The sequence below is a fragment of the Pseudomonas sp. AK181 genome (assembly GCF_051122975.1).
Taxonomy (GTDB): Bacteria; Pseudomonadota; Gammaproteobacteria; order Pseudomonadales; family Pseudomonadaceae; genus Aquipseudomonas; species Aquipseudomonas lactis.
Window position 1 is genome coordinate 5,717,010 of sequence record NZ_CP146348.1, and the last position, 115,343, is coordinate 5,832,352.

91 protein-coding genes, 2 tRNA genes, 3 rRNA genes and 3 pseudogenes (1 of these 99 only partly in view) are annotated in these 115,343 nt (G+C 61.1%); 52 read left to right on the forward strand and 47 right to left on the reverse strand.

The annotated features are described in order from the left end of the window. Nucleotides 1-369 precede the first annotated feature (369 nt). The 4 genes from V8689_RS26205 (at nt 370) to V8689_RS26220 (ending at nt 3,824) form a co-directional block, all read left to right on the forward strand. The gene (locus tag V8689_RS26205; RefSeq protein WP_056786987.1) at nt 370-1,149 is read left to right on the forward strand and encodes a PhzF family phenazine biosynthesis protein; all 780 of its coding nucleotides are present in this window, start codon (nt 370-372) and stop codon (nt 1,147-1,149) included. Nucleotides 1,150-1,185: 36 nt separating this feature from the next. After that, on the forward strand, nt 1,186-3,015 hold the full coding sequence (ggt, locus tag V8689_RS26210) for a gamma-glutamyltransferase (RefSeq protein WP_056786990.1): 1,830 nt from the start codon (nt 1,186-1,188) through the stop codon (nt 3,013-3,015). A gap of 265 nt (nt 3,016-3,280) precedes the next feature. After that, entirely contained in the window at nt 3,281-3,523 is a 243-nt protein-coding gene (locus tag V8689_RS26215) for a hypothetical protein (RefSeq protein WP_223816888.1), read from the forward strand. Beyond that, the gene (locus V8689_RS26220) at nt 3,510-3,824 is read left to right on the forward strand and encodes a helix-turn-helix domain-containing protein (RefSeq protein WP_019817027.1); all 315 of its coding nucleotides are present in this window, start codon (nt 3,510-3,512) and stop codon (nt 3,822-3,824) included. The genes V8689_RS26215 and V8689_RS26220 overlap by 14 nt, the downstream gene beginning before the upstream one ends. A 22-nt stretch (nt 3,825-3,846) precedes the next feature. On the opposite strand, the gene ddlA is transcribed toward V8689_RS26220, so the two are convergent. Continuing rightward, nucleotides 3,847-4,944, reverse strand: coding sequence for a D-alanine--D-alanine ligase (ddlA, locus tag V8689_RS26225; RefSeq protein WP_056786995.1), 1,098 nt, complete (start codon nt 4,942-4,944; stop codon nt 3,847-3,849). A gap of 161 nt (nt 4,945-5,105) precedes the next feature. On the opposite strand from ddlA, the gene V8689_RS26230 reads away from it, so the two are divergent. Both V8689_RS26230 and V8689_RS26235 read left to right on the forward strand, forming a co-directional pair. Further along, a complete protein-coding gene (locus V8689_RS26230) occupies nt 5,106-5,915 on the forward strand; it encodes an AraC family transcriptional regulator (RefSeq protein ID WP_056786997.1) in 810 nt (269 codons plus the stop codon). A gap of 450 nt (nt 5,916-6,365) precedes the next feature. Then, on the forward strand, nt 6,366-6,602 hold the full coding sequence (locus V8689_RS26235; RefSeq protein ID WP_003188310.1) for a hypothetical protein: 237 nt from the start codon (nt 6,366-6,368) through the stop codon (nt 6,600-6,602). A 465-nt stretch (nt 6,603-7,067) separates the two neighbouring features. On the opposite strand, the gene V8689_RS26240 is transcribed toward V8689_RS26235, so the two are convergent. From V8689_RS26240 to V8689_RS26255, 4 genes and pseudogenes are all read right to left on the reverse strand, one after another. Beyond that, nucleotides 7,068-7,643 carry a flavin reductase family protein gene (locus V8689_RS26240; protein WP_056787000.1) on the reverse strand — a complete coding sequence of 192 codons (576 nt, stop codon included), beginning with the start codon at nt 7,641-7,643 and terminating at the stop codon, nt 7,068-7,070. 60 nt (nt 7,644-7,703) lie between these two features. Beyond that, nucleotides 7,704-8,135, reverse strand: coding sequence for a methyl-accepting chemotaxis protein (locus V8689_RS26245; RefSeq protein ID WP_370712620.1), 432 nt, complete (start codon nt 8,133-8,135; stop codon nt 7,704-7,706). Between the two features lie 156 nt (nt 8,136-8,291). After that, nucleotides 8,292-9,020, reverse strand: a pseudogene (locus tag V8689_RS26250) (PAS domain-containing protein); the annotation flags it as partial. A 96-nt stretch (nt 9,021-9,116) separates the two neighbouring features. Further along, entirely contained in the window at nt 9,117-9,449 is a 333-nt protein-coding gene (locus V8689_RS26255; protein ID WP_044271288.1) for a DUF2790 domain-containing protein, read from the reverse strand. A 226-nt stretch (nt 9,450-9,675) separates the two neighbouring features. Here V8689_RS26255 and V8689_RS26260 point away from each other — a divergent pair, with 226 nt between their 5' ends. The 3 genes from V8689_RS26260 to V8689_RS26270 all read left to right on the forward strand — a co-directional run bounded on the left by V8689_RS26260 (nt 9,676) and on the right by V8689_RS26270 (nt 13,401). Further along, entirely contained in the window at nt 9,676-10,995 is a 1,320-nt protein-coding gene (locus V8689_RS26260) for an OprD family porin (RefSeq protein ID WP_056787045.1), read from the forward strand. Nucleotides 10,996-11,332: 337 nt separating this feature from the next. Beyond that, nucleotides 11,333-12,007, forward strand: coding sequence for a heavy metal response regulator transcription factor (locus tag V8689_RS26265; RefSeq protein WP_003188303.1), 675 nt, complete (start codon nt 11,333-11,335; stop codon nt 12,005-12,007). Next, nucleotides 12,004-13,401, forward strand: coding sequence for a heavy metal sensor histidine kinase (locus V8689_RS26270; protein ID WP_056787005.1), 1,398 nt, complete (start codon nt 12,004-12,006; stop codon nt 13,399-13,401). The genes V8689_RS26265 and V8689_RS26270 overlap by 4 nt, the downstream gene beginning before the upstream one ends. Before the next feature lie 136 nt (nt 13,402-13,537). On the opposite strand, the gene V8689_RS26275 is transcribed toward V8689_RS26270, so the two are convergent. The 4 genes from V8689_RS26275 to V8689_RS26290 form a co-directional block, all read right to left on the reverse strand. Further along, a complete protein-coding gene (locus V8689_RS26275; protein WP_056787008.1) occupies nt 13,538-16,681 on the reverse strand; it encodes a CusA/CzcA family heavy metal efflux RND transporter in 3,144 nt (1,047 codons plus the stop codon). Nucleotides 16,682-16,699: 18 nt separating this feature from the next. After that, nucleotides 16,700-17,806 carry an efflux RND transporter periplasmic adaptor subunit gene (locus V8689_RS26280; RefSeq protein WP_056787010.1) on the reverse strand — a complete coding sequence of 369 codons (1,107 nt, stop codon included), beginning with the start codon at nt 17,804-17,806 and terminating at the stop codon, nt 16,700-16,702. A gap of 19 nt (nt 17,807-17,825) precedes the next feature. Beyond that, entirely contained in the window at nt 17,826-19,052 is a 1,227-nt protein-coding gene (locus V8689_RS26285; protein WP_056787012.1) for a TolC family protein, read from the reverse strand. Between the two features lie 109 nt (nt 19,053-19,161). Continuing rightward, nucleotides 19,162-20,067, reverse strand: coding sequence for a cation diffusion facilitator family transporter (locus V8689_RS26290; protein ID WP_056787014.1), 906 nt, complete (start codon nt 20,065-20,067; stop codon nt 19,162-19,164). A gap of 217 nt (nt 20,068-20,284) precedes the next feature. On the opposite strand from V8689_RS26290, the gene V8689_RS26295 reads away from it, so the two are divergent. Next, on the forward strand, nt 20,285-21,655 hold the full coding sequence (locus V8689_RS26295; RefSeq protein WP_056787017.1) for a gluconate:H+ symporter: 1,371 nt from the start codon (nt 20,285-20,287) through the stop codon (nt 21,653-21,655). A 3-nt stretch (nt 21,656-21,658) separates the two neighbouring features. On the opposite strand, the gene V8689_RS26300 is transcribed toward V8689_RS26295, so the two are convergent. Then, nucleotides 21,659-22,948, reverse strand: a complete 1,290-nt coding sequence (locus V8689_RS26300) for an MFS transporter (protein ID WP_003188295.1) — start codon at nt 22,946-22,948, stop codon at nt 21,659-21,661. Between the two features lie 186 nt (nt 22,949-23,134). Between V8689_RS26300 and V8689_RS26305 the strand changes: the two genes are divergently transcribed. Beyond that, nucleotides 23,135-24,553, forward strand: coding sequence for a short-chain fatty acid transporter (locus V8689_RS26305; RefSeq protein ID WP_003188294.1), 1,419 nt, complete (start codon nt 23,135-23,137; stop codon nt 24,551-24,553). A gap of 109 nt (nt 24,554-24,662) precedes the next feature. On the opposite strand, the gene V8689_RS26310 is transcribed toward V8689_RS26305, so the two are convergent. Continuing rightward, on the reverse strand, nt 24,663-24,953 hold the full coding sequence (locus tag V8689_RS26310; protein WP_056787019.1) for a nucleotidyltransferase family protein: 291 nt from the start codon (nt 24,951-24,953) through the stop codon (nt 24,663-24,665). A 156-nt stretch (nt 24,954-25,109) separates the two neighbouring features. On the opposite strand from V8689_RS26310, the gene acpA reads away from it, so the two are divergent. From acpA to V8689_RS26325, 3 genes are all read left to right on the forward strand, one after another. Then, nucleotides 25,110-26,810 carry an acid phosphatase gene (acpA, locus tag V8689_RS26315; RefSeq protein WP_056787024.1) on the forward strand — a complete coding sequence of 567 codons (1,701 nt, stop codon included), beginning with the start codon at nt 25,110-25,112 and terminating at the stop codon, nt 26,808-26,810. Nucleotides 26,811-26,929: 119 nt separating this feature from the next. Next, entirely contained in the window at nt 26,930-28,099 is a 1,170-nt protein-coding gene (locus tag V8689_RS26320) for a hypothetical protein (protein WP_056787028.1), read from the forward strand. Between the two features lie 135 nt (nt 28,100-28,234). Then, on the forward strand, nt 28,235-28,759 hold the full coding sequence (locus tag V8689_RS26325; protein WP_056787029.1) for a hypothetical protein: 525 nt from the start codon (nt 28,235-28,237) through the stop codon (nt 28,757-28,759). Here the strand turns inward: V8689_RS26325 and can are convergent. Further along, complete coding sequence (can, locus tag V8689_RS26330) at nt 28,756-29,400, reverse strand: carbonate dehydratase (RefSeq protein WP_003188288.1); 645 nt, start codon at nt 29,398-29,400, stop codon at nt 28,756-28,758. The genes V8689_RS26325 and can overlap by 4 nt on opposite strands. 138 nt (nt 29,401-29,538) lie before the next feature. On the opposite strand from can, the gene V8689_RS26335 reads away from it, so the two are divergent. Further along, complete coding sequence (locus V8689_RS26335; RefSeq protein ID WP_056787032.1) at nt 29,539-29,943, forward strand: hypothetical protein; 405 nt, start codon at nt 29,539-29,541, stop codon at nt 29,941-29,943. A 133-nt stretch (nt 29,944-30,076) separates the two neighbouring features. On the opposite strand, the gene rimI is transcribed toward V8689_RS26335, so the two are convergent. Both rimI and V8689_RS26345 read right to left on the reverse strand, forming a co-directional pair. After that, nucleotides 30,077-30,529 (reverse strand): ribosomal protein S18-alanine N-acetyltransferase, encoded by a 453-nt coding sequence (rimI, locus tag V8689_RS26340; protein WP_003188286.1) that lies wholly within the window; start codon nt 30,527-30,529, stop codon nt 30,077-30,079. Next, on the reverse strand, nt 30,522-31,268 hold the full coding sequence (locus tag V8689_RS26345; protein WP_056787034.1) for a hypothetical protein: 747 nt from the start codon (nt 31,266-31,268) through the stop codon (nt 30,522-30,524). Before V8689_RS26345 ends, rimI begins: the two co-directional genes overlap by 8 nt. A 187-nt stretch (nt 31,269-31,455) precedes the next feature. Here V8689_RS26345 and mksB point away from each other — a divergent pair, with 187 nt between their 5' ends. The 3 genes from mksB to mksF are packed head-to-tail and all read left to right on the forward strand — an operon-like array spanning nt 31,456 to nt 36,267. Continuing rightward, nucleotides 31,456-32,733 (forward strand): Mks condensin complex protein MksB, encoded by a 1,278-nt coding sequence (mksB, locus tag V8689_RS26350; RefSeq protein WP_032893713.1) that lies wholly within the window; start codon nt 31,456-31,458, stop codon nt 32,731-32,733. After that, entirely contained in the window at nt 32,723-33,430 is a 708-nt protein-coding gene (gene mksE / locus V8689_RS26355; protein ID WP_003188281.1) for an Mks condensin complex protein MksE, read from the forward strand. Before mksB ends, mksE begins: the two co-directional genes overlap by 11 nt. Then, nucleotides 33,427-36,267 carry an Mks condensin complex protein MksF gene (gene mksF / locus V8689_RS26360; RefSeq protein ID WP_056787037.1) on the forward strand — a complete coding sequence of 947 codons (2,841 nt, stop codon included), beginning with the start codon at nt 33,427-33,429 and terminating at the stop codon, nt 36,265-36,267. Before mksE ends, mksF begins: the two co-directional genes overlap by 4 nt. A gap of 185 nt (nt 36,268-36,452) precedes the next feature. Here the strand turns inward: mksF and V8689_RS26365 are convergent, their stop codons facing one another. The 10 genes from V8689_RS26365 to V8689_RS26410 form a co-directional block, all read right to left on the reverse strand. Then, nucleotides 36,453-38,756, reverse strand: coding sequence for a PqiB family protein (locus V8689_RS26365; RefSeq protein ID WP_056787040.1), 2,304 nt, complete (start codon nt 38,754-38,756; stop codon nt 36,453-36,455). Further along, the gene (locus tag V8689_RS26370; RefSeq protein WP_044271248.1) at nt 38,749-39,372 is read right to left on the reverse strand and encodes a paraquat-inducible protein A; all 624 of its coding nucleotides are present in this window, start codon (nt 39,370-39,372) and stop codon (nt 38,749-38,751) included. The genes V8689_RS26365 and V8689_RS26370 overlap by 8 nt, the downstream gene beginning before the upstream one ends. Beyond that, nucleotides 39,359-40,018, reverse strand: a complete 660-nt coding sequence (locus V8689_RS26375; RefSeq protein WP_056787042.1) for a paraquat-inducible protein A — start codon at nt 40,016-40,018, stop codon at nt 39,359-39,361. The genes V8689_RS26370 and V8689_RS26375 overlap by 14 nt, the downstream gene beginning before the upstream one ends. 190 nt (nt 40,019-40,208) lie before the next feature. Continuing rightward, nucleotides 40,209-40,324, reverse strand: a 5S ribosomal RNA gene (gene rrf / locus V8689_RS26380). 158 nt (nt 40,325-40,482) lie between these two features. After that, nucleotides 40,483-43,374 (reverse strand): 23S ribosomal RNA (locus V8689_RS26385). A gap of 247 nt (nt 43,375-43,621) precedes the next feature. Further along, a tRNA-Ala gene (locus tag V8689_RS26390) sits at nt 43,622-43,697 on the reverse strand. A 30-nt stretch (nt 43,698-43,727) separates the two neighbouring features. Further along, nucleotides 43,728-43,804, reverse strand: a tRNA-Ile gene (locus V8689_RS26395). A gap of 82 nt (nt 43,805-43,886) precedes the next feature. Then, nucleotides 43,887-45,423 (reverse strand): 16S ribosomal RNA (locus tag V8689_RS26400). Together the 16S, 23S and 5S rRNA genes with 2 tRNA genes alongside form the textbook arrangement of a ribosomal RNA operon. A gap of 572 nt (nt 45,424-45,995) precedes the next feature. Beyond that, nucleotides 45,996-47,489: a CoA-acylating methylmalonate-semialdehyde dehydrogenase gene (locus V8689_RS26405; RefSeq protein ID WP_056782865.1), complete on the reverse strand. Its 1,494-nt coding sequence runs from the start codon at nt 47,487-47,489 to the stop codon at nt 45,996-45,998. A 39-nt stretch (nt 47,490-47,528) separates the two neighbouring features. Next, nucleotides 47,529-48,878, reverse strand: a complete 1,350-nt coding sequence (locus tag V8689_RS26410; protein ID WP_003188272.1) for an aspartate aminotransferase family protein — start codon at nt 48,876-48,878, stop codon at nt 47,529-47,531. Nucleotides 48,879-49,004: 126 nt separating this feature from the next. On the opposite strand from V8689_RS26410, the gene V8689_RS26415 reads away from it, so the two are divergent. The 6 genes from V8689_RS26415 to V8689_RS26440 all read left to right on the forward strand — a co-directional run bounded on the left by V8689_RS26415 (nt 49,005) and on the right by V8689_RS26440 (nt 55,061). Beyond that, nucleotides 49,005-49,925 (forward strand): LysR family transcriptional regulator, encoded by a 921-nt coding sequence (locus V8689_RS26415; protein ID WP_003188270.1) that lies wholly within the window; start codon nt 49,005-49,007, stop codon nt 49,923-49,925. 88 nt (nt 49,926-50,013) lie between these two features. Beyond that, entirely contained in the window at nt 50,014-51,408 is a 1,395-nt protein-coding gene (locus V8689_RS26420; RefSeq protein ID WP_056782863.1) for a uracil-xanthine permease family protein, read from the forward strand. Nucleotides 51,409-51,495: 87 nt separating this feature from the next. Continuing rightward, a complete protein-coding gene (locus V8689_RS26425) occupies nt 51,496-52,155 on the forward strand; it encodes a TetR/AcrR family transcriptional regulator (protein WP_014716776.1) in 660 nt (219 codons plus the stop codon). Nucleotides 52,156-52,167: 12 nt separating this feature from the next. Then, nucleotides 52,168-52,749, forward strand: a complete 582-nt coding sequence (locus V8689_RS26430) for an IMPACT family protein (protein ID WP_044275476.1) — start codon at nt 52,168-52,170, stop codon at nt 52,747-52,749. Between the two features lie 56 nt (nt 52,750-52,805). Further along, on the forward strand, nt 52,806-53,492 hold the full coding sequence (locus V8689_RS26435; protein WP_434520649.1) for an SDR family oxidoreductase: 687 nt from the start codon (nt 52,806-52,808) through the stop codon (nt 53,490-53,492). 210 nt (nt 53,493-53,702) lie between these two features. After that, entirely contained in the window at nt 53,703-55,061 is a 1,359-nt protein-coding gene (locus V8689_RS26440) for an 8-oxoguanine deaminase (RefSeq protein ID WP_032893722.1), read from the forward strand. 123 nt (nt 55,062-55,184) lie between these two features. On the opposite strand, the gene V8689_RS26445 is transcribed toward V8689_RS26440, so the two are convergent. Then, the gene (locus V8689_RS26445; protein WP_003188263.1) at nt 55,185-56,276 is read right to left on the reverse strand and encodes a calcium:proton antiporter; all 1,092 of its coding nucleotides are present in this window, start codon (nt 56,274-56,276) and stop codon (nt 55,185-55,187) included. Between the two features lie 193 nt (nt 56,277-56,469). Between V8689_RS26445 and V8689_RS26450 the strand changes: the two genes are divergently transcribed. Further along, on the forward strand, nt 56,470-57,423 hold the full coding sequence (locus V8689_RS26450) for an adenosine deaminase (protein ID WP_032893723.1): 954 nt from the start codon (nt 56,470-56,472) through the stop codon (nt 57,421-57,423). 126 nt (nt 57,424-57,549) lie between these two features. Here the strand turns inward: V8689_RS26450 and V8689_RS26455 are convergent, their stop codons facing one another. From V8689_RS26455 to V8689_RS26465, 3 genes are all read right to left on the reverse strand, one after another. After that, nucleotides 57,550-58,920, reverse strand: coding sequence for an MFS transporter (locus V8689_RS26455; RefSeq protein WP_056782862.1), 1,371 nt, complete (start codon nt 58,918-58,920; stop codon nt 57,550-57,552). Nucleotides 58,921-59,120: 200 nt separating this feature from the next. Then, nucleotides 59,121-59,807 carry an ArsR/SmtB family transcription factor gene (locus V8689_RS26460; RefSeq protein WP_056782860.1) on the reverse strand — a complete coding sequence of 229 codons (687 nt, stop codon included), beginning with the start codon at nt 59,805-59,807 and terminating at the stop codon, nt 59,121-59,123. A gap of 152 nt (nt 59,808-59,959) precedes the next feature. Next, complete coding sequence (locus V8689_RS26465) at nt 59,960-60,871, reverse strand: LysR family transcriptional regulator (RefSeq protein ID WP_056782858.1); 912 nt, start codon at nt 60,869-60,871, stop codon at nt 59,960-59,962. Nucleotides 60,872-60,988: 117 nt separating this feature from the next. Between V8689_RS26465 and V8689_RS26470 the strand changes: the two genes are divergently transcribed. From V8689_RS26470 to V8689_RS26480, 3 genes are all read left to right on the forward strand, one after another. Continuing rightward, complete coding sequence (locus tag V8689_RS26470; protein ID WP_056782856.1) at nt 60,989-61,282, forward strand: putative quinol monooxygenase; 294 nt, start codon at nt 60,989-60,991, stop codon at nt 61,280-61,282. Between the two features lie 138 nt (nt 61,283-61,420). Then, entirely contained in the window at nt 61,421-62,434 is a 1,014-nt protein-coding gene (locus V8689_RS26475; protein WP_056782855.1) for a zinc-binding alcohol dehydrogenase family protein, read from the forward strand. A 146-nt stretch (nt 62,435-62,580) separates the two neighbouring features. Further along, the gene (locus V8689_RS26480) at nt 62,581-62,760 is read left to right on the forward strand and encodes a hypothetical protein (RefSeq protein ID WP_056782853.1); all 180 of its coding nucleotides are present in this window, start codon (nt 62,581-62,583) and stop codon (nt 62,758-62,760) included. An 8-nt stretch (nt 62,761-62,768) separates the two neighbouring features. On the opposite strand, the gene V8689_RS26485 is transcribed toward V8689_RS26480, so the two are convergent. Next, nucleotides 62,769-63,962: a multidrug effflux MFS transporter gene (locus tag V8689_RS26485; RefSeq protein WP_056782850.1), complete on the reverse strand. Its 1,194-nt coding sequence runs from the start codon at nt 63,960-63,962 to the stop codon at nt 62,769-62,771. An 87-nt stretch (nt 63,963-64,049) separates the two neighbouring features. Continuing rightward, on the reverse strand, nt 64,050-64,247 hold the full coding sequence (locus V8689_RS26490) for a heavy-metal-associated domain-containing protein (RefSeq protein ID WP_032893730.1): 198 nt from the start codon (nt 64,245-64,247) through the stop codon (nt 64,050-64,052). 147 nt (nt 64,248-64,394) lie between these two features. Here V8689_RS26490 and V8689_RS26495 point away from each other — a divergent pair, with 147 nt between their 5' ends. From V8689_RS26495 to cueR, 3 genes are all read left to right on the forward strand, one after another. Next, the gene (locus tag V8689_RS26495; protein WP_056782849.1) at nt 64,395-64,775 is read left to right on the forward strand and encodes a hypothetical protein; all 381 of its coding nucleotides are present in this window, start codon (nt 64,395-64,397) and stop codon (nt 64,773-64,775) included. A gap of 190 nt (nt 64,776-64,965) precedes the next feature. Further along, nucleotides 64,966-67,167, forward strand: a complete 2,202-nt coding sequence (locus V8689_RS26500; protein WP_056782847.1) for a heavy metal translocating P-type ATPase — start codon at nt 64,966-64,968, stop codon at nt 67,165-67,167. Then, complete coding sequence (gene cueR, locus V8689_RS26505) at nt 67,164-67,565, forward strand: Cu(I)-responsive transcriptional regulator (RefSeq protein WP_003188242.1); 402 nt, start codon at nt 67,164-67,166, stop codon at nt 67,563-67,565. Before V8689_RS26500 ends, cueR begins: the two co-directional genes overlap by 4 nt. A gap of 144 nt (nt 67,566-67,709) precedes the next feature. Here cueR and V8689_RS26510 read toward each other — a convergent pair whose 3' ends face one another. Together V8689_RS26510 and V8689_RS26515 are read right to left on the reverse strand one after the other, a co-directional pair. Then, nucleotides 67,710-68,609, reverse strand: coding sequence for a PA4780 family RIO1-like protein kinase (locus tag V8689_RS26510; protein WP_003188241.1), 900 nt, complete (start codon nt 68,607-68,609; stop codon nt 67,710-67,712). A gap of 134 nt (nt 68,610-68,743) precedes the next feature. Continuing rightward, entirely contained in the window at nt 68,744-70,021 is a 1,278-nt protein-coding gene (locus V8689_RS26515; protein WP_056782845.1) for an acetyl-CoA C-acetyltransferase, read from the reverse strand. Between the two features lie 113 nt (nt 70,022-70,134). On the opposite strand from V8689_RS26515, the gene V8689_RS26520 reads away from it, so the two are divergent. The 4 genes from V8689_RS26520 to V8689_RS26535 all read left to right on the forward strand — a co-directional run bounded on the left by V8689_RS26520 (nt 70,135) and on the right by V8689_RS26535 (nt 76,335). Continuing rightward, nucleotides 70,135-71,487, forward strand: a complete 1,353-nt coding sequence (locus tag V8689_RS26520; RefSeq protein ID WP_056782844.1) for a 3-oxoacyl-ACP reductase — start codon at nt 70,135-70,137, stop codon at nt 71,485-71,487. A 2-nt stretch (nt 71,488-71,489) separates the two neighbouring features. Continuing rightward, nucleotides 71,490-72,338: a MaoC family dehydratase gene (locus tag V8689_RS26525; RefSeq protein ID WP_056782842.1), complete on the forward strand. Its 849-nt coding sequence runs from the start codon at nt 71,490-71,492 to the stop codon at nt 72,336-72,338. A 301-nt stretch (nt 72,339-72,639) separates the two neighbouring features. Next, a complete protein-coding gene (locus tag V8689_RS26530) occupies nt 72,640-74,466 on the forward strand; it encodes a collagen-like triple helix repeat-containing protein (RefSeq protein ID WP_434520650.1) in 1,827 nt (608 codons plus the stop codon). 186 nt (nt 74,467-74,652) lie between these two features. Next, nucleotides 74,653-76,335 (forward strand): ShlB/FhaC/HecB family hemolysin secretion/activation protein, encoded by a 1,683-nt coding sequence (locus tag V8689_RS26535; protein ID WP_056782839.1) that lies wholly within the window; start codon nt 74,653-74,655, stop codon nt 76,333-76,335. A 409-nt stretch (nt 76,336-76,744) separates the two neighbouring features. Here V8689_RS26535 and V8689_RS26540 read toward each other — a convergent pair whose 3' ends face one another. Continuing rightward, nucleotides 76,745-77,149 (reverse strand): response regulator, encoded by a 405-nt coding sequence (locus V8689_RS26540; RefSeq protein ID WP_056782837.1) that lies wholly within the window; start codon nt 77,147-77,149, stop codon nt 76,745-76,747. Nucleotides 77,150-77,202: 53 nt separating this feature from the next. Then, nucleotides 77,203-77,400, reverse strand: a complete 198-nt coding sequence (locus tag V8689_RS26545; RefSeq protein WP_003188231.1) for a Flp family type IVb pilin — start codon at nt 77,398-77,400, stop codon at nt 77,203-77,205. Between the two features lie 336 nt (nt 77,401-77,736). Here V8689_RS26545 and cpaB point away from each other — a divergent pair. From cpaB to V8689_RS26585, 8 genes and pseudogenes are all read left to right on the forward strand, one after another. Continuing rightward, nucleotides 77,737-78,681 (forward strand): annotated as a pseudogene (gene cpaB, locus V8689_RS26550) (Flp pilus assembly protein CpaB). 19 nt (nt 78,682-78,700) lie between these two features. Then, on the forward strand, nt 78,701-79,906 hold the full coding sequence (locus V8689_RS26555; protein WP_056782833.1) for a type II and III secretion system protein family protein: 1,206 nt from the start codon (nt 78,701-78,703) through the stop codon (nt 79,904-79,906). Continuing rightward, nucleotides 79,903-81,096 (forward strand): AAA family ATPase, encoded by a 1,194-nt coding sequence (locus tag V8689_RS26560; RefSeq protein ID WP_032893740.1) that lies wholly within the window; start codon nt 79,903-79,905, stop codon nt 81,094-81,096. Before V8689_RS26555 ends, V8689_RS26560 begins: the two co-directional genes overlap by 4 nt. Continuing rightward, on the forward strand, nt 81,093-82,364 hold the full coding sequence (locus V8689_RS26565) for a CpaF family protein (RefSeq protein WP_056782831.1): 1,272 nt from the start codon (nt 81,093-81,095) through the stop codon (nt 82,362-82,364). The genes V8689_RS26560 and V8689_RS26565 overlap by 4 nt, the downstream gene beginning before the upstream one ends. Before the next feature lie 9 nt (nt 82,365-82,373). Then, on the forward strand, nt 82,374-83,255 hold the full coding sequence (locus V8689_RS26570; RefSeq protein WP_056782829.1) for a type II secretion system F family protein: 882 nt from the start codon (nt 82,374-82,376) through the stop codon (nt 83,253-83,255). A 1-nt stretch (nt 83,256) separates the two neighbouring features. Further along, complete coding sequence (locus V8689_RS26575) at nt 83,257-84,144, forward strand: type II secretion system F family protein (RefSeq protein WP_056782827.1); 888 nt, start codon at nt 83,257-83,259, stop codon at nt 84,142-84,144. Between the two features lie 10 nt (nt 84,145-84,154). Further along, on the forward strand, nt 84,155-84,880 hold the full coding sequence (locus tag V8689_RS26580; protein ID WP_056782825.1) for a tetratricopeptide repeat protein: 726 nt from the start codon (nt 84,155-84,157) through the stop codon (nt 84,878-84,880). A 10-nt stretch (nt 84,881-84,890) separates the two neighbouring features. Beyond that, on the forward strand, nt 84,891-85,160 hold the full coding sequence (locus V8689_RS26585; RefSeq protein WP_047712481.1) for a DUF3613 domain-containing protein: 270 nt from the start codon (nt 84,891-84,893) through the stop codon (nt 85,158-85,160). A gap of 118 nt (nt 85,161-85,278) precedes the next feature. Here V8689_RS26585 and V8689_RS26590 read toward each other — a convergent pair whose 3' ends face one another. Together V8689_RS26590 and V8689_RS26595 are read right to left on the reverse strand one after the other, a co-directional pair. Continuing rightward, nucleotides 85,279-86,064: a response regulator transcription factor gene (locus tag V8689_RS26590; RefSeq protein WP_056782823.1), complete on the reverse strand. Its 786-nt coding sequence runs from the start codon at nt 86,062-86,064 to the stop codon at nt 85,279-85,281. 69 nt (nt 86,065-86,133) lie between these two features. Beyond that, the gene (locus tag V8689_RS26595; RefSeq protein WP_056782821.1) at nt 86,134-86,637 is read right to left on the reverse strand and encodes a prepilin peptidase; all 504 of its coding nucleotides are present in this window, start codon (nt 86,635-86,637) and stop codon (nt 86,134-86,136) included. A 71-nt stretch (nt 86,638-86,708) separates the two neighbouring features. Between V8689_RS26595 and V8689_RS26600 the strand changes: the two genes are divergently transcribed. Continuing rightward, the gene (locus V8689_RS26600; RefSeq protein ID WP_056782818.1) at nt 86,709-87,146 is read left to right on the forward strand and encodes a TadE/TadG family type IV pilus assembly protein; all 438 of its coding nucleotides are present in this window, start codon (nt 86,709-86,711) and stop codon (nt 87,144-87,146) included. After that, on the forward strand, nt 87,143-89,893 hold the full coding sequence (locus V8689_RS26605) for a PAS domain-containing protein (RefSeq protein ID WP_434520651.1): 2,751 nt from the start codon (nt 87,143-87,145) through the stop codon (nt 89,891-89,893). The genes V8689_RS26600 and V8689_RS26605 overlap by 4 nt, the downstream gene beginning before the upstream one ends. A gap of 484 nt (nt 89,894-90,377) precedes the next feature. Here the strand turns inward: V8689_RS26605 and V8689_RS26610 are convergent, their stop codons facing one another. The 6 genes from V8689_RS26610 to pbpC form a co-directional block, all read right to left on the reverse strand. After that, entirely contained in the window at nt 90,378-92,321 is a 1,944-nt protein-coding gene (locus tag V8689_RS26610; RefSeq protein WP_434520652.1) for a pilus assembly protein TadG-related protein, read from the reverse strand. Nucleotides 92,322-92,544: 223 nt separating this feature from the next. Continuing rightward, on the reverse strand, nt 92,545-93,102 hold the full coding sequence (locus tag V8689_RS26615) for a DUF4136 domain-containing protein (RefSeq protein WP_056782813.1): 558 nt from the start codon (nt 93,100-93,102) through the stop codon (nt 92,545-92,547). A 43-nt stretch (nt 93,103-93,145) separates the two neighbouring features. Further along, nucleotides 93,146-93,748: a DUF4136 domain-containing protein gene (locus tag V8689_RS26620; RefSeq protein WP_056782811.1), complete on the reverse strand. Its 603-nt coding sequence runs from the start codon at nt 93,746-93,748 to the stop codon at nt 93,146-93,148. 23 nt (nt 93,749-93,771) lie between these two features. After that, nucleotides 93,772-94,521 carry a methyltransferase gene (locus V8689_RS26625; RefSeq protein ID WP_003188212.1) on the reverse strand — a complete coding sequence of 250 codons (750 nt, stop codon included), beginning with the start codon at nt 94,519-94,521 and terminating at the stop codon, nt 93,772-93,774. After that, nucleotides 94,514-94,822 carry a MazG-like family protein gene (locus tag V8689_RS26630; protein WP_003188211.1) on the reverse strand — a complete coding sequence of 103 codons (309 nt, stop codon included), beginning with the start codon at nt 94,820-94,822 and terminating at the stop codon, nt 94,514-94,516. The genes V8689_RS26625 and V8689_RS26630 overlap by 8 nt, the downstream gene beginning before the upstream one ends. 116 nt (nt 94,823-94,938) lie before the next feature. After that, nucleotides 94,939-97,230, reverse strand: a complete 2,292-nt coding sequence (gene pbpC, locus V8689_RS26635) for a peptidoglycan glycosyltransferase PbpC (protein WP_056782892.1) — start codon at nt 97,228-97,230, stop codon at nt 94,939-94,941. A 245-nt stretch (nt 97,231-97,475) separates the two neighbouring features. On the opposite strand from pbpC, the gene V8689_RS26640 reads away from it, so the two are divergent. Beyond that, the gene (locus V8689_RS26640; RefSeq protein ID WP_056782809.1) at nt 97,476-97,769 is read left to right on the forward strand and encodes a hypothetical protein; all 294 of its coding nucleotides are present in this window, start codon (nt 97,476-97,478) and stop codon (nt 97,767-97,769) included. 131 nt (nt 97,770-97,900) lie between these two features. Here the strand turns inward: V8689_RS26640 and V8689_RS26645 are convergent, their stop codons facing one another. Beyond that, nucleotides 97,901-102,799: an alpha-2-macroglobulin family protein gene (locus tag V8689_RS26645; RefSeq protein ID WP_282389612.1), complete on the reverse strand. Its 4,899-nt coding sequence runs from the start codon at nt 102,797-102,799 to the stop codon at nt 97,901-97,903. Between the two features lie 317 nt (nt 102,800-103,116). On the opposite strand from V8689_RS26645, the gene V8689_RS26650 reads away from it, so the two are divergent. Next, entirely contained in the window at nt 103,117-104,460 is a 1,344-nt protein-coding gene (locus V8689_RS26650; RefSeq protein WP_056782807.1) for an MATE family efflux transporter, read from the forward strand. 111 nt (nt 104,461-104,571) lie between these two features. Here V8689_RS26650 and speA read toward each other — a convergent pair whose 3' ends face one another. From speA to V8689_RS26670, 4 genes are all read right to left on the reverse strand, one after another. Next, nucleotides 104,572-106,485, reverse strand: coding sequence for an arginine decarboxylase (gene speA, locus V8689_RS26655; protein WP_003188203.1), 1,914 nt, complete (start codon nt 106,483-106,485; stop codon nt 104,572-104,574). A gap of 143 nt (nt 106,486-106,628) precedes the next feature. Continuing rightward, complete coding sequence (locus V8689_RS26660) at nt 106,629-107,000, reverse strand: translation initiation factor Sui1 (RefSeq protein WP_003188201.1); 372 nt, start codon at nt 106,998-107,000, stop codon at nt 106,629-106,631. A 306-nt stretch (nt 107,001-107,306) separates the two neighbouring features. Continuing rightward, nucleotides 107,307-107,843: an NUDIX hydrolase gene (locus V8689_RS26665; protein ID WP_056782806.1), complete on the reverse strand. Its 537-nt coding sequence runs from the start codon at nt 107,841-107,843 to the stop codon at nt 107,307-107,309. A gap of 2 nt (nt 107,844-107,845) precedes the next feature. Then, the gene (locus tag V8689_RS26670; protein WP_003188197.1) at nt 107,846-108,913 is read right to left on the reverse strand and encodes a DUF2333 family protein; all 1,068 of its coding nucleotides are present in this window, start codon (nt 108,911-108,913) and stop codon (nt 107,846-107,848) included. Nucleotides 108,914-109,211: 298 nt separating this feature from the next. Between V8689_RS26670 and V8689_RS26675 the strand changes: the two genes are divergently transcribed. The 5 genes and pseudogenes from V8689_RS26675 to accC all read left to right on the forward strand — a co-directional run. Then, nucleotides 109,212-110,882 (forward strand): response regulator, encoded by a 1,671-nt coding sequence (locus tag V8689_RS26675; RefSeq protein ID WP_056782805.1) that lies wholly within the window; start codon nt 109,212-109,214, stop codon nt 110,880-110,882. A 1,499-nt stretch (nt 110,883-112,381) separates the two neighbouring features. After that, nucleotides 112,382-112,897: pseudogene (locus V8689_RS26680) on the forward strand (methyl-accepting chemotaxis protein); the annotation flags it as partial. Between the two features lie 263 nt (nt 112,898-113,160). Beyond that, entirely contained in the window at nt 113,161-113,616 is a 456-nt protein-coding gene (gene aroQ / locus V8689_RS26685; protein WP_003188192.1) for a type II 3-dehydroquinate dehydratase, read from the forward strand. Between the two features lie 24 nt (nt 113,617-113,640). Then, a complete protein-coding gene (gene accB / locus V8689_RS26690) occupies nt 113,641-114,105 on the forward strand; it encodes an acetyl-CoA carboxylase biotin carboxyl carrier protein (protein WP_003188191.1) in 465 nt (154 codons plus the stop codon). Between the two features lie 17 nt (nt 114,106-114,122). Next, a protein-coding gene (gene accC / locus V8689_RS26695; RefSeq protein WP_056782803.1) for an acetyl-CoA carboxylase biotin carboxylase subunit crosses the window boundary here: on the forward strand, nt 114,123-115,343 show its 5' portion. Its footprint extends 141 nt past the window's final position; only the first 1,221 of its 1,362 coding nucleotides appear in the window; the start codon lies at nt 114,123-114,125; its stop codon lies beyond the right edge, outside the window.

The following is a 115,343-nucleotide window of genomic DNA, read 5'->3' on the forward strand; positions in this document are numbered from 1 at the left end:
CCAGCCTATTTGGCTAGTAATGCCACTCGGAGGCAATGGACGCCATGTTTTGGTAGATCAGTCCGAGGTCCGTCGTTTTGTCGAGACGCACGACATTATGCCAAGATCAGGTATGAGAGGTGCATTCGTTGAGATCCCGGCGGCATGTATGCCTATATGTATGCCAACCTGACTTAACAGCTAAAAATAATAATAAATACAGTAGGTTATGAATTTGGTTCAAATGACTGTGTAGCCACCAAGTACTAAAAACGGCTTACCGAAAGGTAGGCCGTTTTTTTATGCGCGCAAAAAAACTCCCCAACTGTATTTTGACGCTCCCCAGCCCCACTGTTAGTGTCCAGCCTCCCCTCAACACGGAGTGCCACGATGCAACTGGACATCTACCAAGTCGACGCTTTCAGCCACCATCCCTTCGGCGGCAACCCGGCAGCAGTGTGCCCACTCACTGAGTGGCTGCCCGACGAGCAACTGCAGCAGATTGCGGCCGAGAACAATCTTTCGGAAACCGCGTTCTTCGTACCCCGTGGCGACGTCTATGAGTTGCGCTGGCTCACCCCGCAAGTGGAGGTGGACCTGTGCGGCCATGCCACGTTGGCAGCCGCGTGGGTATTGATCCACAAGCTGGCGGACGCCCCGCAGGTGTTGCGCTTTGCCACCCGTAGCGGGGAGTTGCGGGTAACACGCAACGGCGATGAGCTGGCGATGGATTTTCCGGCCAAGAACCCCGAACGCTGCGAGCCGCCCCACGGCATGTTGAGCGCCCTGGGGCTTGAAACCGCCGAGGTGTTTGGCACCGACGACTACATCGTGCTGGTGGAAGATGAAGCCCAGGTAGCGGCCCTCACACCAGACTTCGCACGGCTCAAGGGCCTGCCTAAACGCGGGATTGCGGTAACCGCCAAAAGCACGCGGTTTGATTTTGTCTCGCGCTGGTTCGGCCCGAATGTCGGCGTCAACGAAGACCCGGTTACCGGCTCGGCGCACACCTCGCTGGCACCGTTCTGGGCCGAGCGCCTGGGCAAATCGCAATTGAGCGCCGAGCAAGGCGGGCAGCGTAAGGGCCAGTTGCGCTGTGAGCTCCAGGGTGACCGGGTGATTATTTCCGGCAAGGCCGTGCTGTACATGCAAGGCACGATTTACCTGTAAAACGCAGTACCCCAAGGACAACAGCCCCTTCTCACCATGAACGGAGTTCAGCGCGTGTTTTTGATTTCCCGCCGCAGCCTGACAGTCATCGCCGCCGCCCTGGCCCTTGCCGCCTGCCACACGCCGGTCAATGAACAGCCACCGGCCCCGGAGTTGGGCTCGGGCTATCGCACCGACCTGAGCACCCGCCACGCCGAGCGCCATATGGCTGCCGCCGCCAACCCTCTGGCCGCCGAAGCCGGGCGTGAAATGCTGCGCCAAGGCGGTTCGGCCATTGATGCGGCGATTGCCATGCAAGCGGTATTGACCCTGGTGGAACCGCAGTCGTCCGGCATCGGCGGCGGTGCGTTCATCATGCTGTGGGATGGGCACAACGTGCAGGCTTACGACGGCCGCGAAACAGCACCGGCCGGGGCGACAGAGCGTCTGTTCCTGAAGGCCGACGGTACGCCGATGGCGTTCACGGATGCGCAGATTGGCGGGCGCTCGGTGGGCACGCCAGGGGTATTGCGCGCCCTGGAGATGGCGCACAAAAAGAGCGGCCACTTGCCGTGGGCCAAGCTGTTCGAGCCGGCGATTCGCCTGTCGGAGCAAGGCTTCGCCATTTCCCCACGCTTGCACAGCTTGATCGCCGCTGACCGCTTTATCGCGCAATCACCCGACATGGCGGCGTACTTCCTGAATGCCGATGGCTCGCCAAAAGCCACCGGTACACTGTTGAAAAACCCGGCACTGGCCGCGGTGTTCAAGCGCATCGCCAAGGAAGGGCCAGACGCACTGTACCAAGGCCCGATTGCCGAGGAGATCGCACGCAAAGTGCAGAGCCATCGCAATGCGGGCAGCTTGTCCCAGGCCGACCTCAAGGGCTATGCCGCCAAGCAACGCGCACCACTGTGTACCGACTACAAACAATGGAAGGTCTGCGGCATGCCACCGCCGTCCTCGGGCGGGATAGCCGTGGCGCAGATCCTCGGGACACTGCAGGCCCTGGAAACCCGCGACCCGCGCCTGGCCATCGCCCCGATGACACCGGTCAAGAGCGCTTCGCCGGCCGGGCTTGAGCCGACACCCGAAGCCGTGCACCTGCTCGCCGAAGCCGGGCGACTGGCCTTTGCCGACCGCGCACTGTACGTGGCCGATGCAGACTTCACCCCCGTCCCGGTCGCCGGCCTCGTCGCGCCAGGTTACCTGGCACAACGCGCCACGCTGATCGGCGAGCGCAGCATGGGCATCGCCAAGCCCGGCCAACCCGCCGGTACTCAGGTGGCGTACGCACCAGACCGCTCGCCGCTGCGCATCTCCACCTCCCAGGTGGTGGCGGTGGACGACCAGGGCGGCGCCGTGTCGATGACCACCACGGTGGAAGCGGCGTTCGGCTCCCACGTGATGGTCCAGGGCTTTTTGCTCAACAACCAGATGACCGACTTCTCGTTCATTCCCGCAGAAAACGGCCAGCCTGTGGCCAATCGCGTACAACCGGGCAAACGCCCACGCTCGGCCATGGCGCCGACCCTGGTGTTCAACCGCAACACGGGCGAATTGCTGGCTACCGTCGGCTCCCCCGGCGGCTCGCAGATTATCGAGTACGTGAGTAAATCTCTGGTCGCCATGCTCGACTGGAAGCTCGACCCGCAGGCAGCCATCAGCCTGCCCAACTTCGGCAGTCGCAATGGTGCTACCGAGTTGGAAGTTGGACTGTTCAGCCCGGCGCTGAAACAGGCGCTCAAGGACAAGGGCCACGCCCTGAGCGAGATCGAGATGACCAGCGGCGTGCAAGCCATCGTGCGCACACGGGATGCCCAGGGCAAGGTGACGCTCAGTGGCGGCGCTGACCCTCGGCGTGAAGGTGAGGCGTTGGGTGATTAGATCTATTCGTACAGGCTTATAAAAAAAGACCTGCAACCTTACGTCTTTAATCCTACGCGGAGTGCCAGAACTCAAAGTGCCATGTCATCTTTTGCGATAAAAACCTTCTTGAGCAGCCCCTTCTCACCTGCGATTTTCTGGCCCGCCCTTTCTTGCCAGAGGCTACGTCAAAGACGTAGAATTTCGCGTGCTCACTCTCATAGAATCCCCTCTCTTCAGCAGGCAATGGCCTGACTATTGGACTGAAGATGAAAAAGGTATCTTCATGGCGTTTCTCGCCAGCCATCCTGATGCTGGAAATGTCATTCCGCGCTCGGGAGGTTGCCGAAAGATACGCTGGAGCCTGGAGGGCCGGGGTAAAAGTGGATCAGTGCGGGTTATCTACACCACACAACTGGAGTGCGGAGCAGTCGTCGCGCTACTGATTTACGGCAAGAGCGCCACGGAGAATATTCCGGCACATATCCTGTACAAAATCGCAAAGGAAATGAACCATGCCACTCACTGATAAAGAACTGAAGGAACGTGACGCCAAACGCAATATAGGCGAAGAACTACTGACAGCCATTCAGGATGTCAAAGCGGGACGCTACGGTGCCGTGCAGCACGTTGAGGTCACTCAGGCTGCCGAAGCAAGAAGCAAGACAGGGCTCTCACAACCCAAATTTGCCGAGCTTCTGGGCGTGTCAGTAAGAACCCTTCAAGAATGGGAACAAGGGCGTCGCGCACCTTCCGGAGCAGCACGTTCGCTACTGCATATTGCGGCCATAAGGCCGGACGTTTTTCGCGAAGTGCTCAGTAACGCCTGATTGCGTTACTGCTTCGGGCCAATCACTGGCGGCTGATCTTCAACCCCTTGCGCCCCGCATGCCGCTCCAGCGCCAGCTCGATCAACCGGCTCACCAGTTCGCTGTAACTCATGCCCGCTGCCTGCCACAGCTTGGGGTACATGCTGATGCGGGTAAACCCGGGCAGTGAGTTGATCTCGTTGATCAGCACTTCGCCGCCCTGCGTCAGGAACACATCCACCCGCGCCAACCCGGCGCAGCCCAGCACTTCAAACGCCTCAATGGCCAGGCTGCGGATCCGCTCGCTGGCGTCATGACTGATCGCCGCCGGCACCACCACCTGGGCGGCCTGGCCGTCGATGTATTTGCTGTCGTAGGAATAGAAACCACTGCTCACCACGATCTCGCCGCAACCGCTGGCGATGGGCTGGTCATTACCCAGCACGGCGCATTCGATTTCGCGGCCCTGCACGGCGGACTCCACCAGCACTTTTTCATCAAACCCCAACGCCAGTTCAACCGCTGCGCGGTATTCGGTTTCGTCACTGACTTTGCTCACGCCCACCGACGAACCCTGGTTAGCGGGCTTGACGAACATCGGTACACCGAGCTTGCCAGCGGCCGTTTCGAACGAGGTGCGCGCCGCGTTAGCTCGCGTGAGGGTGATGAACGGCGTGACCGCAATACCCGCGTCACGCAGCAGGCGCTTGCTGATGTCTTTGTCCATGCACACCGCCGAGCCGAGCACGTCGGAGCCGACGAAGGGCAAGTCCGCCATGCGCAGCAAGCCTTGCAGGCAACCGTCTTCACCGAGGGTGCCGTGGACAATCGGGAAGATCACGTCGATGTGTTCCAGCACGCCCTGGCCGGAGGTTTCCACCACTTGCTGGCTGGCCTTGCCAGGCACCACGGCCAACTCGCGGTTGGACTGGTTGAGGGCGATGAGCGCCGGGTTTTCCTGGTTGAGCAGGAAATTGGAGGTGTCATTGAGGTGCCAGTGGCCGGCCTTGTCGATACCGATCAAAACCGGCTCGAAGCGTGAGCGATCAAGGGCATCGACAACGTTGCGCGCCGATTGCAGCGAGACCTCATGCTCCGCCGAACGCCCACCAAAAATAATCCCTACCCGCACCTTGCTCATAACCGGCCTCACTGTTGAAAGTAAGGCTTCTTACCACGGGTGGTCAGCGATTCGCTACCCGATGTGCATTGCCCAGCACCTGCACAATCGTACAAGACCCCGGCAGACAACCGGTGCAGACTCGGTTAACGTGTTTCCACCTCCTTTTGTGACAAGTCACCATGGGCAACCCTACGCACTCCCTCGACTGGCTGCACCGTGCGCCCCACGCCAGTGGCCTGGACCGTATCGAGGCGTACTTTGCCGGCTTTGCCTTCGACCCCCATCGCCATGACACCTACGCCATCGGGCGCACGTTGTTCGGCGTGCAGAGCTTTCATTATCGCGGCGGCACCACCCACAGCCTGCCCGGCACCACCATGGTGATCCACCCGGATGAAACCCATGACGGCCGTGCCGGCAGCGAAGAAGGTTTCAAGTACCGGATGATTTATGTGGAGCCGGCGCTGATCCAGCAGATCCTCGGTGGGCAGCCATTGCCATTTATCCCCGGCGGCTTGTCCACCGACCCACGGCTGCACCGCGCCAGCGAAGTGTTGCTGCAAAGCCTGGATTGCCCGATAGACCCGATGCAAGAGCAAGACGCAATGTTCGACCTGGCTCACGCGTTGAGCGATGCGTCCGGTGCCCTCATCCGCCGTAAATCCTTCGACTACATCGCGGCCGAACGCGCCCGTGAATTCATCCACAGCGCCCTGGGCCGCAGCATCACCCTGGATGAAATTGCCGACCACGCCGGCCGCGACCGCTGGGCGTTATCGCGGGATTTTCGCGTGTTGTTTGGCACCAGCCCCTACCGCTACCTGACCATGCGACGGCTGGACCTGGTGCGCCATTTATTGGCCCAAGGCCAATCGTTGGTGGATGCGGCCATGACCGCAGGCTTCACCGACCAAAGCCACATGACCCGCCAATTTCGCAGTACCTACGGCATGCCGCCGTCGCGTTGGGTGAAAATGCTCGGACGCTGAGTGCTGGGTTGGAATACGTTCAAACTGTGGGAGCTGGCTTGCCTGCGATGCAGACACCTCGGTGTATCAGGCACACCCTATTGATGCCATCGCAGGCAAGCCAGCTCCCACAGTTGGATGTGGTCGTGTTACTGGCATTTGGTCATGGTTTGTAAAGGGCCAGCAAGCCGTGTCCCTTTCAATTGCAGGACGTTTCCGAGACAATCCCCGCCGCCTTGTGCCTGTTGGAATCGATGGCTAGTCTTCGGTCCGTCACTGCTTTTTCAGTGATCGGGTTTAGCAGCCCGAACTCAATAGGCACAGGTTCACCTATAAGTTTATGGTGGCTGTGCGCGGGGCACTTTCGGGTGCGCCGGTTTTCCTATTGACCGGTCTGCTAACCCGCGTACAGCTGCCACCTTACGTTTAGCAGCGTAAGTGGTCGCTCCCTTGCTCAATAGGAGTTACACCATGACCAAAGCACTTCCCGATCCACCCATGGATTGCCTCGTCGTCAATGAAGAGCTCAGCTTCGAAGACGCTCAACTCTACATTTCCCATCTGATCAACAGCGCATCGGCCACGGTGTGGGACTGTTGCGATCACCTCCAACCCCACGACCGCGCCCGAATCCATGCCGCATGGCATCTGCTGGAGATGGCCAAAACCGTGGTAAACCGCACCATCGAGTGCATGCCGCGAACCTGAAAACACCACAACCCCCATGTGGGGCTCGCCTGTAACCACGATGCGAAGCGAGCCGCTCTTGATCTGCTCTTGATCTTGATCTCAAGCGCCCCGTTAAACCACGCTGGCCGGAATTCGACAGGGATTTGGGGGGTAAACCGGCAGGGATGCCGGTTTAGCCGCCCCGCGCCATGGATGGCGCGTGGCGGCGGCCCCCCAAATCACTGGCGGATTACGGGCACACCGAGCCTAAGCGAGGTGCCGAGTGGTGGGGCAAGAGCCCTTTGGTTACTTTGGGGCTTTTCCAAAGTGACCCGCCGTCAGGGCGGAACCCTAAGTGGCCGTTACCTAAATAACGGATATGTACTCAGTCAAATCCAACATCCCGGTCGGCTGTCAGGCCGCCATCGCAGGCAAGCCAGCTCCCACATTATGATCTTCGTTGCCTTGAGCATGCGTTCGCTTAACTGGGGCATGCCGCCTCAGTCAGAGCTGACGCCCGACAACCGGTTCGCCAATGGCCAGAAAATTCCCACCCGCCACATGGTGCAACGTGCGCAGTTCATCATGCCCTTCAAAATGCCAGTGGCCCTCACTGAATACCCGCTCATCAGCATAAGCCGCGACCACTTCGCCCAGGAACAGGTCATAGGCCTGCTGATTATGCGGCTCGGGCAGCAGGCGGCACTCCAACCAGGCCACACAGCCTTCCAGCATAGGCGCCTCGGTGTGCTCACCGCTGAAGCTGTGCAAGCCGTAGGCCACAAATTTATCGGTTTCAACACCGCGGGTATTGCCCACCGTCTGCACCAGATCAGCCTGCGCAACACAAGGCACCTGCAACACAAAGGTGCCAGCACCTTCCAGTAGCTGGCGGGTCCAGGTGGCCTTGTCGAGCACCACCGCGACTTTCGGTGGTTCGAAATCCAGCGGCATGGCCCAGGCCGCGGCCATGATATTGCGCTGACCGTTGTGGGCTGCGCTCACCAACACGGTCGGCCCGTGGTTGAGCAAACGGTAAGCTTTGGACAGTGGGACGGGGCGACGGAACGTAGGGCTCATGGTCGATCAGCTCTGCAAGCGAGAAAAGACCTAAGATACCTCAAGCACAAGCCCCACAGGTCAGCTCGACAGCTGATTGGCAAACTGCCCGACCGCACTCACCACTTTTTGCGCACCGTCTTGAATCTCAACGATCACGGTGCCCGCCTCGGCCGCCAGGGCCAGGCCCTGCTCGGCTTGCGCACGACCGTCGGCCATCAAGGCCACCGCGTCGCGGGCCATGTCCTGGTTCTGGCGCACCACACCAACAATTTCCTCGGTGGCTTTGCTGGTGCGTGACGCCAGTTGCCGCACTTCGTCGGCCACCACCGCAAAGCCACGCCCCTGCTCCCCGGCACGCGCCGCTTCGATGGCGGCGTTGAGCGCCAGCAGGTTGGTTTGCTCGGCAATGCCGCTGATGGTCTTGACGATGCTGCCAATCACTTGGGACTGGGCATTCAACGCCTCGATGCCTTCGCCGGCTTGCTGCATGTGCTGGGCCAGGTCGCGCATCACGTCCACGGCCTGGGTGACCACGGTGGTGCCGCGCTGGGCGCTGTCGTCGGTTTGCAACGAGGTGCTGTAGGCGATATTGGCGGCCTCGGCCACCGCCTGCTCGCGGTTGACCTGCTCGGTAATGACCGTGGCGAACTTGACCACTTTGTACAGCCGCTCATTGGCGTCCACCACCGGGTTGTAGGTGGCCTCCAACCACACCAGGCGGCCGTGGCTGTCCACACGTTTGAAACGTGCGGCGACGAACTCACCGGCGTTCAGGCGCTTCCAGAACTGTTGGTATTCGGCACTGTTGTATTCCTGCGGTTCACAGAACATACGGTGATGCTTGCCTTCGATCTGCGCCAGGCTGTAACCCATGGCGCCGAGGAAGCGGTCATTGGCGGTGAGCACATGCCCTTCCAGGTCGAACTCGATCAACGCGGTAGAACGCATCAACGCAGTGATGAGGTTTTCATGTTCACGCGAGCTCTCGATGGTGCGGGTAAGGTCGCTGGAGAACATCGAAAACTGCTTGATGCGCCCCTCCGAACTGCGCACCGGCTGCACGATTGAGCGCAACCAGGCTTCCTTGCCATTGCCACGCATCAGGCGCACGGCGCCGGCAAAGTGTTCGCCGCGGGCCAGCGCGTGCTTGAAGCGCAGTTGGAACGGGTCCTGGCGCACATGGGCGGGCACTAGGTCTTCGATCGCACGCCCGACAATCTCACCCAGCGAGTAAGCCAGTTCCTGCAGGAAATTGGCATTGGCCCACTCCACGCGGCCTTCAGGGTCCAGTGTCAGGCAGAGCATTTCGCTTTCCAGGCTCTCTTTCACCTGGAGCAAGCTCGACAATTCTTCGCGCAGAGCGGTCAGCTCTTGCTTCAGGCGGGTGTTGAACATGGGGCACCGTTAGGCAAGTGAGGTGGGTGTTCTAACCTGCATCGGCGCTGCCGGGGTTTTCTGAAGAGCGCTTGAGCCCTGGGCCCAACTATATTTTCAACCGCCATTGTTACGGCATACGCCCATGACCTGATATTCCAGGGTATTGAGCTTGCCGCTGGAGTCTTCGTAGGTCATGCGCGACGGCACGGCGTTGCACGAACGGATCGGCGGCGTCACGTTGACCACCTTGGCAATGTCCAGATCCATGCCATAGCGGTAGGCCTGGACCTCGGGCACCGGCTTGCCTTTTTTGATGGCGTAGGCGGCCATGGCTTTCTCATTGCGCTCCATCATCAGGGCAAAAGTACGATCCCCGCCCCCTTCGGCCAGTGCGCCAAATGACAGGACCGCGGTTAACACACCCAAACCTAATTTATAAAAGTTCATCACAGGTTCCTCGACTGGAAAGTTCAGTGTCGAGAGTAACCAGTGAACCCTGACGCCAGGTTCACCAGAACATTACTTATTTGTTAGATGGCCTTTAGTTTCCAAAATTGTAATGTGCAAGCCATGCAGCTGTTATCCGCCATTTGCAACTATCAGCCAGGGCCAGATCAATAAAAACGCCCACCTCTATAAGAAGCCGATAACTGCCATCACCGAGGAGCGCATCATGAGCATTCGTCATTACACCCTTCCCTTTTCACTGATGGCTGCACTGCCCATGGCCGCCATGGCAGTGGAGGACAAGCCCGAGGGTTTTATCGAGGGCAGCCGCATCAACGTGCTGGCACGCAATTTCTACTTCAACCGCGATGACCGCAAAGGCCAGTCCAGCCCCACCGGCAATGGTTATTCCGAAGCCTGGGCCCAGGGCTTTATTGGCAAATTCGAATCCGGTTTTACCCAGGGCACCGTGGGTTTTGGCCTGGACGCGTTCGCCATGTACGGCCTTACCCTTGATTCGGGCAGCGGCCGCAGCGGCGGCAAAGGCTCGTTCGGCGTACTGCCGGTAAACAGCGACAACCAGCCGGAAAATAGCTACAGCAAAGTCGGCGGCGCGGCGAAACTACGGGTGCTGGACACGGTGATCAAGGCTGGCGACGTGTTTCCACTCACCCCGGTGGTGGCCTACGGCGACTCTCGCTTGTTGCCCGAAAGCTTTCGCGGCGTGACCCTGCAAAACACCAGCGTGGAAGGCTTGAGCTTGCAAGGCGGGCGCCTGAGCGGCATGAGCCAGCCCAGTGAAAGCGGCATGAATAAAGGCTTTGCCACCTTCTATGCCGGCAAGGTCGACTCGCCCTGGATCGCCTACTTCGGCGGTGACTATCAGCTCAACAGTTACCTGGGCTTTAGCCTCTACAGCAGCCGCCTGAAGGACGCATGGGATCAGTACTACTTCGGCAGCAACGCCAATTACGCGCTGAGCGACGACGTGTCGCTGTTCGGCGACTTCAACTATTACAAGGCCGTGGACGAAGGTCAGAAACGGCTCGGTGAGTTCGACAACAACATCTGGAGCGCCAGGCTCGGGGTCAAGGTCGGCGCCCACAGCGTGGCCGTGTCGCACCAGCGTAACAACGGCGACGATGATTTCGACTACCTGCGCCAATCAGACTCGATCTTTCTCAATAACTCGATCCAGTACAGCGACTTCAACGCGCCCAAGGAGCGTTCATGGATGGTGCGCTACGACCTGGACATGCAGGCGTTCGGCATTCCCGGCCTGTCGTTCATGACCCGCTACGGCAAAGGCACCGGCGCCGACTACAGCAACGCCAATGCCGTGTATATGCGCCGCGATGCAGCGGGCAACCCCTTGACCGATCAACGCCGCTGGGAACGGGATATCGAGGCCAAGTACGTGGTGCAAAGTGGGCGGTTGAAGGACTTGTCCCTGCGCTTGCGCCAAGCCACGGTACGCTCCAGTGCGTTCGAATCAGACCTGGAAGAAGTTCGTTTTATTGCCGAATACCCATTGGCCGTGCTGTAGCCCTTACATTCGCTCGCGATTAACTAACATCTGTTCACAAATAGCCGGTTATCAAAATTGTAATATTGGCCTCAGCTTCCCGTTAAGTTGAGCTTTGTATACTCGCTTCAACTTATTCACCCGAGCACATTCATCTCTGAAGCTTTTGTGTAGCTCCTTTGGAAAGAGATGAATTTTTAACGCCCCGCTTGGGGCGTTTTTTTTGCCTGCGGTGCATGCGACCGACGGTCGCAGTTGACCCTAGAGTTACTTCAGCCTTCAGACTTTTCCCACTTCCGAAACCGCCGCCATAGGGAAATGGGCGCCTTCTCTCCCCTAATTCAAGAGGTAACCCCCCATGCGTATTCTTGTGGTTGAAGACGAGCAGAAAACCGCCGACTACCTGCAACAGGGCCTGAACGAAAGTGGCTACGTGGTCGACTGCGCCGCCAATGGTATCGACGGCCTGCACCTGGCCGGGCAACACGCCTATGAACTGGTGATTCTGGACGTGAACCTGCCGGGCAAGGATGGCTGGCAAGTACTGGAAGAATTGCGCCGCAACGGCACCCAGCGCGTGATGATGCTCACCGCCCGTGGCCGGCTGGCCGACAAGATCAAGGGTTTGGACATGGGCGCCGACGACTACCTGGTCAAGCCGTTCGAGTTTCCCGAACTGCTGGCCCGCGTGCGCACCCTGATGCGCCGCAGCGAGCACATTCCACAGCCGGAAGTGTTCCGCGTCTCGGACCTGGAACTGGACCCGCGCCGCCACCGCGCTTATCGCGGCGCCCGGCGCATCGACCTGACCACCAAGGAGTTCGCCCTGCTGCAAGTGCTGATGCGCCAGGCCGGCGAAGTGCTGACCCGCACGCAGATTATTTCCCTGGTGTGGGACATGAATTTCGACTGCGACACCAATGTGGTGGAAGTCTCCATCAGCCGCCTGCGCGCCAAGGTGGATGACCAGAGCGAGGTCAAGCTGATCCACACCATTCGTGGCGTGGGCTACGTGCTGGAAGCGCGCCCATGAAGACCGGCAGCCTGTCGATGCGCCTGGGCCTCACGGTCAGCCTGATGGGCGCGGGCCTGGTGTTGCTGCTGGCGACCCTGGCCTACCTGGCCCTCACCCATGAGCTGGAAAAACTCGCGCGCAAGAACCTGGAAAGCAAGATGGAGCAGATCCAGCACAGCCTGGCCCTGGGCCTGGACGCCCATGGTATTCGCGCCCGCCCACACTCACTGATGGACCTGGTGATGGGCCACGACAACTTCCACCTGACCATTGTCGGCACCGCACCCGATAACAGCGTACTGCTGAACGTCGGCAGCAAGCCTCAGGAACCACTGCTCACCGACTTCAAGCCACGGGAAACCCTGGGCTACCTCAATTGGGTCGACAGCTACGGCAACCAGATACTCAGTGCCTCCAGCCTGATGCGCCTGGCCAGCGGTGAGCGCGTGCGGGTGCTGCTGTCCCTGGACCGCATGGACGACCAGGCGCTGCTCAGTGCCTACCTGCGCGCCACGCTGATTGCGCTGCCGCTGCTGTTGATACTGATTGGCATGGGCGCCTGGTGGCTGGTGCAACGCGGCCTGGCGCCGTTGAAGCAGTTCAGCCAGGTGGCGGCGAAAGTCACCACCCAAGACCTCACCCATCGCTTGTCCGTGGACAACCTGCCCCACGAACTGGGTGAACTGGCCCACGGCATCAACGTGATGCTCGACCGCCTGGATGCCGGGGTGCAGCAACTTTCGCAGTTCTCCGATGACCTGGCCCACGAGCTGCGTGCGCCCTTGACCAACCTGATGGGCAAGGCCCAGTTGACCCTGTCGCGCCAACGCCCGCCGCAGGAATACAAGGCGGTGCTGGAGTCCAACACCGAAGAGCTCGAACGCCTGGCGCGGATTGTCAGCGACATGCTGTTTCTGGCACAGGTCAGCCACCCGGCGGCGCGGGCCTCCTTCACCGAGGTGTCCCTGGCGCAGGAAGCCCAGCGCGTGATGGAATTGTTTGCCCTGAGTGCCGAAGACAAACACGTGACCCTGAGCCTGCGCGGCGATGCCTGGGTGACGGGCGACCGGCTGATGATCCAGCGGGCGATTTCCAATTTGCTCTCCAATGCCATTCGCCACACACCCGAGGCCTCCACCGTGTTGCTGTTGGTGGAGACTTACGAGCAGAGCGTATCGCTGTCGGTGGGCAACCCGGGGCGTGGCATTGAAGCGCACCACCTGCCGCACCTGTTCGAACGTTTCTACCGCGCCGATAGCAGTCGTACCCGCGCCGAGGGCGGCACCGGGTTGGGGTTGGCCATTGTGAAGTCGATCATGCATTTGCATCAGGGCCATGCGCATGTCACCAGCCAGCCTGGGCGTTTTACGCGGTTCAGCCTGGTGTTTCCCCAAGGGGCTTGCTCTCTGTAGGAGCGAGCTTGCTCGCGAAAAACGTCAACGATAACGCGTGTTTCCTGAATAAACACGGCGCCTATGAGTTTTTCGCGAGCGAGCTCGCTCCTACAGGTATTAGGGCAAGCCTTTATTTTGCAGCGTTCTCAAAGTATCAGGCGGTCTCTTCATCGCGGCGATGGGCCCACTGATACAACGCCGGCAGCACCAGCAATGTCAGCAAGGTCGAGGAAATAATCCCGCCAATCACCACTGTCGCCAATGGGCGCTGTACTTCGGCGCCGGTGCCGGTGGCGAGGGCCATGGGGATAAACCCTAGGGACGCCACCAGCGCGGTCATCAACACCGGGCGCAGGCGCGTCAACGCGCCTTCGTGGATCGCCACCGATAACGAGCGGCCTTCCTCGCGCAGGTTTCGGATGAAGGCAATCATCACCAGGCCGTTGAGCACCGCCACGCCCGACAAGGCGATAAAACCCACGCCCGCCGAAATCGACAGCGGAATATCGCGCAGCCACAGCGCCATGATCCCGCCGGTGAGCGCGAAGGGGATGCCGGTAAACACCAGCAGGCCGTCCTTGAGGTTGTTGAACATCATGAACAGCAAGCCGAACACCAGCAGCAACGCCACCGGCACCACGATGCGCAAGCGGTCAGAAGCCTCCTTCAGCTGTTCGAACTGGCCGCCCCAGGTGGTCCAGTAACCGGCGGGGACTTTCACCTGGGTGGCGATGGCGGCCTCGGCCTCCTCGACAAACGAGCCGATATCGCGACCACGCACGTTGGCGCTGACGATCACCAGGCGCTTGCCGTTCTCGCGGCTGATCTGGTTGGGGCCCAGCACCAGGTCGAGGCTGGCAACCTGGGACAAGGCGATAAAGCCCAACTGCCCCGAGGTATTACTCGCCAGCGCCGGCACCGGGATCAACAGGCGTGACAAGCCGTCGATATCGGTGCGCAACGTGTCGGACAAGCGCACCACCATGTCAAAACGCCGATCGCCCTCGTACAACGTACCCGCCTGACGCCCACCGACCGCGACGGCAATGGTGTCCTGCACATCACCCACATTCAGGCCAAAGCGAGCGGCCTTGTCGCGGTCGATATTGATGGTCAGCACCGGCAGGCCGGAGGTCTGTTCCACCTTCACTTCCGAGGCGCCGTTGAGCTTCTGCAAGGTCTCGGCGATTTCCCCGGCAGTCTGGTTGAGCACCGCCATATCATCGCCAAACACCTTCACCGCCACATCGCTGCGCACCCCGGAAATCAGCTCGTTGAAGCGCAGCTGGATTGGCTGCGACAGCTCATACACGCTGCCTGGCACAATCGCGCTGGCCCGTTGGATATCGGCGATGATTGCCTCGCGGGACTTCTTCGGGTCTGGCCATTGGTCCTTGGGTTTGAGCATCACGTAGCTGTCGGAGATATTCGGCGGCATCGGGTCGGAGGCGATTTCCGCCGTACCGGTGCGCGCAAACACGCGCTCGATTTCCGGCACTTGGGCCAGCAAGGTTTTTTCCAGTTGCTGCTGCATCTGCACCGATTGGGTCAGGCTGGTGCCCGGCACACGCAGCGCCTGTTGGGCAAAGTCGCCTTCGCTGAGGCTGGGGATAAATTCACTGCCCATGCGGCTGGCAACCAGGCCCGAGACGACGATGGTCAAAGCGGCCAGGCCGAACACCAGGGGCCGACGCACCATCACCCAGTTGAGCACCGGGTCATACACCCGGCGCGCACTGCGCATGACGAAGTTTTCTTCTTCCTTGACCTTGCCGGTGACGAACAACGCAATCGCCGCCGGTACGAAGGTCACCGACAAAATCATCGCGCCGAGCAAGGCAATCACCACCGTGAATGCCATGGGGTGGAACATCTTCCCGGCCACGCCCGTGAGGGCGAAGATCGGCAGGTACACCACCATGATGATCAACTGCCCGAAGATCAACGCACGTCGCGCCTCCTTGGCCGCGGCGAACACTTCGTGCAAGCGCTCACTGCGGGTCAGCAACCGGCCATGACGGTGTTGCGCATGGGCCAGACGGCGGATGGCGTTCTCGACGATCACCACCGCTCCGTCAACGATGATGCCGAAGTCCAGCGCGCCCAGGCTCATCAGGTTGGCGCTGACTTTGTTGGTGAACATGCCGGTAAAGGTGAACAGCATCGCCAGCGGAATCACCATCGCCGTGATCAGCGCTGCACGGATGTTGCCCAAAAACAGGAACAACACCGCCACCACCAGCAACGCACCTTCGAAGAGGTTTTTCTTCACCGTGGCGATGGCTTTTTCCACCAGGTTGGTGCGGTCGTAGACGGTGACCGCTACCACGCCGTCGGGCAGCGAGCGGTTGATCTCCTCCAGCTTTTTCGCCACCGCCTGGGACACGCTGCGGCTGTTCTCACCGATCAACATGAACACCGTGCCCAACACCACTTCACGGCCATTTTCGGTGGCGGCACCGGTGCGCAGCTCGCGGCCAATGTCGACCTGGGCCACATTGCGTACGCGGATCGGGGTGCCGTCCGAGGTGGTGATCACGATGTTGGCGATGTCGTCGATAGACGCCACCTGGCCCGGTGCGCGGATCAACAACTGCTCGCCGCTGCGCTCGATATAACCGGCGCCGACGTTGGCGTTGTTGCGCTCCAGCGCGGTGACCAGGTCATTGAGCGTCAGGTTGTAAGCGGCCAGGCGCTTGGGGTCTGGCGCAATCTGGTATTCCTTGGCGAAGCCGCCGATGGTATTGATCTCGGCCACGCCTGGCACGTTGCGCAATTGCGGCTTGATGATCCAGTCCTGGATCACCCGCAGGTCGGTGGGTGTGTAGGGCGTGCCGTCCTCTTTGCGCGCGCCGTCCTCGGCTTCGACGGTCCACAGGAAAATTTCCCCGAGGCCGGTGGAAATCGGCCCCATCGCGGTTTCGATGCCATCGGGCAATTGCTCACGGGCCACTTGTAGGCGTTCGTTGACCAGTTGCCGGGCAAAGAACAGGTCGGTGCCGTCCTTGAAAATCACCGTGACCTGGGACAAGCCGGAACGCGACAACGAACGCGTCTGCTGCAGGCCCGGCAGGCCGGCCATGGCGGTTTCGATGGGAAAGGTGATGCGCTGCTCGGTCTCCAGCGGCGAAAAACCGGCCGCCGCCGAGTTGATCTGCACCTGCACGTTGGTGATGTCCGGCACTGCGTCGATGGGCAGTTTCTGATAGCTGGCGATGCCGACACCGGCCATCAACAGCACTGCCAGCAGCACGACGATGCGCTGCTCAATGGCGAATTGGATAAGGCGCTCAAACATGGGGAATCACTCGCAGGATCAATGGGCGTGTTCGGCCGAGCCTTTGCCCAGTTCGGACTTGAGGATGAAGCTGCCAGCCGTCGCCACCTGCGCGCCGGCCTCCAGGCCTTTACGCACTTCGACGTAGCCGTTTTCACTGACGCCCAGTTCAAGATGACGGGTGATAAAACCATCTGCGGTGCGCACAAACACCGAGGGTTTGTCCTCGACGGTCTGGATTGCGGTTTGCGGCACGGTGACCTTGGCCTGGTAGGTATCGGTGGCCACTTGCACGGCCACGAACAAGCCCGGGCGCCAGGCGTCGTCGGGATTGGGGACCGTCACGCGCACGGTGGCGGTGCGTGTCTGCTCACCGAGCAAGTTGCCCACATAGGCCACGGTGCCCAGCACTTCGGTGCCCATTTCCGTCGAGCTGACTTTCACCGGTTTGCCCACGCGAACCTTGTTCAAGTCCTTGGGAAATACGCCGAAGGTGACCCACACCTGGGACAGGTCCGAGAGAGTGAAAGCATTGCTGGTTTCACTGACCACCTCGCCCACCCCCAGGTGTTTTTCCACCACCACACCGGCGAAGGGCGCACGCAGTTCATAACGATTGCCGCCGGCCAGCACCGCGCTGCCGCTGAGGGCGGTCATCTTTTGCCGCGCATTGTTCAGGGCGATTTCGGCTTCTTGCAGGGTTTGCCGCGCCAGCAGGTAATCCTGTTCGGCAGAGATTTTGTCCTGCCACAACTGACGCTCGCGCTGGAAGGTAGTGCGCGCCAGTTCGACCCGGCGCTCGCTGGCGGCCAGTTCGCTGCGCTGGTCGGAAATCTGCTGGCTGGCGATCACCGCCAACAGTTCGCCCTTCTTCACCGACTGGCCCAGGTTGACCTTCACCGCCTCCACCACACCCGCTGCGCGGGGCACGATGTGGGAGGTGCGGTCTTCATCAAAACGCACCTCGCCCGGCAGCGTCAGCACGGTGCTGATGGCACGCGGTTGCGCCTGGGCCAACTGGATGCCGGCGGCTTGAATCTGCTGCTCGGTGAGTTCGAGCTTGCCTTCTTCTTCCTCGGCGTGGGTGAGGCCCGATAGCATCAGGCCCAGGGCGACGGCGAGCGCCATGCCATGTTTTTTGTTCATCAGGAGACTCCAGGAAAAATCAAAAGCGGGCGAGGTCGCCGTAAATGCGCTCGATGCGTACCCAGGCCTCGGTGGCCTGGGCGGTGGCAGCAAGGTATTGGGTGCGGGCCGCGATCAAGGTGCGCTGGGCGTCGAGCACGTCGAGGAAGTTGAACTTGCCCATCTCGAAGCCACGGGTGGCGCTGTCGACCGCACTCTGTGCGGCGGGCAGGATCTGTTGGTTGAACGCGCGCACTTCGGTGTTCGCTGTTTGCCACAGGTCCAGGGCCTGGCGGGTTTCGGTGCGCAGGCGCAACTCGGCGGCGTTGCGCAAGTCGCGGGCCTGGTCGGCGCGTCGAGTGGCCGCGAGGATGTTGCCCTGGTTGCGGTTGAACAGCGGAATGGGCATCGACACGCCCACCAGGTTCACCCGTTCGCGCACGCTGGCGTCGTATTGGCTGCCGATAGACACATCCAGGTCCGGAATGCGCTGGGCTTTTTCCAGGCCCACGCTGGCTTCGTTCTGCACAATGTTGAGTTCGGCCAGGCGCAGTTCCGCAGTCTGTTCAAGACGAGCCAGCAATGGCGCGGCGGCGGGTAACGCCGGTACCAAGGTACTTGGCGCAGCGACGGCCTGGAAGTCGGTGGCGGCGCTGCCGGTGCTGGTGGCGAGGCGACGGTAGGCGTCAGTGAGGCCGACCTGGGCGCGGTTCAATTCCAGGCGGATTTCCGACACCTGCACCTGGGCGCGAGTGGCTTCCACTGGCGACGATTTGCCAGCGGTGACGCGCCCGTTGGCGACCACTAGGCCGCGTTCGGCAAGCGTCATGGAGCGTTGCGCCAGGTCGAGGCGTTCCTGGGCGCGCAAGGCGCCGTAGTAGCTGTCGATGACCTCGGCGCGCAACTGGTTGCGACGCTGCTCCAGGGTCAGCGCGGCGGCATCCTGGGCACGGCTGGCCACTCCGATGCGTGCACCGCGCTTGCCGCCCAGTTCCAGGGTCTGGCTGAGCTTGATGCTGGTGGTGCGGCTGTTGCGGCGGGTGTCTTCGGCGTCCCAGGAAGCCACCGGGTTGGGGATCAGGCCGGCCTGCTGGCGACCGCCCTGGGCGATGTCGATTTCCCATTGTGCGGCCGCCAGGTCCGGGTTGTTGGCGAAGGCGGTTTGCAGGGCTGTATCGAGGGTGAGGGGTTGTGCCTGGGCGGCGTTTGCGGATATCCACAAGGCCAATGCCGCCGCCCCCAACAGTGTTCTAACAAAAATTGCCATAACGAGAGTTCCACGCCCATGAAGTCGCTGAGGTTTCCCAGCGGGGGCAATGTAGCTTTCGGTACTTATCAGGGCCGTGGGCGAAAGATTACAAATCCGTTAGCCAGGCTCAGGCATGCACCTCGTCATGCTCGTCGTGCTCAAAACCCTCGCCCTCGACCTGGATCGTGGCATGGGAAATATCGAATTGTTCGTGCAGTAACTCCGTCACTCGGCTGAGGATCTGTTGCTCGCTGCCTTGGGACGCATCCGCGACCAGGTGCGTACTCAGCACGTTCTTGCCACTGGTGAGGGCCCAGATGTGCAGGTCGTGCACGTCCTTGACCCCAGGCACGCTGCGAATGCCCTGCTCGACCTGCTCGATGTCCACACCCTCCGGCACACCTTGCAGCAGGATGTTCATGCTCGCCTTGAGCAACGTCCAGGTGCGCGGCAACACCCAAAAACCGATGGCGGCCGCGACCACGGAATCGACCCAACCCCAGCCAGTGAACATGATCACCAGCGCGGCAATGATCACGCCGACGGAGCCCAGCATGTCGCTCCAGACTTCCAGGTAGGCGCCCTTGACGTTGAGGCTCTCGCCGCTGGCGGCGCTGAGCAAACGCATGGAGATCAGGTTGACCACCAGCCCCAGGAGCGCAATCACCAGCATGCCGGTGGACTGGATCTCGGCGGGCACCTGCAGCCGTTGGTAAGCCTCGTACAAGATGTAGAACGCCACGGCGAACAGCAGCAATGCATTGAAGGCGGCCGCCAGGATCTCGAAGCGTGCATAACCGAAGGTGCGCTTGCGGTCTGCCGGGCGCTTGGCGACCTGGATTGCCACCAGAGAAATTGCCAGAGCCAGAGCGTCGGTCATCATGTGCGCCGCATCGGACAACAGCGCCAGGCTGCCGGTGACAAAGGCGCCGATCACTTCGGCGAGCATGAAACTGCCGGTGAGTCCCAGGGCGATCCATAACTTGCGTTCGTGGCCGGCGCGTACTTGGGCGTGGCTGTGTCCTGCGCTCATGAAATGTCCTCGTGGGTTGGGATGGGGCGGATCATAGAGCTATAGGCCAGATCCACTGGCATGGTTTGCAAAATTGTCATCTGAGCGCCAGCGCGTCGTTACCTTCAAGCGCACCAAAATCGCCCATGCACGCGTTGGGGGCGTTGCATCAGGTATGCTTTTCAGACTGAAACAAAAAGAAACATATTAGCCAACCTGCTCGATAAGGAGTCCCGTCTTGGAGTTATCGACTGCCGCGTGGATGGTTCACGACACCCGCCTCATGCTCTGCGTGCTGTTGGCCATCGCCAGCATCATTGTGCTGATCAGCGCGACTAAACTGCCGCCCTTTCTATCGATTCTGATCGGCACCTTTATCGCCGGGGTCGGCGCCGGCCTGCCGCCGGAAGAAGTGGCCAAGGCGTTCAGCAAAGGTGCCGGGGCGATTCTGGGGGAAGCCGGGATCATCATTGCCCTGGGTGCGATGCTCGGCGCGCTGATGGCCGAATCCGGCGCGGCCGACCGTATTGCTACCACGTTGCTCGGGTTGGGCAAAGGCAAGTCATTGCCCTGGGTGATGGCGCTGGTCGCCATGGTCATCGGCCTGCCGCTGTTCTTCGAAGTGGGCCTGGTGATGATGGTGCCGATCATCTTTGTGATGGCCAAGCGTTCGAACCAGCCGTTGCTGAAAATCGCCATCCCGGCACTGGCGGGCATGACCACCCTGCATGCCTTGATGCCACCGCATCCGGGGCCGCTGATTGCCGTGGGCGCGTTGCACGCCGACCTGGGCCTGACCATGTTGCTGGGCTTTTGCCTGGCGGTGCCGGCCGTGATCCTGGCCGGGCCGCTGTATGGCAACTGGCTGTCCAAGCGCCTGCACGTGGATGAACCGGCCGATATCGGCGCCTTGTTCAGCGCACCGCCCAAGGCCCCGCGCCAGCCGAGCTTTGGTGTGTCGTTGCTGATCATTCTGTTGCCGGTGATCCTGATGCTCGGCAGCACCTTGGCCAAAGTCGCGTTGGCGCCGGAAAGCACCCTCGCCCTGACCTTGAAATTCCTCGGTGAACCACTGGTTGCCCTCGGCCTGGCGGTGATCGCCGCGGTCGTCTGCCTGGGTTGGGCGGCGGGCATGCCATGCGCCGACGTCGGCAACACCCTGCGCAAAGCCCTGGCGCCCATCGCCGTACTGCTGCTGACCATCGGCGCCGGCGGCGGCCTCAAGCAAACCCTGCTGGACGCCGGCGTCAGCCAGACCATCAGCAAAGTCGCCGAAGGCGCACACATGCCCTACCTGCTGCTGGCCTGGCTGATCGCCGTGGCCCTGCGCCAAGCCACCGGCTCGGCCACCGTGGCCACCACCACGACCGCCGGCATCCTCGCGCCGATGATGGCCGGGTTGGCGGCGACGCAAAGCTCATTGGTCGCCCTGGCCATCGGCGCCGGCTCGGTGTTCTTCTGCCACGTCAACGACGCCGGGTTCTGGATGGTGCGTGAGTACTTTGGCTTGCAGTTGAAACAGACGATCTGGGTGTGGTCGGTGTTGCAGACGATTGTTTCGGTGGTTGGGTTGGTGGGTACTTTGTTGCTCTGGCACTTCCTGACCTGACCCTCAGGCGGCCAAGGTGTGGCGCTTGCCAAACAACGCCACACTCGCCACGCCCACCGCCCCCATCACTACGCAATACCCCACGCAGATCCACGGGCTGGTCGGCATCAGCGCGATCAACAACAACGGCGTGGTGCTCGCCCACAGCGCATAGGCGATGTTGTAGGTGAAGGAAATCCCCGACACCCGCACCTGCGCCGGAAACAGCCCGACCATCACCGACGGCACCGCGCCCACCACGCCGCAGCTCAGGCCCGCCACGGCGTACGCCGCGCCGAGCCACACGCCGCCGGCGATCAGGCTGGCGTACAGCAGGGCAATGCCCACCGGCAGCAACAGGCTGTAGACCAATACCGCGCGCCACGCGCCGATGCGGTCCACCAGCAGGCCGGCGAGGACGCAGCCGATATTCAGGAAGACGATGCCCAAGGCGCTCAGGGCAAAGGTGTGGCTGGGGCTCATGCCGAAGGTTTTCTGCATCATGGTCGGGGTGATGACCACCAGCACCACCACGGCAGACGTCAGCACGCAGGTGAGGATCATCGCCGGCAGCAGCACGGCGCGATGGTCGCGCAGCACGGTGCGCAAGGGCATTTCGGCGGCGGCCTGGCGCCGCGCCTGCATTTCCAGGAACACCGGGGTTTCACTGAGCCAGCGGCGCAGCCATACGCCGATCACACCGAATACGCCGCCGAGCAGGAAGGGGAAGCGCCAGGCGTAGTCGAGGATTTCGGCCGGGGTGAAGACTTGCGCGAGCAAGGTGGCGGTCAGCGCCCCTAGCAGGTAACCGAAGGTCAGGCCGGCCTGCAAAAAACCCAAGGCGTAGCCACGGTGGTGACGCGGCGCGTGCTCGGCGACGAAGGTCCAGGCGCTGGGCACTTCGCCGCCCACCGCTGCGCCTTGCAGCACGCGCAGCGCCAGCAGGATCAGCGGAGCGAAATAGCCGATTTGCGCGTAGGTCGGCATGATGCCGATCAGCAGGCAGGGCAAGGCCATCATCAGGATGCTCAGGCTGAAGACGCGCTTGCGCCCCAGGTGGTCTGCAAAGTGCGCCATCAGGATGCCGCCCAGTGGGCGGGCGAGGTAGCCGGTGACGAAGATGCCAAAGCTTTGCAGCAGGCGCAGCCACTCGGGCATTTCTGGGGGGAAGAACAGTTGGCTGAGGGTCAGCGCAAAGAACACGAAGATAATGAAGTCGTAGATTTCCAGGGCTCCACCCAAGGCGGCCAGGCCCAGGGTTTTGTAGTCGGAGCGGGAAAAACGCTGCGCCCGTGGGGAAAAGGTGGCAGTCATGTGCAGGCTCGGCAGACAAACAAAATGGCGTGCAGGTTATGAGCTGAGCCCATCGATGGCAATCGCGACGGATATATTTGTTTTACTCATTGATCGTTGAAGATAACTACATTCCCAAATCAATGGCCGTAGAGGAACATGCCGTAAAACTGCCAAACCCCATAATAACTACAAGAGGAAAGACTCGTGGCCGATGCTATCGAAGACAGCCGCTATGCACGATTTGCCCTGCGTTGCTCCAACTTCGCCGAACGCTGGTTTCCTGACTCCTGGGTGTTTGCCGCCCTCGCCGTGATCATCGTCGCCGTGGCGACCCTGGGCATGGGCGCCGCACCGGCCGAAGCGGCCAAGGCATTTGGCGACGGGTTCTGGAGCCTGATCCCGTTCACCATGCAGATGGCCTTTGTGGTGATCGGCGGTTACGTGGTCGCCAGCTCACCACCGGCGGTAAAGTTGATCGACCGCCTGGCACGTATTCCCAAGAATGGTCGTTCGGCCGTGGCCTGGGTGGCGTTGATTTCCATGGTGGCTTCATTGCTTAACTGGGGCTTGTCCCTGGTGTTCGGCGGTTTGCTGGTGCGGGCACTGGCACGGCGCACGGATTTGCGCATGGACTACCGCGCCGCTGGTGCTGCTGCGTACCTGGGCCTGGGGGCCGTATGGGCGCTGGGGCTGTCATCGTCGGCCGCGCAGTTGCAGGCGAACCCTGCCAGCTTGCCGCCGTCGATTCTGTCGATCACCGGGATGATCCCGTTTACCGAGACCATTTTCCTGTGGCAATCCGGCGTGCTGTTGCTGGCGCTGATCGTGGTGTCGCTGATTATCGCCTACGCCACCGCGCCTGGCCCCAACAGCGCCCGGGATGCCAAGGCCTGCGGCATTGACCCGGCCTTCAACCTGCCCAAGCCGCAAGCACCGACGCGCCCCGGTGAATGGCTGGAACACAGCCCGTTGCTGACCATTCTGCTGGCGTTGCTGGCGGCCGGCTGGCTGTTCCATGAGTTCTCGACCAAGCCGGCGATCAGCGCTATCTCGGGGCTCAATACGTATAACTTCCTGTTCATCATGGTGGGCGCGCTGCTGCACTGGCGCCCGCGCAGCTTCCTCGATGCCGTGGCCCGTGCGGTGCCGACCACCACCGGCGTGCTGATTCAGTTTCCGCTGTACGGCTCGATCGCCGCACTGATGACCGTGGTCAAGGGCGGCGACGGCCAGACCCTGGCGCACCATATCTCGACGTTCTTCACCTCCATCGCCTCCCACGACACCTACGCCCTGCTGATGGGTGTGTACTCGGCGGTGCTGGGTTTCTTCATTCCCTCGGGTGGCGGCAAGTGGATTATCGAAGCGCCGTACGTGATGCAAGTGGCCAATGACCTGCAATACCACCTGGGCTGGGCGGTGCAGATCTACAACGCCGCCGAGGCGCTACCGAACTTGATCAACCCGTTTTATATGTTGCCGTTGCTGGGTGTGCTGGGGCTGAAGGCGCGGGATTTGATCGGGTTTTCGTTTGTGCAGTTGCTGGTGCATACGCCGCTGGTGCTGTTTTTGCTGTGGGCGTTGGGGACGACGTTGAAGTATTTACCGCCTGTGATGCCTTAAAAGGGGTTGATGAGGGCTTGCTCGCGAATGTGGACTGTCAGAAAAAATCCGGCGACTGACACACAGCCTTCGCGAGCAAGCCCGCTCCCACAGTATGTTCTGCGCCCTGTCATACCGATTTGGCGTCAGCCAATATCTGATGGCGTAGTTTTGCTGGCAGATCACCGGGTGTAAGCAGGTCAACCTTAACGCCCAACAACTCCTCCAACTCTACCTGTAGGCCACCCAAGTCAAATAGCGTGGTGCCAGGGAGTACATCAACAAGCAGGTCAAGATCACTCCCCTCTCTGTCTTCGCCCATTGAAGCAGAGCCAAAGACTCGCGGATTAAAGGCTCGAAAGCGAGTAACCATCACACGAATAGCGACCCTGTTCAGATCAAGTGCGGTAGAAGGCTTCACAGTTCACCTTGGCGACGTTCAACACCTTGCAACCTTAGCAGCGCTTGAGCCGTGTAGACACGCCCCGCCCATCACACGCCTGTCTTTGTTCCGTCACATTCCATTGCTACCGTCCTGCGAAATATCTTGCAACATCTCGCCAAGGATTCCCCCGCAATGAGTGATGAGCACGAAGACCTTCCCCCCTCCGATTCCGCCATCCAACCGAGGGTAGACACCAGCCGTAGGCGCTTCCTCGGCGGTGCGGCGGTGTTGGGGGTGGGTGCGACTTTGAGTGCCTGCGGCAATACCAGCGAAGCACCGAGCCCACCCGTGACGCGGCCGCTCACGCCCCAGGAGTTGGATAAGGCATTGCGCGAGCAGGTGAAGACCGTGGTGGTGATTTACGCCGAGAACCGCAGCTTCAACAACCTGTTCGCCGATTTCCCCGGGGTGGAGAAACCGCTGTCGGCGTTAACCGCCAAGGATTTCCAGCAGCGCGATCGCGATGGCAGCGTATTGCCTGCCCTGCCACCGAACTGGGGCGGTGTGTTGCAGGTCGGCCCGCAAACGGTGGACGGGGTGACTTACCCCAGCGAAGTGCAATTCCAGCAAAACCTGCCCAACGCACCCTTCGCCCTCAAAGGCCCGCAGGGCGAAGACCTGCCATTGAGCCTGGTCACTCGCGACCTGTGGCATGTGTTCTACCAGAACCAGATGCAGATCAACGGCGGCAAGAATGATGGTTTTGTCGCCTGGGGCGATTCCGGTGGGCTGGTGATGGGCCATTACGCCCAGAGCCGTTATGCCCTGCGCCTGTGGGACGTGGCCAAGGAGTTTGTGCTGTGCGATAACTTCTTTCAGGGCGCGTTTGGCGGCTCGTTCCTTAACCATCAGTACCTGATCAGCGCCACCGCGCCGTTTTATCCCAATGCCGCGCAGTCGGTGGCCAAGGCGCAGATCGCTACGCTGCAAAGCGATGACCCCAGCGACACGCGCCTCAAGCCCTTGGACACCTCCCCGGCCAGCGCCATGACCGGCCCGCCACAATTTGGCCCCAGCGCGCTGACACCCGATGGTTACGGCGTAAACACCCTGGCCCCACCCTACTGGCCCACCTGGATCCGCGACCCGCAAAATCCGGATTACTCCAAGCCCGACCTGCCCAATGTGCTGGTGCCGCAAACCCACGAGCATATTGGCGACAAGCTGTCGAAAAAGAACATCGACTGGGCCTGGTACGCCGGTGCGTGGCAAGCCACCCTGGAGCAGTTCAAGGACTCCGGCGGCATCCCCAAGATTCCGAATTTCCAGTACCACCACCAGCCGTTCAATTACTTCAAGCAGCAAGGGCCGCAAAACCCGGCAGAACGTGCCAAGCGCCTGCGCGACGGCGGTTTGGGCGATGAGTCGAGCACCAACCGGTTCTTCGCCGACGCCCAGGCCGGCAAGCTGCCTGCCGTAAGTTTCTACAAACCCCAGGGCAACCTGAACATGCACGCCGGCTATGCCGATGTGGCCTCGGGCGACCGCCATATCGCCCGCGCCTTGAAGGTGCTGCAAGAGAGCCCGCAGTGGAAAAACATGGTGGTGGTGGTGACCGTGGATGAAAACGGCGGCTGGTGGGACCACGTGGCGCCGCCCCAGGGTGATCGCTGGGGCCCGGGCTCGCGGGTTCCGGCGCTGGTGGTGTCGCCGTTTGCCCGCAAAGGCACAGTGGACCATACGGTGTACGACACGGCATCGATCCTGCGTTTGATCACCCGGGTGTTCCAGTTGGAGACCCTGGATGGCCTCAAGCAGCGCGATGACGCGATGATCGCGCGCGGCCAGAAACCCATGGGCGATCTGAGCAATGCCTTGCAGTTCAGCCTGTAGAGGCTTATCCAATAACGACATGCCGGGCGATTTAGCACGCGATTTTCCTGGTCAGCCGCTACTGTGTGCAGGTGGGCTTCCATCCCGCGCAGACGGGCTTCGCTGACAAGGAATCGACTATGTTTAAACCGACCAGGCTGTCCTTCACCCTCGTCGCACTGCTGGCGAGTGCGGTCGTACACGCCGACATCGAGGTGCCACTGGGCAGCACGCAGCGCGTCACCCAGTTGTTCGCGTACCCCAACAACTGCAATGTGATCTGCTTTCGGCCATGGTCACTGGAGCAGACCGCCGAACACTATTTGAACCAGAGCCTGCAACGTGACGGTTACAGCCGGGCCAAGGTCAGTGTGAAGTCCCACGACGGTCAGGTCACGGCGACCTTCAGCGGCGTGCCAGACGGTTACGGCCAGCCGCTGACCACGCTGCTCAATACCGCCGACCTGGCTTACCAAGGTGCCCGCCAGCTCAACAGTGACGGCAAATGGGCCTACAACTGGTACCTGTTCCTGCCGTTAGGCATGGCCCTGGAAAACCGCAAAAGCATCGAGCTGTTGCACTTCCCTCCGGATTACTCGCTGACCCAAGCCCAGGATTACCTGGAATCGGCCACCACCGACCGCTGGGCCACCTTGCTAAGCGAAAATGGCGTACCGGCCACGGAAACGCCGGCGTACCAGACCATCATCGATATCGCGCCCATCGCTGCGCCGTCCAATGCCGGCAAAGATCTGGAAACCGTCTATGGCTACTTCACCGACTACCAGACCCGCATGGTCAAGGAACTGAGCCTGCGCCCTGGCGGCGCGTTGCCGATGGTGGCCTTCGGCGCACCGGTGCGTAACTGGATCAAGCAACAATACGGGCAAACCGTGGGCGTGCTGAACCTGGCGCAGATCAGCCCGGAGCCCGGCAAAACCGTCGCGGTATTGGGCGCCAACCACCCAAGCTACATTTGGTACGCGGCCAGCCCCGACAGTTATGACGGTGACGAACAAAAGGCCGACGACGCCGGCTTGAAAGTGATGGGCCAAGACTTGAGCGCCGCCTGCTGGCAAGCCGGCATGGGCCAGAAACCCGCCAGCGATGCCAATGTATTGCTCAAGGCCTGCCTGAATACGTGGCAGGTCACGCGCAAGGAGCAGACGTGTGAGCTGTTCTACACCTCGGTGCGCCAGCTGACGCCCGAGCGCGCCAACGCCAAGTGCGCCACAGCGCCCATCAAGGCACAGTTGAAACAGCTGAGAAATGCCGCCCCCGCGCCCACCGTCACAGCCCCCGCGCTTTAAGGCGAAGAAACCGTTTCTACTGTCAACTTTGACAGTAGAAATCGGATCCCACTTCGGCGAATCTTGGGCCGCGCCCATTTGCTGCAAGACTGGCCGTCACACCCGCACGTCCATGCAGCCCCGCTCAGGAGAGTGATGAAAACTCGAGCCATGGATAAGGCTAAAACGGCTGTGAATGACTGCCTCTATCCCTTCAAGACGCTGCTCGTGGAACAGGGTTACCCCTCAACCGAGCACTTTGAGGTCAAGCAGGATGCTGAGGGGATTTCGGCCAGGGTCACGGCGCGCATTGCCTTTGAGAGTCGCATGCGCATTGCCCAGGTTTCCGGTTATGCCGTGAGCGAACGTCGCCCGCACACGCTGCAGCTGTCACCCCGCATCCACTTGTACGATTGTTGGTTCTGCGGCCTGTTACAGCACTCCTGCAACCCGAACGTGTTTCTGGACACCACGTACCTGGAGCTATGGACGGTGCAACCCATCCACGCCGGCAGCCTGCTGACCCTGGATTACGCCACCACCGAAGACACCCTGGCCCGGCAGTTCGCTTGCCATTGCGGCGAGCTGAACTGCCGGGGCTGGATCACCGGCAGCAAGGAGCCGCTGAACGCCGAAGGCCAGGCCTTCATGGCCTGGTGGCGCGAGCACAAGCGACCTTAGGCTTCGCCCAACGGACGCAGGCGGTATTGCGGCGGCAGTTGCTCAAAGCCACTGATGGTGGTGTTCAAACTCTTCCAGCGGCCGTCCTTGATGCCATAGATGCAACCATGGATCGACAGGCTCTGCCCACGGTGCCAGGCATTTTGCACAATGCTGGTGTGGCCGACGTTGGCCACCTGCTGGATCACGTTGAGTTCGCACATGCGGTCTACGCGCTCTTCTTCGGTCGGCAACTGGGCCAGCACATCGCGGTTTTCGTAGTAAAGGTCGCGAATAGTGCGCAGCCAGCCGTCGATCAGGCCGAACTGGCGGTCCTGCATCGACGCACGCACACCACCACAACCGTAGTGGCCGGTGACGAGGATGTGTTTGACCTTGAGCACATCCACCGCGTACTGGATCACCGACAGGCAGTTGAGGTCGGTGTGCAGCACCACGTTGGCGACGTTGCGGTGTACGAACAGATCACCAGGCAACATGCCGACGATCTCGTTGGCCGGTACACGGGCATCGGAGCAGCCGATCCACAGGTATTCGGGGGTTTGCTGGCGGGCGAGCTTGGCGAAGAATTCGGGATCTTCCTGTTTGATCGCATCCGCCCAGCGTTCATTGTTATCAAGCAGGTCTTGTAGTTCGTTCATCAGGGAAGCCTCAGGAATGATGCGCAGTTTTGTGACTGACAAGCCCTCGTCCGGGTCACGCCAGGCGCTAATTAGCTTGAATTTTTTGGCTGCCATGCCTGTCCACACACTATAAGCCCCACAGTATGAGGATTGGCCATGACTGAATCACGACGTCCCTACGGCGCAACGCAGCCCGAACCGATCGATGACAACGAAGACCGCATGGGTTCGATGCGCGAGCTGGATTTTGACGAGCCCGACCAGACTGCAGAAATCGGCGACGAGCTGCCCCGCGGTGAACGCGACCACTTGATGCCCGACGAACGGGTGCGCGAGGCCGGGCTGACCGGGGCTTCGACGGATGATCATGAAGCTACCGATGACGATATGAGCCCGGAAACGCTGATCCGTGAGGATGGCGCGCGGGATGCGCAGGAGCAAGGCGAAGACAATGCCGCCGACTACGACTTGAGCGTCGTGGGAGAAAATGACATTGGTGGCGGGAATGGGCTGGATGAGGCGGAACTGGCTGATCTGGACCCACTGAACCGCAAGCGCTGATCGATCATCACCCTATGTAGGTGTAGGAGCGAGCTTGCTCGCGAAAAACCCACAGGCGCCGCGTTCATCCAGGAAGCACGCGTTATCGTTGACGTTTTTCGCGAGCAAGCTCGCTCCTACAGCTCACGGTTGTTTAGTCGACGAGGGTGCAGGCCATCACGACTGCATCTTCGCGGCCACCGACTGCTGGGTAGTAATCCCGACGACGGCCGATCTCGTTGAAGCCATAGCGCTCATACAACCGAAACGCGCCGGTATTGCTGTCACGCACTTCCAGGAAACATTCCCGGGCATTGGCCGCATAGGCACGGGACATCAAGTGCTCCAGCAGGGCCAGGCCCAGGCCCCGGCCCTGGTTTTCCGGCTTCACGGTAATGTTCAGCAAGTGCGCTTCATCGAGGATGATCTGCACCACCCCATGCCCCACTTGCTGCTCGCCTTCGAACATCAACCAGATCTGGTACTTGCCCAGCCCGTCGAGAAAAATCCCGCGGGTCCAGGGGTGGCTGAACGCTGCGTATTCGATTTTCAGCACGGCGTCGAGGTCGGCCTCGGTCATCGGGCGAAAGGATAAAGCCTCACTCATCAGTTGTTTTCCAGCGCGCCATCAGCCGGCGCATGGCTTGCCAGACATCAGCCTTACGCTGTGGCTCTTCCATTAATAATTCCAGACCCGGCAGGGCCCACACCGACCCCAGGCCTTCAACCTGCAGCTCGCGGTACCAGGCCTCAGCATTGGCTTCACCGGCAAACCGTACGGCGGGCAGGCCGATCAGCCACAGGCACACGCAGGGCTCGTCTTCCAGACGCGCCGAGACAAACCCCTGGACGAAATCCCGCGCCGCCTCGGGGCCCTGGTCCATGGTGCCGCGCACCAGCAGCGGCCAGCGCACCGGCTCCCCGACAATTTGCGGGCTGTCGGGCAGGCCGGCGGCGCGCAGCATGTCCTTGAGCAACAGGTAGGCCGGGTCACGGGACTGGAAACGCTCGCCGGTCGGCAGTTCTACCAGCAAGAGGCAACGCCCGGCCCGCAGCAACTGCAGGGCAAAGCGTGGCGGCGGCACCACCGGCGCCTTGGCCACCGGCGCAGCCTCTTCGACCACCTTGGCAGCCTTGGTCACCGGCGCCGGGCGAGGCACTTCGATCTTGGCTCGCTCGACCGCCGGACGCGCCTCAGGGGTAGGCTTGACCACCGCCACAGGCGCGGCCGCCTCTTCTCCCGACGACTCGAACGCCTCATAGGGCTCAAGCGCCTGCAACAGCTCGGGCCGCGACGGCGCGGCAAACGGCAGTTCGGTGCGGGGCAGCCAGTTGACCACCTGCATGGCGGTCAAGTAAGCGCGACGTCGGGACTCGATAAGCACAGCTCGGCCACTTGTGGATAAGTAAAGAGCGGGGATTCTACCGCTGTTCAACCACAATCGCCCACTGCGCACTGACCGGCTGTGGATAAATCCCCCGCGTGATGCAGTACAATCGCGACTTTTAATCGCCAACCAGCCGGCCATTCCCATGATCGAACCCAAGCGCGTCCTGCGCGCCCTCGCCGAACACTGGGCCTTACTTGAGCCTCTGTGCGAACACTTCGACCAAGGCACCCTGAGCCTGGCCGAGCTGCGCGCACAGTTGGCCGCCCAACAACTGGACAGCACGCCCCAGGACATCACCAGCCTGCTGGACGTGTGGATTCGCCTGGATATCCTGGTGCCTGTCGCCAAGAGCCCGAACCGTTTCGAGCTCAACGCGCAGATCCACGACTTCCTCGCCTATCTTCGCAAGGAGCACCGGCTTGGCCTGTGCCTGGAAATCGAAGCCTACCTGCGCCACCTGGAGCGCCTGGCCGGTTATATCCAGGACGCCTTCGACATCCGTGACGGCCACGACCTGGCCCGGCAACTGCGCCTGTTGGATATGCGCGTGCGCGATGTGCTCAAAAAGCTCGCCAATGACGAACAAGCCCTCGCCGCCGTGGCCGACCGCGCCAAGACCAGCGACCGGCAGATCCCGTTGCGCCAGCGTTACGCCGAGGTATTGGCGACCTGGGACGAATACGTCGAACCGATGATCCAACTGGTGAACGCCGACGGCGCCTTCGAGCAAGGCGTGCGCAAGGTGGAAAACGTGCTGCTGCGCATGCTCACCGAGCAACAGCGTCTTGGCCACCTGGTGGATGACGACATGCTGCTGCGCACCCACGCGCGCATCCTCGAAATGCAAACCAGCGCCCAGCTGACCTTGCGCCATGCGCGGGAACTGCTGCTGCCGCTGCGTGAAGAAGCACGCCGGCATAACGCCGTGACTCGCGGCGCGGCGCTGGCCCTGTCGGCGATTCGCCGCAAAGGCCTGGACGCGGTGCCGCAAGCGGCGATGCCGATGTTCACGCGGCCGCAAAGCACCTTCCTGGGTAGTGCCAGCCAGGTTGAAGCCTATGTGTATGCCCTGGCCAATTTCGAGCCCAAACCTGCGCGCTTCCCCAAGGCGCACAAGTCGCACAAAGGCGAAGCCCAGCGCGCACCGCGTACGGTCAAGGAAATGCTCGAGCGCTGCGAAGACGCGCTGCCGATGCCCGACCTGATGACCTGGCTGCTGGAGCAGGAACCGGACGGCGCCACCGATGAATTGCTGTACTGGTTCTCGCGCCTGTCCCGGGAAAAACGCTTCAAGCGCGAGCGCCTGGAACGTCGCGATTACCACACCCACGAGCACCAGGTCAGCCTGCGCTCCTTCGCCCTGCTCCCGGCCGGCGTCGATGCCACCGAGAATTCTGCGAGCACGCCTTATGCATCTTGATCTATCCGAACTGTCCCAGCTGGCGCCGATCTTTCGCGAGCTGTTCAAGGGTTACCACGTCAGCCGCCGCGACCCGGAGCTGTACGCGCAGCTGTCGAACTTCCAAGACCAGTACCGCACGCTGTTCAAGGCCCTGGGTTTTGAGCTGGTGTGCGATACCCGCGGCTTCTATTACTTCGTGCCGGACACTGCCGTGGCCGCCGCACAGGTGAACAAGACCGCCCAGCGCCTGGCCTTGTTTACCTTCATCATCGTCGAACACCTGGCCGACCAGGGCCGTGACCCGATTGCCGTGCTCGACGGTGGCAGCCTGGGCCGCGACGAATTGCCTTCGTTGCTGGAGAAATACCGCGACCTGTTTATCCAGGCCGAGGTGCAGACCCAGGAAGAGCTCGAAGAAAAAATCATGCGCCGCATGACCCAACTGGGTTTTGCCAGCGAAGACAACGGTATCTACCGCTTCCTGCCGCCTATGCACCGCTTCCTGGATGTGTGCCTGTCGGTGCAGCAAGACCGCGACCTGGCCGCCAGCGTGCACAGCGTATTGCCGCTGCCGGCGCCGGTGATCATCGACGAAGACAGCGATGAAAAACTGCTGAAGACCGACGACCCGCTGGATCTGAGCGCCTTCACTGAAGAAAGCGAAGAAGATGCCCTGGCCCGTGCCATTGCCGAAGAACAGGAGACCGACGCATGAGTAAGGAACGCTACGGCATCCGCCGCTTCGCCCTATTGAACACCGCCGGTTACAGCCTGGGCTTGTTCCCGCTGGAAGAGCCGCTGTCGGTGTACGGCGCCAACAACCTGGGTAAATCCGCCTCGATCAACGCCTTGCAGTTCCCGATCCTGGCACGCATGTCGGACATGAGCTTCGGCAAGTACACCCTGGAACAATCGCGGCGTTTTTACTTTGCCACCGACACCAGCTACATCCTGGTAGAGGTCTCGCTACCCCACGGCCCCCACGTCATCGGCGTGGTCGGCCGCGGCCCGGGCGGTGGCTTTGGTCACCAGTTCTTTGCCTACGCCGGCAAGCTGGACCTGGCCCACTACCAGAAAAACGACACCTGCCTGCGCCAGAAAGAGCTGTTCACCAACCTTGAGCGCGAGGGCCTGAAAGCCTACGAACTCAAGCCCGATGAACTGCGGCGCTTGCTGGTAGGCGGGCATACGTCGATCCCGCTGGACCTGACCCTGATTCCGCTGCGCTCCACCAGCGAGCAGAGCCTGAAGACGTTCCGCGCGCTGTTTATCAACCTGCTGCACATGCGCGAAATCACCGCGGCCAAGCTCAAGCAGCTGTTCCTCGATGCCTTCGAACACAGCCTGCGTTCGGGCAGTGTCGACTACATCGCGGCCTGTGAAGAAGCCTTCCGCGATGTGCGACGCATGGAGCAGGACTACAACTCGCTGGTGGCAGCCGGCCCCTTGGTTGAAGCCTTGGCCAATGGCGTGAAACAGCGCGACGCCCTGCGCGGCAAACTGCATCGCCTGTCGCCGCTGCTGGATTCATTGCTGGGCACCTGGTCGGACTACGCCAGCGCGCGCAAGGAAGAGCTGACCATCCAGGCCGAACACTACCGCAACGAGCAGGACGCGCTGCAGAACGACCAGCGCGGCGGCACCCAGGAGCTGATGCGCCTGGAGCGGGAAATCAGCGGCATCCAGCGTTGGCTGGGCGAGTTGTCGGTGCTCAAGCACCGCTTTGCCCTGGTGGATGACGTCAAGATGCTGGAGCAACAACTCCTCGCCGCCAAGGACGCTCACGATGAACTGGCGGGCGCCTTGGCGCAGTCGCGACAGTTCAGCGCCGAGGACTTGGAAGAGCGCCTGCGCGACCTGGAAAAGCGCTTGAAGTCGGTCAAGCAGCAGCTCGATCACGCAGACAACAACAGCTACGCCAAGCTGCGCGAAGAGTTCTCGCAGCAGGACGTCGAGCGCCTGATGCGCCTGTTCAACAGCTCGTTGTTCAGCCTGCCCCTGGGCGAACATGGCATCACGCTGGACGTGGACGGCCAGTGGGTCAAATCTCTCGAGCAGATCCTCGATGGCTTCAAGGGCGAGCGCTTTGAAGTCCCAGGGTTGTCCATCGACATCTCGCACATCGAGCCGCCTGCCCTGCAAGCCCTGGCAGACCGTGCCGCGTTGCGTGACCAGAAAGAGCGCCTGGAAAAAGAGCTCAAGCAACTCAAAACCCAGCAGGCCGTGGCCTCTGACCGCGCCGCAAGCAAGACCCAGACCGAAGCGTTGTACCAGCAGGTACTGGATGCCCAGAAGGCTCTGGAAGACTTCCGCCGCACCCAGACCCTGAGCGCCGAAGAAGGCGAGAAGCTGGAAACCCTGGCGCAGATGGAAGCGGCCCAGGACGAGTTGAAGCGTTCCAGCGATGCCTTTACCGAGCGCGTCCAGCAACTGTCGGCCAAGCTGCAATTGGTCGGCCGCCAGATCGGTGATATGGAAGCCAAGCAACGCACGCTGGATGACGCGTTGCGCCGTCGTCAGCTGTTGCCGGCGGACCTGCCGTTCGGCACGCCATTCATGGACCCGGTCGACGACTCCATGGACAACCTGCTGCCGCTGCTCAATGACTATCAGGACAGCTGGCAAGGCCTGCTGCGCGCCGATGGCCAGATCGAAGCGCTGTACGCCCAGGTGCGTCTCAAGGGCGTGGCCAAGTTCGACAGTGAGGATGATGTCGAGCGTCGTCTGCAACTGCTGATCAACGCCTATGCACACCGTACCGACGAAGCGCTGACCCTCGGCAAGGCGCGCCGTGCAGCGGTCACCGACATCGCCCGTACCCTGCGCAATATCCGCAGCGACTACGACAGCCTGGAACACCAGCTGGCGCTGTTCAACCGCGAGATCAACAAGCGCCAGGTCTCCAACCTGCAAAGCTTCCGCATTGTGCTGGCACCGAACAAGGAAGCGCTCAAGCATATCGACCAGATCATCCACAGCGCCGGCCAATATGAAGAAGGCGAGACCCTCTCGGTGTTCGACCTCAGCCAGAGTGCCGAACAGGACAACAAGAACGAAGAGGCCAAGGAATACCTGGCTCGCCTGGTAGCCGCCAACCATAACCAGTTGGGCCTCAAGGACTTGTTCGAGTTGGCGTTCGAAATCACCAAGGTCCACGGCCAGCCAGTGATCCATACCGACATCGACGGCGCTGCGTCCAACGGCACCACCATGACCATCAAGGCGCTGACCAACATGTACTTGTTGCTGCACCTGATGGACCGCGACCAGGCCGGTCGCGTGCGCTTGCCGTACTACCTGGATGAAGCGGCAGACATCGACGAGAAGAACCAGGCAGCGCTGTTGGAAACCAGCCTGCAACTGGGCTTTGTGCCGATCCTGGCGAGTGTGAAGCCGCAGGTGTCCGCCCAGGTGGCGATCGACCTGGAAGGCGGCAGCGGGCCGAACGGGATCTACATTGATGAGGCGGACTGGAAGTACATCCGTCGCCATGATGTGGTGAAGGCGACGATGAATGTGCAGGCGGACGAGCCGGAGTTGGATGAAGTCTGACGGGCTGTACTGAAAGTAAAAAGGCCGCGATCTTTTGGATCGCGGCCTTTTTTTCGGCTTGGGATTTTCGGTGTGTTTGTGGGCCTCATCGCGGGCAAGCCCGGCTCCCACAGGGATATGCATTTTCAGCAAGTATGCATTCCAACTGTGGGAGCCGGGCTTGCCCGCGATAGCCGCGCCTCGGTTTATTTACCGAGTGGAATCTTGGGCGCCCACGTCAGCCATTCATCCTCAAACTTATCGAACAACGGGAACGTCTGCTGCGGCCGTGCCGGGTTGCCCATGCGCTCGCCATCCGGCGTGGCAAAGGCGATCCCGCCGGCCACCAACGTCTCCAGGGACTCGGTCCGCACGGTCGCGCCCTTGAACAAACCGAAGTCGAGGCCAAAGCCGCTGGTGTTCCAGAAGCGGCTGCCACTGCGTACCAGCGGCGCGTACTTGGGCTCGATCAGGATGTGCACCAGCACGCGGTCAGCGGTCTGGCCGAGCTCATAGCCGGTGACTTTACCCACCGTCACTTCACGGTAGGTGACCGGTACCCCTTCCTTCAACGAACCACGGCGGGCCGCGCTGAGTGTGAGGCTCAGGCCAGCTTCCTGATGCACCGCTTCGGGCGGCTGGGCCAGGGCGACAAAGCTCTTCTGCGGGCCGGCGTTTTTCGCAGCCGGCTGCACTTCGATGTATTGGCCGGTGACCAGGGTTTCCAGGTTAGCCGTCTTCATCAGTCCCAGTTCCGGCTTGACCACCCAGAACTGACTGCCCGTACGCGCGATGCGGTCCGCGACCTGAGTGATACGCGCCTTGAGCAGCACCGACTGCATGTCGGCACTGAGGTCGACACTCTCGATCTTGCCCACATCCAACCCCTTGAAGCGCACCGGTGTGCCGGCGCTCAGTCCGTCGGCGCGGTCCACTTTGATGGTCACCAGAGTGCCGTGCTGGTTGGCGGCATCACGGTCGGCATACAGGCGGAAACGCGGGATACGATGTTTCAATGGCACGTTCGATTCCGGCGTTTCGAAGGCGATGCCGCCCGCCATAAGGCTGGCCAGGGATTCGCTTTTGACCTGGATACCGCCGGTGAGCCCGCCCGTGAGGGTGACGCCGCTGGCATTCCAGAAGCGCGTCGAGCCGTTGACCAGGCTTTCATATTCCTTCTCGATATGAACGCCGATCACCAGTTGTTTTTTCTTGCGTGAAAACTGGTAGCTCTGCACCGAACCGACTTTGACCTGCTTGTACAGAATCGGGCTACCGACATCCAGCGAGCCCAGGCTGTCGGTGAGCAACACCATGTGCAGGCCCGGTGAACGCAGGTCCAACGGCGGCGCCTTGGCGCGGGCTACGTATTCGCGTTGTGGCGGGGTGCCCTTGTCGCCTGGGCGAATCGCGATGTAGTTGCCCTTGACCAAGGCCTCCAGGCCAGTGATGCCTGCCAGGGAGATGGACGGTTTGACCACCCAGAACTGCGTGTCCTCGACCAGGTAGTCCTCGGCCAATGGGTCGAGGGTCAGCTCGGCGCTGGCGCTGGACAGGTCCGGGTCGATCTTCAGGGTTTTCAGGCTGCCCACCTGGATGCCTTTGTACATGACCGGCGTACGCCCGGCCTGCAGGCCTTCAAAGTCGGTGAGTTTGACCTTGACCTTGATCCCCGCTGCGGCGGCATCGAAATCTTCGTATAGGCGGAAAGGCAGGCTCGGGTCGGTGGGCGGGCTGTCTTTGCGATTCTCTGGCGTGGCGAAGGCAATACCCCCGGCGACAATGCTGGAGAGGGATTCGCTGCGCACTTTCAAACCGGAAAGGTTGGCGTCGATACTGATGCCGCTGGCGTTCCAGAAACGCGTGTGTTTGCGCACCAGGTTGGCGTAGGTCGGTTCGATATAGACCTTGATCTCGACGGTGCTTTGGTCTTCAGACAGCAGGTAGCTTTTGACCTGGCCGACCTGAATCTGCTTGTAGAACACCGGACTGCCACGGTTCAACGAGCCCAGGCGATCGGCCTTGAGGGTCAGGTGCAAGCCGGGCTTGGCGTCGGATAACGGCGGCTCTTCGGAGAGCGCCTTGAACTTGCGCGTGGGCTCGCCATCACCGGGGCTGGCGGCAATGTAATTACCTGAGACCAGGGTTTCCAGGCCGGTGATACCGGCAAGGCTGACGCTGGGCTTGACCAACCAGAAGCGAGTGTTGGTCTTGAGGTACTGCTCAACGTCCTTGTTCATCTCGATGGTGGCGATCACCCCGCGATTGCTGCCCTCGTCATCCAGGGCCAGGGTTTTGACCTTGCCCACGGTCATGCCTTTGTAGACCACCTCGGTCTTGTTGACCTGAATACCTTCGCCACTTTCAAAGCGAACTTGAATCTCGATACCTTGCTGGGAATAGGCACGCCACCCCAGCCAGCCACCAATGATCAGGGCAATCAGGGGCAACACCCAAATGGCCGACCAGTTAGAAGCTGGGCGGGTTTTAGCTTTAGGCAAATCACTCATGGTCGTCGTCCGACTCCGTGTTATCCCAAATCAGTCGGGGATCGAAAGTTACTGCGGCAAGCATCGTCAAGATCACCACACTGGCGAACGCCGCAGCGCCGAGGTTGGCCTCGACGCTGGCTAGTCGCCCAAAGTTAACGACCGCCACCAGGATGGCGATCACGAAGATATCCAGCATGGACCAACGCCCAATGAATTCGATAAAGCGGTACATCACAATGCGTTGCTGCGCGGACAGCGGTTGGTGACGCTGCACCGAGAACAGCAGTAGGCCAATGCCGACCAACTTGAAGGTCGGTACCAGGATACTCGCGATGAACACCACAGCAGCGATAGGAAACATCCCGTGCTGCACCAGCTGGATGACACCCGACATGATGGTGCTGGGGTCACCTTGGCCGAGGGAGTTGACCGTCATGATGGGTAACAGGTTCGCGGGGATATACAGGATCGCCGCGGTGATCAACAGCGCCCAGGTGCGCGTGAGGCTATTGGGGCGACGGGCATGGATCAACGCGCCGCAACGGGTGCAGAGTTGCTCATCGGTATCCGCTTCCTGCTTGTTCAACTCATGGCATTCAGTACAAATCAGAATACCCGCATCAATCGCCCGCATGGTCATCCTCTCCTGACAGCGCTTGCCAGATCTGATGGGGCGACATCACCACCTCAAGCAGAACTTGGACCATTAATAAACTGACGAAGCAGACCAGACCCAGGCCAATGGTGATGGAGGCCATATCAGCGAGCTTTACGATCGCCACCAGCACACCCATCAAGTAGACCTCCAACATCCCCCAGTCCTTCATGTGGTGGTAGATGCGGTATAGCAGCAGCCCGTAGTTGCGACCGATGTTCCAGCGAATACTGAGCAGCACGGCCAATTGGCAGAGCAACTTGAGCAAGGGGATGCCCATGCTGCACAGGAACACCACGGCGGCAACGCCTTGCATGCCGGTATCGAACAGGCCAACGACGCCACTCCACACGGTGTCCTCCGAGGACTGCCCGAGTAGATTGAGCTGCATGATGGGCAAAAAGTTCGCGGGGACGTACAGCAGCAGGGCTGCCAGTACCAAGGCGAGGCTGCGCTCGACCACATTGTGCCGGTGAGCGTATAGCTCGTAGCCACAGCGTGGGCATTGGGCTTTTTCGCCGAGGGCGAGGGTTGGTTTGCGCATCAGCAAGTCGCACTCATGGCATGCCACCAGATCGTCCAGCGGTAAATCCGACACCTCGCGGGCGTCAACCGGATCGGGCATAGATAGGGCTCTGACTCTAAAAATGGTTAGGTGGCTATTCTAGTGGTGTCGCTCAGAAATAACTGTGCAAATTTGTCGGGGCAGTCAGGTCGGGGTTGGGGGGAACAAGTGTACGGGGACAAGGCGTCCGACTTTCAAGCGCCCAAAACAAAACCCCAACTGCTTTCGCAATTGGGGTTTCGGAATTTAATCTTGACGATGACCTACTCTCACATGGGGAAACCCCACACTACCATCGGCGATGCATCGTTTCACTGCTGAGTTCGGGATGGGATCAGGTGGTTCCAATGCTCTATGGTCGTCAAGAAATTCGGGTACTGAGTCGTGGCTAGTTGGCCTCGCTTCAGCAAATTGGGTATGTGATAGATCTCGGTGTTTTGTGAGCGTCGAACTTTCGGTTCATCTTCGTCTTCACACACCGCAATCTGATGCTCGTTAGAGTAGTCAAATTGCTTGGGTGTTATATGGTCAAGCCTCACGGGCAATTAGTATTGGTTAGCTCAACGCCTCACAGCGCTTACACACCCAACCTATCAACGTCGTAGTCTTCGACGGCCCTTTAGGGAACTCAAGGTTCCAGTGAGATCTCATCTTGAGGCTAGTTTCCCGCTTAGATGCTTTCAGCGGTTATCTATTCCGAACATAGCTACCCGGCAATGCCACTGGCGTGACAACCGGAACACCAGAGGTTCGTCCACTCCGGTCCTCTCGTACTAGGAGCAGCCCCTCTCAAATCTCAAACGTCCACGGCAGATAGGGACCGAACTGTCTCACGACGTTCTAAACCCAGCTCGCGTACCACTTTAAATGGCGAACAGCCATACCCTTGGGACCGGCTTCAGCCCCAGGATGTGATGAGCCGACATCGAGGTGCCAAACACCGCCGTCGATATGAACTCTTGGGCGGTATCAGCCTGTTATCCCCGGAGTACCTTTTATCCGTTGAGCGATGGCCCTTCCATACAGAACCACCGGATCACTAAGACCTACTTTCGTACCTGCTCGACGTGTCTGTCTCGCAGTCAAGCGCGCTTTTGCCTTTATACTCTACGACCGATTTCCGACCGGTCTGAGCGCACCTTCGTACTCCTCCGTTACTCTTTAGGAGGAGACCGCCCCAGTCAAACTACCCACCATACACTGTCCTCGATCCGGATAACGGACCTGAGTTAGAACCTCAAAGTTGCCAGGGTGGTATTTCAAGGATGGCTCCACGCAGACTGGCGTCCACGCTTCAAAGCCTCCCACCTATCCTACACAAGCAAATTCAAAGTCCAGTGCAAAGCTATAGTAAAGGTTCACGGGGTCTTTCCGTCTAGCCGCGGATACACTGCATCTTCACAGCGATTTCAATTTCACTGAGTCTCGGGTGGAGACAGCGCCGCCATCGTTACGCCATTCGTGCAGGTCGGAACTTACCCGACAAGGAATTTCGCTACCTTAGGACCGTTATAGTTACGGCCGCCGTTTACCGGGGCTTCGATCAAGAGCTTCGCGTTAGCTAACCCCATCAATTAACCTTCCGGCACCGGGCAGGCGTCACACCCTATACGTCCACTTTCGTGTTTGCAGAGTGCTGTGTTTTTAATAAACAGTCGCAGCGGCCTGGTATCTTCGACCGGCATGAGCTTACGGAGCAAGTCCTTCACCCTCACCGGCGCACCTTCTCCCGAAGTTACGGTGCCATTTTGCCTAGTTCCTTCACCCGAGTTCTCTCAAGCGCCTTGGTATTCTCTACCCAACCACCTGTGTCGGTTTGGGGTACGGTTCCTGGTTACCTGAAGCTTAGAAGCTTTTCTTGGAAGCATGGCATCAACCACTTCGTTACCTAAAAGGTAACTCGTCATCAGCTCTCGGCCTTAGAATCCCGGATTTACCTAAGATTCCAGCCTACCACCTTAAACTTGGACAACCAACGCCAAGCTGGCCTAGCCTTCTCCGTCCCTCCATCGCAATAACCAGAAGTACAGGAATATTAACCTGTTTTCCATCGACTACGCTTTTCAGCCTCGCCTTAGGGACCGACTAACCCTGCGTCGATTAACGTTGCGCAGGAAACCTTGGTCTTTCGGCGTGGGTGTTTTTCACACCCATTATCGTTACTCATGTCAGCATTCGCACTTCTGATACCTCCAGCAAGCTTCTCAACTCACCTTCACAGGCTTACAGAACGCTCCTCTACCGCATCACTTACGTGATACCCGTAGCTTCGGTGTATGGTTTGAGCCCCGTTACATCTTCCGCGCAGGCCGACTCGACTAGTGAGCTATTACGCTTTCTTTAAAGGGTGGCTGCTTCTAAGCCAACCTCCTAGCTGTCTAAGCCTTCCCACATCGTTTCCCACTTAACCATAACTTTGGGACCTTAGCTGACGGTCTGGGTTGTTTCCCTTTTCACGACGGACGTTAGCACCCGCCGTGTGTCTCCCATGCTCGGCACTTGTAGGTATTCGGAGTTTGCATCGGTTTGGTAAGTCGGGATGACCCCCTAGCCGAAACAGTGCTCTACCCCCTACAGTGATACATGAGGCGCTACCTAAATAGCTTTCGAGGAGAACCAGCTATCTCCGAGCTTGATTAGCCTTTCACTCCGATCCACAGGTCATCCGCTAACTTTTCAACGGTAGTCGGTTCGGTCCTCCAGTTAGTGTTACCCAACCTTCAACCTGCCCATGGATAGATCGCCCGGTTTCGGGTCTATTCCCAGCGACTAGACGCCCTATTAAGACTCGCTTTCGCTACGCCTCCCCTATTCGGTTAAGCTCGCCACTGAAAATAAGTCGCTGACCCATTATACAAAAGGTACGCAGTCACCCAACAAAGTGGGCTCCCACTGCTTGTACGCATACGGTTTCAGGATCTATTTCACTCCCCTCTCCGGGGTTCTTTTCGCCTTTCCCTCACGGTACTAGTTCACTATCGGTCAGTCAGTAGTATTTAGCCTTGGAGGATGGTCCCCCCATATTCAGACAAAGTTTCTCGTGCTCCGTCCTACTCGATTTCATGACTAAGAGATTTTCGCGTACAGGGCTATCACCCACTATGGCCGCACTTTCCAGAGCGTTCCGCTAATCTCAAAGCCACTTAAGGGCTAGTCCCCGTTCGCTCGCCACTACTAAGGGAATCTCGGTTGATTTCTTTTCCTCAGGGTACTTAGATGTTTCAGTTCCCCTGGTTCGCTTCTTGCACCTATGTATTCAGTACAAGATAACCATCTTATGATGGCTGGGTTCCCCCATTCAGACATCTCCGGATCAAAGTCTGTTTGCCGACTCCCCGAAGCTTTTCGCAGGCTACCACGTCTTTCATCGCCTCTGACTGCCAAGGCATCCACCGTATGCGCTTCTTCACTTGACCATATAACCCCAAGCAATCTGGTTATACTGTGAAGACGACATTCGCCGAAAATTCGAATTTCTCAGTTAAGAGAACTCACAAATTTTACCTTAGCCTGATCCGTTACCAGTGAAAGTAACGTTCAGTCTATCTTTCTATCACATACCCAAATTTTTAAAGAACGAACTAGTCAAAGACTAGAAATCAACATTCACCATCACAACGATGGAATGCTCATTTCTAAGCTTTATACAAACAGAAGCAGTAGTGGTGGAGCCAAACGGGATCGAACCGTTGACCTCCTGCGTGCAAGGCAGGCGCTCTCCCAGCTGAGCTATGGCCCCGTATTTCTACAGGCGTTTCCCACACAAAATTGGTGGGTCTGGGCAGATTCGAACTGCCGACCTCACCCTTATCAGGGGTGCGCTCTAACCAACTGAGCTACAGACCCAATTTCGGGCTGCTTCTTTTCGTCTTCTTCAATGAATCAAGCAATTCGTGTGGGAACTTATGGAGCAGCTGATGTCGTCGATTAAGGAGGTGATCCAGCCGCAGGTTCCCCTACGGCTACCTTGTTACGACTTCACCCCAGTCATGAATCACACCGTGGTAACCGTCCTCCCGAAGGTTAGACTAGCTACTTCTGGTGCAACCCACTCCCATGGTGTGACGGGCGGTGTGTACAAGGCCCGGGAACGTATTCACCGCGACATTCTGATTCGCGATTACTAGCGATTCCGACTTCACGCAGTCGAGTTGCAGACTGCGATCCGGACTACGATCGGTTTTATGGGATTAGCTCCACCTCGCGGCTTGGCAACCCTCTGTACCGACCATTGTAGCACGTGTGTAGCCCAGGCCGTAAGGGCCATGATGACTTGACGTCATCCCCACCTTCCTCCGGTTTGTCACCGGCAGTCTCCTTAGAGTGCCCACCATTACGTGCTGGTAACTAAGGACAAGGGTTGCGCTCGTTACGGGACTTAACCCAACATCTCACGACACGAGCTGACGACAGCCATGCAGCACCTGTCTCAATGTTCCCGAAGGCACCAATCTATCTCTAGAAAGTTCATTGGATGTCAAGGCCTGGTAAGGTTCTTCGCGTTGCTTCGAATTAAACCACATGCTCCACCGCTTGTGCGGGCCCCCGTCAATTCATTTGAGTTTTAACCTTGCGGCCGTACTCCCCAGGCGGTCAACTTAATGCGTTAGCTGCGCCACTAAAAGCTCAAGGCTTCCAACGGCTAGTTGACATCGTTTACGGCGTGGACTACCAGGGTATCTAATCCTGTTTGCTCCCCACGCTTTCGCACCTCAGTGTCAGTATTAGTCCAGGTGGTCGCCTTCGCCACTGGTGTTCCTTCCTATATCTACGCATTTCACCGCTACACAGGAAATTCCACCACCCTCTACCATACTCTAGTCAGTCAGTTTTGAATGCAGTTCCCAGGTTGAGCCCGGGGATTTCACATCCAACTTAACAAACCACCTACGCGCGCTTTACGCCCAGTAATTCCGATTAACGCTTGCACCCTCTGTATTACCGCGGCTGCTGGCACAGAGTTAGCCGGTGCTTATTCTGTCGGTAACGTCAAAATTGCAGAGTATTAATCTACAACCCTTCCTCCCAACTTAAAGTGCTTTACAATCCGAAGACCTTCTTCACACACGCGGCATGGCTGGATCAGGCTTTCGCCCATTGTCCAATATTCCCCACTGCTGCCTCCCGTAGGAGTCTGGACCGTGTCTCAGTTCCAGTGTGACTGATCATCCTCTCAGACCAGTTACGGATCGTCGCCTTGGTGAGCCATTACCTCACCAACTAGCTAATCCGACCTAGGCTCATCTGATAGCGCAAGGCCCGAAGGTCCCCTGCTTTCTCCCGTAGGACGTATGCGGTATTAGCGTCCGTTTCCGAACGTTATCCCCCACTACCAGGCAGATTCCTAGGCATTACTCACCCGTCCGCCGCTCTCAAGAGAAGCAAGCTTCTCTCTACCGCTCGACTTGCATGTGTTAGGCCTGCCGCCAGCGTTCAATCTGAGCCATGATCAAACTCTTCAGTTCAAACATCTTTGGGTTTTTAAGAAACCCTAAACTTGGCTCAGCAATCGTTGGTTACATCTTTGATTTCTCGCGGAGTAACTTGTGATGCTGATAATCTTGCTGACTATCAGTCTGACTCCACAAGCACCCACACGAATTGCTTGATTCAGTTGTTAAAGAGCGGTTGGTTAAGATCTTTCGTCTCAACCGAGGCGCGCATTCTACAGCAGCCTCACTTGCTGTCAAGTGGTTATTTTCAGAAGTTTTCGAAGAATTCTTCAACAACTTCAACCACTTGCGCTTGCGATCTCTCGTAAGCGGGAGGCGAATTCTACAGCGTTACACGCTGCTGTCAACACCTCTTTTTCAACTTCCTTTTGGCTTCGATGAACTGAAGCAACTTGCTGTCGAGAACTGCGTAACTCATTGTTTACCAAGGAGTTTTCCGTTTCGACTGCGCCGGAAGTGGGGCGAATTATAGGCTTCCAGAATCTGCCGTCAACCTTCTTTTTCACATTTCTGTCATATAGGTCAAAAATGCCCCAATAACGCAAAGGCCGGCCCCAAGGGGCCGGCCTTCTACCTACCGGGCCTTACAGGCTAGGGAAGGCGAATTGCGACGCTTCATGGCTGGCCCGTTGCGGCCAACGCTGGGTGATCGCCTTGCGACGGGTATAGAACCGCACCCCGTCCGGCCCGTAAGCATGCAAATCGCCAAACAGCGAGCGCTTCCAACCACCGAAGCTGTGATACGCAACCGGCACTGGCAGCGGAACGTTAACCCCCACCATGCCGACTTCAATCTCATCACAGAACAGACGCGCCGCTTCACCGTCACGGGTGAAGATACAAGTACCGTTGCCGTATTCATGATCGTTGATCAGTTGCATCGCCGCCTCCAGGCTATCCACCCGTACTACGCACAGCACTGGCCCAAAGATCTCTTCTTTATAGATACGCATCTCAGGCGTGACGCGATCAAACAGGCTACCGCCGAGGAAGAATCCCTGCTCATGCCCGGCAACACTCAAGCCACGGCCATCAACAACCAGCTCTGCGCCCGCCGACACACCGTCTTCTATATAGCCACTGACTTTATCCCGCGCCTGCCCCGTCACCAACGGGCCCATATCCAGGCCGCAAGACGTGCCCGCACCAATCTTCAACGCCTTGACCTGCGGCACCAGCTTGGCGATCAACGCATCCGCTATCTGGTCGCCCACGCACACAGCCACCGAGATCGCCATGCAACGCTCACCGCAGGAACCATAAGCTGCGCCCATCAGGGCACTCACCGCGTTATCCAGATCGGCATCCGGCATCAGCACCGCGTGGTTCTTCGCCCCGCCCAGCGCCTGCACGCGCTTGCCGCGTTTGGTCGCTTCGGAGTAGATGTACTCGGCAATCGGCGTCGAGCCTACAAAGCTCAAGGCTTTGACTTCCGGCGCTTCGATCAGTGCATCCACCGCGCCCTTATCGCCATGCACCACACTGAGCACGCCTTTAGGCAGCCCGGCTTCCTGCAACAGCTGCGCGATCAACAACGTCGAACTTGGGTCGCGCTCTGAAGGTTTAAGGATGAAACAGTTACCGCAGACAATCGCTAGCGGGTACATCCACAGCGGCACCATCGCCGGGAAGTTGAACGGGGTGATACCCGCCACCACGCCCAACGGCTGGAAGTCCGACCATGCGTCAATGTTCGGCCCTACGTTGCGGCTGTATTCACCCTTGAGAATCTCCGGCGCCGAGCACGCGTACTCCACGTTCTCGATCCCACGCTTAAGCTCACCCGCAGCATCTTCCAGGGTCTTGCCATGTTCTTCGCTGATCAACTGCGAGATCCGCGCTTCGTTCTGCTCCAGCAGTTGCTTAAAACGGAACATCACTTGGGCACGCTTGGCCGGCGGCGTATTGCGCCAGGCCGGAAACGCCGCCTTGGCCGAATCAATCGCCTGTTGAATGGTTTCACGGCTGGCCAACGGCACCTGGTGAATCACCTGGCCGGTAGACGGGTTATAGACGTCGGCACTACGACCGCTGTCGTTGACCAGTTCACCGTTGATCAAATGCTGGATAAGGCTCATGCAGGGCTCCTGAAAAATTGTTCTATATAGAAGGAGAAATCAGTCGATCTTGTTCAGCACTTCGCCGACCGCGTCAAACAGACGGTCCAGGTCCTGCGGCTTGCTGTTGAAGGTTGGCCCGAACTGCAGGGTGTCGCCGCCAAAACGCACATAGAAACCGGCCTTCCACAGCGCCATGCCGGCTTCGAATGGGCGCACGATGGCATCCCCATCACGCGGGGCAATCTGGATCGCACCGGCCAGGCCGTAGTTGCGAATGTCGATCACATTCTTGCTGCCCTTCAAACCGTGCAGCGCATTCTCAAAGTGCGGCGCGACTTCAGCCACGCTCTGCACCAGGTTTTCTTTCTGCAACAGGTCCAATGCCGCCAGGCCCGCCGCGCAAGCCACCGGGTGCGCCGAGTAGGTGTAGCCGTGGGGGAATTCCACAGCGTATTCCGGCGTCGCCTGGTTCATGAAGGTCTGGTAGATCTCGCTGCTGGCAATCACCGCACCCATCGGGATAGCACCGTTGGTGACTTGCTTGGCGATGCACATCAGGTCCGGGGTCACGCCGAAGCTGTCAGCACCGAACATCGAGCCGGTGCGGCCAAAGCCTGTGATCACTTCGTCGAACACCAACAGGATATTGTGCTGGTCGCAAATTTCGCGCAGGCGCTTGAGATAACCCTGCGGTGGCACCAATACGCCAGCGGAACCGGCCATCGGCTCGACAAACACGGCTGCGATGTTCGACGCGTCATGCAGCTCGATCAGCTTGAGCAACTCATCGGCCAAGGCAATACCGCCCTGCTCCGGCATGCCCCGGGAGAAGGCGTTGCTGGCCAGCAAGGTGTGAGGCAGATGGTCGACATCCATCATCGCCTGGCCAAACAGCTTACGGTTACCGTTCACACCGCCCAGGCTGGTACCGGCGATGTTCACGCCGTGGTAACCCCGGGCGCGACCAATCATCTTGGTCTTGGTGGCCTGGCCTTTCAGGCGCCAGTAGGCCCGCACCATCTTCACCGCTGTATCGGCGCATTCAGAGCCCGAGTCGGTAAAGAACACATGATTGAGGTTGCCTGGGGTCAGGTCGGTGATCTTTTCCGCCAACTGGAAGGACAACGGATGACCGTACTGAAAGCCTGGGGAGTAGTCCAAGGTGCCCAATTGCTTGGCGACCGCTTCCTGGATTTCCTTGCGCGTATGCCCGGCGCCGCAGGTCCACAGGCCCGACAACGAATCATAGACCTTGCGCCCCTTGTCATCGGTCAACCAGCTACCTTCGGCGGCCACGATCAGGCGTGGATCGCGCTGGAAGTTACGGTTGGCGGTGTAAGGCATCCAGTGCGCATCCAGCTTTAATTGGCTGGCCAGGGACGATGGGGCGTTTTCGGGCATGTTCATCAGCAAAACCTCGCAGGGCAAAAGGCAGCGTCGGGATTGAAAAAGCGTTGTTGCAGCTAAATTGCCACGGGGATAAAGTCAATGAAATCCAACTCTTCTAACCTTCAGTCAGGACTTCACTAAACTATGAGCAGCCGTCGTCCCGACCCTTTGGCGCAAGTCAGTGACTTCGATATTCGCCTGCTGCGCATCTTTCGCAGCGTGGTGGAGTGCGGCGGCTTCTCGGCAGCGGAAACTGTCCTTGGCATCGGGCGCTCGGCCATCAGCCAGCAGATGAGCGACCTTGAGCAACGGCTCGGGCTAAGGCTGTGCCAACGCGGCCGCGCCGGGTTCTCTCTGACAGAAGAAGGCCGCGAGGTCTATCAATCTGCCCTGCAACTGCTGAGTGCCCTGGAAAGTTTTCGTACCGAGGTCAACGGCCTGCACCAACATTTGCGCGGCGAGTTGATCATTGGCCTCACCGATAACCTCGTCACTCTGCCCCATATGCGTATCACCCACGCATTGGCGCAGTTGAAGGAACGCGGTCCGGACGTGCAGATCCAGATCCGCATGATCGCCCCCAATGAAGTGGAGCAAGGTGTACTCGACGGTCGCCTGCACGTCGGTGTGGTGCCCCAGGCCAGCGCACTGTCGGGCCTGGAATACCAGCCGCTGTACAGCGAACGCTCCTTGCTCTATTGCGCGGTCGGCCACCCGCTGTTTTACGCCGACAACAAGCAACTCGACGACGAACGCATCGACAGCCAGGACGCCATCGCCCCCACCTTCCGCTTGCCCGCGGAGATCCAGGCCCATTACCAGGCGCTCAACTGCACCGCCAGCGCCTCAGACCGTGAAGGCATGGCGTTCCTGATTCTCACCGGGCGCTATATCGGCTACTTGCCCGATCATTACGCCAGCCTGTGGGTGCAACAAGGCCGACTGCGTGCGCTGAAACCGGCTACACGTTTTTACGATTTGAGCCTGGCATCGGTCACGCGCAAGGGCCGTCGCCCTCATTTGGTGCTGGAAAGTTTCCTCGAAAGCCTGGCCGCCACCCGCTAAATCGGGCGTTATACAAAAAGCTGAGCACCTGGACAGCTTTTTGCAAGAGCTCAAGGACCTTGAACCGTTCGCCTTGAGTTGACCCGCCATGCCCCCAGAATCCTCCAGCCCCAGCGACCTGATCTACGGTCTCAATGACCGCCCGAAACCACTGCCTGCTCTACTCGCGGCCCTGCAACATGTACTGGCGGCATTCGTCGGCATCATCACGCCGCCACTGATCATTGGCTCCACCCTCGGCCTCACCGCTCACCTGCCCTACCTGATCAGCATGGCGTTGATGGTTTCCGGTGTAGGCACCTTCATCCAGGCACGCAGGCCGTTTGGCATCGGTGCCGGCATGATCTGCCTGCAAGGCACCAGCTTTGCGTTTCTTGGCGCAGTGTTGTCGGCAGGCTTTCTGGTAAAGCAACGCGGTGGCAGCCCGGAAGACATTCTGGCGATGATTTTCGGCGTGTGCTTCTTCGGTGCGGCGGTGCAGATTGTATTGAGCCGCTTTATCGGCCAACTGCGCCGCGTGATCACACCACTGGTAACCGGAATTGTGATCACACTGATCGGCATCAGCCTGATCAAAGTGGGCATCACCGACCTGGGCGGCGGCTTCAATGCACCGGACTTCGGCGCCCCCGCCAACCTGGCGCTGGGCCTGTTCGTGGTTTTGACGATCATCCTGCTCAACCGCTCGAACACGCCCTGGGTACGTTTGTCGGCCATCATCATCGGCCTGGCCCTGGGCAGCCTGGCGGCGTGGTTCAGTGGCAAACTTGTTCCCCAGGCTTTGCCTGACCTGCCACTGGTCAGCCTGCCTACGCCCTTCCGCTTTGGTTTCAACTTCGACTGGAGCGCCTTCCTGCCGATTGCGCTGATTTATCTGATCAGCAGCATCGAAACCGTCGGCGACCTCACCGCCAATTGCATGATTGCCCGCCAGCCCATCAGCGGCCCTTCTTATATAAGCCGGCTCAAGGGCGGCGTGCTCGGCGATGGGGTGAGCTGCATGATCGCCGCCACCTTCAGCGCCTTCCCCAACACCACGTTTGCGCAGAACAATGGCGTGATCCAACTCACCGGCGTGGCTAGCCGTTACGTCGGTTTATACATCGGCGTGTTGCTGTTCTGTCTGGGCCTGTTTCCGCTGATCGGCGCCGTGCTGCAGCAAATCCCCAAGCCGGTATTGGGCGGCGCCACCCTGGTGATGTTCGGCAGCGTGGCCGCGGCTGGCGTGCGCATCCTCGCCCAGGCGCCGCTGGACCGACGCAGCATGCTGATCATCGCCACCTCGTTCGGCGTTGGCCTGGGTATCGCCGCGCAACCCAACCTGCTGCACCTGATGCCGACTCTGGTGCAGAACCTGTTCGACTCCGCCATCACCAGCGGCGGCATCACCGCCATTGTGTTGTGCCTGTTACTGCCGGAGGCCAAGGCACGTACCGCCGCCGCAAACCACAACCCGGAACGCGACAGCCTGGAACCGCTTTGACGGTTTTATTGCATCAGGACTTGTCTGAGGCTTGAGGGTGGGTTATCTGTGCACACGTCGTCTCTCTCGATCAGCACGGAAACCTCCATGAGCCTCGAAGTTCCTGCCCACAGCAACCACGCCGGTAAACCCGCCAGCCGCATTCGGCAAAAGAACGAACAAGCGATTCTCCAGGCTGCTGAAGATGAATTCGCGCGCCATGGCTACAAAGGCACCAGCATGAACACCATCGCTGCCAGTGCCGGGTTGCCCAAGGCCAACTTGCACTACTATTTCACCAACAAGCTGGGCCTGTACGTCGCGGTGCTGAGCAATATCCTCGAACTGTGGGACAGCACCTTCAACGCGCTGACCGCCGAAGATGACCCGGCCGTGGCGCTCGCTCGTTACATCCGCACCAAGATGGAATTCTCGCGCCGCCAGCCCCAAGCCTCGCGGATCTTCGCCATGGAGATCATCAGCGGTGGCGAATGCCTCACTGAATATTTCGGCCAGGACTATCGGGCCTGGTTCAGTGGCCGTGCCGCGGTGTTCCAGGCCTGGATCGACGCCGGAAAAATGGACCCCGTCGACCCCGTGCACCTGATCTTCCTGCTGTGGGGCAGCACCCAGCACTACGCTGACTTCGCCACCCAGATCTGCCGTGTTACCGGTCGCACCAAGCTGACCAAGCAAGACATGGAAGATGCCGGCACCAACCTGATCCATATCATTCTCAAAGGCTGCGGCATCAAGCCAGCCCTATAAACGAAGCGATTTATGTCTTTTACGCTCACCGGTTTTTGCGAGTTTCGTGAAGAAATACGCAAGAGCCGCTTTATCACCTTGGCAGCGCCGATTACCAGCCCGCAGGACGCCCAGGCGTTTTTCGAGCAGCACAGCGACCTCAACGCCACGCACAACTGCTGGGCCTGGAAGCTGGGCGATCAATACCGCAGCAGCGATGACGGCGAACCCGGCGGCACCGCCGGGCGCCCGATACTCGCGGCCATCGAGGCCCAGGGCTTTGATCAGGTGGCCGTCTTGGTAATCCGCTGGTACGGCGGCATTCAACTGGGCACGGGTGGATTGGCCCGCGCCTATGGCGGCGGGGCCAATAAATGCCTGCAGAATGCCGAACGCATCGAGCTGATCAGCCGCGTCCCCCTGAGCTGCGCCTGTGGCTTCTCCGAACTGAACCTGGTGAAGCTGCGTGTCGCGGAACTCGGCGGGCTTGTGGTGGAAGAAACCTTCACCGCCAACGGCGTTGAGCTGCAACTCGCCCTGGGAGAGGCGCACATCGACACCCTGCAAACCCAGCTCGCCGACCTGAGCCGTGGGCGCATCCTGCTCGAACGCTGAAACTGCTACTGTTATGCGCTGAACTCCCTGAACCGCGATTTCAAAGGAAGCCTTTCATGTCTACGCCAAAAACCGCACTGATCATCGGCGCCTCGCGCGGGCTGGGCCTTGGCCTGGTCAAGCAACTGCTCCAGGACGGCTGGGACGTGACCGCCACCGTGCGCGATCCGAACAAGGCCGATGCCCTGAAAGCCGTGGGGCCGGTGCAGACCGAGAAGTTGGATATGGACGATCAGCAAGCCGTGATCGCCCTGGCCCAACGCCTGAAAGACCGCACCTTTGACCTGCTATTCGTCAACGCCGGCGTCAAGGGCCCGGCCAACCAGGAGCCCGGCCACGCGACCCTGGCGGAAGTCGGCCAGTTGTTCTTCACCAACGCCGTGGCGCCGATCAACCTGGCCCAGCGTTTTGTCGGGCAGATCCGCAAAGACACCGGCGTACTGGCCTTCATGAGTTCGGTACTGGGCAGCGTGACCATTCCCGACGGCTCGGACCTGGCGCTGTACAAGGCCAGCAAGGCCGCCCTCAATTCGATGAAAAACAGCTTTATCACGCAACTGGGCGAGCCCAAACCCACGGTGCTATCGCTGCATCCAGGTTGGGTGAAGACCGACATGGGCGGTGAAAACGCCCACATCGACGTCGAGACCAGCGTGCGCGGCCTGGTGGACCAGGTAAATGCCTACACCGGCAAAGGCGGCCATCACTTCGTCGACTACAAAGGCGACACCATCGCCTGGTAACACCCAAACTGTAGGAGCGAGCTTGCTCGCGAAAAACGCCCAGGCACCGCGTCAAACCAGACTGCCCGCGTCATCCTGACGATTTTTCGCGAGCAAGCTCGCTCCCACAGAGGTAAACTGCCCACCTCGCCCTCCCCGGCGACCCTGGATCAGCAGACAGGGCAACACTGAGCTGGCAAACCTGAACCCATCATTCAGAGGAGCCGGCCAATGCCTGCGACCCGTATCTGGTTAAAAAACCCCCTCGCGATTTTCACTGCCAATGGCCTCGATGCCCGTGGCGGCCTGGTGCTGCAAGACGGTGTCATCACCGAAGTGCTGGCCCAAGGGCAAGCGCCTGCGCAGCCTTGCGCCCAGGTGTTCGATGCCCGCGAGCATGTGGTGCTGCCTGGGCTGATCAACACCCACCACCACTTCTATCAAACCCTGACCCGTGCCTGGGGCCCGGTGGTCAACCAACCGCTGTTTCCCTGGCTGAAAACCCTGTACCCGGTATGGGCGCGGCTCACCCCGGAAAAACTCGCCCTGGCCAGCAAAGTCGCCTTGGCCGAGTTGCTGCTCTCGGGCTGCACCACGGCAGCCGATCACCATTACCTGTTCCCCGATGGTTTGGAAAACGCCATTGATGTGCAGGTCGAGACCGTGCGCGAACTGGGCATGCGCGCCATGCTCACCCGCGGTTCCATGAGCCTGGGCGAAGCCGATGGCGGCCTGCCGCCGCAGCAAACCGTGCAGCAAGGCCAGGTGATCCTCGACGACAGCCAGCGCCTGATCCGCGAATATCACCAGCGCGGTGACGGCGCGCAGATCCAGATCGCCCTGGCGCCGTGCTCGCCGTTTTCCGTCACCCCCGAAATCATGCAAGCCAGTGCCGAGCTGGCCAACCAGCTGGACGTGCGCCTGCACACCCACTTGGCGGAAACCCTCGATGAGGAAGATTTCTGCCTGCAACGCTTCGGGCTGCGTACCGTGGATTACCTCGACAGCGTCGGCTGGCTCGGCCCGCGCACCTGGCTGGCCCATGGCATTCACTTCAACCCGGACGAAATCGAGCGCCTGGGCGCCGCCGGCACCGGCATTTGCCATTGCCCAAGTTCGAATATGCGCCTGGCCTCCGGCATCTGCCCTACCCTGGACCTGCTGGCCGCCGGCGCCCCAATCGGCTTGGGCGTAGACGGCTCGGCCTCCAACGACGCCTCGAACATGATCCTTGAAGCGCGCCAGGCCCTGTACATCCAGCGCCTGCGTTATGGCGCGGAAAAGATCACCCCCGAAGGCGTATTGGGCTGGGCCACCAAGGGCTCGGCGCAGTTGCTGGGGCGCACGGACATTGGCGAGTTGGCCGTCGGCAAACAGGCCGACCTGGCGTTGTTCAAGCTCGATGAACTGCGCTTCTCCGGCAGCCACGATCCGATTTCAGCGCTGCTGTTGTGCGGTGCGGATCGGGCAGACCGGGTGATGATCGCGGGTCAATGGCGGGTGATCGATGGACAAGTCGAAGGCCTTGACCTCAAGGGCTTGATCGCCGATCACAGCCAGGCAGCGCGCCAGTTGATCGCGGGCACCTAAGCCAGGCACCCATCAAAAATGTGGGAGCGGGCTTCTGTGGCGAGGGAGCTTGCTCCCGCTGGGGTACGTAGCGCCCCCAAAAACCGGCTCCCACATTGGATCTGCGGCCCCTTTCAAATCGGGTTACAGCCCCAACAGCGACAGCATGATAAAGGTCGCAAACAACACAAAATGCGTCATCCCTTCAATCGCATTGGTTTCACCATCGTTGAGGTTGATCGCGCTGACGATCAGCGTGATAAACACCATCACCGTTTGCACCGGCGTCATCGCCATCTGGAACGGCTGCCCGGTATAGAGCGCCATGGCTTCCATCACCGGCACCGTCAGGATCACCGTGGACAACGAAGCCCCCAGCGCGATGTTGACCACCGACTGCATGCGGTTGGCCAAGGCGGCGCGCAGTGCCGTGAGGATTTCCGGCGCGGCCGAGATAGCCGCCACCACAATCGCGGTAATCACCGGCGGTGCGCCGGTGCCTTCCAGGCCCAGGTCGAGGGTCTTGGACATCACCTCGGCCAGCGCGCCAATCACGATCACCCCAAACACCAGGGTTGCAATGGAAAACGTCAGGCTGACAGACGGCGCGTGCTCGTCTTCCGGCTGTTTCTTGCGGCGTTTTTCCGGGTAGCTGTAGCTGAAGAAATAACTGTGCGGCCCCACCTGCATGCGCAGGAACAAGGTGTAAAGCACCACCATCGCGCCAATGGTGAAGGCCGAGTAAATTTTCCAGTCGGCTTCGGGGATAAATTCAGGCACCACCATCGACACGCCCATGGCGGTAAGGATCATCACACTGTAGGTGCGCGCCGAGTCATCGTTATAGGACTGCTCACCATGCTTGATGCCGCCCATCAACGCGGCCAAGCCGAGGATACCGTTGATATCGAGCATCACCGCCGAGTAAATGGTGTCGCGCACCAGGGTGGGTGATGGCTCGTTGCTCATCATGATCGCCAGGATGACCACTTCCACCAATACCGCGGCGAGGGTCAGGATCATGGTGCCGTAGGGGTCGCCGACTTTTTCCGCCAACTGCTCGGCATGATGAGCCACGCGCATCGATGCCATCACGATAAACGCGATCAGCGCGAAGCCGGCCAGCAGCGCAACCAGTTGGCCGCTGTGGAGCATCCAGTGTTCCAGCGGGTAGGCGGCAATGGCGGCAATCAGCGCCAGCAGCATGAATTTTTCTTGCTTGAGGGATGTGAGCATTCCGGGCCTTTTCGTACAACAAATCAGTCTTTGATGGGGTACAGACTGCGCCGAGCCGCTAACGTTTCGTTACACCTTAGTTCAGGCCGCCCTTGCGTGAGTGACAGAAATACTCTCCTGCTGGTCAGGTTTTGCCGATTATTTCAGCCATGGCCTGTAGAATGCCGCCATTGCACCTGATGAGATGTTAAAAATGTACGATTGGCTCAACGCCCTGCCCAAGGCTGAATTGCACCTGCACCTGGAAGGCTCGCTGGAGCCTGAGCTGCTGTTCGCCCTGGCCGAGCGCAACAAGATTGCGCTGCCATGGAACGACGTCGAAACCCTGCGCAAGGCCTACGCCTTCAACAACCTGCAAGAGTTTCTCGACCTGTATTACAAGGGCGCCGATGTGCTGCGCACGTCCCAGGACTTCTACGACCTGACCTGGGCCTACCTGCTGCGCTGCAAGGCCCAGAACGTGATCCACACCGAACCCTTCTTCGACCCGCAAACCCACACCGACCGTGGCGTGCCGTTCGAAGTGGTGCTCAACGGCATCGCCGCTGCACTCAAAGACGGTGAGCAGCAACTGGGCATCACCAGCGGTTTGATCCTAAGCTTCCTGCGCCACCTGAGCGAAGACGAAGCGCAGAAAACCCTCGACCAGGCGCTGCCGTTCCGTGACGCGTTCGTGGCCGTGGGCCTGGACAGCTCGGAAATGGGTCACCCACCGAGCAAGTTCCAGCGCGTGTTCGACCGTGCCCGTCACGAAGGCTTTTTGACCGTGGCCCACGCCGGTGAAGAAGGCCCACCCGAGTACATCTGGGAAGCCATCGACCTGCTGAAAATCCAGCGCATCGACCATGGCGTACGCGCCATCGAAGACGAGCGCTTGATGCAGCGCATCATCGACGAGCAGATCCCGCTGACGGTATGCCCGCTGTCCAACACCAAGCTCTGCGTGTTCGACGACATGGCCCAGCACAACATCCTCGACATGCTCGAGCGGGGCGTGAAGGTCACCGTGAACTCGGATGACCCGGCGTACTTCGGCGGCTATGTCACCGAGAACTTCCATGCGCTGTACACCAGCCTGGGCATGACCCAGGACCAGGCCACACGCCTGGCGCAAAACAGCCTGGATGCGCGGCTCGTGAAGCCATAACTGAATAGACCTGGACTCAACCTGTGGGAGCTGGCTTGCCTGCGATAGCGGTGCATCAGCCAGCCTCTTACTGCCTGACCTACCGCTATCGCGGGCAAGCCCGGCTCCCACATGGCCCCATCAGCTTCAAGCCTGGGTGAGTTCTTCCAGGGTCTTGCCTTTGGTCTCCATCCCGAACAGCCACACCACCAGCGCCGCCACCGCAAAGCACAGCGCGCCCAAGGCAAATACCCCGCCCTGCCCGGTTATCGGGAACACCAACCCGGTCACCAACGGCCCGAGCAACGAGCCAACCCGCCCAATCGCCGACGCAAACCCCGAGCCGGTCGCACGTGCCGAGGTGGGATACAACTCCGGCGTGTAGGTGTACAGCACCGCCCACATGCCAAACAGGAAGAACTGCATCAACAACCCCGAGGTGATCAGCAGGCCCACGTTGCCGCCAAACACTGCGCTCTGCCCATACAGAAACGCCATCACCCCGCCGCCCAATAAGGTGACTACGCACACGGGCTTGCGCCCCCAGCGCTCGACCAACCACGCGGCCATCAGAAAGCCTGGGATCCCGCCCAGGGAAATGATCACCGTGTAATACACCGACTGGGTCACAGCAAAACCCGATTGCTGCAACAACGCACTCAACCACGACGTCAGCCCGTAGAACCCAAGCAGGGCGAAGAACCACACACTCCAGATCATCATCGTGCGTTGGCGGTACTGCGCCGACCACAACTGCTGGAACGCCGAGAAAAACGTCCCCGGCGCACTCTCAATCCGTGGCAGGGCAATCGGCTCCGGCAAGTCGGCGCGGCCCAGGGAATCGCGCACCTTCTGCTCGATGCCCAGCAACACCTTGTTTGCCGCCTCATGGCGCCCCGCCTGTTCCAGCCAACGCGGCGACTCCGGGATAAAGAAACGGATAGCCAACACAAACACCGCCGGTATCGCCAACACCAGGAAGATGTCGCGCCAGCCAATTACCGGCAACAAGAAGTAAGACAACACACCCGCGGCCACAAAACCCAACGGCCAGAAACCATCCATCAAGGCGATGTAACGCCCGCGCCGCTTGGCGGGGATCAGTTCCGAGAGCATCGACTGGGCAATGGGAAACTCCATGCCCATGCCAATGCCCAGCAAGATCCGAAACAACGTCAGCGTCTCCACCGTCTGCGCCGTGGAACACAAGTAGCTCGCCAGGCCCCAAAGTACGATGCTCCACTGAAACACCGGCTTGCGCCCGAAGCGATCAGCAAGCATCCCGGACAGCGAAGCGCCCACCACCATGCCGAAAAAACTCGAACTGACCAGCAACCCGGCCTGGGCCGTGCTCAGGCCAAACTCGGTTTTGATCGAGCCCAACAGGAAGGTCATCATCGCCAGGTCCATGGAGTCGAAAAAAAACGCCAGGGCGATGATGATGAAAATGATTCGGTGGTAACCGCTGATGGGCAACCGTTCCAGGCGTTCCGCCGCGCTATAACCCTGCCTACCCATGCCGCACCCCTCGTATGAAAAATCCCCGTTACGAGTGTGCGACATCGTTTGCGCCGGCTATTGCTGGATGCGACCTGACAACACCTGAGAGCGACGCCAGCACCTGTAGGAGCGAGCTCGCTCGCGAAGTTCGTTAACGATAACGCGGGGCATCTGGATACAAAGCGGCGCACTCGAGTTTTTCGCGAGCAAGCTCGCTCCTACAGTTTGGCGATGCGGGCTATGTGCTCGAGCCCCACATCAGTGACAGACAAGGCCCGAGATTCGTTGATCACGCTGATCCAGTTCGCCTGCAAAAACAGCTGCATCAAGCCCGCCCCCAACGCACCGCCCAGGTGGGGTTGCTGCTGGCTCCAGTCGAAGCAGTCGCAGGCCAGCGGCGAAGCCAGTGCCTGGGTGAAAATGCCCAGTTCCGCCAACGCCTGCACGCCCTTGGGCGTCACTTCGGTACGCCGCTCATGGCGCTCGATCCATCCGGCCTCCAGCATCCGTTGATACAGCTGCGCCGCCAGCTCGCCGCCGAGGTGGCCGTGGCACCAGCGGGCACGGCGCAGCAACGGCGGTGCCCGCAGTGCCGGCGGCAACACATCCGGGGTGCTGCGGGCCGCGCTGGCCATGGTGGTGCTGGCCAGCGCATCGATGGCGGCACTGACATCGGCGGCCGCTACCCGAAACAGGCGCCGCCCCCGCCGCGCCTCGATCCGCAACAGGCCGCTGCCGGTCAGCCGCGCCAAATGCGCATTGGCTGACGCTGGCGACAACTCGGCCAGAGCCGCCAGTTCTTCTGAAGACTTCGCCGAACCGTCCATCAAGGCCCAGAGCATGGCCGTGCGTTTAGGCTCGGCGAGCAAGCTGGCGATCTGACTGATGCAAGGTGCTGCTCCCATGTATTCACTCCCTGTTAAACCATTTTTCTGCTGCGGTTGACGCCCAAGTATAGGTGCGCAGGCAATAGGTTCCGCGGCGTCTGACAGTGCAGATCAGGACAGGATATGAGTGAAACTTCCGAGCGTGGCGCAGGCTATTGCCGAGAACCCATTCACCGCGGTCGCTGCGCGGTCAATGTCGCACAACGGGACACGAGCATGTCCCGCAGCAGATTGATAGGTTTACTTAGTTGCGCACGGTGGGCGCACAGCAAGTTGAGCGGTGTGCGCTCGCCCTGCAGTTCCGGCAGGATCAAACGCAAGCGCCCGGCCAACACATCGGTGCTCACATCCAGCCACGACTTGTAGGCAATGCCCATACCCGCCACCGCCCAGCGGCGCACCACATCGGCGTCATCGCTGAAGCGATCGCCGCTGACCGTCAGGCTTACATGACGCTTGCCATCGTAAAAACCCCAATGGTCGTGGATGCGGCTGCCGAGCATGTACAGCAGGCAATTGTGCTGGGCCAGTTGTTCCAGATGGCGCGGCTCGCCATGCCGTGCTAGGTAACTGGGCGCGGCGCAGAGTACGCGAATATTGTCCGGGGCGATGGGCAGCGCAATCAGGCTGGAGTCTTCGGGTTCGCCGTAGCGCAGGGCAATGTCGACGGGCTGGCGGAAAAGGTCGGCGATGCGATCACCGAGCAACAGGCGCACGTTCAGTTGCGGATGCTCCTGCTGGAACGCATCCAGCCACGGCAACAGTTGGTTGCGACCAAAATCCGAGGGTGCCGACAATTGCAGCACACCACTGACGTGATCCTGGCCACTGGCCAATAGGCGCCGCCCTTCATCCAGCGCACTCAATGACGCCCGCGCGTACTCCAGGAAGCCCTCGCCTTCGGCCGTCAAGCGCAGGCTGCGGGTTGAGCGCGCCAGCAAGCGTGTGCCCAACTGCTGTTCGATACGCTTGAGCGCGGCGCTGGCCACCGCCGGCGACAAGTCCATGACCCGCGCCGCGGCCGACAGGCTGCCCAAGTCTGCGGCCCGCACAAACAACTGCAAATCATCAAAACGCAGCATGCATTCCCGCTCATTATCAATATTTGGTTGAAACAGCCTGCTGTTTTAGCCGCTTTTATCGGCGTGGGAAATAGCCAATCATCTGCCCATCCCGTTAGCCCGTGCCAGGAGTCGACTATGTCCACCGCTTTTAATGTCATCGCCACGCTGATCGCCAAACCCGGCCAGCACGCCACCCTGGAAACCCTGTTGCGCGGCCTGCTGGAACCGACCCGCCTGGAAGCCGGTTGCGAGCAGTACGACCTGCACCAAGACCTGCAACACCCCGAAACCTTCTACATGCTCGAGCGCTGGAGCGACGACGCGGCGCTGGCCGATCACGACCAGAGCGCGCATATCCAGAGCTTTCGCACCAAGGCCGCCGATGTGATCGAGCACTTCGAACTCAAGCGCCTGAAGTTTCTCGCCTGATCCCGCCTTTTTTTGTAGGAGCGAGCTTGCTCGCGAAAAGCGTTAACGATGACGCGGTGTTTCCGGTTTAACGCGCCGTCCTTGGGGTTTTCGCGAGCAAGCTCGCTCCTACCTTGACCGTATTCACTTGGAGCCATCATGAAAGCCATCGCCTACTACACCTCACTGCCGATCAACGATCCCAAATCCCTGCAAGACATCGAACTACCAGCCCCCGTGGCCGGCCCCCGTGACCTGTTGGTAGAAGTCAAAGCCATCTCGGTCAACCCGGTGGACACCAAGGTGCGCCACAACGTCGCCCCGGAAAATGGCGCCGCCAAGGTGCTGGGTTGGGACGTCGCTGGTGTGGTCAAGGCGGTCGGCAGTGACGTGACGTTGTTCAAGGCCGGCGACAAGGTCTACTACGCTGGTTCCCTGGTACGCCCAGGCGGCAACAGCGAACTGCACACCGTGGATGAGCGCATCGTCGGCCACATGCCCAAGAGCCTGGGGTTTGCCGAAGCGGCCGCGCTGCCGTTGACTGCCATCACCGCGTGGGAGCTGTTGTTCGAACGTTTGCAGGTCGCTGAAGGCAAAGACGATCAAGGCCAGAGCCTGCTGATCGTCGGCGCTGCCGGTGGCGTGGGGTCGATCCTGACTCAACTGGCCAACCAGCTCACGGCGCTGAAGGTCATCGGCACCGCCTCACGCCCCGAAACCCAGGCATGGGCCAAGGCCCTGGGTGCACATGTGGTGATCGATCACAGCCAACCGCTGAGCGAAGCGTTGAAACAGGCCGGGCACGGGCAAGTCACCCACGTTGCCAGCCTGACCCAGACCGAGCATCACCTGGACCAACTGGTCGAAGCGCTGCAACCCCAAGGCAAGCTGGCGTTGATCGACGACCCCAAGGCCCTGGATGTAAGCAAGCTCAAGCGCAAGAGCCTGTCGCTGCACTGGGAGTTCATGTACACCCGTTCGATGTTCGAGACCCCAGACATGATCGAGCAGCACAACCTGCTCAACCGCGTGGCCGAACTGATCGACGCCGGCACACTGAAAACCACGGTGGGCGAGCACTTCGGTGTGATCAATGCGGCGAACCTGCGCCGCGCCCACGCCCTACTGGAAAGCGGCAAGGCCAAGGGCAAGATCGTGCTGGAAGGGTTCTGAAAAAACGGCTGTCAGTGTCGTCCGTTACTCACGTAGGTAATGGACGACACCATTAGTCCGAGAGTTGATCCTTGTCATATCTATGCGCCCGTTCAGGTTTATATTGGCCGCCTTTGCCACGATTCTTTTACGTGAGGAAGTCAGCAATGAAAATCCTGATAAAAGCGTTAGCAAAATCCCCCGGCAGCCAATGGCAAGTTCGTCTCGACGGCGAGGCCATCAACTTTCGCAGTGAGGCCGAGGCCCGCGCTTTTGCCGACACGCTACAAGCCCGGATCCAGGCGCCCCATCGCATCCCTCTCAACCAGCAACGTTCCGCTGGCTGAGCCGAACTTCAGTCCTGCGCCTGTACGGCCCTTGCCCGTTGCAGGCGCTGGGTCGCCATGGCAATGGTCACCGCCAGCACACCGCAGAGGCTGATGACCATGGCCATCGGCATCGCCGTGCCGTCGTGCAACACACCGACCAACGACGCCGCGCCTGCCGCCACGCCGAACTGAATGCAACCGAGCAACGCCGACGCGCTGCCGGCCCGAGCGCCCTGCCCGCTCATGGCACAGGCCGAGGTATTCGGCAAAATACAGCCCAGGCTAGCGATGCAGATAAACAACGGCACCAGCAACGGCCATAGCGCCTCGGTACGCAACGCGGCAATTGCCAACAGCGTCAACGCCGCCGCCACGTACACCCACACGGTGCGCGACAGCAAAAACGCCGGGCCGCGCTTGGCCAGCAAGCGTGCGTTCAGTTGCGCCACCAGGATAAAGCCCGCGGCGTTGGAGCCGAACAACCAGCCGTAATGCTCGGCCGGCACGCCATAGAGCTTGATAAACACGAAGGGGGAGCCGGCGATGTAGGCAAACATCCCGGCAATCGAGATACCGCCGGTCAAGGCATAGCCCAGGTACACCCGGTCTGACAGTAGCGAGCCGTAGCGGCGCAACGAGCCCGACAACGGCTGGCGCGGCTGATCGGCCGGGAAGGTTTCCGGCAACCCGACCGCCACGGCGATGGCTGCCATCACGCTGAACAACGACAACGCCAGGAAAATCGACTGCCAGCCCCACACGCCGACCATCAGGCCACCGGCCAATGGCGCCAGGATCGGGGCCAGGCCGGTCACCAGCATCAGTTGCGAATACACCTTGGCCGAACCCACGGCGTCGCATTTGTCACTGACCACCGCCCGGGAAATCACCATGCCCGCACACCCGCCAAGGGCCTGCACGAAGCGTGCACCAATCAGCCACTCCAGGGACGGCGCATACGCACAAGCGAAAGACGCGAGGGTAAACAGGGTGACGCCGCTGAGCAGCGGCACACGTCGGCCAAAGCGGTCGGCCAGCGGCCCATAGATCAATTGACCAATGGCCAGGCCGGCGAAATACACGGCCAGAGTCAGCTGGATATGTTTTTCGTCAGTGGCAAAAGCTGTAGCCATTGCCGGAAAGCCCGGCAGGTAAAAATCGATCGCCAACGGCGCGAAGGCGCTCAAGGCGCCCAGAATCAGGATTATGCGAAGGTTCATCAGACACCCAAGTGAGTCGGCAGCTCGACAGTCTAGCCGCGCTTGGGTGCCATGAACATTACGTTAGGTGGCTAACGATCAGAAAAATCACGCCAGCTTGGCGCTGTAGCCTTCCTCGGTGATCAGACCGATCACTTGGTCCGAGGACAGACCGCTTGCCACCCGCACTTCTTTGGCCTTCAAATCGACTTCCACACTCGCCGCCGGATCCTGGCTCTGTACCGCCTGGGTCACCGCTTTAACGCAATGGCCGCAGGTCATTCCTTCAACGCTGAATATTTGCATGACATGACTCCTTTGATGAGGTTGAGCCCAGTGTCGAGCTTGCCATGATGGCAAGGTCAAGTTCTCAGTATTTCTGCCGGGCTGGTATTCGGCGGCGACGTCGGCCAAGCTTCAACCTTCCTAGCTGTGAACCACGGAGCATTCGCCATGCGCTGGTTGTTTTTTGCCCTTGCCGGCCTGATGAGCTTGCCTGCCGCTGCGCCCCAGGCCCTCGCTGCTGAAGATTATGCGGTGCTGATTATTTCTCGCGAACGCCTGGAAGTGCCGACCTACTGCGAGATCGGCCTGTATATCCAGGACCAACTGGCCGGGCGCCTGTTCCAGGAACAGGCCACTTCATTCAATCTTCCCGCCGGCGATACGTCGCTGCGCCTGAAGCTTTTGCCGGGCCAAGCTGCAGGCTGTCAGCCGGGCCTACTCGCGCCACCTGCGCAGAACATCACCTTGAAAGCCGGTGATGTACGCAAATTACGCATTGCCCTGGGCCCGGACGGCATGTACCTCAAAGCTGCGGCATTGGAATACTGAGTAACCCCACGATCGTTCCCACGCTCTGCGTGGGAACTCCTCATCGCACGCTCCGCGTCCCGCTTCAACGCCAGGGTGACGCGGAGCGTCACGGGCTGCATTCCCACGCAGAGCGTGGGAACGATCGGGCTTGACCTTCCCCACAGGTTAAGGTTGATCCTAGTGGCAACTACTCTTGGAGGACTGCCCCATGAATGGATCCACCACCTTTGACCTGCCCATCGGCGGCATGACCTGTGCCAGCTGTGCCGGGCGGGTCGAACGCGCGCTGGGCAAGGTGCCGGGCGTGCAACGTGTCAGCGTCAACCTGGCCAATGAACGCGCGCACATCGAAGTACAGGGCCAGATGGACCCCAGCGTGTTGATCGCCGCCGTCGACAAGGCCGGCTACACCGCCACCCTGCCCCAAAGCGAAACCGCCACCGACGCCGATCAAGCCCGGCGCCTGCGCCGCGAGCGCTGGTCGCTGGTGGCGGGCATTCTGCTGGCGTTGCCCTTGGTGCTACCGATGCTGGTAGAACCCTTCGGTCTGCACTGGATGCTCCCCGCCTGGATACAGTTTGCCCTGGCCACTCCCGTGCAATTCATCCTGGGTGCACGCTTCTATGTCGCCGCCTGGAAAGCCGTGCGCGCCGGCGCCGGCAATATGGACCTGCTGGTGGCGATCGGCACCAGTGCCGGCTACGGCCTGAGTATCTATGAATGGCTCACCGCCGCCCCAGGTGTGACGCCGCACCTGTACTTCGAAGCCTCGGCGGTGGTTATCGCCCTGGTGCTGCTGGGCAAATACCTGGAAAGCCGCGCCAAGCGCCAGACCGCCAGTGCCATCCGCGCCCTTGAAGCCTTGCGTCCGGAACGGGCGATTCGCGTGCAGGGCGGCCGCGAAGAAGACGTCGCCATCAGCGCGTTGAAGCACGGTGACCTGGTGCTGGTCAAACCCGGCGAACGCTTCCCGGTGGACGGTGAGGTGGTGGAAGGCCAGAGCCATGCCGATGAAGCGCTGATCAGCGGCGAAAGCCTGCCGGTGCCCAAACAACCCGGCGACGCGGTTACCGGTGGCGCCATCAACGGTGAAGGCCGTTTGCTGGTGCGCACCCTGGCCCTGGGCGCGGAAAGCGTGCTGGCGCGCATCATCCGCCTGGTCGAAGACGCCCAGGCCGCCAAGGCGCCGATCCAGAAACTGGTGGATAAAGTCAGCCAGGTGTTCGTGCCGGCTGTGCTGGTATTGGCGCTGATCACCGTGGTGGGCTGGTGGCTGTATGGCGCCTCCCTGGAAACCGCCATCATCAATGCGGTCGCCGTATTGGTGATCGCCTGCCCTTGTGCGTTAGGCCTGGCCACGCCGACCGCGATCATGGCCGGCACCGGCGTCGCCGCGCGCCACGGCATCCTGATCAAGGACGCCGAAGCCCTGGAACGCGCCCACGCCGTGAGCGCCGTGGTGTTCGACAAGACCGGCACCCTCACCTCCGGCGCGCCCAACATTGCGCATTTGGCGGCCGTGGATGGCGACGAAGCCCTGTTGTTGCAACAGGCCGGCGCCTTGCAACGCGGCAGTGAGCACCCACTGGCCAAGGCCGTGCTGGATGCTTGCCGCGAAAGAGGCTTGGACGTGGCCGATGTGAGCGCCAGCCAATCCCTGACCGGGCGCGGCATTGCCGGTACGCTCGACGGTCGGCCACTGGCGCTGGGCAATCGCCGCTTGCTGGAAGAGACCGGCCTGGACGCAGGCGACCTGGGCCCGCGTGCCAAGGAATGGGAGGCCGAAGGCCGCACCTTGTCCTGGCTGATCGAACAAGGCGCGCAACCGCGCGTGCTGGGGCTGTTTGCCTTTGGCGACACGCTCAAGCCCGGCGCGTTGCAAGCCGTGCAACAACTCAAGGCGCAGCACATCAGCAGCCACCTGATTACTGGCGATAACCACGGCAGTGCGCGGGTGGTGGCCGAGGCCTTGGGGATCGACGATGTGCATGCCGAAGTACTCCCCGCCTATAAAGCCGCCGCCGTGGCCGAGCTGAAAAAAACCGGCGTGGTGGCCATGGTCGGCGACGGTATCAACGATGCGCCGGCCCTGGCCGCTGCCGATATCGGCATCGCCATGGGCGGCGGCACCGACGTGGCCATGCACGCCGCCGGTATCACTTTGATGCGTGGCGATCCGCGCCTGGTGCCGGCCGCCCTGGAGATCAGCCGCAAGACCTACGCAAAAATTCGACAGAATCTGTTCTGGGCCTTTGTGTATAACTTGATCGGCATTCCGCTGGCCGCCTTCGGCCTGCTCAACCCGGTACTGGCTGGCGCCGCCATGGCCTTGTCCAGTGTCAGCGTGGTGAGTAATGCGCTGTTGTTGAAAACCTGGAAACCCAAGGACTTGGAGGATCAACGCCCATGAACATCGGCCAAGCCGCCCGCACCAGCGGGCTAAGCGCGAAGATGATTCGCTACTACGAATCCATTGGCCTGCTGAAAACCGCCCACCGCACCGACAGCGGCTACCGCGTGTACGGCCACGACGACCTGCACACCCTGACGTTCATCAAGCGATCGCGGGACCTGGGGTTTTCACTGGAAGAGGTCGGCAAGTTGCTGACCCTGTGGGAGGACCGCCAGCGGGCCAGCGCCGACGTAAAGGCCTTGGCGCGTCAGCACATCGACGAGCTCAATCACAAGATTCGCGAGTTGGGGCAACTGCGCGATACCTTGCAGGACCTGATGGAGCACTGCCAGGGCGATCATCGGCCCGATTGCCCGATACTCAAGGAGTTGGCGGCAGGTAACTGCTGCGCCTGACAGACAGCACGCATGATCGTTCCCACGCTCCGCGTGGGAATGCATCCCAGGACGCTCTGCGTCCCAAAGCGTGACGCGGAGCGTCGAAAGCGGCATTCCCACGCAGAGCGTGGGAACGATCAGCAGAGCGTGGGAACGATCAGATCACTGCATCCAAGGCGGCGGCGGTGGCTCGTCCGGTACTTTGCTCGGTGGCGCATCATCCGCTGCGCGAATCGCCTGGCGACGCTCTTCATCCAGCCGCGCCGCTTCGATTTCGCGGATCACACCGCCCACATCCGCCAGTTCTTCCGGTTCGTCGAACTCACCGGTCAACACACTGGCCGGGTGCAAGGTGCCGGCTTCATACAGCGCCCACATTTCCTTGGCGTACTTGGTCTTCTTCAACTCCGGGGCAAAACGCCCGAAGTAGGAAGCCATGTTGCCGACGTCGCGCTCCAGCATGTTGAAGGCGTGGTTGTTGCCCGCCGCATCCACCGCCTGGGGCAGGTCGATGATCACCGGGCCCGTAGGCGTAAGCAGCACGTTGAACTCGGACAGGTCACCGTGCACCAGGCCGGTGCACAGCATCAGCACGATCTGGGAGATCAGGAAGGCGTGGTATTCGCGCGCCTGGTCCGGGTCCAGCACTACGTCGTTCAGACGCGGCGCCGCATCGCCGTACTCATCGGCCACCAGTTCCATCAACAGCACGCCTTCAAGAAAGTCGTACGGCTTGGGCACGCGAACGCCCGCACCGGCCAGGCGGAACAGCGCCGCCACTTCAGCGTTCTGCCAGGCATCTTCGGTTTCTTTCTTGCCGAACTTGGAGCCCTTGGCCATGGCTCGCGCCTGGCGGCTGTTACGGACCTTACGGCCTTCCTGGTATTCGGACGCCTGACGAAAACTTCGTTTATTCGCCTCCTTGTAAACCTTGGCGCAACGCAATTCATTGCCGCAGCGCACCACATAAACAGCTGCTTCTTTACCACTCATCAGAGGGCGCAGCACTTCGTCGACCAGACCGTCTTCGATCAGGGGTTCAATGCGTTTAGGAGTCTTCATCAGCTTTTATTGTGGGTCCTGTATTACCAAACACGCGTGTGGCACTCGTTATACGGCAATCGGCTCGCCGGGGGGAGAGGCTACTGACCTCTGACCCCTTCAGAATGCATTCAATGGGCCAATTTTATCGGCAATCAGCGTTCGATTATCGCCGTCACGCCTTGGCCACCGGCGGCACAGATGGAAATCAGCCCACGGCCCTTGCCCGCCGCATCCAATAATTTAGCCAAGTTGGCGACGATCCGCCCACCGGTGGCGGCAAACGGATGGCCCGCCGCCAGGGAACTGCCCTTGACGTTAAGCCGGCTGCGGTCAATCGACCCCAGCGGTGCGTCCAGGCCCAGGCGGGTCTTGCAATAGTCGGCGTCTTCCCAGGCCTTGAGCGTGCACAGCACTTGGGCGGCGAAGGCTTCGTGGATCTCGTAGTAATCAAAGTCCTGCAAGGTCAGGCCGTTGCGCGCCAGCAAGCGTGGCACCGCATACACCGGCGCCATCAACAGGCCCTCGGCGCCGTGGACAAAATCCACCGCCGCGGCTTCGCCATCACGCAAGTAAGCCAGGATCGGCAAGCCGCGCTCCTTGGCCCACGCCTCACTGCCCAGCAACACCAGGGAGGCACCGTCGGTCAGCGGTGTGGAGTTGCCGGCGGTGAGCGTGCCCTTTTCGCTGCGCTCGAAGGCCGGCTTGAGGCTGGCGAGTTTTTCCAGGGTCAGGTCGGGGCGCAGGTTGTTGTCGCGGGTGAGGCCGAGAAAGGGCGTAAGCAAATCGTTGTGCCAGCCTTCGGCGTAGGCCGCCGCCATCTTCTGATGGCTCTCCAACGCCAGCTGGTCCTGCTCGGCGCGGGGGATCTGCCAGGTCTGGGCCATCAGCTCGCAGTGCTGACCCATGGACAAACCGGTGCGCGGTTCGCCGTTGCGCGGCAGCTCCGGCTTGAGGTGCTGGGGACGAAGTTGTAACAGGAGTTTTAGTTTGTCCGCCATGGATTTGCTGCGGTTGGCTTTGAGCAGCAACTTGCGCAGGCCTTCATTCACACCAATCGGTGCATCCGAGGTGGTGTCCACTCCGCCGGCAATGCCGCATTCGATCTGGCCCAGGGCGATTTTATTGGCCACCTGCAGCGCCGCCTCAAGCCCCGTGCCGCAGGCTTGCTGGATGTCGTACGCAGGGGTTTGCGGTGACAGGCGCGAGCCGAGCACGCATTCACGCGTCAGGTTGAAATCACGGGAATGCTTGAGCACCGCGCCGGCGGCCACCTCGCCCATGCGCAGGCCGTGCAGGTGGTAGCGCTCGATCAGGCCCTCCAGCGCGGCAGTCAGCATCGCCTGGTTACTCGCCGTGGCGTAGGGGCCATTGGAACGGGCGAAAGGAATGCGATTACCGCCAATGATCGCTACACGGCGCAATTGAGTCATGGAAAGCTCCCTTGTGGTGGTGGGTGGAATCATCAAGCCTAGCCTAGGCTCAATCGAACGACTGCCACCCCAGGGTGGTCAACCTTTGAACCCCAGCCTTCGGAGAGCGTTCCATGTCTGACCGTTATATCGACTTCGCCAACTCAAGCCTCGGCCATCGCCTGGTCGCCGCCATTGGCCTGCCGTCACCGGTACGCCTGGAACGCTGGCAAGCCGGACGCCTGCGCCCGGTCGAAGGCGCACTGCTGTTGGGCGGTGGCGCATTGGCAACCCAGGTGCTGGCGTTTGCCAACCGACTCACCGACGCCGTCTACAGTTACGGCGCCGAAGCCTCGACGGCACCCGCGTGGATTCCAGGACACGGCCCCAAACTCAAGGCGGTGGTGTTTGACGCCAGCGGTTTGCAACACACCGACCAGCTCAAGCAGCTGCGCGAATTCTTCCAACCCCTGCTGAAAAACCTCGACCACAGTGCCCACCTGGTGATCCTTGGCCGGGCGCCGGAAGGCCTCAGCGACCCCTTCGCCGCCAGCGCCCAGCGCGCCCTGGAAGGCTTCAGCCGTTCCCTGGCCAAGGAATTGCGCAGCGGTGGCGTGCTGCAGTTGCTGTACGTGGGCGACGGTGCCGAAGACCAACTGGAAGGCGCGTTGCGGTTTTTCCTCTCGCCCAAAAGCGCTTACATTTCGGGCCAGGTGATTCGCCTGGCGGCCTGCGATACCCCGGTGCAGGACTGGACGCGCCCGCTGGCCGGGCGCAAGGCATTGGTGACCGGCGCCGCTCGAGGCATCGGTGCCTCCATCGCCGAAACCCTGGCCCGCGACGGCGCCGACGTCATTCTGCTCGATGTGCCCCAGGCCAAGGCGGACCTCGAAGCCCTGGCCGCACGCCTGAATGCGCGCACGGTGGTGCTGGACATCTGCGCCGAAGATGCCGCCCGCCAACTGGCTGAACACCTGCCAGACGGGCTCGACATCCTGGTGCACAACGCCGGCATCACCCGTGACAAAACCCTGGCCAACATGACCCCGGAATACTGGGACGCGGTGCTGGCGGTCAACCTCAAGGCACCGCAAGTGCTGACCAAGGCCCTGCTCGACAGCGGCACCCTGCATAACAACGCACGGGTGGTATTGCTGGCCTCCATCAGTGGCATCGCCGGCAACCGTGGGCAAACCAACTATGCCGCGAGCAAAGCCGGGCTGATCGGCCTGGCTCAAGCCTGGGCGCCACTGTTGAAGGAGCGTGGGATCAGCATCAACGCCGTCGCGCCCGGGTTTATTGAAACCCAGATGACCGCGCATATTCCCTTTGCCCTGCGCGAAGCCGGGCGCCGCATGAGTTCCCTGGGCCAAGGTGGCCTACCCCAGGACGTGGCCGAAGCCGTCGCCTGGCTGAGCCAGCCAGGTTCCGGCGCGGTCAGCGGCCAGGCGCTGCGGGTGTGTGGGCAAAGCCTGCTGGGAGCTTGAGCATGCAATGGCAAACGTTGGACAGCACCCCGCCTCTACTGCCGCTGTATTGGCGTGCGGCGCTCAAGCGCAAGATCACCGGCAGCACATTGCCCGAACGCGGGTTGCGCTGCCGGATGAGTGTCAATCCCAGCGCCGTTGCGGCGTACCGCAAGGTGTGCGGCTTTGCTGACAGCCCGATGCTGCCGGCGACTTATCCGCATATCCTTGCGTTCGGCCTGCAACTGCAACTACTGACGGACAAGTCCTTTCCGTTTCCGCTGCTGGGGTTGATCCACTTGCGCAATCGCATCCGTATTCATCGGCCGTTGGGTGGAGTGGGTGACGTGAGTGTCGGCGTTTACGCACGCAATCTCAGCCCCCATCCCAAGGGGGCCACCTTTGACATCGTAACGGTTGTAGAGGATGCCCTTGGACTCTTGTGGGAAGCCGAAAGCCAGATGTTATGTCGGGGCGTGAAGCTTGAAGGCGAAGCTGTGGAGAGCGGATTGCAAACCCCAGACACGCTCACCGAACTGACGCGCTGGAACGCGCCCACTGACATAGGCCGCCGCTACGCCCGCGTGTCCGGCGACTACAACCCCATCCACCTCAGTGCGCCTACCGCCAAGCTGTTCGGTTTTCCCCAAGCCATCGCCCACGGGTTGTGGAACAAGGCCCGCACCCTCGCGGCGCTGGCAGAACACTTGCCGGCCGCCAATATTGAAATCGACGTCGAGTTCATGAAGCCGGTGCGCCTGCCCAGTGAAGTGATATTGATGAGCAGCGCGGCTGGCTCCAGCGGAGGGTTGGAACTCAAAGGCGCTGGGGATATTCAACATATGCGGGGCAAGTGGCAGCCGATTGCCTGAAAACCCCTGATTAATTGTATATATACACCCTAAGTTATAGCGGACCTTACGAGGTCCGCCTTTATTTGCAACGCTTTGATTTTAATAATCTAAATATCCTGCAACATCCATCCATTACACCTTTGGCATTAGTCATTAAGCCGACTATGACCCGGTGTATATAAATCGTTAATACCAAGTTGAGCGTTGCGTGGAAGAGTGCCCTGGCCTGAGATAGCCACACGGACAAACCTATCGTTATCCAAAGAAATAACGAGGGTTTGAAACAACCAAGGTTGTACCAGGTGCAAGGAACTCAATCATGAAAACTCAAGTAGTGTTTTGGAAAGCAAGTACCGCGCTGGCCCTCGTTCTGGCAATGAGCCTGGGCGGCTGCAGCAGCGGTGGTGGCGGGCATAAATCAAGCGTGGCGGCGTCCTCGCCGGATGCGGGTGCAGGTGCCGGAGGCGGTACAGGTGGTGGTACTGGTGGCGGTGACGGCGGCACTGGCGGTGGTACCGGTGGTGGCACGGGCGGCGGTGACGGCGGCACTGGCGGTGGTACCGGTGGTGGCACGGGCGGCGGTGACGGCGGCACTGGCGGTGGTACCGGTGGCGGCACGGGCGGCGGTGACGGCGGCACTGGTGGCGGTACCGGTGGTGGCACGGGCGGCGGTGACGGCGGCACTGGTGGCGGCACCGGCGGCGGCACTGGCGGTGGCACTGGTGGCGGCACCGGCGGCGGCACTGGCGGTGGCACTGGTGGCGGCACCGGCGGCGGTACTGGCGGCGGCACTGGTGGCGGCACCGGCGGCGGTACTGGTTCGACAACCACCCCACTGGTCACCGGCCAGATCGCCGGCACCCTTGGCACCACTGTGGGCAATGTCGGTACCGCTGTCGGTAACCTGGGTTCGACGTTGAACGGCGTACCTATCGTCGGCGCAACCGCAGGCGGCCTGGTCACCTCGGCAGGCACCGCTGTTAACAGCATCGGCACTGGTGTGACCACCGGCTTAGGCTCACTGGGCACCAACAGCAACTCCCTGGGCACTACGGTGGCGGGCGTAGGTAATGGCGTGGCAGACCTGGGCGGCGGCCTCTCGACCACCGGCCAATCGCTGTCAACCACTCTGGGCGGCATACCTGTGGTCGGCGGTGTGACAGGTGGCGTGGGCACAGCGGTAGGTGGCGTCGTGGATAAAGTCGGCACCACCGTCACCATGCTCGGCGATACCCTGAGCACGGCCAGCACCACCGGCCCGCTGGGTTCGTTGACCAACACCTTGGGCAGCAAAGTCGTGGTGCCTGTGGTGTCGCTGGTGGAAAACACCACCGGCAACCTCGGTAACGCAACCGGCCTGGGCGCTCCACTCAATGGCGTACTGGATAAAGTCGGTTCGGCTGTCACTGGCCTGGGCACTCAAGTCGCCAGCACTGGCGGCACCGGCAACCCGGTCACCGGTATTGTCGGCACCGTGCTCACTGGCGTCGGTGGCACACTGGATAAATCGGGCGGTTATGTGGCCCCAACCGGTGGCACCTCGGCTCCCGGCATTCCAGAGCTGGTGGGTGGCCTGGTGGCTAACGTAGGGACCGGTCTGAACGTGGGCAACACCAACGGCACAGTCAGTGCAGCGGGTGTGACCGGTGGTGCAGTCGGCGGCACCGTTGCCTCGCTGGGCACTGTGCTGGGTGGCACAGGTGTAGCAAACACCGCTGCTACCGCACCGGTCGCCACCGTGGCCGCCAATGTCGGCGCAGCGCTCAACCCTGTGACCAGCGGCGTCACCAACCTGACACAAACCATCGGCACGACTACCGGTGTGGGTACTCCGGTAAATGGCCTGGTGACTCAAGTCGGCGGCGCAGTCAGCAGCTTGGGCACCAACCTGACAGCAGCCAATGCCAACCCGATCACCAACGCGGTGGGCACCACCGTCACAGCGGTCGGCGGCACCGTCGCCTCGGTGGGTGGCCTGGTAACCGGCGGCACCACTGGCGGCACCACTGGCGGCACCAGCGGTGGTTTGCTCGGTGGTTTGAACATCGGCACCACCACCACAGCAACCGGCACGGCCACAACCACAGGCGGCACTACAGCCACAGGCGGGCTGGGCGGTTTGTTGAACGGCCTGACCGGCAAATAGAAATGCACCTGGCCGATTAGACGGCCTCCCCTACAGCGCCTACGCTTGGTTGAGACGAGAGACCTTTAATAAGTCTCTCGTCTTTTTTATGGGCGGCGACACGCTTTATCAATCGCCACCCTCCCGAACCGAGTCCCAGAACCCGGCGGGCCCGAAGCGCTGCTGCAGTTGACCATGGAGTGTCCTATGCGCGTGTTGACGCCGTTGTTATTGCTCACCCTCAGTGCCTACGCCCAGGCCGAGACCCTTCCCAGCTTTCTTAACAGCAACGACACTGTCCGCACCCTGCCGGTGCCCAACCTGCCCGCCGACGCCTATCGGCCGCCCACATCGAAAACCCAGGTACCTGAAGCGCCGCCGACTGCCGGCCAACCGCTGTTGATGGACACTAAGGTCACCATTCGAAAATTGCAGATCGAAGGCGGAACGGTCTACCCGCTCGCCGAGACAGCAAAAGTGTATGAGCCGTTGATTGGACGGGAAACCAACCTTGCGCAACTGATCGAAGCGACCCGTGGCGTCACCCGCCGTTATCAGGAGGATGGCTACCTGCTGTCCTACGCGTTCCTGCCGCAACAGAACTTCGAAAACGGCCTGGTCCGCGTGGTACTGGTGGAGGGCTACATCAAGGACTATCAACAAACCGGCGACATCGGTTCAGTGTCGGCCTATGTCGATAAGCTCGCGCAGAAGCTCCTGGCTGAGCGCCCGCTGACCCGCAAGACGTTCGAGCGCTACACCACGCTGATGAGCCGCATCCCCGGCCTCAGCGTACAGGCGCAAGTACCGCCACCGGGCACCACCGATGGCGCCACGCACATGCAGATCCAGGCCAGCCGCAAACCGTTCACCACCAGCATGAGCCTGGTGCAGAAAAGCCGTGGCGGCACGCAAGCACTACTGAGCGCTACCAGCAATTCCCAGACGTCCATGGGCGAACAACTCAGTGTCAGCGGCCTGTTCCCGCCCGGCGAGGACAAAGAGCATTACTACCGCGTGGACTACAACCAGTTCATCAACGCCGAGGGCACCCAACTGGCACTCGCCGCCGAGCGCTATCGCGCCGACCCCAACAGCAGCGTGCAACTGGACGGCGGTTTCGAACTCAAGCCGCACCAGTCCATCGACCGCTATTCCATTGGCCTGAGCCACCCGTTCATTGCCTCCCCCACCGAGTCACTCACCCTGGGCACGCGCCTGTACGCGGTCGACCAGACCACGCGCTACAAACTGGTGGGTTTCCCGCTGAGTTTCGACATCGAATCCAACCTGCGTGCCCTGGCCTTCGAAGGCGATTGGCGCAAGGCCGACGCGCAACGCCTGCGCATCATCAGTGCTGGCCTGTACCAAGGCATCGACGGTCTGGGCGCCAAGGCCCGCAGTGACCTGGGCGTGGCCAAACCCGACCTCGACTTCTTCCGCCTGCGCCTCTCCGGCGTGCAAAGCGACAAGTTCTTCGACAACTGGCAAGGCGTGCTGTCCGGTGCGCTGTACTGGAGCGACAACACCCTGCCCGACAGCGAACGCGTGACCTTCGGCGGGCAGAATTTCGGCCGTGGCTACCCGGACGACCAAGGCTCGGGCGACAAGGGCTGGGGGGTGGCGTACGAGGTCAACTACAGCTTCAACCGCACCGGCAACTGGGTGAAGATCCTGCAGCCCTATGTGGTGGTAGACCGCGCCAAATCCTGGTTCAACGACCTGCCGGTCAAGGCCAACGACATGTCCTCGGCGGCGGTGGGTCTACGCTTTGGCGACAAGAAGTACTACAACATCGCGTTGGAGGCAGCCAAGCCCATGTCGGATATCGCCCTGGACAGCTTCAACCGCAGGCCGCGGTATACGCTGAGTTTCAGTTATCAGCTGTGACGAGGGCACCTGTAATCAATGTGGGAGCTGGCTTGCCTGCGATGGCGCTCTTCGGGTCGACCCTACAATTGGGTTGGAATGAGTACATATCTCGGTTGCCTGCCATACCGCCTTCGCGAGCAAGCCCGCTCCCACAGTTGGGTTTCGGAGTGTCAGGCAGTTAGTCGTTGACTGTTCGGCCATCATCGCAGGCAAGCCAGCTCCCACAGAGGTCTGTGTTGCTCACAGAATCAGTGCCCGACACAGATCCCTGCGGCCTGACAGCCGAAACCCCTCTACCTGAGCCCCGCAATCAAACTGTGGGAGCGGGCTTGCTCGCGAAGGCGGTGTGTCAGTCAATGAATCTTTAACTGAACTACCGCTATCGCAGGCAAGCCAGCTCCCACATTTAATAAGCGGTGCCGGTCCGTTACCGACCCGGTGTAGAGAGGGGAAACAGGTTGTTGAGGGTATCGAGCAAGCGCACCAGGTAGATAGGCTTGCGAAACAGATCCAGCACCTGCAAGCGCAGCATATCGCTGACATCATCCATTTCTGCATGACCCGACATCACGATCACAGGCAACTGCGAACGTGAGGTGTGTTCGCGCAGGCGCTTGATCAAGGAGATACCACTTTCCTCGGGCATGCGCAGATCGGTGATGACCAGGGCGATATCAGGGTGAAGTGTCAATTCTTGCAAGGCGAAGGTGACGGAGTTCGCGGTAAAACAAACGAATCCCTCGTTTTCGAGGGATTCGGCCAACTCGATCAGCGCATCCTCCTCGTCATCCACCAATAGGATTTGTTGGCGGGATGACGAAGGGTGGGTCATGGGCGGTACCTGATAAAGAGAATCGCCAAAACAATTACAGACAACGCTGCATGTTAAGTCGCCGCCGGCAGAGCGTCTGACACTTTCTGGAAGACACCTTTGATTTTATCGCCAAGTCCAGTGCCAAAGCCAATGATAACCAACGCAACTATCGCCACAATAATCACATACTCAATGGCCGACGCCCCGTCTCTACGGCGCAGGAATAACTGAGCGTGAATGTAAAATTTCAAGAACAGGTCAAGGATCATATGAGATCTCCTTCATGCGCCACAAAGCGCCGATACAGCTGGCCCGCACAATGATTGCCGTGTGCCACTAGAGCATTGTCAACAAATTTAACACTCACAACTGTAAGAACGCATTAATCACAAAGTATTAGTCGCCGCGCCAGCCCCACAAATCCGTTATTTACAGCCTCCGCTTTAACCGCACAGATAATTTTTTCATTCAGTAATGGCAATTTGTCCTAGCTGGGCTACCTTCAAATAGCCAAATCGTTAGTTGTTCATCACAGCCCAGTTGCGAATTTAACTCGTTTGGATAAACGGGAATAAAAGCAGTGCAACAGGATAGGGAGCGCCGTCATGAACAGTCGTATCAGCATGGTCCTGGCTGGCTTGCTGCTTATCGGAGCCCTGGTTGCAGGGTATTGGGGCCTGGTGCTGAGTCGTCCACCGGCACCCGCCGTAGCAGCCTCGCCAGAACCTGTCATTTCCGTTGAAAAAACCGTTGCGGTCGTGGAAGACCAGAACCGTCAGCCGGTGGTGGTGCTGGTGCATGCGGTTGCGCCTTTTGTGCCCCTCACCGCTGCCGATGTCGCCGTGGAAAAACTGCGCACCGTGCCGGCCGGCAGCCTGACCAGCATCGACCAGGCCATCGGCCGCACGCCCTTGCGGGCCCTGGGTGCCGGCACCTGGCTCAATGATGAAAGCTTCACCGCTGGCGGCCCACTGGCCCGCATGATTCGTACAAACGAACGGGCGCTGGCCGTCGCCGTCGATGAGGTCATCGGCGCCGGTGGCCAGTTGAGCCCCGGCGATTACGTGGATGTCTTGCTGTTCTTGCGCCAGGACAATGCCAATGCCGAGCAATCGGCGCAGGTGGTCATCCCGGCGATTCGCCTGCTCAGCGTCGGCGACCAACTGGGCTTGGCCAACGACGGCACCCCGGCCGTACCGCCACCCGCCACCGCCGAAGAACGCGCCCAGGCCGCCCAACGCCGCACCGCCGCGCGCAGTGTGGTACTGGCGGTGCCCGAACCCTAGCTGAGCCGGCTGATGCTCGCCTCCCAAGCCGGCACGCTGCGCCTGGCCGTGCGCAGTGCCGACGAACAATTGCTCAGCCGCTACTGGGCCGGCGAAAGCGACACACCAGACAAGGTGCAAAGCGCCAACCGCGACCTCTACCAATTCACCCAATTGGCCCTCAGCGGCCCGCCGAAAAAAATCACCCCCGCGATGGCCGACACCGGCCAACGTCGGGGCGTCGAAGTGATTCGCGGCGCAGCGGCAGCACAACCTACCCCCTGATTGAACAAGGATGCCTTGAATGAGCCAACGCTACGCTCAATTGGCCTTGGCCTTGATGCTGCCGTGCCTGCCCCTGGGCATGGCGATGGGCGCATCGGGCAGCTGCAACGCCCTGGGCCAGTTGCCCGCCGTGATCGAGGTGGGCGAAGGCTTGCAAACCGAGCTGCAATCGCCGGTAGCGATTACGCGCCTGGCCATCGGCGACCCGAAAATCGCCGACGTGCGGGTTAACGGCGACCGCCACTTCCTGCTCACCGGTGTCGGCAGCGGCGCCACCAGCCTGATGGTGTGGACCGGTTGCTCGACCACCCCGCGCCAGAGCATGGTGTTCGTCAAGGGCAAGGCCACCTCGGCGCTGACCAGCCAATCGCTGTCGCCCTCGGACGATCCGACGCTACCCAGCCAGGTGCAGACCGATATCCGCTTCGTCGAAGTCAGCCGCACCAAGCTCAAGGAGGCCAGCACCAAGATCCTCGGCATGGGCAACAATTTCTTCCTCGGCAGCCCGAGCTTGCTGTCCCCGTCAGAGGGCATCTTCAAATTGCCGGTGAGCGCCGAAAACTTCAACATCGGGTTTGGCGGTGGCCGTGTCAAGGCGCTGATCAACGCCCTGGAAAGCAGCGGCTTCGCCTACACCCTGGCACGCCCGAGCCTGGTGGCCATGAGCGGCCAGAGCGCGACCTTCCTGGCCGGCGGCGAAGTGCCGATTCCGGTGCCCAGTGCCGGCAGCGATACCATCACCATCGAGTACAAGGAATTCGGCATTCGCCTGACGCTGACGCCCACGGTCATCGACCACAACCGCATCGCCTTGAAAGTCGCCCCGGAAGTCAGCGAGCTGGATTACAACAACGCGATCCGGATCCAGGGCATCCAGGTACCCGCCCTGACCGTCCGGCGCACCGACACCAGCGTGTCGCTGGCCGACGGTGAAAGCTTCGTGATCAGCGGCCTGATCAGCAGCACCAACCGCTCCACCATCGCCAAGCTGCCGGGCCTGGGCGACATCCCGATCATTGGCGCCTTCTTCCGCGACTCTAATATCAACAGCGAGGAGAAAGAGCTGTTGATGATTGTCACGCCGCATCTGGTGCAGCCACTGGCCGCCAATGCGCAGTTGCCGTCGCTGCCCGGCGAGAAACTGCGCACCTATGACCCGAACTGGTTCCGCCTGTTCTTCCTGGAAAACGGCAACTTCGACCGTCGCAGCGGACTCTCCCAATGAGCGATAGCCTGAGCCAGACCTTCCTGGCAATCACCCGCAACAGCACCGACCTGGAATGGCTCCAGGGCGCGCTGGCGCCCCTTGGCCAAGTGATCAGCGTGGGCGGCGGCAGCCTGGATGAATTGCTGGCACTGGTGGACGTGACCTTTGCCAACCTGGTGTTCGTGGGCCTGGACCGTGAACACCTGGTGGCCCAGAGCGCCTTGATCGAAGGCGCCCTGGAAGCCAAGCCGATGTTGGCGGTGGTGGCCTTGGGCGACGGCATGGATAACCAGTTGGTACTCAACGCCATGCGTGCCGGCGCCCGGGATTTTGTTGCCTATGGCTCGCGCTCCAGCGAAGTGGCCGGGCTGGTGCGGCGCTTGAGCAAGCGCTTGCCGCCCACTGCGCCCAACGCCCATCTCGGCGGCCTCACCGTGCTCTACGGCGCCCAGGGCAATACTGATGGCGCCCTGCTGGCGAGCCACCTGGCGATGGTGGTGCAAAAGAGTGGCCAGCAGACGCTGATGCTCGACCTCGGCCTGCCCAGGGGCGACAGCCTGGCGCTGCTGGGCCTGGACAGCACCTTCAATTTCGGCGACGCCTTGCGCCACCTGCGCCGTCTGGACGCCACGCTGATCAACAGCGCGTTCACCAGCACCGACGATGGCCTGCGCATCCTCGCCTACGCCGCCAGCGATGAACCCTTGGAAATGACCAGCGCCGCCGAGCTGTACATGTTGCTCAGCGCCTTGCGCCAGCACTTCCAGCACATCGTGGTCAACCTCACCGGGCAAGCCGACAGCGAAGCCCTGCGCACCTTTGTCAGCCACTGCGACAAGTTGCTGTGGTGCACCGACCAGGGCGTGCTCGACTGTCGGCGCAACCTGGCGGTGCTGAACCTGTGGCGCGAAAAAGGCATGAAGCTCGACCATGCCAAGCTGCTCGTCGATCGCTACATCAAAGGCTGCGCGCCCGACACCGAAGCCCTGGAAAAAAGCTTCGGCCTGGAGTGCATCGCCGTGCTGCCCCTGAGCCCAGAAGTGCGCCTGAACGCCAAAAACCAGGGGCAAAGCCTGTTCACTCTGGCCCCGCGCGAAGCCTTGACCCAAGCCCTGCGCCACCTGGGCGAGCGCCTGGCCAAACGCACCGAAGGCTTGGATAAACCTTCGACACGCTGGTTCGAACGCCTGCTGGGGACGAGTCGATGAACAGCGAAAAACTCTTCGGCGCCCCGGCCCGTGGGGCTGCCGCGCACAACGACCACGACGGCCTGAAACTGGTGCTGCATCGCTACATCATCGATGCCATCGAAGAGTCGGGCCAGAACCTGCTGGAAGGCTCGCGCCAATCCCTGGCGCAATTTGTCATCGACAAGGTGGCCGAATACATCACGCGCATGCACCTGGCGATATCGCGCTATGAGATGGAGCGCCTAGCCGAGGAAATCGTCGATGAACTGACCGGCTTCGGCCCGCTGGAGGTGCTGCTGCGCGATGTGTCAGTCACCGAGATTTTGGTCAACGGCCCGCACCGGGTGTTTATCGAGCGTGACGGGGTGCTTCACCAGAGCGACCTGCGTTTTATCGATGCGCACCATGTAGAACGCGTGATGCAGCGCATCCTCGCGCCCCTCGGAAGGCGCCTGGATGAGTCGTCGCCGATGGTCGATGCGCGCTTGCCCGATGGCAGCCGGGTCAATGCGATCATCCCGCCGATTGCCCTGGACGGCCCGTGTCTGTCGATCCGTAAGTTTCGCAAGGACATGCTCAAGAGCAGCGACCTGGTGGCGATGCAAACCATCGACCACAACATCTTCGAGTTCTTCCAGGAGGCGGTGGGCAAGCGCTGCAATATCCTCATCAGTGGCGGCACCGGCACGGGCAAGACCACGTTGCTCAATATCCTCAGCCAATTGATCAACCCCCACGAACGCCTGGTCACCATCGAAGACGTGGCCGAGTTGCAACTGGGCCACCCCCACGTGGTGCGCCTGGAAACCCGCCCGCCCAATGCCGAGGGGCATGGCGAGGTCAAGGCTAGCGACCTGATCCGCAACGCCCTGCGGATGCGCCCGGACCGCATCATCCTTGGCGAGATCCGTGGCGTCGAAGTGCTCGACGTGATGACCGCCATGAACACCGGCCATGACGGATCCATGAGCACCGTGCACGCCAACAATGCCCAGGACGCGCTGTTGCGCCTGGAAACCCTGGTGGGCCTGACCGGCCGTGCGGTGGCGGAGAAAACCCTGCGGCAGATGATCTGTGCTGCACTGGATGTGGTGATTCAACTGACGCGCCTGCCCGATGGGCGCCGTTGCGTCAGCGAGGTGGTGGAAGTGGTGGGCGTGCGCGACGACGTGTATGTCACCAACACCCTGTTCCGCCTCGACCGCCGTACCGGTTTTGGCTTCCTGCGCGAAGCGCTCAACCCGGCCGGCGACAAGCTGCGGCGCGAATCGGCCTTGCCGTTGTAGAGAGGGTTCATGACCGGACTTGTCTTGCTGCTCATTTGCGTCCTGCTGATCAGCCTGTCCGTCTGGCTGTTCCAGCGCGGGCTGCGCCAGGCCGGCACCGACCGGGTGCTGGAGCGGCTCTCCGATGGTCAGCCAGTAGCCCAGGAGCCGAACGGCAGCTGGGTCGCGCTGGAGCGCATGTTCCAGCGCGCCGGCCTGGGCAAGCCCACCGACCGCCTGGGGTTGTGGTTGAGTGGCTGGGCGGTGGGCATGTTACTGGGCTATCTGCTGGCCGGCGGGCTGGGCCTGTTGGTGATGCTGATCATGCCGCCGTTGCTGCTGCGGGTGTATATCGCCTGGCGCTACCAACGGCGAGTGCAGCGCATGATCGAACAATTGCCGCAACTGCTGGACCACAGCGTGCGCAGCCTCAAGTCTGGGCGCACCCTGGCGGACGCGGTGCTGGGCGCGATAGACAGCACCGAAGCGCCGCTCAAACAGGCCATGAGCCGCATCCAGCGTAACGTGCAGATGGGCGTGAGCCTGCCGGAGTCGGTCAGCGACTTTGCCGAATTTTACGAACGCGATGAGTTCCGCCTGTTTGCCCTGGGCCTGAAGGTCAACCACCGCTACGGCGGCAACGCCAGCGAGTTGCTGGAAAACCTGATCAAGATGATCCGCGAGCGCGAACAGGGTGCGCGCCAACTCAAGGCCATGACCGGCGAAACGCGCATGACCGCCTACGTGCTGGCGGGCTTGCCCATCGCCATGGTCGGCTACTTTTTGATGGTCAACCCGGGCTACCTGATGAGCATGTGGAACGACGGAACCGGGCGCTACCTGCTGCTGGCCGCGGCGGCGCTCGACATCACGGGCACCTTCGTCATGTGGCGCATGTTGCGGAGTATTTGAGATGGCCATCCTGATCTGCATCCTCTTGTCGCTCGCCGCCGTCGCCTTGATCGTCGGCAACCTGCTGGAGCAACGGCGCCGTCAACGCCTGGTCAGCCAACGCCTGCAAGGCCAACTGACCCGCGAGGACAAACTCGGCAGCCTGATGCGCCAATTGGGCGCCAGCGCCGTGGCCCAGCGCTCGGTCAGCCTGGACAACGAAACCCAGACCCTGCTCAACCGCGTCGGCTGGCGCAAAGCCAACCAGCGTTCCATGTTTGCCGCCTTCCAGATCGGCGTGCCCGTCGTGCTGCTGGGCTTGACCCTGCTCGGCCAGCAACTGCTGTTTCCTCACGGCGGCTCGCCCTGGATTGCACCGGCGATTGCCCTGGGCATCGGTTACTTGCTGCCCAAGCGCATCCTGGCCCTCAGCGCGAAATACCGCCAGGAGCGCATCGCGCGGGAAATTTCCACGTTCATTCCGTTGCTGCGCATCCTGTTCGAATCCGGCATGGCGGTTGAGCAATCGCTGCGGGTGTTGAGCACCGAAGCCCAGCGCTTGCTGCCAGACCTGACCCATGAACTGCGCCTGATCCTGGCAAGGGTCGACTCGGGCCTGGAACTGTCCGAAGAGCTGGGCAAGACCGCGCGCCTGTTGGCCGTGGATGAGTTCACCGACACCTGCATCATCCTTCAGCAGTTGATCCACCAGGGCGGCGGCGCGATGAAATCCTTGCTGGCCCTCAAGCAGTTGCTTGACGACCGCCGCCTGACCCGCCTGCAGGAATACATCTCGAAGATGTCCGCGAAGATGTCCGTGGTGATGATGGTGTTCCTGTTTCCCGCCTTGCTGATCGTGCTGGGGGGGCCGGCCATGATCGCCATCTCCCGAGCCTTGAATAACTTTTGAGGAGCCTGCCATGAAACCACTGATCGTCGCCTTGAGCCTGCTGATGCTGGGCGGCTGTGCCAGCAATGGCCAGGCTCCGTGGGCCGGGTTGCTGGCGCCGGGCAGTTGCCCCAAGCCCAGCGCCGACCAGGAGCTGTCGCTGAACCTGGCCGATGACATGGCCAACGAAGGCAAGCTGCACGCCAGCCTCGCCAACCTGCAAAACCTGCCCAGCGCCCTGCCCCAGGTTCGTCAACGCCAGGCCCGTGCCTATCGCTTGCTAGGCCGTCCCGACGCCGAGCCGTTGTACCGCAGCCTGCTGGGCACCTGCCTGGCCGCCGACGGTGAGCACGGCCTGGGGCAACTGGCGTCGGCCAAGGGCGACAACGGCCAGGCCATGGCCCACCTGCAACGTGCGGCACGGCTGGCGCCCACCGACGAAAAAATCCGCAATGACCTGGGCGTGGTGTACCTCGACCAACGACGCCTGGAAGACGCACGCTTTGAATTCATGACCGCCATCGAGCTCAAGCAGAGCGATCAACTGGCGGCGGTCAACCTAGTGACGTTGCTGATCTACCAGGACAACTGGGAGCAAGCCGCAAAAGTGGTCGGCCAACTCGGCTTGAGCCCCGAGCAGGTGACCCGGGCCCAGGCGCGGGCGCAACACCTCAAGGAGGCTGGCACGGCACCGCAGCGTCCAGTCAAAGATCAGGTAGCGGCGGTCAGCGACACGCTGCCGGCCTCTGTGAAATAAGGAGTCGATGATGAAATTCCATTACCTCGCCGGCCTTGCCTGCCTGGCCCTGCCGCTCCTTGCTTCGGCCATCGAAGCGGGGCCGTCTTCACCCCGGCAGGCAGAAACGGAAAACTGGATGGCGCTGCAACTGAGCGGTCGCGCAGCCTCGGCCAACCCGCAAAAAACCACGCCGGCAGAACGCGAGCAGGCGCTCAAGCGCTGGCTGGACAGCAACAAGCACCCGATCCCGGAATTCTTTGATCAGAAAGTAGGCGGCACTGCGCAAGGCAGCAAATAACCCCCCTGTAGGAGCGAGCTTGCTCGCGAAAAACGCCAAGACAACGCGGTTATCCAGGATGCACGCGTTATCGTTGACGTTCTTCGCGAGCAAGCTCGCTCCTACAGTAAGGGCGGTACTAGTGCGCCGTGACCCGCTGGCGCATCGCCGAGTTGTTCGGTGACAACGCCAGCGCCAACTGCGTGCGGTTGTGCATATGGGTCAAGCGCAGCACTTGGGACACATACAGTTTGACCGTGTTCTCGGTAATCCCCAGCTCACAGGCAATCTGGTAGTTGGTCTGGCCCTTGCCCACCAGGCGTGCCACATCCAACTGGCGCGGTGACAGTTGATTGAAGATCGCCGGGATCTCCACCGGCCCGGCGTCATCGGCCGATGAGCCCCCGTCATGGTCCTGGGGCGTCGGGTTGCGGCGCACCTTGTCCAAGTCCATATACAAGTCGTTGATCGATTCGGACAGGTACTGCAATTTCTGGTTGAGCGTGCCCAGTTGCAGGTCTTTTTGCCGTTCCTCCAAGGCCGCTTCCTGGCGCTTGAGGCCTTCAAGCAATTCATCGAGGTTGATCGGCTTCTGGTAGTAATCGGCGATGCCCGCACGCAGGGCCTTGATCACATCCTGCTTGTCGGCGCGACCGGTGAGCATGATCGCTTCGAACGCGCGATGCTTGCCGGCGATCCGTTGCAGCGCCTGGACCAACTCGATGCCGTCCATGTCCGGCATATGCAGGTCACACAGCACTAAACCGATCTGAAGGTCGTCCTTGAAACGCTGGACAGCTTGCTCACTGGACTCGCACGGGACACAACGGTACCCGCTGCTTTCAAGAAATTCACAGAGCTCCTCCACGATTAAGGGTTGATCGTCGACAACGAGCACTTTTACTGCGGACGTAAGCTTGTTCACGCGCTACTCCATGCCTGGCAAGCCAAATGATGACCTATCCTTTCTGACGAGAATTCCTACAACTCCTGATTAAACGTAGACGTACTTTCCGACTATGTACATAGCATTAATCAACTCTCGCGACTGATGGATCCAAAACCAGCTGCCGGCAAAACCTGTCAAAACGAAGGGCGCAAAAGGCTGTTTTGTTGACGCTGGCTCTGCCCGCTCAACGCGGTTTGAGCTAAGCCCTTGATGCATAAGTGTCCAGGCCACCATGGCGATGCCCGCACCGATCAGCGACCCCAGCAGGTACTCGATATTGGAGGCCAGCCCCAGGGCGGCGAGCAACTTCACATCCCCCGCGCCAAAGCGGCCCAATGCATAGCCCGGCACAGTCAGCACCAGCGCCAAAGCCAAGGCCAGGCCGCCCTCGCTGCGGGGCGCACCCAGCCACGTCGACCCCGCCCACAGCAGGTAGATCAACGCCAGCAGCCCGACGCCCAGGGTCAGCGTATTGGCAATCTGGCGCTGGCGAATATCCTGCACGGCACATACGCCCAACCACAGCACAATCACTAGCGTCTGGATCACGTAAAAAACATCCCTTTTGGCTGAATGATTCTATGCTGATATCAAGTACTCGCCTCAGGGTAGACGCAGTCATGAAATCGAGCCTCCCGAGAAAGCAAAAAGGTGCTGCGGCGATCGAGTTTGCCTTGGTCTTCGTGATTTTCTTTGCGGTGTTCTACGGCATGCTCAGCTACAGTTTGCCGCTGCTGTTGATGCAGTCATTTCACCAGGCGGCGGCCGAAGGGGTACGCCGCAGTGTGTCCCTGGACCCCAGCACCGCCGGCTATTCGGCCCTGGTTGTGCAACGCGCCAAAGATGCAGCCCAGGCCCAGTTGAATTGGATCCCCGGCTCATTGAAGTTCTTGCCCGGCTATATCACCGCCACCTACACCAATAATTTGCTGACGGTGAAGATCACCTACCCCTCAGCCAATATCAAAGCGGTCTTGCCGGCCCTGGTGTTGCCTGGGGTGGGCACCATACCCAACCTGCCCACCAACCTCACCGCCACCTCGAGCCTTCAGTTTTGACGACAGGGGATAAATTGTTCGCACGCCTGCGCGGGCTTACCAGCGCCCTGGCTCTGGACGCGCCAACGACGCCCGCGCCGGGCCTGCAAGTGCAACTGGACAACCTGGGCCGGGTGCTGAGCATCACGGGCGCCTTGAGGCCTTTGCTTGCCCAGCATCTTGCCAACGTGCCCAACCCACCCTTGCAGACCTTGCTGCGTGCCGACAGCGCGCTGAGTGTCGAGGGCACGCCGCAGGAGTGGCAACGACACGGCCTGGATCTGGACTTCCAGGGCGCCGCCGGCCAGGTCCTGCATACCCGCGGCTGGATCGAGCCGGAGGGCGACGGCTGGGCCCTGCACTTGCTGGACATCACTGACCTGCTGGCTGACCGGGCACGGGTCCAGCAACGCGAACAGAACCACCAACTCGCCGCCCTGATGAGCGAGCAGCTGCGCGTATGCAGTTTCAGCCGCCTGCATCACGTGTTCAGCGAACACCTGCGCAGCGTGGCCCAGCGCTGGAGCATCCCCTGCGTCGCCATGGCACTGCTCGATGAGGATGACCAAGGCTGGCGCATCTACAGCCAGTACGCCGCCCACGACGCCCCAGCCTTGTGGCAAACCGGGCAGCATCTGGGCACCAGCCTGGACAGCATCAACGGCAACACGCCACTGAGCCTGGACATTGCCCAGGGCCGCAGCGACAACCCGCGCCTACACAGTGTGTTCGGCAATGCTGACGGCTTCCTGGTGCCGTACCGCGACAGCCATGGCGTCGCCGCGTGGCTGCTGTGTGGTTTCTATAACGGCCAGGCACACCACACCGGCGAGCGTGACTGGCTGAACCTGTGCGCAGCACTCGCCGCGCCGCTGCTGGGCCGCCTGCGCGAACAGCGTCACCACCAGCAACTGGAACGCGTGGAAGCCCTGCAAGGCCTGCTCGGCACGGGCTGGTGGGAACTGTTGCCCGCCACCCAGGAGATCCAGCTGGCGCCGCAACTAATGCGCAACTTAAGCCTGGACGAAGGCCCCACCCGCCAACCCCTCGGCACCTGGCTCGAACTCATCCACCCCGCCGACCGCCAGGCCCTCAACAGCCGCCTGCAAGACCTGCAAGCCCTGGGCAAGCCACTGCTGACCAGCGTGCGCTTGCAACGCACCGACGCTGAACAGGCGCCCCTGTGGTACCGCATACAGGGCCAAGTGCTGGGCGCCGGCAATGAACGACGCTGGATCGGCTTCATGCTCGACATCAGCGACATCCAGAACCAACAACTGCAAGCCGCCGCCGCCCATGCGCGCCTGGACAACCTGATCGCCAGCTCACCGGCCGTTATCTACGTGCAGCGCTACGTCAACGGCGCGCTGCACCCGGCGTTCTTCAGCGCCAGCCTGTTGCCGCTGCTGGGCTGGACCTTGGCCGATTGCAACCACGACACCCTGGCGGCGCTGATCCACCCCGACGACCGTGAGTGCTACTTCGAACGCACCCGCCAACTGCTGCGCGAAGGCAACGTGCGCAGCCGCTATCGCCTGCGCGACAAACAAGGCCACTACCACTGGCTGCTCGACGAAGCCAAGCTTTTACGCGACGACCTCGGCCTGCCAGTGGAAGCCGTAGGCCTGTGGCTGGACGTCACCGAGGCGACCCTGGCCGCCGAGCAGGTGCGCCAGAGCGAAGAACGCTACCGCATCCTGGTGGAAGACTCGCCCGCGATGATCTGCCGCTACCGCCCCGACCTGATCCTCACCTTCGGCAACACGCCGCTGGCCAACTACCTGGAATGCCGGCCCGAGCAACTGCCAGGCATCGACCTGGGCCAGTGGCTGTCGGATGAACAACGCACCGCCTTTGTACAGCGCATCCAGCAACTGACCCCGGAATTCCCGGTGAGCACCGCGGAAATCAGCCTGCAACTGCCGGGGCGCGAACATGCCTGGTGGGTGTGGTCGGACCGCGGCGTCTTCGATGAACAAGGCGCCCTGATCGAAGTGCAAGCCGTGGGCCGCGACAACACCGAAGTGCGCCGCTCCCAGCAACAACTGACCCAAAGCGCAAAAATGGCCACCCTCGGCGAAATGGCCACCGGCCTGGCCCATGAAATCAACCAGCCGCTGAACGTGATGCGCATGGCCATCGCCAATGTGCTCAAGCGCCTGGGCAATGGCGATGTGCAAATCGACTACCTCACGGAAAAACTCCAGCGCATCGACGCCCAAGTGCAACGCGCAGCCCGCGTGGTCGACCACATGCGCGTGTTCGGCCGCCGCTCGGAAATCGAGCAACAACCCTTCGACCCCGCGCAGGCACTGGAGGGCACCCTGTCCCTGCTCAGCGAAGGCCTGCGCGGCAAAGGTGTAGACGTGCGCATCAGCCCTGCCGACTTCTCGGTACAGGTCAAAGGCTATGTCGACCAACTGGAACAAGTACTGATCAACCTGATGGTCAACGCCCGCGACGCCCTGCTCAGCCAGCGAGAAAAAGACCCTGCCCTGCGCCCCTGGATTGCCCTGCACAGCGAGCACGACAGCCGCCATGTACGCATCTGGGTCGAAGACAACGCCGGCGGGATAGACCCGCGTCTGCTGGAGAGGATTTTCGAGCCGTTCTTTACCACCCAACCGATAGGCGTGGGTACCGGGCTGGGGCTCTCGGTGAGCTATGGGATTGTGGAAAACATGGGCGGACGCCTGAGCGTTACCAACGGCGAGGCCGGCGCGAAATTCTGCGTCGAGTTGCCCATCGCGCAGCACTCAATCAGCTAACCACGATGCGAAGCGAGCCGCTCTTGCTCTTGCTCTCTTGCTCTTGCTTTTGATCTGCTTGTGATCTTGATCTTAAGCGCCCCGTTAAACCACGCTGGCCGGAATTCGACAGGGATTTGGGGGGTAAACCGGCAGGGATGCCGGTTTAGCCGCCCCGCGCCATGGATGGCGCGTGGCGGCGGCCCCCCAAATCACTGGCGGATTACGGGCACACCGAGCCTAAGCGAGGTGCCGAGTGGTGGGGCAAGAGCGTTTTGCTTACTTTTGCGCTTTTCAAAAGTGAGCCGCCGTCAGGGCGGAACCCTAAGTAGCCGTTACCGCAGCAATGGATATGTACTCGGTATAACAGTGTCGCCTGGCAGGCCGCTATCGCAGGCAAGCCAGCTCCCACAGTTGGATCGCGGGGTGTCAGGTAGATAGGCGTCGGCTGACAGGCCGCCATCACAGGCAAGCCAGCTCCCACATTTGGAACTCTGGAGGTCAGCTAAATCACCAGATAAGCCCGGCCCATATGGCAGGTAAGGTTGGCACCGACTTCGGCATTGCCCAGGTTGATACCCAAGGCACTCAGCAAGGTATTAACGATGGGGTCGAGAATCGGCGACAGCACATTCTGGATCAGACCCACCACCGCCGTAGTGATAGTCGCCAACAACCCGGCGACCCCAGCCAGCGCACCATTGGAGACACTGCCGCTAGGCGGTGCGTAAGTCACCTGCAAGCCATTAAGCGTCGACACCAGGCTGCCGACGATATTGGCCGTGCCCGGCGCAAACTTGTAGGTGGGCGGCGCATTCATCTCGGCCACCGGCGTAAACACCATCGTGCTGGTTTGCCCGGCAATGGTGGAGTTGGCTTTCAACAGCAAACCGCCCCCCACATTCGGCGTACGATTAGGGCTGCACAGCAGCGTCAGAACGACACAGTAGCGCTCGCCAAAATCAATCAGTCTGACCGGCTGCACATTGACTGCAGCCGAGGAAGAAAAAGCCACCACCGGATCCACCGTACCGACCGCCAGCGTCGCCAGGGACGTGGTGGTTTTCACCGTCAAGGATTTAGAGGCCGGCGAGTCGCAATTGAAATCCGTGACATTGGTTTGCGCACTGCCGGCTTCAATGTAAATGGCCAGCGACGTCGTGACATCGACGTCAGCCACATTGCAGGCCACCAGGCACAACACCCCGCCAACCACCGCCGGCAGGTTGAGGTTCAACAACCCTTTGACCACCTGGGACACCGGTGTGCCCAGGCCCGTCAATATGGACGCCACGCCAGAGACCGCCTTGATGATCGGCGCCTGCACGGTCACCAACGTGCGCACTTGCGCAGTGCGTACAAAAATCTGATCGGTCGGCGGGGTATTCTGCAAGCCCTTCTTGGCCAATACAGGATTGCCAATCGCCGACAGCTGCGGCGGTTCGATGACCTTGGTCTGGATCGACACATTGCCCACCAACGGAATCGCGACCTGCGCCGCCGCACTCACCGCACTCTTGCTACTGGACAACTGCGCCACCGCTTCCAACAGTTGAAACAATTGCACGTTGCTGTTCAGCGCCGCCGTCGGCGTGCCGGTGGCGATGTCGACCAGGTCTCCCACCGTCAACAGCTTGCTGTTCGGCGCAATCGCTTGAATCGAAATCACATCATTGATGACCGCCGTGGCCGCCGCACCGTTTTTCTGCAAGACCTTCACCGCAGCGTCGATCAGTTGAGTCGCCGAGACTGCGGTACTGAGCAAGGCGTCATAGTCACCGGCCTTCACATTCAGGTTGATCGCCAGTTGGTCCAGGTAACTGAGCAGGTTGACGTTGGTCTGCAGCAAACCGTTCCAACCCGCCGCCGTGAGCGAGAGGTTGCCGCCGAGCAGGTTGCCGATCACCAGGTTGAGCAGTGGGGACTTGCTTGAATCAACGCTGGCCAGGCTGCTGCGAATCGACAGCTGCGCCACGGGCGGCGGTGTCGCGGCGACGGCGGTGGCGCTCAAGTTGATTTGCGGGGTGATCGGCGCGCCGCTGAACAGGTTCCACAGGCCATTGGCAATGCTGGTCAGGACGGTGCGCGAGGCCACCACGCGGATGGCATCACTTTTGGTGGCATCGGCGCTAAATACGCGGGTATTGAGGGCATTGGTCGCCAGGGTGCCGCACGTCACCGCCAGGGTGCTGCCATTACCGACCACAAAACCGTTGCGCGCGGCATTTTGCGTGGCATAGGCGTTGGCCGTGGTGTTGGTACCGCACTGGCCACCCAGACCTGCCGCCTCCAACGCCGAGGTGTCGGCAACGGACTGCAACTTGCGCTTTTCCAAATACAAGCGCCCGCTGTCGACCGCCAGCAACGTGAACACCAGGGCCAAGGCCAAGGTGCCTGCCGCCATCAAGCCAATTGCACCACGCTGCCTGGAGCCGAATCGGGGAGACATCGAAGCACTCCTGCGCTAACTCTCCGTTGCACTGGAGTGTAGACAAGGCTTTGGCAGGTTGCTGGCAACTCGCCACATTGGCGACTGGCGGAGATGCCCTGATACTCCCTGATACTGTAGGAGCGAGCTTGCTCGCGAAAAACTCACAGGCGCCGCGTTGATTCAGGAAGCACGCGTTATCGTTGACGTTTTTCGCGAGCAAGCTCGCTCCTACAGTGAGTGATCAGCGCGGTGGGTAGTTGGAGAGGATCTTGGTCACAGTGTTGCGGATGGCCTTGTTGCGATCCTCGGGGTTTGGCGTACTGGCCATCATTTGTTCGTCGCTGCCGCGCCACACCAGCTTGCCGTCCTTGCCGTCGAGCAGGTCGATCTGGAGGGTCGCGACCTTGTAGGTGATGTTGCGCGTTTCGTTGTACATCGGCGCGCCCCAGTACCCATTCCACGGGCCGCCCCAGGCACCGCCATAGTTGGTGGTGACTTGCTGCTGGCGGTCTTCGACGATCAGGTAGGCCTGTACATTCAGGTCAGCCTTGGTACCCGCCGCCGCAGGACGCAAACCGCGTTGATCCAGCTGTTCGCCCACGGCCTGGCGGATGCGTTGCTCGGTGAGGTCGCTCTTGATTCGCGGATCATCGGGGCGGTACTGCAACGCCGGGTCTTTCCAGGCCCAATTGCGGTAGGCGCCGAAGTCTCGGCTGGCGTCGAAATCGTGGTTGACCTGGTTGCTCTGGCAACCGCCCAGCAACATGACAACAGCAAGTGCAGCGATGCGACGAAGCATGGTGTTCTCCAAAAACAACGTGGGCCTGTAATGAGAATAGCTGCTAACTGGGTGGATAGGCAGCCATTGCCTTCTGCATCGCTTTGCGCAAACTATCGGCGCGTTCGCTCAGGCTGCCCTGGCTGGTGGTTTCGGCGCTGGTGCTCCACACCGGCTGGCGGGTGCGCGCATCGAACAGGCTGATACGCGCCACGGCCACGGTCACTTCATAGGTGCGCACCACGGGCACGCTGTTGTACATGCCGTAACCGTTGCCATAGCGGTTATAGCCGCCGTAGCCGTAACCATAATCGTCCTGGACCTGGCGCAAGCGTTTTTCCAGGCGTACATCGGCGCTCACCAGCAAGTCGGGCGCGCGCTTGTCATGCAAGGGGCGCAAGCCACGCTGGTCGAGGGCACCGCTGACCGCCTCGGCAATCTGCGCCGAATCGGCCCAGGCCGTGCCCGGCGGCAACTGGCCGTTGAGCCAGCCCCAGCTGCGGTAGGCGCCATAGTCGCGCACCGGCGCGGGGTAGGCGCTGGCATCAAAAGTGGTGGCCGCCTGGGCGGGCGCCGGCGGCATCGGTGCCGAACTGGCCACGTAAGGGTTGGGGCTTGAGCAAGCGCCAAGGCCTAGGGACAACAGGATTAAACCGAGACGACGCATGTCGACCTCCCACGCTGGGCCGCTTAAACCGGGCGGCAGATCCAGTGCAAATATCGCCCAAGCCCGGCAAAGCTTGGGTGACGACGGTGAGCGAGCTCCATCTCCAACAAGTCCTGCAGGTTGGCGCGCGCCTGGAATTCCACCGGCATATAGTCGTGGAACACCCGCACGCCACTTTGGCTTTCGACCTGCCACAACCCTTCAAGTTGCGCCGCCAATTCCCTTGGGTCCAGGGGTTGTTGCGGCGTCAGGCTCTGCTTTTCGCCGGCCATGTCGTTCTTGCGCATTTTGCGGAAGTGGCCTTTGAGCAGGTTGCGGTAGATCAACGCATCACGGTTGTAGAACGCCAGGGACAACCAGCCACCCGGCAGCGTCAGTTGGTGCAGCACCGGTAGGATGGCGTGGGGCTCGGCCAACCACTCCAGCACGGCATGGCACAGCACCAGATCGTAAGGCTCGGTGAGCTGGCCGAGCAAGTCCTGCCACGGTGCATGAATAAAGGTCGCGCTTTGGCCCGCGTCAGCGAAGCGCTGGCGCGCACCTTCAAGCATCGGCGCGGCGGGTTCGGCCAGGGTCACCTCGTGGCCCTGCTCGGCCAGCCACAGCGACATATGCCCCAGGCCGGCGCCGATATCCAGCACGCGCAGAGGCCGCTGCGGCAAGGCTTCCACCAGATCGGCCTGGAGCACCGCCAAGCGAATCGCGCCCTTGGCACCGCCGTAGATCTTTTCGGCAAAGCGCGTGGCCAACTGGTCGAAATGACGATCACTCATGGGCAAACCGCCGTTCGCTGTCGGCCAGCTTGGCGCGTACCACCTCGTTCATATCCAGGCCCAGTTCACTGCACAGCAACAGCAGGTACAAGACGATATCGCCGACCTCCTGGCCCGCATGGGCGAGTTTATCGGCGGGCAGTTGGCGGGATTGGTCTTCGGTGAGCCATTGGAAGATTTCCACCAGCTCGGCCATTTCCACGCTGGCAGCCATGGCCAGGTTTTTCGGGCTGTGGAACTGCTTCCAGTCGTTGGTATCGCGGATGCGGTGCAGGCGTTCGGTGAGGTGTTCGAGGTTCATGCGGGGGCTCCTGAATGGGTATAGCTTACCCCATGACGGGACGCGGAGCGTCCCAGGCGGCGTTCCCACGCAGAGCGTGGGAACGATCAGCAGAGCGTGGGAACGATCAGCAACGATCAGTCGACGACGCTGAATTCGAGCCTGGCGGTTTGACCGGCTTCATCCAATACGCTGAGCTGATAGCGCCCCAGCCGTTCAAAACTGGCGTTGATGCTGTCCTGATTGGCGCTGTCACCCAACGGCGCACCGTTGAGGAACCACCAACGCCGACCACTGCCGCCCAGAGCCGAGATTTTCAGGCGTAAGGCTTGTTGACTGGCAGCGGGCAGACGCAATTGATCGCCTTCGCGCACGCCCACAATGGACAATGGCGACGCCGCAGCCAGCGCCGGTGGAGGGCAATCCGGGTCAGGCGCAGGAATGCGCGCTTCACGGCGTTCAATCCTTGGCAACCAGGGCTCCAGCGGCGCAGGCCACAGGGCAATATTTTGGGGGGTTGCCCCAGGGCAATGGGCATCGACCCGCAAGCCCTTGGCGTTGACCCAGATGCTTTCCATCAAGCCCACACTCAAAGGTTGATCCAATGCCTGCAAGGTCGGCGGCGTGGTGTTGTCCAAGGTCCAGGCAAAACGCTGGCGGCGGCAATTGGGATCGCTGCGGCTCATGGGCTGGCCCAGCGGCCAACAGATCGCCGCCACGCCGATATTGGCAGGCACCGGTTTGACCGGCGCGCTGATGCCGCGCTGGCTGTCGCGGTTGGTCAGCACGTCATGCACCTGCAACATCAACGGCGCCGCCGACGCCAGGCCGAACTGCCCCGGTACCGGTGTGCCATCGGGCCGGCCGATCCATACGCCGATCAGATAACGCGGGCCCACGCCAATCGCCCAGGCATCACGAAAGCCGTAACTGGTACCGGTTTTCCACGCCAGCACCGGGCGTTGGACCAGCTCGGCGCGCGGGTCGCGATCGGGCCGCGCCTGGCCGCTGAGGATGCGCCGCACAATCCATGCGGCGCCGGGCGACAGCAACGGCCGCTCCCTGAGCGTATCGTCCGGCTGTAACCGCAGGGTGGCGCTCTTGCCATCGCGGGCCAGGGCGCTGTAGCCGCTTACCAGGTCTTCCAGGCGACTGCCCGCGCCGCCGAGGATCAGCGCCAGGTTCGGCTCGGCCAACGCCGGCAACGCCAACGGCATGCCACCGATGCGCATCTGTGCGGCAAAGCGCTTGGGCCCGTAGGCTTCCAGCAGTTGCACCGCCGGCAGGTTCAACGAGCTGGACAACGCCGTGCTCGCCGGCACCGCCCCGGTAAAGCCCATGGAAAAGTTGCCTGGGCGGTAATCGCCATAGCGTCGAGGCACGTCCTGCAACAGCGATTCGGAGTGGATCAGGCCGTCATCCAACGCCATGCCATAGAGAAAAGGTTTCAAGGTGGAACCGGGCGAACGCAGTGCGCTGATCATGTCCACATGGCCAAAGCGCTTGGTGTCGTTGATATCCACCGACCCCAGGTAGGCGCGTACCGCCATGCTTTCTTCTTCCACCACCAGGATGGCCGCCGAGGTGTGTTCCGGCAGGCGGGCGCGCCAGCCCAGCAACAGGTCTTCGAGACGGCGTTGCAGGGTGGCATCCAGGGTGGTGCGGATCAGTGGCGGGCTGTCGGGGCGGTTCAGGCGGCGTGCCAGCAAAGGCGCCAGGCTTGGCTCCAGACGTGGGGCGAGCAACAGGGGCTCTTCCAGGGCTTCATCGACCGCCGATTGCGGCCATACCTGAAACTCGGCCAAGCGGCGCAGCACTTTGTCGCGGGCCTCTTGGGCGCGCTGCGGATGACGGTCCGGGCGCAAACGGCTCGGCGCCTGGGGCAACACCGCGAGCAACGCGGCCTCGGCGTGGGTCAGCTGTGACGGTGACTTGCCCAGGTAGGCCCAACTCGCCGCCGCCACACCCTGCAGCGTGCCGCCGAAAGGCGCGCGGTTCAGGTACAGGTTGAGGATTTCGTCCTTGGACAGGTGCCACTCCAACTGCGCGGTACGCCACAGTTGGCGCAACTTGCCGTGCAGGGTGCGTGAGTGCGGGTCGAGCAAGCGCGCCACTTGCATCGACAAAGTGCTGCCGCCGGAGACCACCCGCGCACCGCTCAGGTTTTGCCAGGTCGCCCGTACCAGCGCCAATGGGTTTACGCCGGGGTGTTGGTAGAACCAACGGTCTTCATAGGTGAGCAGCGCGTCGAGGTAATAAGGCGAGACTTCGCTGGTGTATACCGGGTAGCGCCATACGCCATTGGCATCGGCAAATCGCCACAGGGGCGTGCCATCTTCGGCCAGCACTACTCGGGCCAGGTCGTCCTGGGGCAGGGGCAAGGGCCAGATGCGATCGGCCAGCCATAGCAGGGCAACCACCAACACCACACCACCCAAAGCCCAGCGCAATACCTGTGGGAGCTGGCTTGCCTGCGATAGCGCAGGATCAGTCAACTTATCCACAACTGCCCCACCGCTATCGCAGGCAAGCCAGCTCCCACATTGGACCGAGTAGATCCGGGCGTGATTAAACTAAAACTCAAACGGGCAAACCTCTATGCTTGCAGGGAACTCGCCTGCGTTATCGACAACCAAAGGCACAGTTACGCCCACCTTCTCATCAGGACACGCACATGCAGGTAGAAAGCTTTTTCGAATGGTTGGGCCAGGCGCTCGGTTCCGTCATCCGTTTTATCGTCGACGGGCTCAGCGGTTTGTTCGGGGCCTTGACCCACGCCGGCGGCAACTTTATCGACGGCCTATCACGCACCTTGGGCATGGACACCTCGATCATCAGCATCATCACCCTGATCGTCGGCCTGTTGTTCCTCTACTCGGCGGTACGCGCCTTTATGCGGGCCTCGATTATCGCGGGGATCATCTGGCTGATGCTGGGCCTGTGGTTGCTGAGTTGGGTCGTACACTGACATTACAACCCCTCGCCCCCCTCCTGTAGGAGCGAGCTTGCTCGCGAAAAACTCACAGGCGCCGCGTTGATTCAGGAAGCACGCGTTATCGTTGACGTTTTTCGCGAGCAAGCTCGCTCCTACAGTGGCTTTCAGCGGCCCTTGATCACCATATCCACTGGCGTTTCACCCACCGCCTGCCAGTTCGGCCGATACATCGACTCCACCTGCGGCGGCGGCACGCGGTAGGTTCCCGGGGTCACCGCACGCGCCAGGTACAGCAAGTGCGTGGTGCCATAGCCATCCAGATTCATCGCCGCCACATAGCGATCGTCCCTGAACTCCTGATGCTTGAGCGATGCATTCTGCATCGACTCACGCCACTCCTTCACCTGGCTGCTGGCGTTCTCAAGGCTCGCCGCGCTTTGGGCCAGGTTCTGGTTTTCCAGTTCCAGGCCGGCAGGCAACAGGTCAACGACCAGGGCATCCGGTACGCGCTGCTTGGCGCTGACCGCCAAGTGCACCAGTACCAGATCACCGCTGTTGAGGTTACGCAGGTTCAACGGCTGGCCGTTCATGCCCAGGTATTCGCGGCGGATACTCAGGTTGTTGCCACCGGCCGCTGGCGGCACTTGTGGATAACCCGAAACCGTCAATTGCTGGTACACCGGCGCTTCACCCTGATTGTTCAAGGCCAGGTCGCTGGAGAGCAGTGCGCCGTCCAATTGCAACGTCGATTGCTGGTTGTTCAACTCACGCACACCGCCGCTGCCGGTGAGCGACACTTGCCAGTTCGTTTCCGGCTTGGCGAACCCGAGGCGCCCGGCCAGGAACAGGGAATTACGCTCCTGGGTCGACAGGTACGGGCTGGCCGCCAATTGGTCCGACAGGGTGAACAAACGCTCCTCGCGCTGGCCCTTGGCCAAGTCGTTCTCCTCCAGCAACGCCAGGATCATCGCCTGGTCGCGCAGCGGGCTGCCGTAGTCGGCCAGCCACTCATTGGCATTGCGCTGCGCCGCCAACCCGGCCAACAGCGCCTGATCCGCACGCGGCTGGTCACCCATTTTCTGCAGGGCAATGGCCAACTGCACCAGCGGTAACCCGGAGCGCGCATCGCTGCGCCGTTCGAACAGGCTGCGCAACGCACCCAACGGTGCCTGCTGACTGCGCGCCAACACCATGCCGGCATACGCCTGCACGGCAAACCGGGTGTGTTCGGCGTTGTCGCTGTAACCCACCTCGATCAGGTTGCGCTCCTGCACATACCGCAACAGGCGCTCGCTGGCCTTCTTCAAGGCTTCAGGCGGTACGGCAAAACCCTGATCGCGGGCGCGCAGCAGGAAGTCGGTGACATAGGCGGTCAGCCAATATTCTTCCTCGCCATCGGCGCCCCACAAACCGAAGCTGCCGTTGTAACGCTGCATGCCCAGCAGGCGCTCGATGCCCAGCTCGATCTTGCGTTTGCGCTCGGCATCCGGCTCGCCCTTGATGCTCAGGCGCTTGAGCAGCGCGTCGTCGGCGTACAGCGAGGGGTACAAGCCACTGGCGGTTTGCTCCAGGCAACCATAGGGGTAAGCCTTGAGTGCACTGATCTGCGCGCCCAGGTTCAACGGCGGCCGGCTCGACAGGCTCAACAGCGCCTCACGCCCCGAGGCGTCGAATTGGTCCAGTGCGCCCGACGGCAAGCTCCACGGCTGATCCTTGAGCACTGCGCGATAATGCTTGAGCAAGGCCGGGTACGCCGGACGTACGCCCAAGGTCCATTCGCGACTGAACGGCGGCAGGTTCTCACCCGGCAAGTCCAGGCCGTTGACGGTGACCTTGACCTTGCCCTGGCCGAGCCCGCCCCAGGCTTGTACCGGAATACGCAAGGTGGTGCGCTGGCCTTGCTTGAGCTCAACCGACTGCGCGCCGCTGTTGACCAACTGCAACTGACCTTGCGCGGTCAATTGCACATCGAGCTTCTGCGCCTTGCCCGACAGGTTGGAGAGGTCCAGGGCTAAGGTGGTCTGGTCGCCTCCTGCCAGGAAGCGCGGTGCCGACAACTCGGCGATCAGCGGGGCGGCGATCACGGTCTTGCCTTCGGCCATGCCGTAGCGATCATCGCTCCAGGCTTGGGCCATCAGGCGCAGTTCGCCATTGAAGTCGGGGATATTGACGCTGACTTCACCCTCGCCTTTCTCGTTCAAGCTCACCGGGGCGCTTTGCAGGGCGACGATAGTTACGCTGGTGTCCGGGCGCTTGCCGCCTTTGGCCAACGCCGCGTCGCCACCAAATGCCAGGCTGGCCAGACGGCCCTGGCCGGCTTCGATCAGTTGCCCATAGATGTCGAACTGGTCGACCCCATAGGCTTTGCGGCCAAACAGGCTGGCGTACGGATCGGGCGTTGGGTATTCGGTGATATTGAGGATGCCCACGTCCACCGCCGCCAGCAGTACGTGCACCTGTTGGGGCACGCTGCCATCGGCGTTCTTGGCGGCGATCTTCACCGTCAGCGGTTGTTTGGGGCGCATTTTCTCTGGCGCGGTGAGGGTCAGGCCGAGTTTGCGCTGGGTGCGATCCAGCGGCAGATGCAGCAAGCCCACGGCGCGTTTAGGCGTGATATTGGCTTTGCGCTCGCCGGGGCGAATCACCAGGGCGCTCACATACAGATCATGGCGCGACCATTTCGGGTCGAGCTTCACCGCAAAGCTTTTGCCTTCGGCCGGCACGTCGATTTCCTGCCACCACAGCGGCCCTTCGGCAGACTCCACCAACAGGTAGCCTTTACCGGCCGCCGGTGGCGTGACGGTAACGTTGGCGGTGTCGCCATCGCCATAGGCGGGTTTGTCCAACGCCAGCTTGACCTGGTCGGGGCGCACGGCGCCGCCTTCGGTGTTGTCCTGGGCCTGGTAGCCGGCCCAGAAGCGCAGGCTGCTGACCAGCCCGGTCTGCGGGTCTTCAACCTCCACACGGTAAGGGCCCCACTCCACTTGAAAACTGACCTTGGCGGTGTCGCCAGCCTTGATGTTCAGGCTCTGCTCATCGAGGTTGAGAAATTTCTCGTTGAAGTGGTAGCTCCAGCCGTCATTCTCCGAGTAGTTCCAGTAGTAGTCGCGACGCTCACGCACCAGGCGCACCTTGAGGCCTTGGGCGGCCAGCTTCTGACCGTCCTGGTTGGCCACCAGCACTTCGAACTCCACCGGGCCATCGCCGTTGGTTTCCTTGCCGTCAAACAGGCCACGCAGGCCCGGCAGTTGCTCGGCCGGCCAGATCGGCTGCACCAGGCGCCGGGTGATCGGCCGACCGCCGGACTCCTGCAGGCTGGCTTGCACAATCAGTTGCAACGGCGACTTGGCCTCGGCCCACTTGCTTTCCAGGGTCAGCGCTTGCTCGCCATTGGCGTCGAGTACGCTTTCGTCCAGTTCGAAATCCTGGCTCAGCTCTTCTTCAGTGACGGAACCGAACTGGTAGCCCGGCAGGGATTTGACCGCTTCACGCAGTGGCCGCACGTACACCTGGCCACTGACGCGGTTACCGGATGCGGGCGCGCCGTAGAGGTAACGGCCGTTGACCTGGATGACCGGGTTTTCCTCCGGGCTCAGCGCCGTGTCACTGCCCTTGAGTTCCAGCGCCAGGCGCTCGGGCAGGAAGTCTTCGACGAGAAATTCATAGAGTTGCGGCTTACCGTCGCCGAGGTCGAACACCAACTGCCAACGGCCGGTCGGCGCTTCGCCAGCCAGCTGCAACGGGTATTGATACAGGCCGGACGCGTCGGCCTCCCACACGAACTTGCGGCTCACCTGTTCATCCGGGCGCCGCACTTCGACACTCACTGGCTGAGGCTTGACCGCCTTGCCATCCTTGTCGCGCAGCAGTGCGTTGAGCAGCACGGTTTCGCCAGGGCGATACAGGTCACGCGGGCCGAACACAAAGAACTGCAACGGGTGGGAGGGTTGCCCACCGATATCGAACTCCGCCAGGTCCAGCGCGGCGCTGTCCAGGCGCAGCAGGCTGGTTTGCTCGCCCTGCTTGGCCAGCAACACCTGGGCTTTTTTCGGCAGCGGCAGCTCGGCGTGGCCGCCGTCTTCGGTCTTGCCTTGCCCGAGCACGCGGCCTTCGGCATCGAGGATTTCCAGTTCGACACCGTTGAGTGCCTTGCCGCCTTCCAACGCCTGGGTAAACACATCCAGGCGATTGGCATAGCGGTGCACCGACAGGCCGATATCACTCAAGGTGAACAGGGTGGCCGGTTGCGAATAGTTGTAGGTGCCTGAAGCGCGCATCACCGCCAGGTACACGCCGGGTTGCTGCAGTTGTTTGAGGCCGGCAATCGGCAGCAACAGGGTTTCGCGGGTATTGCGCGCCGGGTTCAGGTCGAAACGCCCGCCGTAGACCAGCTCGGCCATCGGCAGCAGTTCACGGGACTCATAGCTTTGCAGGCTGGTATTGCGCCCCCACTGCGCCAGGAACGATGGCAGGGATTCGGGTTTGATCCGGAAGAATTCCACGTCGATCTTGTCGACATTCAACGCGATCACCGGCAGGCCCTCGGCCAGGCGCGTCGGCAACAAAGTGCCACGGCTGGCGAAGCCGACGGTGGCTTGCAGGTCGCGGGTTTCCAGGCGGGCGCTGTATTCGGCGGCGAGGGTGTTGCCGTTGACTGCCTTCACCCCGGCGTCCACGGTCAGCACCAGCTTGCGCTGCGGCTCAAGGTGACGCAGGCGCAGCTCCATAAGGTTATCGGACAGTTCCCAGGCGCCATCGACCTTGCCGGACGTGCTGTCTACCAAGTGCAGCTTGTCGGCGAATTTCTGATCGGGGTCCAAGGGGATGGAAAAACTCACCGACAAGGTGCTGGCCCCGTCCAACTGCACCTCGGACACGTCCACCACGCTCAGCTCGCGCCCGGCATAGCGTTGCTTCAACGCTGCCACGTCCACCGCCGCTTTGGCAGGTTTGGGCGCCACGCTTGGCGCTGCAGGGGCCGCGGGTGCAGCCGGTTTATCGGAAGAATCACAGGCGCTCAGCAGGGCCAGCGCGCAAGCGAGGAACAGTCCTTTGTTAAACATGGGGGCACTCGTCGTCAGAGGGAACCTGGGGGTGAACTATATATCAGCGTCGGCCTGGCTGCTGCGGCGCCGGTCACATTGACCGACGCAGACTCGGTTTGTTCGGGGGGGGGCCGCAAGCCCAGCCAAATCCCACAGCCGCTGACGATGATCGTTCCCACGCTCTGCGTGGGAATGCCGCCCCAGACGCTCTGCGTCGCGCCCCGTGCAAGATGACGCGGAGCGTCACGGGATGCATGCCCACGCAGAGCGTGGGAACGATCAGAGCCAGCTCCCACATTGGCCGGGTACAATGCCGCTCCCCCGAAGGAGACTGCATGTCCACCTTATTGACCGACTGGCGCCACCGCCCTACCCACCGCCGCGTCTGGGCCCTGGCCGCGCCGATGATCCTGTCGAATATCTCGGTGCCCTTGGTGGCCCTGGTGGACAGCATGGTCATCGGCCACCTGCCCCACGCCCACCAACTGGGCGCCGTGGCTGTCGGTGCCAGCCTGTATACCTTCCTCGCCTGGGCCATGGGTTTCCTGCGCATGGGTTCAACCGGCTTCGCCGCACAAGCCGCTGGGCGCAACGATGGGGCGGCGTTGCGGCAGATCCTGTTGCAAGGCTTGTTGCTGGCGCTGGGCCTGGCAATGCTGCTGGGCACCGTGGGTATTCCCCTGAGCCACCTGGCCCTGGAATGGATGCAGCCCTCGCCCGAACTGAACCAACTGACCCGCGAGTTTTTCCACACCCGCCTGTTCGGCCTGCCCGCCGCCCTGGCCAGCTATGCCCTGGTCGGCTGGTTCCTCGGCACCCAGAACGCCCGAGCGCCATTGGCGATTTTGCTGACCACCAACTTGGTCAACATCGCGCTCAACCTATGGTTCGTCCTCGGCCTGGACTGGGGTGTGGTCGGCTCCGCCCGCGCCTCGGTAATCGCCGAGTGGACCGGCGCCCTGCTCGGCCTGGCGCTCACGCAAAAAGCCCTGCGTGCCTATCCTGGGCATATCGCTTGGGCCGCCTTGAAACTGTGGCAAAGCTGGCGCCCGTTGCTGGCGGTCAACCGCGACATTTTTATCCGCAGCCTGGCGTTGCAGTCGGTGTTTTTCATGATCACGGTGCAAGGCGCAAGGCTGGGCGATGCCACAGTTGCAGCCAATGCCTTGCTGCTCAATGGGCTGTTACTGACGGCACATGCCCTGGATGGCCTGGCTCACGCGGTCGAGGCTCTGTGCGGCCACGCCATCGGCGCCCGTGACCGGCAAGCGTTACGGCGGTCATTGGTGGTTGCCTGTGGTTGGTCGCTGATCGCCAGCGTGGGTTTCGCCCTGCTGTTCACCTTCGGCGGCCATCTGTTCATCGCCATGCAAACCGATATCCCCAGCGTGCGCGAAACCGCCGATATCTACCTGCCCTACCTCGCGGTATTGCCGTTGATTGCAGTGTGGAGTTATTTGCTCGATGGGCTGTTTATCGGTGCAACGCGGGCGCGGGAAATGCGCGATGGGATGTTGCTGACGGTGATGCTGGTACTGCCGATTGCCTGGGCCTTGCAGGGGCTGGGCAACCACGGGTTGTGGATCACCTTCCTGCTGTTCATGGCGGTGCGCAGCCTGACGCTGTGGGCGATAGCCTGGCGCCTGAATCGGCAAGGACTGTGGCTGGGAGCAACCTGAAGGAACGCAGACCCAATGTGGGAGCTGGCTTGCCTGCGATGGCGGTGTGTCAGCCCCTTAACTGTTGCCTGACACTCCGCCATCGCGGGCAAGCCCGCTCCCACACTTTTATTACGAGGACAGGTACGAAGAACGCGTCAGGCCCAGACGCAACGCATCCAGGAACTGGGTGCGCTCCGAAGCAGAGATCTTCGCACTGGCACACTTGTCACGGTAATGCGTCATCAACTCCTCCGGCGACAAGTGCACATAGCGCAGCATGTCTTCGATGGTGTCGTGGGTCTCGATCCCGGCGCTGTACACCGAACCGTCTTCACGCTGGTAGATGTTCACCGAGTCGGTATCACCGAACAGGTTGTGCATGTCGCCCAGGATTTCCTGATACGCGCCGACCAGGAAGATCCCCAGCAGGTAGTCCTCGCCTTCGTTCAAGCCGTGAACCGGCAGGCTGGTTTCGATGCTCTGCTCGTCGACGTATTGCTTGATCTTGCCGTCGGAGTCGCAGGTCAGGTCTTGCAGCACAGCGCGGCGCAGCGGCTCTTCGTCGAGGCGGTGCAGCGGCAGAATAGGCAGGACCTGGCCGATGGCCCAGGTGTCCGGCAGGCTCTGGAATACCGAGAAGTTACAGATGTACTTGTCGGCCAGCTTGTCGTTGAGTTCGTCCAGCACCTGGCGGTGCGAGCGCTGGCGGGCTTTCAACGAGTTGTGCAGGCGACGGCACACCGCGAAGTAGCACTGTTCGGCCAGGGCTTTTTCCGCCAGGGTCAGCTTGCCATCGGCGTACTGGGCCGCCACGTCGCTCATGTAGTGGGTGGCGCGCCAGTAGGTTTCGGTGACCATCTCGATGTCGGTCGGGCCCAGCAGGTCCACCAGCCATTGCACGGTTTCGGGCAGGCTTTCCTTGTTTTCGATGGTCGGGATTTCGTCGTTGTGCTTCTCGACGTCCGTCACCTGCACCACCAGCATGGCGTGGTGAGCGGTCAGGGAACGGCCGCTTTCGGAGAAGATGTTCGGGTGCGGCAGGCTCTGCGCGTCGCAGAATTCCTTGAGCATGCCCACCACCACGCCGGCGTAGTCGTCCATGTCGTAGTTGATCGAACTGGCGTTGCGCGAGTGGGTACCGTCGTAGTCCACGCCCAGGCCACCGCCGACGTCGATGTGGTCCACCGGCAGGCCGAGGTTGCGCAGTTCGCCGTAGTAACGAATGGCTTCCTTGAACCCGTGCTGGTAGTCAGCCAGGTTGGCGATCTGCGAGCCCATGTGAAAGTGCAGCAAGCGGATGCCCTGGTCCAGGCCGGCCGCGCGGAAGCGCTCGACCACCGACAGCAGCTGCGCCGCCGACAGACCGAATTTGGATTTCTCGCCACCGGTGTCCGCCCACTTGCTCGATGCCAGGGACGACAGGCGCACACGCAGGCCCACCTGTGGCTTGACCTTGAGGCTCGCCGCCTCTTCGATCACCAGCCCCACCTCGGACTCTTTCTCGATCACGATGAACACGTTGTGGCCGAGCTTCTGGCCCATCAGCGCCAGGCGGATGAACTCACGGTCTTTGTAACCGTTGCAGACGATGGTGCCGCCCTTCGGCGCCAGGGCCAGCACGGCCAGCAGCTCAGGCTTGGAGCCGGCTTCCAGGCCGATGGAGACGTTCTGGGTGGCAATGATGTTCTCGATCACCGCTTCCTGCTGGTTCACCTTGATCGGGTACAGCGCGGTGTACTTGCTCTGGTATTCCAGGCGCTCGATGTTGGCATCGAAGGCACCGGTCAATTGGCGCACGCGGTCTTGCAGGATATCGGGGAAGCGCACCAGCAGCGGCAACGACAGGCCGCTTTTGCGCAGCTCATCGACTTGCTCGTACAGGTCGACGGGCGTGCTGTTCGGGCCGTTCGGACGAACTTCTACGCGACCGGCTTCATTGATCGCGAAATACCCGGCCCCCCAATGGCGAATCCCGTAAACACTGCGGCTGTCCGCAACTGTCCATTGGCTGCCATCGTCTTTGCGTGTGCGTCGTACGGACATCGAAGTCCCCTATAAATGAAGGCGAAGGCGCCACCTCTCGTTCGAGGCTGGCGCAGTCTAAAGAATGAAAATGACGATTTGCCTGCAAGGGAAGTAGACCCCACTGGCAGGACAGAGTTTAGCCACAGGTTGGGAAGAGGCTTTCAGCCGCCGGACTTCTTGGCCTTGTACCCGAGCTTGATCAGCTCGGCCAACAGCAACTCGACGTGATCGCCCTGGATCTCGATGACCCCGTCTTTCAACGCGCCACCGGTGCCACAACGCTTTTTCAGCGAGGTGGCCAATTCCTTCAGGGCCTCTTCAGCCAGGGGCACGCCGGTGATGGTGGTCACCGTCTTGCCGCCACGGCCTTTGCTCTCGCGACGCACGCGGGCAATACCGTCGCCTTCGGGGATCAGGGTCTGTTTGCAGGTACACGAATCCACGGGCTGACGACAGTCCGGGCAGTGTCGACCTGCGTCGGTGGAAAATACCAGGCCACCAAGGGCGGCGAAGGATGCGGCTTTTTTGGCCACCGGCAATCCTCTTGGGAGGATGAAGACTGATCGGCGCCGCACAAGGCGGTGACCGACCGCGAAGCCCCACTCAGGCAGGGGCAGCGCTACCGAACCGTCAAGGCCACCACCACTGTAGGAGCGAGCTTGCTCGCGAAGATCGTCAACGATAACGCGGCCATTCAGGCAGCACGCAGTGTCCTGGCGTTTTTCGCGAGCAAGCTCGCTCCTACAGGGTGAAACAATAGCGGTTCGGGTGAAAAGGCGCGCAGTGTAACGGCAAAAAGCAAAGTTGCTAAGAGCCAAATGACGCCATTTTTTGCAACTTTAGCGACGCGAGGCCAGATAGCGCCGCAAGCCCTCTTGGGCGTCCGGGCAATAAGGCTTTTGCCTGGCCTCTGCAAGCACCGTTTCAATGGGTAGAAAACGCGCTTCCATGACCTCTTCAGGCTGCAAGCACAGCGGCCCGTCCCATACGGCAGAGTAGGAAGTACACCAAAGACGGCTGTCGCCATCTTCAAAGTAAAAATGATCGTGCTCGACCAGCTCCACGCCACTCACGCCCAGCTCTTCGGCCAATTCCCGCTGTGCCGACAGGGCATAGCTTTCTCCCGCCGCCACCATCCCGCCCGCCGCCGTATCCCAGAACCCCGGGTACAGGGCTTTACTCAGCGTGCGCCGGTGCACACACAGCTCGCCTTTGGAATTGAACAGGAAGATAAAAGTGCAGCGGCCAATCAAGCCGCGCTGGCGCAGGTCGGACCTGACCAGGTGGCCGAGCAGGTGGTCCTGCTCGTCGACCCAGCAGATCAGTTCAGCATCGGAAGCCGCTCGGTGTGCGGCCTCCTTTTGAGTAGCGTCCATCATCAACCCTGGTTGAGGAGCTGACGCAAGTCGATCACTGCAGCGTTTGCCCGGGAAATATAGTTGGCCATCACCAGCGAATGGTTCGCCAGTACACCGAAGCCACTGCCGTTAAGAATCATAGGACTCCATACCGGTTCCTGCGAGGCCTCCAGCTCACGAATGATCTGGCGCACGCTGACGGTGGCGTTTTTCTTGGCCAGTACGTCGGCAAAGTCGACCTCGATGGCACGCAACAGATGGGACAGGGCCCAAGCCTGGCCGCGCGCTTCGTAGAACACGTTGTCGATCTGCATCCATGGGGTTTCCACCACTTCTTCATCGACCTGGGGCACTTCACCCGGCGCCAACGCCTCGGTTTTCAGCGCAGTGTTCAGCTTGACCCGGCCCACACTGGCCGACAGGCGCTGGGACAGCGAACCCAAACGGGTGGCCACATCGCCCAGCCAGTTGTTGAGGTTGTCGGCACGCGCATAAAACAGTGCGCCGCGCTGGTTCGGGTCAGACAGGCGCGCTTCGTAGCGGCTCAGGGAGTTGATGCCTTCCTGATATTCCGACTCACTGGAAGGCAGCACCCAGCTTTTGTTATCGAAGTTGAAGCGCGGCTCGGCCTTGGCCAGGTCCGCGTCTTCAGCCGACTGCGACTGGGAGCGAGCGAAGTCTTTGCGCAGGGCACGGGTCAGGTCACGCACCTGCACCAGCACGCCGTATTCCCAGCTCGGCATGTTGTCCATCCACAAGCCCGGCGGGAAACGGTCGTTGGAAATATAACCGCCCGGTTTGTTCAGCAAGGTGCCCACCACGGTCTTGAGGGTTTCGACGGTGGTGTAGCCCACGACCATCTGCTTGCCTTCCTTCTCGGCGGCAAGCTGGGCATTTTGCTGCACCGGAAACAGCGCCGGCTCCTGGCTCCAGTACCAACCCAGGCCACCGGTGACCAGCAGGTACAGGCCGATGATGCTGAGCAAAGCCCGGCTCATCAGCAAGTTGCGAAAATAGCTGCGGTTGGCCGACTTGGGCTCAGGGGCGGGGCCTTTGGCACTGCCTTCACGGTTTTTCCAGTCCAGCATGGCGATATCCTTTCAATCACTTGAGTTCATGCACGTCAATTGTCCGGGTGCGTTCAGACACTCCGACCACAACCCTACCCCATCGTGCCCGTCGGTGCGGGGCTTTTACACGAAAGTGGCGCACCGGGCCGCTTGGACTATAAAGGATGCACACCTTTTACGCCGGGCGACCAGGCGGTCAATAACTGAATCTCAGGCATGCAGACTTAATTGACGTATGACACTCATCTATCAGAAAAGAGGTGCTAGCATAGCGCCATCAGTCGACCTCAGCATGCACCCTCACAGTAGTCAGGATATGACCGAGTCAGAAGACCCCAGCCGCGAGCGTCTCAAGCAGCACTTTGCCCAGCGGGTAATTCATCAGGCACGTCAAATTCTTGAGATCTGGCAGCGCCTGCAACGCAGCGAGTGGTCGAACGCCGATTTTTCCGAACTCAGCGAAGCCAACCTGCGCCTGCAACGCTTCGCCGAACGCTTCGAACAGCCCGAACACACGCAACTGGCACGACATATCAGTGAATCTCTGCAAGCAGTGGATGAGAACCGTGGCCGCCTGAGCAGCCAACTGATCACCGAGCTCAACCGTTTGATGCAACGCCTGTCCCGCACCGGCCTGCGCCAGGGCGACCAGCTTGAGCAAACCTTCCTGCCACCGATGCGCAAGCCGATCTATGTGATGCTCGCCGACCATGACCGCGCCGAGCGCCTGGCCAAGCAGCTCGAATTCTTTGGCATGAGCGCCCACGCCCTGGACAGCGTCGCCGCCTTTCGCGCGGCCATGGCCGAGCGTTTGCCGTCGGCGATCGTGATGGACGTGGACTTCTGCGGCACGGGCCTGGGCCTGAAGCTCGCCGCAGAAGCCCAAGAGGGCCTGGAGCACAAGCTGCCGCTGTTGTTTTTCAGCCTGCACGAAACCGACACCCCGACACGCCTGGCCGCCGTACGCGCCGGCGGCGAAGAGTTCCTGACCGGCACCCTGGAGGCCTCAAGCCTGCTGGAAAAGATCGAAGTGCTGACCTGCGCGGCCCAGTACGAACCGTACAAAGTGCTGATCATCGACGACTCGCGGGCCCAGGCGCTGCACACCGAACGCCTGCTCAACAGTGCCGGAATTATCACCCGCACCTTGATCGAGCCGATCCAGGCCATGGCCGAGCTGGCGGATTTCCAGCCCGACCTGATCATCCTCGACATGTATATGCCGGCCTGTACCGGCACCGAACTGGCCAAGGTGATTCGCCACAACGACCGCTACGTCAGCGTGCCGATCATCTACCTGTCGGCTGAGGACGACCTGGATAAACAGCTGGATGCGATGAGCGAGGGCGGTGACGATTTCCTCACCAAACCGATCAAACCACGCCACCTGATCACCACTGTGCGCAACCGTGCCTCGCGTGCGCGTAACTTGAAGGCGCGGATGGTGCGCGACAGCCTGACCGGGCTGTACAACCACACGCATATCCTGCAACTGCTCGAAGATTGCAGCTTCCGCGCCCGCCGCGAGAACAAGCCTCTTAGCTTTGCCATGCTCGATATCGACCACTTCAAGCGCGTCAATGACAGCCACGGCCACCCCATGGGCGACCGGGTGATCAAGAGCCTGGCACTGTTTCTCAAGCAGCGTTTGCGCAAGACCGATTACATCGGCCGCTACGGCGGTGAAGAATTCGCCATCGTGATGCCCGACACCGACCTGGAATCGGCCTGCAAGGTGCTGGACGACATTCGCCGGCGCTTTGCAGAAATCCACTACCCTGCCCAACCGCAGGATTTGTGGTGCACCTTCAGCGCTGGCCTGGTGGAGCTGTGCGACGATTCCGACAGCCTGATGATGGCCGCTCAGGCTGACGAAGCGCTGTACCGCGCCAAGGACGCCGGACGCAACCGGGTGCAAGCCGCTCGCACACCAAAGCAAAGTGCCATCTTTTCACCAGAATCCACCGATTCGGTCATAACGCTGTAATACAAACGCAATAAATTCAGGCGCTTATCTCTTGCCGTCGGTTGAAACCCCGCATGCGCCTGAAGCTGCTGACCAATCTCAATACCCTTCTGCTGGTGGCCGTGTGCCTGGCGCTCGGGGCGACGCTGTGGTGGTCGCAACGGGCGCTGGAGCGCCCGTACTTGTTGATGGAGCGCTACCTGGGGTTGTCCCAGGTCTTTCAAAACCAGGCGGCCCGTAACATCGACGACTACTTGGCCAGCGGCGATGCGCTGCGCCTGAGCAGTGCCACCCAGAGCCTGGAAAGCCTGCAACTGCAGCTAGCGGAACTGCCGCCCGAATTGGCGCAAAACCTGCGCCCCAGCCTTATGGAGCTGGAAACCTTCAGCAAGACTGACTTGTTGGCCGCCGGTAAATTGGCTGGCGACCCGCAAGCCCTGTTGCTGCAAGCCGAACGTGAACTGGGCGCGAACCTGGAACAACTGAGCCAGTACGCCAGCGGCGTCAATTCCGCGGAGGCTGCGCGCTATATGCCGCCATTGCTGGCCGCCTCACAGCACCTGGGCAAACTGTCCCTGGCCCGCGACAAGCTGGTGAGCAGCGGGCGCGCCGAGTTGGCTGCGGATGTCGAGCGGGAAGTGACCAACCTGCGAACCCAGGCCGACCTGCTCGGGCAGCTGCCCCTATTGGGAATAAAGGCCAGCGCTGAATCCAACACCGACGATTTTTCCGCGTTGATGGGCCTGGAAAACACCGAAAAAACCGAAGCCCAGGACACCGGCGTCGACCTCAAGCGCGAGCTCAACAGCCTGCTGACCCGCTACCCTGCTGAACTCCAACGCACCCGTGAACAGATTCAGCAACGCACTGACCTTGCCGCCAGCACCCACCAAAAAATCACCAACGTGCAACAAGCCATCGCCGGCCTCGAACCCGTGGTGCGCGCGCAACACGCGAAGATTCAGGGTGAAGTACGCGTAATGCAGGGTGTGATGATTGGCCTGATCCTGCTGATCGCATTGCTGATCGACACCCTACAACGCCGCCTGGCGCGCGTACTGACCAACCTGGCGCCGGCCTTGTCGACCTGGGCCGAAGGCGACTTCAGCCAGCCGATCGCCCTGGGCAAGACCAACCGTGAACTGCACGATATCGAGGCTTCCCTCAACCGCCTGCGCGCCTACCTGGTGGACTTGGTCGGCACCATCCGTGGCAATGCCGAAGAAGTGGCGGGCAGCAGCCGCGCCCTGGCCGAACTGAGCAGCGGCCTGCACGACGGCGCCGAACGCCAGGCCGGCGACACCGCGCAAATCCGTGATTCCCTGGGCGAACTGGAGGCCACCATCCAGCAAGTTGCCGGGGATGCCAGCCAGGCGGCCGGAGCCAGCCGCAGTGCGGGCCAGGCCGTGGAGCAAGGCCAGCGCGTGATCGGCCTGAGCCTCACCGGGTTGCATGCCTTGGTGGGTGAAGTGCAGCAAAATGCGCAGATGATCGAGAAACTCGCCGAAGAGTCCGCCACCATCGGCGGCGTGCTCACGGTGATTCGCTCGATTGCCGACCAGACCAACCTGCTGGCCCTCAACGCCGCCATCGAAGCCGCCCGCGCCGGTGAGGCCGGGCGTGGTTTCGCCGTGGTGGCCGACGAGGTTCGCTCCCTGGCCCAGCGTACCGCCGGTGCCACTGCCGAAATCCAGGGCCTGATCGCCGGCCTGCAAACCGCCGCGCACCAGTCGGTAGAAGGCATGCGCGCCCAGGTCGAACACGCCGAAGCCACCGCCCAGCAAGCCCAGGCGGCGGATGGCGCGCTGGATGAAATCGTCGGCGCGATCCAGACCATCTCCGACACTGCCGTGCGTATTGCCGATGTGACCGCGCAACAAAGTGGAGCCGTGAGCGAGATACGCGACAACAGTGAGCGGATTCATCAATTGGGTGAGGATAATTTGCTGCGTATTGGCCAGGGACGCAGCCAGGGCGAACACCTGCTGGTGCTGGGCGGGCAACTGACCACCGCAGTACAGGCCTTTCGCGTCTAACCCGATCTGATGTCCCATGAAGACCAAAATGTGGGAGCTGGCTTGCCTGCGATAGCGGTGGATCAGCCAACTCATCCCCCACTGATACACCGTCATCGCAGGCAAGCCAGCTCCCACACTGACCGAACGCAGGCTCTTGGTCACAAATTTTGCGCAATCCTCGCTAATCGTGCCGGCTACTGCATAGAACTGGACAGTCACAAAGGCTTTGCGGCATAGTCGCCGGGTTCTGACGCACCCACACCAATAACAAGGAACAGCCAATGGCGACCTTACTGGTTCTTCACGGACCCAACCTGAACCTGCTTGGCACCCGCGAACCGGGCGTCTACGGGGCAGTGACTCTGGACCAGATCAACCTCGACCTGGAAAAAAGGGCACGTGAAGCCGGCCACCATTTGCTCTACCTGCAAAGCAATGCCGAGTATGAATTGATTGATCGCATCCATGCCGCGCGCGGTGAAGGCGTGGACTTTATTCTGATCAATCCCGCCGCTTTTACGCACACAAGCGTTGCATTACGTGACGCGTTGCTGGCGGTGAGCATCCCATTCATCGAAGTGCATTTATCGAACGTGCACAAACGCGAAGCTTTCCGCCATCACTCTTACTTCTCCGACGTAGCGGTAGGAGTGATCTGCGGCCTTGGCGCCAGCGGTTACCGACTGGCCCTGGAGGCCGCCCTGGAACACATTGAAGAACAGGCTAAACGCCCCTGACCGACCCTTGGGAGTTGATGATTCATGGATATCCGTAAAGTTAAGAAACTGATCGAACTGCTGGAAGAATCCGGTATCGACGAGCTGGAAATCAAGGAAGGCGAAGAGTCCGTACGGATCAGCCGTCACAGCAAGACCCCGGCCCAACAGTTCTACGCGCCACAGATGCAAGCGCCGGCTCCAGCCGCTGCTGCTCCGGCTGCCGCGCCTGCCGCCGCCGCTGCACCTGCCGCCCCAGCCGCGCCTGCGCTGAACGGCTTCGTGGTCAAGTCGCCAATGGTCGGTACGTTCTACCGCACCCCGGCACCGACCTCGCCAGCCTTCGTTGAAGTGGGCAAGACCGTGAAAGTGGGCGACACCATCTGCATCGTTGAAGCGATGAAAATGATGAACCACATCACCGCGGAAAAAGCCGGCGTCATTGAATCCATCCTGGTAGAAAACGGTCAGCCGGTTGAGTACGACCAGCCGCTGTTCACCATCGTTTGAACCGCGGAGCGCCTTCGATGTTGAAACCTGCGAAGAAACTGCAAAAAGTCCTGATCGCCAACCGCGGCGAGATCGCGCTGCGTATCCTGCGCGCCTGTAAGGAAGAGGGCATCAAGACCGTCGCTGTTTACTCGACGGCCGATACCGAATTGATGCACGTGAAACTGGCGGACGAAAGCATTTGCATCGGCCCGCCACTGGCCACGAACTCGTACCTGAAAGTCTCGAACATCATCGCTGCGGCAGAAGTGACCGGCGCTGATGGCATCCACCCAGGCTACGGCTTCCTCGCGGAAAACGCCGATTTTGCCGAACAAGTGGAAAAATCCGGGTTTGCCTTCATCGGCCCCAAAGCCGAAACCATTCGCCTGATGGGCGACAAGGTCTCGGCCAAGGACGCCATGATCGCAGCCGGCGTGCCAACCGTTCCAGGCTCCGACGGCCCACTGCCTGAAGACGAAGAAACCGCTCTGCGCATTGGTCGCGAAGTCGGCTACCCGGTGATCATCAAGGCTGCCGGTGGCGGTGGTGGTCGCGGCATGCGCGTGGTGCACAAGGAAGAAGAGCTGATCGAAGCCGCCAAGCAGACCCGCTCCGAAGCGGGCGCCTGGTTCGGCAACCCGATGGTCTACCTGGAGAAGTACCTGACCAACCCACGTCACGTGGAAGTCCAGGTACTGTCCGACGGCCAGGGCCACGCCATCCACCTGGGCGACCGCGATTGCTCGCTGCAACGTCGGCACCAGAAGGTATTGGAAGAAGCCCCGGCTCCGGGCCTGGACGAGAAAGCCCGCCAGGAAGTCCTGGCACGCTGCGTCAAGGCGTGCATCGACATCAACTACCGTGGCGCCGGTACCTTCGAGTTCCTTTACGAGAACGGCCGTTTCTACTTCATCGAGATGAACACTCGCGTGCAGGTAGAGCACCCGGTATCGGAGATGGTCACCGGTATCGACATCGTCAAGGAGATGCTGAGCATCGCCGCCGGTAACGTGCTGTCCTTCACCCAGGACGACGTGAAGATGCACGGCCACTCCCTGGAGTGCCGCATCAACGCCGAAGACCCGAAAACCTTTATCCCAAGCCCTGGCCTGGTCAAGCATTTCCACGCGCCCGGCGGCAACGGCGTACGTGTGGATTCGCACCTGTACAGCGGCTACAAGGTTCCGTCCAACTACGACTCGCTGATCGGCAAGCTGATCACCTGGGGCGCGACCCGCGACGAGGCCATGGCCCGT

Coding starts and splice junctions, on each gene's coding strand:
- V8689_RS26205 (WP_056786987.1), top strand. CDS start 370: ATGCAACTGGACATCTACCAAGTCGACGCTTTCAGCCACCATCCCTTC.
- ggt (WP_056786990.1), top strand. CDS start 1,186: ATGAACGGAGTTCAGCGCGTGTTTTTGATTTCCCGCCGCAGCCTGACA.
- V8689_RS26215 (WP_223816888.1), top strand. CDS start 3,281: ATGGCGTTTCTCGCCAGCCATCCTGATGCTGGAAATGTCATTCCGCGC.
- V8689_RS26220 (WP_019817027.1), top strand. CDS start 3,510: ATGCCACTCACTGATAAAGAACTGAAGGAACGTGACGCCAAACGCAAT.
- ddlA (WP_056786995.1), bottom strand. CDS start 4,944: ATGAGCAAGGTGCGGGTAGGGATTATTTTTGGTGGGCGTTCGGCGGAG.
- V8689_RS26230 (WP_056786997.1), top strand. CDS start 5,106: ATGGGCAACCCTACGCACTCCCTCGACTGGCTGCACCGTGCGCCCCAC.
- V8689_RS26235 (WP_003188310.1), top strand. CDS start 6,366: ATGACCAAAGCACTTCCCGATCCACCCATGGATTGCCTCGTCGTCAAT.
- V8689_RS26240 (WP_056787000.1), bottom strand. CDS start 7,643: ATGAGCCCTACGTTCCGTCGCCCCGTCCCACTGTCCAAAGCTTACCGT.
- V8689_RS26245 (WP_370712620.1), bottom strand. CDS start 8,135: ATGCGCGACCTGGCCCAGCACATGCAGCAAGCCGGCGAAGGCATCGAG.
- V8689_RS26255 (WP_044271288.1), bottom strand. CDS start 9,449: ATGAACTTTTATAAATTAGGTTTGGGTGTGTTAACCGCGGTCCTGTCA.
- V8689_RS26260 (WP_056787045.1), top strand. CDS start 9,676: ATGAGCATTCGTCATTACACCCTTCCCTTTTCACTGATGGCTGCACTG.
- V8689_RS26265 (WP_003188303.1), top strand. CDS start 11,333: ATGCGTATTCTTGTGGTTGAAGACGAGCAGAAAACCGCCGACTACCTG.
- V8689_RS26270 (WP_056787005.1), top strand. CDS start 12,004: ATGAAGACCGGCAGCCTGTCGATGCGCCTGGGCCTCACGGTCAGCCTG.
- V8689_RS26275 (WP_056787008.1), bottom strand. CDS start 16,681: ATGTTTGAGCGCCTTATCCAATTCGCCATTGAGCAGCGCATCGTCGTG.
- V8689_RS26280 (WP_056787010.1), bottom strand. CDS start 17,806: ATGAACAAAAAACATGGCATGGCGCTCGCCGTCGCCCTGGGCCTGATG.
- V8689_RS26285 (WP_056787012.1), bottom strand. CDS start 19,052: ATGGCAATTTTTGTTAGAACACTGTTGGGGGCGGCGGCATTGGCCTTG.
- V8689_RS26290 (WP_056787014.1), bottom strand. CDS start 20,067: ATGAGCGCAGGACACAGCCACGCCCAAGTACGCGCCGGCCACGAACGC.
- V8689_RS26300 (WP_003188295.1), bottom strand. CDS start 22,948: ATGACTGCCACCTTTTCCCCACGGGCGCAGCGTTTTTCCCGCTCCGAC.
- acpA (WP_056787024.1), top strand. CDS start 25,110: ATGAGTGATGAGCACGAAGACCTTCCCCCCTCCGATTCCGCCATCCAA.
- V8689_RS26320 (WP_056787028.1), top strand. CDS start 26,930: ATGTTTAAACCGACCAGGCTGTCCTTCACCCTCGTCGCACTGCTGGCG.
- V8689_RS26325 (WP_056787029.1), top strand. CDS start 28,235: ATGAAAACTCGAGCCATGGATAAGGCTAAAACGGCTGTGAATGACTGC.
- can (WP_003188288.1), bottom strand. CDS start 29,400: ATGAACGAACTACAAGACCTGCTTGATAACAATGAACGCTGGGCGGAT.
- V8689_RS26335 (WP_056787032.1), top strand. CDS start 29,539: ATGACTGAATCACGACGTCCCTACGGCGCAACGCAGCCCGAACCGATC.
- rimI (WP_003188286.1), bottom strand. CDS start 30,529: ATGAGTGAGGCTTTATCCTTTCGCCCGATGACCGAGGCCGACCTCGAC.
- V8689_RS26345 (WP_056787034.1), bottom strand. CDS start 31,268: ATGCAGGTGGTCAACTGGCTGCCCCGCACCGAACTGCCGTTTGCCGCG.
- mksB (WP_032893713.1), top strand. CDS start 31,456: ATGATCGAACCCAAGCGCGTCCTGCGCGCCCTCGCCGAACACTGGGCC.
- mksE (WP_003188281.1), top strand. CDS start 32,723: ATGCATCTTGATCTATCCGAACTGTCCCAGCTGGCGCCGATCTTTCGC.
- mksF (WP_056787037.1), top strand. CDS start 33,427: ATGAGTAAGGAACGCTACGGCATCCGCCGCTTCGCCCTATTGAACACC.
- V8689_RS26365 (WP_056787040.1), bottom strand. CDS start 38,756: ATGAGTGATTTGCCTAAAGCTAAAACCCGCCCAGCTTCTAACTGGTCG.
- V8689_RS26370 (WP_044271248.1), bottom strand. CDS start 39,372: ATGCGGGCGATTGATGCGGGTATTCTGATTTGTACTGAATGCCATGAG.
- V8689_RS26375 (WP_056787042.1), bottom strand. CDS start 40,018: ATGCCCGATCCGGTTGACGCCCGCGAGGTGTCGGATTTACCGCTGGAC.
- V8689_RS26405 (WP_056782865.1), bottom strand. CDS start 47,489: ATGAGCCTTATCCAGCATTTGATCAACGGTGAACTGGTCAACGACAGC.
- V8689_RS26410 (WP_003188272.1), bottom strand. CDS start 48,878: ATGAACATGCCCGAAAACGCCCCATCGTCCCTGGCCAGCCAATTAAAG.
- V8689_RS26415 (WP_003188270.1), top strand. CDS start 49,005: ATGAGCAGCCGTCGTCCCGACCCTTTGGCGCAAGTCAGTGACTTCGAT.
- V8689_RS26420 (WP_056782863.1), top strand. CDS start 50,014: ATGCCCCCAGAATCCTCCAGCCCCAGCGACCTGATCTACGGTCTCAAT.
- V8689_RS26425 (WP_014716776.1), top strand. CDS start 51,496: ATGAGCCTCGAAGTTCCTGCCCACAGCAACCACGCCGGTAAACCCGCC.
- V8689_RS26430 (WP_044275476.1), top strand. CDS start 52,168: ATGTCTTTTACGCTCACCGGTTTTTGCGAGTTTCGTGAAGAAATACGC.
- V8689_RS26435 (WP_434520649.1), top strand. CDS start 52,806: ATGTCTACGCCAAAAACCGCACTGATCATCGGCGCCTCGCGCGGGCTG.
- V8689_RS26440 (WP_032893722.1), top strand. CDS start 53,703: ATGCCTGCGACCCGTATCTGGTTAAAAAACCCCCTCGCGATTTTCACT.
- V8689_RS26445 (WP_003188263.1), bottom strand. CDS start 56,276: ATGCTCACATCCCTCAAGCAAGAAAAATTCATGCTGCTGGCGCTGATT.
- V8689_RS26450 (WP_032893723.1), top strand. CDS start 56,470: ATGTACGATTGGCTCAACGCCCTGCCCAAGGCTGAATTGCACCTGCAC.
- V8689_RS26455 (WP_056782862.1), bottom strand. CDS start 58,920: ATGGGTAGGCAGGGTTATAGCGCGGCGGAACGCCTGGAACGGTTGCCC.
- V8689_RS26460 (WP_056782860.1), bottom strand. CDS start 59,807: ATGGGAGCAGCACCTTGCATCAGTCAGATCGCCAGCTTGCTCGCCGAG.
- V8689_RS26465 (WP_056782858.1), bottom strand. CDS start 60,871: ATGCTGCGTTTTGATGATTTGCAGTTGTTTGTGCGGGCCGCAGACTTG.
- V8689_RS26470 (WP_056782856.1), top strand. CDS start 60,989: ATGTCCACCGCTTTTAATGTCATCGCCACGCTGATCGCCAAACCCGGC.
- V8689_RS26475 (WP_056782855.1), top strand. CDS start 61,421: ATGAAAGCCATCGCCTACTACACCTCACTGCCGATCAACGATCCCAAA.
- V8689_RS26480 (WP_056782853.1), top strand. CDS start 62,581: ATGAAAATCCTGATAAAAGCGTTAGCAAAATCCCCCGGCAGCCAATGG.
- V8689_RS26485 (WP_056782850.1), bottom strand. CDS start 63,962: ATGAACCTTCGCATAATCCTGATTCTGGGCGCCTTGAGCGCCTTCGCG.
- V8689_RS26490 (WP_032893730.1), bottom strand. CDS start 64,247: ATGCAAATATTCAGCGTTGAAGGAATGACCTGCGGCCATTGCGTTAAA.
- V8689_RS26495 (WP_056782849.1), top strand. CDS start 64,395: ATGCGCTGGTTGTTTTTTGCCCTTGCCGGCCTGATGAGCTTGCCTGCC.
- V8689_RS26500 (WP_056782847.1), top strand. CDS start 64,966: ATGAATGGATCCACCACCTTTGACCTGCCCATCGGCGGCATGACCTGT.
- cueR (WP_003188242.1), top strand. CDS start 67,164: ATGAACATCGGCCAAGCCGCCCGCACCAGCGGGCTAAGCGCGAAGATG.
- V8689_RS26510 (WP_003188241.1), bottom strand. CDS start 68,609: ATGAAGACTCCTAAACGCATTGAACCCCTGATCGAAGACGGTCTGGTC.
- V8689_RS26515 (WP_056782845.1), bottom strand. CDS start 70,021: ATGACTCAATTGCGCCGTGTAGCGATCATTGGCGGTAATCGCATTCCT.
- V8689_RS26520 (WP_056782844.1), top strand. CDS start 70,135: ATGTCTGACCGTTATATCGACTTCGCCAACTCAAGCCTCGGCCATCGC.
- V8689_RS26525 (WP_056782842.1), top strand. CDS start 71,490: ATGCAATGGCAAACGTTGGACAGCACCCCGCCTCTACTGCCGCTGTAT.
- V8689_RS26530 (WP_434520650.1), top strand. CDS start 72,640: ATGAAAACTCAAGTAGTGTTTTGGAAAGCAAGTACCGCGCTGGCCCTC.
- V8689_RS26535 (WP_056782839.1), top strand. CDS start 74,653: ATGCGCGTGTTGACGCCGTTGTTATTGCTCACCCTCAGTGCCTACGCC.
- V8689_RS26540 (WP_056782837.1), bottom strand. CDS start 77,149: ATGACCCACCCTTCGTCATCCCGCCAACAAATCCTATTGGTGGATGAC.
- V8689_RS26545 (WP_003188231.1), bottom strand. CDS start 77,400: ATGATCCTTGACCTGTTCTTGAAATTTTACATTCACGCTCAGTTATTC.
- V8689_RS26555 (WP_056782833.1), top strand. CDS start 78,701: ATGAGCCAACGCTACGCTCAATTGGCCTTGGCCTTGATGCTGCCGTGC.
- V8689_RS26560 (WP_032893740.1), top strand. CDS start 79,903: ATGAGCGATAGCCTGAGCCAGACCTTCCTGGCAATCACCCGCAACAGC.
- V8689_RS26565 (WP_056782831.1), top strand. CDS start 81,093: ATGAACAGCGAAAAACTCTTCGGCGCCCCGGCCCGTGGGGCTGCCGCG.
- V8689_RS26570 (WP_056782829.1), top strand. CDS start 82,374: ATGACCGGACTTGTCTTGCTGCTCATTTGCGTCCTGCTGATCAGCCTG.
- V8689_RS26575 (WP_056782827.1), top strand. CDS start 83,257: ATGGCCATCCTGATCTGCATCCTCTTGTCGCTCGCCGCCGTCGCCTTG.
- V8689_RS26580 (WP_056782825.1), top strand. CDS start 84,155: ATGAAACCACTGATCGTCGCCTTGAGCCTGCTGATGCTGGGCGGCTGT.
- V8689_RS26585 (WP_047712481.1), top strand. CDS start 84,891: ATGAAATTCCATTACCTCGCCGGCCTTGCCTGCCTGGCCCTGCCGCTC.
- V8689_RS26600 (WP_056782818.1), top strand. CDS start 86,709: ATGAAATCGAGCCTCCCGAGAAAGCAAAAAGGTGCTGCGGCGATCGAG.
- V8689_RS26610 (WP_434520652.1), bottom strand. CDS start 92,321: ATGTCTCCCCGATTCGGCTCCAGGCAGCGTGGTGCAATTGGCTTGATG.
- V8689_RS26615 (WP_056782813.1), bottom strand. CDS start 93,102: ATGCTTCGTCGCATCGCTGCACTTGCTGTTGTCATGTTGCTGGGCGGT.
- V8689_RS26620 (WP_056782811.1), bottom strand. CDS start 93,748: ATGCGTCGTCTCGGTTTAATCCTGTTGTCCCTAGGCCTTGGCGCTTGC.
- V8689_RS26625 (WP_003188212.1), bottom strand. CDS start 94,521: ATGAGTGATCGTCATTTCGACCAGTTGGCCACGCGCTTTGCCGAAAAG.
- V8689_RS26630 (WP_003188211.1), bottom strand. CDS start 94,822: ATGAACCTCGAACACCTCACCGAACGCCTGCACCGCATCCGCGATACC.
- V8689_RS26640 (WP_056782809.1), top strand. CDS start 97,476: ATGCAGGTAGAAAGCTTTTTCGAATGGTTGGGCCAGGCGCTCGGTTCC.
- V8689_RS26645 (WP_282389612.1), bottom strand. CDS start 102,799: ATGTTTAACAAAGGACTGTTCCTCGCTTGCGCGCTGGCCCTGCTGAGC.
- V8689_RS26650 (WP_056782807.1), top strand. CDS start 103,117: ATGTCCACCTTATTGACCGACTGGCGCCACCGCCCTACCCACCGCCGC.
- speA (WP_003188203.1), bottom strand. CDS start 106,485: ATGTCCGTACGACGCACACGCAAAGACGATGGCAGCCAATGGACAGTT.
- V8689_RS26665 (WP_056782806.1), bottom strand. CDS start 107,843: ATGGACGCTACTCAAAAGGAGGCCGCACACCGAGCGGCTTCCGATGCT.
- V8689_RS26670 (WP_003188197.1), bottom strand. CDS start 108,913: ATGCTGGACTGGAAAAACCGTGAAGGCAGTGCCAAAGGCCCCGCCCCT.
- V8689_RS26675 (WP_056782805.1), top strand. CDS start 109,212: ATGACCGAGTCAGAAGACCCCAGCCGCGAGCGTCTCAAGCAGCACTTT.
- aroQ (WP_003188192.1), top strand. CDS start 113,161: ATGGCGACCTTACTGGTTCTTCACGGACCCAACCTGAACCTGCTTGGC.
- accB (WP_003188191.1), top strand. CDS start 113,641: ATGGATATCCGTAAAGTTAAGAAACTGATCGAACTGCTGGAAGAATCC.